Here is a 90,798-nt window from a genome sequence, read left to right as displayed (position 1 = left end):
GGCGTAGCCCTTTTTGTCCACAAACTCCGAGTGGACAAAAAGGGCTACGCCCCCAATCTGTCTACAAAACGAAAGGCCAGCTCGACTTGCGAGGTGGCCTTTCATCTATCGTACTGAACCGATTCTTATCGGGTCTTGTTCCAGTCGATGAAGAAGAGGTTTGAGTTATTCTGCCTCACGCATTGCCTGGTCTGCATTGAATGCAACTGCTGCAGCTGCTGCAGCACCAGCCTCGTCGCCTTCAGCATCAAACTCTTCAACAGCAGCCTGTGCTTCGTTGAGGACGTCATACTCCGTCTTCTCAAGATCCTTGCGAGCGATACGATCCAGTTCTTCATTTGAGAGTTCCATCGTTAACACCTTCCTTGTTCCGATGTAGGTTTTCTTGATGTCTCTATTGTAGGAAACCCTCACTTGAAAAGCGATTACCGCCGCCTTACCGCTTTCTTTCGATTCGGTTACAACGCACCAGGAAACGCATCGGGGACGGGTTCATTTTTGTCCGGGACACTTTGGGGACAGGTTCAAACCCGTCAAAAGAAGGAGCTGAAGCTGTCCCCTTTTTGTCCGGGACAAAAATGAACCCGTCCCCGATTACAAGGCTAGCGCTTCTTGAAGATGTTCTTCACGCCTAAGGTATCTTTGATGTCACTGAACGCTTCAGAGAATTCACCGACCACTTCTTTGCCGTCCTTGTAGATGGAATTGAGGGTCCGCGTTGCGCCTGCGAGGGTCTCTTTAGCGGATTCGGAAAGGAAGCCTTCGGTCTCCTTGTCATCTTCATTGTCGTCTTCACTGGTACTTTCGGAAGACTCTTTCTTTGTTGCTTGAGACTCTGCTGGTGCCGCTGTTGCAGCTGATGCCGCTTTCTCAGTACCGGCTTGAGAAGCACCCTTCTGTGCAGCTGCATCGAATTCTTCTGAGCGTTCGCTACTGAGCGGCTTCAAAGGTACGCTTCCCGCAAGCTTCTTCTCAAGCTCGACTTCGATAAGGTAGACCTGGTCATCGATCTTATCGAGCTTCTTATCATAACCGCTCAGCTCGAAAGGGATCTCACGCACCACTTGAGCAAGGTCGTCCAAGCGAGCATGGAGCTTATCGATCATCGCCAAAACCGATTCGTTCATGGCTTCCTCTTTCTCTTAGCGCGAACACTATGCAGGGCTCGCAAACGAACGCCAACGTAGCGCTACTAACGATAACGCTGTTTCATCGCGCGATCGATCTCGCGCTTCGAATCGCGCTCTGCCATGGCAGCACGTTTGTCGTAGAGCTTCTTGCCGCGCGCAACGGCAAGCTCGATCTTCACACGAGAATTATCGTCGAAGTAGATCTTTATCGGCACAAGCGCCATGCCGCGCTCTTGGGTCTTACGAGCAAGGTCGCGGATCTGCGAGCGATGCAGCAGCAGCTTTCGTGTGCGATCAGGGTCGGGGTTTGCCAGGTTGCCGTGGCTATAGGGCGCGATATGAAGGTTATGCAGCCACACTTCCCCGTTACGGATGAGCGCGAAACAGTCGGTGAGCTGGCAATTATTCTCGCGCAACGAGCACACTTCCGTACCCGTGAGCACAAGACCAGCTTCGTAAGTCTCGAGGATCTCGTATTCGTGAAATGCGCGACGATTCTTCGCGATGACCTTCTCAGCGTGAGCCATGGCTACATTCCTGGTACGAAGGATACGTCTTCATCAAGATCGAGGATGAATTGCACGAGCAGCTTCACGCAGCGCTCAAGATCTTTGAGCGCGAGCACTTCGGTGGGAGTATGCATATAGCGCAGTGCGACCGAAACAAGGCCAGTAGCCTTACCGCCACGCTGGACCTGCATAGCGCCAGCATCCGTGCCCGTCACGCGTGGCTCGGCTTCGATCTGCACCTCGATGCCTGCTTTCTCTGCAGCTGCTACCAGGCGCTCGAAGATGACAGGATTGATATTAGGACCACGTGCGATGACCGGGCCGCCGCCGCATTCCAGCTTGCCGTACTTCGCAGGATCGATTCCTGGATAGTCGGTAGCATGGGTCACATCGAGCGCGATCGCGATATCAGGATGGACACCGTAGGCTGAAGTAGTGCCGCCACGCAGACCGATCTCTTCCTGGACCGTGGTAGCGCATACGTAGTCGCCTGATGCGCCGCCCGCCTTGGCCAGCTCTTCGAGCACACGTACCGCGATATAGACGCCCATCTTGTCGTCGAAACCACGCGAGACCGCCATGCCCTTGCCGAATTCTTCGAAACCTACGCCGTAGGTGATGACATCGCCGATCGAGACGATCTCTTTCACTTTCTTGGCGGGCATGCCTAGATCGATGACAAGATCATCGAGCGGCGTAACATTCTTACGTTCATCAGGGCTGATAAGGTGAATGGGCTTACGGCCTACCACGCCGCGATACGTGCCTGTTTTCGTATGCACGTCTACACGCATCCCGGGGAGGATGGCCGCGTCAACGCCACCGACCGCAGCTACGCTCAAAAAACCACCATCGTTGATGTAGGTGACCATGAGGCCCACCTCGTCCATATGGGCCGCGATCATGACCGATGGACCTTTACCCGTGCCTTTCAAGGTTGCGTGGACCGAACCCATCACGTTGGTCTCGATAGTATCGGCAACGCTGCCAAGACGCTCACGCACGAGCGTGGCGACACCAACCTCGGTACCGGTGACCGAAGGTGTCTCGAGGATGCGCTTGAGGAATTTCTTATCGACTTTGGTCATACTGCTTCCTTGCTCTTTCGTGGTTGATAAGGGAATAGGGCTTCCCTGCTCGGTCGGCTGCAGTTGCGTTGCGGACCAGGCTGGCCTGTCCCCAAGGTGTCCGGGACAGTTTTGGACCCGTCCCCATTCTGTCCGGGACAGTTTTGGACCCGTCCCCGAAGTGTCCGATTTGTCCGATTTGTCTGGGGACGTCCAATTATAGCGCGTTCGGGGGCATCTTGAACAAGACTTGACGGCTGCGCCAGTCGGCTTCGGCAAGCATCACGTTGAGCTTCTGGCCGATGCGATAGGTACGTCCCGTATCCGAACCCGTGAGCACGCCGCGTTCAGGGTTGTAGGAGAAGTATTCATCCCCCAGCTCTTCAATAGGCAGAAAACCCTGCACGGTATTCTCCATGCGCAGCACCACCCCGAAGGTGGACACGCTATAGATGATGGTCTCGAAGTTCTGACCGATGAAATCCTGCAGATACTCGATAAGCTTGACCAGCTGAGACTGAAGCTCTGCCTTTGCGGCGATACGCTCGGTCTCAGAAGAATGCTCAGCGATCCAAGCAGAAGAATTCTTCTCCGCTTCGAAGGTCTCGGATTTCGAACGAAGCGCTTCTTTGACCATGCGATGCACGAACAAGTCGGGATAACGCCTGATGGGACTTGTGAAATGGCAGTAATCCTCGAGCGCAAGGCCATAATGGCCCGTTTCGGTGGTGGAATAGATCGCCTGTTTCATGCTTCGCAAGAGCAGCATGCTCACCAATTCGTGGGTCTGCTCGTCAACGGGTGCATCGAGCAATTCCTGGAGTACGTGAGGATTGCCTGCCACGAAGAGCGTCTTGTCCAGCGTCTTATACGCATCGAACTCTTGCAAGATCTCGTAGAGCGAGAAGAGCGAGTCGCGACCTGGTGCCGCATGGGTACGATAGATGCAGGGCATAGAGCGATCGGTGAGCCACTGAGCCACCAGGTGATTGGCCAAGATCATGCATTCTTCGATAAGACCCGTGGCCTCTGTGCGCCTGCGATATTTGATACCCGTGGGCCGCCCTGCTGGATCCAAGATAGCACGTGCTTCAACTCGATCGAATTCCATGCAACCAGCGGTATAACGCTTCTTGTAGAGCTTCTTGGCAAGCTCGTTCGCCTGCCTGATACGATGAGCAACTTCGCCTACCATGCTATCGGTGAGCTCATTCGCCCCGAAGGGTGCCTCTTTCGCACGGAACGCCGCGACCATCGCATCTTCGTTCGCATCGATGATAGCCTGAGCCTGATCGTAAGACAGGCGTGCCTTGGAGCGGATCACACTAGGAAAGATATCGACCTTCTCCACCACCGCGTCCGAAGCGCGGAGCACCACATCCACTGAAACCGCGAGACGGTCTTGGTCAGGCACGAGCGAGCAGAGCTCGTTAGAAAGCTGTTCGGGCAACATCGGGATAACGCGGTCGACCAGATAGACCGAACATCCACGGCGGCGCGCATCGTAATCGAGTGCGGAATCGAAGGGAACATAACCCGAAACATCGGCGATGTGCACACCCAAATGGATGCGGTCGCCGTCTAATTCCACGGAAAGCGCATCGTCATAATCCCGCGCATCAACAGGGTCGATGGTGAAGATGAAACGATCGCGCAAGTCGCGATAGCCATCCGCCAGTGCGCCCCCTATATCCAAGGTACAGGCTGAAGCCTCTTCGAGCGCCTGGTCATTGAACTCAGTCTCGAGCTTGTGCTGCGCGATGATAAGATCGATCTCCAGGTTACTATCATCACCTTTACCGATCACCCGTGTCACGCGGCCTGTTGCCGCAGAATTGCGCGAGGGATATTCGATGAGCTCGACCTCGACCAAGCTCCCCTCTTCCACATCTGGACTATCTTTGCGCAAGGTGAAGATATCATAGGGAATGCGCGTATCAGACGGAATGACCACGCCGAATGGCTCAGCGATCTCATAACGCCCGATGATACGTTCGTTCGCGCGTGAGATGATCTTCGCCACGCGACCTGTAGGCTTACGCGACGAGATGCCACCGGGCTTTTGGTAGCGTCCACGATTGCTGCTGATGCGCCCGACTTCGACCAGGTCACCTGGAAATGCGCCATACATCTTCGATGCAGGGATGAAATATTCGCCTTCGGCAGTCTTCACGAAACCGAAGCCGCGAGAAGTGATCTCGAGGATGCCTTGCGGACGAGAGCGCGGATGCTTGCGCGCTTTCGAAGATCTACGAGCCATGGTCACGCTTCTTTCTATCGGTTGGAAGCAGCGATCTCGAGCGCGATGGGGACCTGACGATCGGTATTGGAGATGACGACATCAGGGGTCACACCTACCCCATCGATAGCGCGACCCGAGGGGGAAAGATACGTAGCCGCGGTATAGCGCAGCGCTCCCCCGAATGAAAGCGGCTGCATGACCTGCACCGATCCCTTGCCTTGAGTCTGAACGCCCACGATGATGGCGCGATGGGAATCTTGCAACGCCGCAGCTAGGACCTCGGCCGAGCCTGCGGTCTTGTCATTGACCAATACCACGAGCGGAACGTTAGTGACATCGCCACCATCAACGGTCTTCGTTGAAGTATTATCGCCCGACTTGATCTGCACGACCGTACCGCTCTGGATGAACAGCGAAGCGATCTCGATCGCTTGAGTAAGATAGCCACCGGGGATGTTGCGCAGGTCGAGCACGATAGACTGCGCGCCTTCGCCTTCGGCTTGTTCGATGGTCTTCTTCAGCACCTCGGCACAATCGGATCCGATCTGCTTCACTTCGATATATCCCGTGTTATTGGAGACGCTATAAGTGATATTGGTCTCAGGAGAGTCCACATAATGCAATGAAGTATTGAACGTAGTTCCGCCACCCGTGGTGTCCTTGCCTGGACGACGCCAGGTGATGTAGACCACTTCACCTTCATCGCGACTGATGGTGTTGGTCACCTCGGGCATGGACCATTGGTCCTTCTTCTCACCATCGATCGCCTCGATATAGTCGCCCGGGAGCACGCCCATATTGGCCGCCTCTGAGCCTTCAAACACATCGACCGCATAGCACGAGCCATCGTTCTCACCAAAGAGCACACCGATGCCCGAGCTGGGATTGGTAACGCTATTCAAATACGTTTGATAGCTTGCGGCGTCGAAATAGCGCGCGTAGGGATCATCCATGGTCTTGATGAACGCATCGAGCGTGGCGGTAGTAGCAGCGGTCAAGTCGTAGGTATCCACGCTATCGTCGGCGATGATGCCCTGAACTTCTGCTACGCGAGCCGAAAGAGAATCGTAGGTATTGCCTGAGACCGTTTCGCCTGGATTGACCTCTTGCTGCACCGTCAGATTCGAAAAGCCCATCAGCTCGAGCAATTCCGAATTACCACGCAGAGCAAAACCTGCCACGAAAACGGCAATGAGCGCAATGCAAACACCAACGATCTTGATGATGCTCGCATTGCGCTTTTGGATGACTTGCGTTTGCTTCTTTTCAGACGGACGCTGCACGAAATGCCTGTTACTTCCTCGCGCTTAGACCTTCAAGTAGCGGCGCATCGCGAAGACAGAACCCAACAGACCGATGACCAGGCCAGCAGCGAGCAGGGCCACATAGATGAGGATGAACGTGCCCGTGTCCACGTTGATGGGCAGCCATGGAAGCGTGGTGGTGACACGCGGCAGCACGAACAGATGGATGACCTCGATGACCGCGATAGCGAGCACCGCACCGATGATAGCGTGGAGCGCACCTTCAGCAAGGAAAGGACCGCGGATGAAGCCATTGGACGCACCGACCAAACGCATGATGGCGATCTCCTTACGGCGGGCAAGGATAGCCAAACGGATGGTGTTATTGATGAAGATGAAGGCGATCAACACGAGCACCGCAATAAGGCCAATACCGATATAGCGGATGGCATTAGTGAGCGAGAAGAGCTTATCAACGGTCTTCTGACCATACTGCAGCGAATCGGATGGATCTTCAGGATTGTCGCAGATCTCGACGAAGGTGGGGTCATTCAAGATCTGGCTTGCGATCTCTGAGACCGACTGTGCTTCGCTCAAGTTCACATCGATGGAAGCAGGCAGTGGATTCTCGCCATCGAGCTGAGCCACGATATCGGGATTCGAGGTCATGGAGTTGGTGAAGTTCTCGAGCGCCTGATCCTTGGTAGTGAAACCAACGCTCTCAACGCCGTTCAAACCACGGATGTAATCCTCGACCGCATTGATGTCTTGCTCTGAAGCATCATCGGCAACGTAAGCCGTGATGGAAACCTGATTTTCCACCGAAGCGATGACATTGTTGATGATGACGCCGCAAATGCAGAAGATACCGATGATGAGCAACGACAGGAAGATGGTGATGATGGAACCGAGCGTGGTGGACAGGTTTCGCGTGAAGCCTGTGAGCGACTCTCGGAAGAAATAAAGCAAACTAGACATCGAAACCGTACACTCCTCTATCCTGGTCACGCGTGAGGTGACCCTTGTCGAGCGCGATAACGCGACGCCTCATGTTGTCGACCATCTCTCGGTCGTGGGTGGCAACGAGCACCGTGGTACCCGTGCGATTGATGCGCTCGAGCAAGTCCATGATGCCGCGGGAATTCTGGGGGTCCAAGTTACCAGTGGGCTCGTCGCAGACCAAGAGCGGCGGACGATTCACGATGGCACGCGCGATACTGACGCGCTGCTGCTCACCACCAGAAAGCTGATCGGGACGCTTGTCGAGCTTATCAGCCAAGCCGACCAAACGGAGCACTTCAGGAACCTGAGTGCGGATGATGTGGCGCGACTTGCCGATAACTTCGAGCGCGAAGGAAACATTCTCGAACACGGTCTTGTTCGGCAGGAGCTTGAAGTCCTGGAACACGCAACCGATGTTGCGGCGCAGATACGGCACGCGCCAGTTGCGCATGGTCGAAAGATCTTCGTCTGCAACATAGATGTGACCCGAAGTGGGCTTCAGTTCTCGCGTGAGCAGACGAATGAACGTGGATTTGCCCGAACCTGAATGACCGACCAAGAAGACGAATTCGCCAGGATAGATATGCAGCGAAACATCGTCAAGTGCTGGTTTGTTAGGCTGAGCAGGATAAACCTTGGAAACATGGTCGAAGGTGATGACGGGATTACCCGTGGATTGATTCACCGCTTCGACGTTCACGGTTGGCAGCGCTTCAGAAAGCTGCGCTGTCAAATTGGCCGCGGATGGTGGGGCGGCATGTTTGCCCGCGCCTCCGCTCGTGAGATCTGTCACAGCATACTCCGTTCGTAGTGTCGATTCTGAGACAAGAAAATTATACCAATGTTATTTGCGAGTGACGGCTTTTTTCGCTGCTTGCACAATTGAAGCGGCATCAAGGCCGAAATACGCCATAAGTTCTTCAAACTCGCCAGACTTGCCGAAACGATCGCGGACCGCCACGAATTCCAGCGGCACGGGCAATTCTTCGGCACACAATTCACTGACCGCAGAGCACAGGCCACCATAGATGGAATGCTCTTCTGCCACTACCGCACAACCAGTCTTGCTAAGTGAAGCCAAGATGGTCTCGCGATCAAGAGGCTTGATAGAGAACGCATCGATGACCTCGGCAGAGATACCTTCAGCAGCCAACAGGTCGGCAGCCTTGTTCGCCTCTGCGATCTCGATGCCACAAGCAACGATGGAAACATCGCTCCCTTCACGCAAGACATAGGCCTTCCCTACTTCAAGCTGCACATCGGGCGCATAGACGGCAGGGACCGAAGCACGTCCCATGCGCACATAGACCGGACCTGGGGTATGAGCCGCCAGTTTGAGCGCTGCGCAGGCTGCAGCATAGTCTGCAGGAACGAGCACCTTCATGGGTGGCAGGCCACGCATGAGCGAAATATCTTCGAGCATCTGATGCGAGCCACCATCGGGGCCGACCGAAACACCAGCATGCGTAGGGGTGATCTTCACATCGAGATTCGCATACGCAACGGTATTGCGGATCTGATCGTAGCATCGTCCTGTACCGAATACGGCGAACGAACCAGTGAAGGCGATATTGCCAGCCAGCGCAAGACCTGCGGCGATATCGATCATGTTCTGCTCCGCGATACCTACGTTGAACAGGCGGTCATGCTGTGACTGACCTGCCTGACCGAAAGCCTTGGTGGTGGTCGAACCCGTAAGGTCTGCGTCTACCGCCACGATGGGCAGGCCTTCGTCGAACAGTTCAGCGAGCGTCTTACCGAATGCCGCGCGCGTAGCCTTCTTCTCTTGAGCCTGAGCGGCATCTGCGAACTTAATCATCGTTAACCTCGCTTCCCAGCTCTGCAAGAGCCTGCTTGGTCTCTTCGTCGTTGGGGGCTTTGCCGTGCCAGCCAGCCTGATTCTCCATGAAGGAAACTCCCTTGCCCTTCACGGTCTTCGCGATGACCGCTTGTGGCTTACCCGTGGGAGCATTTTGAAGCGAGTTGAAGAGCTCGATGAGCGCATCGATATCGTGACCGTCCACGTGATGAACTTCCCAGCCGAACGCTTCGAACTTTTCGTCAAGACTTCCCGCCGAGCACACGTCTTCGAGCGCACCGTCGATCTGCAGACCATTCGCATCGATGATAGCCACCAGATTGCCCAGCTTTTGGGCTGCAGCGAAGTTCGCCGCTTCCCATACCTGGCCTTCCTGGCATTCGCCATCACCCAACACGGTGTAGACCTTCGCCGTGCCGCCCTTCAAACGCACACCAGCAGCCAGGCCAGCTGCGATCGAAAGACCTTGACCCAAGGAACCAGTGGACACTTCAACGCCAGGCAGCAGATTCGAATCAGGGTGACCCTGGAGGCGCGTTCCCAATTTGCGCAGCGTGTTCAGTTCTTCTTTCGGAAAATAACCCGCTTCAGCAAGCGTGGCATAGAGCGCAGGAGCAGCATGTCCCTTCGCTAAGATGAAATAATCACGTCCCTCGAGCTTAGGGTTGGCGGGGTCGTAGTTCATCACCCCACCAAAGTAGAGCGCTGACAAGATGTCAGTGCATGAGAGCGAACCGCCCGGATGACCGCTGCCGGCTTCGTGGATCATCTCGATGATGTCACGACGGATGGCGCCAGCTTTTTGATGAGCTTCAACAGATGCCATGATGTCCTTTCGCGCGGGACGGGTTAGAGGGATGCTTTCCAGCGATGGTAACCGATCACGAACTGGTCGATATCGCCATCAAGGGCTGCATCAACATTACCGCTTTCGATATTACTACGGGTGTCCTTGATCAGTCGATAGGGATAGAGGACATAGTTGCGAATTTGACTGCCGAAGGAATTGTCCATCTTCTCGCCCTTGAGCTCAGCGAGCTCCGCTTGGCGCTTCTCTTCTTCGCGTTCATAGAGCTTACCGCGCAGCACGCGGAAGGCAGCTTCTTTGTTCTGGAGTTGCGACTTCTCGTTCTGGCAGGTGACCACGATGCCCGTAGGAATATGGGTGAGACGCACCGCAGAGTCGGTGGTATTGACGCTCTGGCCTCCAGGTCCGCTCGAGCGATACACATCCACGCGCACATCATTAGGGTCGATCTCGATCTCGATGTCGTCGTCGGAGAGCACCGGGATGACCTCAACAGCAGCGAAGGTGGTGTGGCGGCGCTTCTTATCGTCGGTGGGCGAAATGCGCACAAGGCGATGAACACCCGTTTCACTACGGAGCATACCGTAAGCATGACGCCCTTCGACCTGGAAGCTCACGCGGTCAAGTCCGATGCCTTCACCAGGGACCAGGTCGAGCACTTTTTGCTTCCAACCCTTTTGTTCGGCATAGCGCGAATACATGCGATAGAGCATCTCGGTCCAGTCCTGCGCTTCAAGACCGCCGCTGCCAGGGTGGATGGTGATGATGGCATCTGCGCCATCGTAGGGGCCCGTGAACCAGGATTCGATTTCGAAAGCATCGAGCATAGACTCAAGCTGCGAGAGGCATTGCTCTTCTTCAGCAAGGAATGCCTCGTCTTCAGCCGCGAATTCGTGAGCTGTTTGAGCATCTTCGACAAGGGTTTTGGCTTGCTCGAAGCGCTCGATAAGATCACGCACGTCAGATGCGCGCTTCGAGACCTTTTGAGCCGCGTCGGCATCATCCCAGAAACCAGGAGCAGAGACCTGAGACTCGAGCTGCGCAAGCTCTTCGCGATTCTGTTCGATATGAAGAAAACCCTGCGCATCTGCGAGGCGACGCTTGGCTTCGTCAAGAGCGATCATGGAACGGTCCTTAAGCACATTGCATTATGGAAATGACCCTGTCGCGTGAGTTCGCACACGCAACAAAACAGAGTGAGCAAAGAGGGACGCAACCAAGTCCACCCAATCTGCCCACTCAAGATAGTACTACCAAGATGCGTTCTCTATGAGCACTTATCGGTTCGCGCCATGGCATTTCTTGAACTTTTTGCCGCTTCCGCAGGGGCACAGGTCGTTTCGACCCACATTGGCGTAAGGATCGTTCTTGTCCTTCTCGATCGGAGCGTTGCGCACAGGAGCCGATTCCTTGGGAGGCTCAGCAGGCATGCCCTGAGCTGCGACCGCTGCTTGGCGTACGCGCTGCGCCTGAGTCTCGCCCGAATTGAGCGCCTCTTCAGGGTTCGAATAGCTGACCGCGCCATCGAGCGGTGTCTCTTCGGCTGGTTCAAGCTCTTGGACCACGATAGGCGCACGGAGCAAAAAGCGGAGGAAATCTTCATAGATCGAATCGGTCAGCGAGGAGAACATGCTGTGAGCTTCTTCGCGATATTCGACCAGCGGATCGCGCTGACCATAAGCACGCAAGCCGATGGAAGCCTTCAAATAGTCCATATCCTGCAAGTGCGACATCCACTTGGTATCCAGGAATCGCAACATGACCTGGGACTGGATATCTTCGAACACAGGGCCGATCTGTTCGGCGCGCGTGTCGTAGCGATCCTGGAAGTACTCACAGATCTTGTCGATGAGCGTATAGACATTGTCGTCGTGGTCGATGTTCTCGACACGTAGCTCAGAAGAGCCGGTCATCTGCTCGAGCCATTGGTTCAGTGGTTCGGTATCCCAGTCGTCGCTGACCATCTTGGGCGAGCACCATTCGAGCACATTCTCTTCGACCGCATCTTCGATGATCTGCGGGATACGCTCGGTCAGGTCCTTACCTTCAAGGATGGCGTTGCGTTCCTTGTAGATGGCTTTACGCTGCAAGTTCATGACGTCGTCGTATTCAAGAACGTTCTTACGAGCGGAGAAGTTCACCGATTCAACTTGTCGCTGAGCGGTCTCGATCGCCTTCGAGACCATGGAAGCCTGGATGGGCTGGTCTTCGGGAAGGCGGGTCTTCTCCATCATGTTCGAGATGGAATCCATCTTCGAACCGCCGAAGAGGCGCATGAGATCGTCTTCGAGCGAGAGATAGAACTGGGTTACACCAGGGTCGCCCTGACGACCAGCACGACCACGGAGCTGGTTGTCGATTCGACGGCTCTCATGGCGTTCGGTGCCGATGACGCACAGACCGCCTGCTGCCAACACCTCGTCCTTTTCCTTTTCGGTGATAGCCACGGCGCGGTCGCGCGCCTCTTCGTATTGCTGCGTGGTGGGCTCTTCGTCTTCCTCTACCACTTCGACCAAGAATTCTTGAGCAAGCTGGTCGGGGTTGCCGCCCAGCAAGATGTCCGTACCACGGCCAGCCATGTTCGTTGCGATGGTGACCGCACCTTTGCGGCCCGCCTGAGCAACGATGGACGCTTCGCGTTCATGGTTCTTCGCGTTCAAGACTTCATGCTTGATGCCGCGCTTTTGGAGCAGACGGCTCAAGCGCTCGGAACTTTCGATCGAGACCGTACCGACCAGACACGGCTGACCTTGCGCGTGGCGCTCAGCGATATCATCGGCGACCGCGTTGAACTTCGCATCGACCGTGCGATAGATCAGGTCGTTCTTGTCATCGCGCGCAACGGGACGATTGGGCGGAATGGCCTGAACAGGCAGGTTGTAGATCTGGCGGAATTCGGAGTCTTCGGTCATAGCTGTACCGGTCATGCCCGAGAGCTTATCGTAGAGGCGGAAGAAATTCTGCAGCGTGATGGTGGCCAGCGTCTGGTTCTCTTGGCGCACCAGAACGTGCTCTTTTGCTTCGAGCGCCTGGTGAAGACCTTCGGAATAGCGGCGACCTTCCATGATGCGGCCCGTGAATTCATCGACGATCTTCACTTCGCCGTTCTGCACCACGTAGTCCACGTCGCGCTTGAACAGGAACTGGGCCTTCAAGGCCTGCTGCAGATGATTGGGCATCTGACCCGATGGATCGCCGTAGAGGTCTTCGATACCGAGCTGGAATTCGACCTTTTCCAAACCCGCTTCAGTGGTGTAGATGGTCTTCTTCGCTTCATCCATCTCGAAGTCGACGCCGCGCTTAAGCGACGGAACGATCGCAGCGAACTTCTGATAGAGCTCAGCCGCCTGGGAACCAGCGCCAGAGATGATCAACGGAGTTCGTGCTTCGTCGATGAGGATGGAGTCGACCTCGTCTACGATGGCAAACGCATGGCCGCGCTGAACGCGACGATCAGCACGCGCCACCATGTTGTCGCGCAGATAATCGAAGCCGAATTCGGAATTCGTACCGTAGGTGACATCAGCCTGATACTGCGGGATCTTCTCAGCGGGGTCCATGCCGTTTTGCAGCAAGCCGACCTTCATGCCAAGGAATTCGTAGACCTGTCCCATCCAGGCACTGTCTCGAGCGGCCAGATAGTCGTTGACGGTAACGATGTGGACGTTGTTGCCGGGAAGCGCATTCAGATAACCCGCTAGCGTGGAGACGAGGGTCTTACCTTCACCAGTCTTCATTTCAGCGATCTTGCCATCATGCAAGGCCATGCCGCCGATCAATTGAACATCGAAGTGGCGTAGACCCAAGGTACGCTTACTTGCCTCACGAACCGCTGCGAAAGCTTCAGGAAGCAGGTCGTCGAGCGATTCACCTTGGTCGAGGCGTTCGCGGAATTCGTTAGTGATATTGCCAAGCTCTTCATCGCTCTTGGCTTCCATTTCAGGCTCAAGGGCGTTGATCAGATCGACCGTAGCCTGATATTTCTTCAAGGGGCGATCTTCGCCCATGCTCAAGATCTTAGAGAAAAATCCCATGTAGAAGGGCCTTTCTGTGATGTGTTTATACGGATGTCGACAGGTGTGCGTTTGCAGTTGCATTCCGGCTCGCAACGTGCCACGCCAGACCCGCTGACAATTGTTAACCATTGTACGCTTTTTCGCTGCGAATCGCCCAGTTCATGCATGGAACATACACGAAGTCGATACCCCCTTCACAATGCCACCACACCCACGTGCCCATCGGGCACCTCGGACACTTTGGGGACAGGTCCGTTTTTGTCCCGGACACTTTGGGGACAGGTCAGAATTCCCATTTGGTGATCTTGGCCTGTCCCCTTTCTGTCCCGGACAGGATTAAACCCGTCCCCCCTCCTTTTTTGCGGTCTGGGCGGCTTAGCGACTACTACGAGACATCGCGTAGGATGGATTCGTAAAGCTCGCGCAAGCGCGCAGTGCCTTCTACGCCGAATTCATCGATGAGCGCACGACGGCAGACGAAGTATTCGTTCAGCGCTTCGCCATGGCGTCCGAGCTTCCACAACGCCAGCATCAGCTGATAGCAGACATCCTCTCGCGTTGGCTCGTTAGTGAACGCGAACTGGAAGAACCGCAGCGCTAACGTGGTCTTGCCCTGCTTTCGCAGATGCAATCCACTCTGGATGAGCGCATCGAGCAAATGATCCTGATAACGCTTGCGGTATGCCACCACTTCAGCTGTTTCCACGCCCGGAAGCAGCGGACCACGGTACACATCCTCAAGTTCGTCAAGGATGACCTCATATTCGCGCGTTTCGAGCGTTTCGCTGCGCAGCTGCTTGCACAGATCGGCCAGCACATGGATATCGGTCTCCACCAGCGATTCGTTGATCGCGATCGACTGCGGGAAGCTCTCGAAGAACGGGCATTCACCTGCTTTATTAGTGATGCTCTTGTTCAGCAAGCTCCACATACTGTAAAGATTCTGGCGCGCGTTGCGTTCAGGCGCTTCGGGCCACATCACGCGCTGGATCCAAGGACGCGACACTTCGCGGCCTTCGTTTATGGCCAGCAGCGATATGAGCAGACGAAGTTGCTTGCGCACCTTGTTCTGGATGGTGATCGAGGGGTCGCGCGCTTCGATCTCGAAGCGACCGAGCGTATTGATACGAAGCAGCTTTTCTTGACCCTTCTTCATTGAGCGTCCGCCCTTCTTATCACTTGCGGCTAAGTCAAGTGCACCCGTAGCTTGTTGCGCGCGCCACTGCCTACGCTGACCAATAAGGCTCGTCCGTCCTGCTTCGATGCGCTGGAGCAGATCGTCACCTACGAACAAATATACGCGCTCGCCGAAGACCCGCTGAGCCTTCTCGAACAAGAAGAGCTCGTAGCTATTCGCTGGCAACGTGGTTTCCTGACGTGCGAGCAATCGCGCAAGATGATCTTCCAGACGCTCGAGAAGCTCGCTCTCTTTTCGAGCGCGCGACTTCGTCCGCGACGTCCGCCGTCGATCGCCCGATTCGATCTGCTCTTCCTTGCTGAGAAGCTGCGTGCTCCAAAAATGTATGAGCAATTGGACGAATAGCGCAGCAACTGAGAGGCATTCCTTTACTGTGTAGCCTCGAGCTCCGAAACGTTCAAGGAGCACGAACGCCTTATAGGGCTCTACTAAGGTTTGCTCGATCAGTTCGAGCGTATCGCTCAGATACGTGAGCGATGAAGTCCCATAAACCTGTCTTACCCTTACCTCTTCGAGCCGCTCGCGAACGCAAGGGAGCAGCGATTCGGGATCATGATCAGGCTCGATCTCGAAGACGATACGCGCAAGGGATACGAAAAGCTCGACCGCACACCGTGTGGGCGCATGGGTCACATTCGAGCGATGTCGTACTCGATCCCCATGCGAGACGGGTTCTTCGTGCGGATCAAGATCTCCGTGCGGACTGGGGTTTCCGTGCGAACTGGGGTCTCCGTGCGGATCGGACTCTTCGTCCTGGAATCTACGTTGGAGCGCATCGAGCGCCATCTTCGCCTGCTTACCATCCCCTATTGTCGCAAGCGACAGGATGACAAGTTGCCAGCGCTCGAATGTATCCAGGACCGACTGCGGCAGCGACGAGGCCAGTCTTAGCAGAGCCAACGGCCGCGTTTCAAGCAAGAGCTTTTGGCCGTATCGATCGAAATACTGCGCCTTGCGATCATTGTCATGAAGGCCGCACACCAGCTGGGTCGCGAGCAATTCTTCTCCTCGTCGCATGAAGCAATCGACCAAGGCTGCGATCAGCTCATCTTCGTTCGTGAACTTCGGAAGTATGTTGGTAAGCGCGCTCAACTGAGACTGAACCATCGAGAACTTGTCGTCGTTGCTCAACGGTGCTGCATGAAACATTGGATCGAGACGCTTCACGCCACAATGAGGAACGTGCTGCTCAAGATGAACGATGGTATTCGTTGGGACCGAATGCACGAACGTGGTCAATTCATGGAGAGCACCCGATCCGAGCAAGATAGCAAGATGCGCGATAGCGTCTTGTTCGTCATGGATCCTCGTTTTAACGAGGGAGCGGAACAGAGCCTTATGCGCAGGTACCTTAGCCCGCCTGAAACCAGGGACCACGGATAAGTCGAACCCCTCGGCTTGATCCGCCGAAGATGACCTGGTCGAGCCATGCAACGAACCTTGAGAACTACTGCCATCCAAGGGTGCAGCTTTTGATTCGCTACCTTCAGACAGCTTGGCTTCCTCCCGCCGCCAACACGCTTGCTCCTCTTCATCGAGCAACAGCTCTCGCGCACAGACAACGAGCGCACTCTGCCCTTCGCGTTTCGCCCAGCGAACATCGACCGTGGTGATCAAGACCTCATGGCCCACATCGAGCAAAAGCTTCACCATCTTCTCGAGCGCTTCAAAACGTGGAGCGGAAAGATGTGGGCAACCATCGACAACGAACAACGTGCACTGAGCCTTTCCTTCAAGATACTGCGCCGTGAATTCATCCGAAGCTGCAGCATCGAGCGCGATCAAGAACGGCAGCTCGCTTGCATCGATCCAAGCAATATGCTCAGCGGCGAAGACTTGTTCTGCATACTGAACAGCCACCATGGTCTTGCCATAGCATGATGGAGCACAGATGACACGAAGGGCATCGCGACGCGAGAGCAACTGCAAGAGCAGTCGATGCCTTTCATGGATCCGATCTGTTCGTTCTGTAGAAGAAAATTGGGTAGGAACCCCTGAAGATATGCATCTCAACATGAGATATACTCCTAAAAATCCGCAATGCAGCTTTTAGGGGTGTTCAGTGTAGCATACAGGCAAAATGCCGCTTTCGGCGCGCCATCGCGTGGGTTGCGCCGCCCTTGGAAAAAATCGTGGTTCGTCCTTGACGCAAACCGTGAATACCGATAATATTTCGATTCGCGTCAGTTCACACTGAGCGACACGTTGGGGTGTCGTCTAATGGTAGGACAGCGGTTTCTGGTACCGTATGTGAGGGTTCGACTCCTTCCACCCCAGCCACATGTGGCCCCGTCGTCTAGCGGTTTAGGACGCCGCCCTCTCAAGGCGGAGATCGCCGGTTCGAATCCGGTCGGGGCTACCAGTTTGAATGCATGGTCAGAGTTTCAGCTCTGGCCTTTTTTATTCTATGAGCCCTTTTTTATCCGCAGCACAAAAAAACGAGCCCAGCAATACGCCAGGCTCGGAATAATGGTGGGTCGGGATCGAACCGACCAGATTCACGATGCTCAAGACTAGTGAATGAAGCACGTGATAACAGTGATCAACGCCAGGAAGATACCGGGCACATTCGCGATGATGATCGGCCACTGACGAGGCTTCGTCCAAATACCGTAGACAGTCCAGAAGCAGCAGTTGAAGAATGCTGCCAAGGGTTGCCAGACAACACCAGGTGTACCTGAAAGGTTTGCCATGATCTGGGGGATGTAGGACACATACATGATCACAGACATGACCGAAGCAATGTCACCGATGATCATGATGACGCGTTCCTTGGAGGTCATCTTCTTCTCGGCGGCACGCTTGTTCTTGATATCGGTCTCGATCTCGGTCTCGGCCTCTTTTACGATATTTTCCTTTACCTCTGCCATTGCTATCAACCTCTCTCCTTGGTCGCTTTGGCAAAACATCTTGTTTTGGTGTGCGAACACATTACTTAGGTTAGCTATAAAATGGCAGCGCTAAAGTGGCGATCAACGAGGGAAAACTCCGCGTTTTCATGCTGTAAGCTTCACGTAACTTTCGAACATGAACGCGGGAAACCGAGAGTATGACCGCGACCGCGTTATTTCTTCTTCGAGCGCTTTTTCTTCTTGGAGCAGGTGCATTTTCCTCCGGGATGCTTGCCGCAATGGCACATCTTGTCATGCTTATGACCATGTTTGTGAGCATGTTTGTGGTCATGCCTATGGTCATGCTTGTGGTCGCACTTGCCCTCTTTATGGTGCTTGCCCTTCTTCTTCGAGCCATGCCCATGATGATGACCACCGCAGCCACAACCATCATCGTGATGATGGCGACTGCAGTGGTCATGTTCGCCATGGTCATGATTGCCGTGGTCATGCTCACAGCCGCAGCCGCAGCCTTCGTCATTAGAGCCTTCGCCACCACCAAAGAGGAACCCGTGCCCGTAGGGATCGCTTTCCACATACAGATTCATGGGATAGGTAAGGTATTCAACTTCGCGAAGCTGGTCGACCGTGATGAATCCCGCAGGGGCATCGATCACCGTTGGGATACGATTCACGATATCAGCACACGTATGCTCGACCGTCGCAGGCTTGCTCACCGCGAACGTGGTATTCGGTTCACCGAGAATACGCCATTCGCACAGGTCACCATCGTCGGGGCCGTATACCTTACCGATGCACTGAGTCTCGATGACCGGTCCTTGATGGGTCTTGGTGATTACCACCGCGCTCATGCCAATGCACTTACCTGCAGGAATGGTCTCGCCTAAAGTTTCGGAATAGGTATCAACCTTGGCGATGAAAGGAATGCTCTTCTGGGTCTGGCTCTTGATGGTCCAACCCATCAGATTGCAGAGCGATTCGTTCGAGTTCCACATATAAGAAGGCTCGACCACTTTGGGGTGCGCGAGCGTTGCCTCGAACTGCTTGGGTGTCAAGCCTACACCGTGGGCCTTTGCCAGCGCCAAGCCATAATCTTCAACATTGTAGCTGGTAGCGCCTTCGATCCGATCGATGCGATGGACGCCGCCTGCCACACAACCCACCATATTGATCCAGTAGATATCTTGCATGCCGGCGCCTGTGACCGTGCAGCCGCATTCTTTCGCAAGAGCATCGATGCGATTGGTTATCTCAGGGGATGTGGTCCACGGATAGATGGCTTCTTCGCAGGTCGTGATCACATTGATGCCGCGAGCAACGCACTCGAGCAGAGCTGGTTCAATATCCTTCATGAAGCTGAAGAGCGTCACGACCGCGATCTGCGGGTCGCATTCATCGAGCACTTTATCCGCATCGTCAGAGATGACCACGCCCAGCTTCTTGCCAAGGCCCGCGAATTCTCCTACATCCATGCCGACTAGCTTAGGGTTCGTGTCGATAGCTCCAACGATCTCGGCACCGTTTTCGTGCATATAGCGCAAGATGTACTTCGCCATCTTGCCGCATCCATATTGGACAACCCGAATCTTTTCTTTGTTCATGGTTGCTCCTTCCTTCTCCGTGCCTATCCTATCACCTGGTAAGCAAAGCTGCACGGTAGAGCTGTAAGTTTTTGACCTGGGGACAGGTCCCAAACTGTCCGGGACAGAAAAGGGACAGGCCAGGCTTGCCAAATGGGATTTCCGACCTGTCCCCAAAGTGTCCGGGACAAAAGTGGACCCGTCCCCTTTACATTTGGGTGGTGTCAAGGAAGAGGGTGAAGGGGCCGTCGTTGACGAGCGAAACTTGCATGTGGGCGCCGAACCAACCGTGCTTGACAGGGATGCCCTCTTGGCGAATAAGATCGACGAAATACCGGTAGAGATGGTCAGCCTGATCAGGTGAGCCAGCTTCCGTGAATGAAGGTCGGTTGCCCTTCTTGCAAGATGCATAGAGCGTGAATTGCGACACTACCAGCACCGATCCATCTACATCACGCAGCGACAGATTGGTCTTACCATTATCGTCCTCGAAGATGCGCAACTTTGATATCTTCGACCAGAGCTTATCAGCCTGCGCTTCAGTGTCTTCATGACCCACACCGAGCAAGATCATATATCCTTGCTCGATAGACGCAGGTTCACTTGCCACGTCATCAAGATTGACGACCGACGCCTGTGTGACTCGCTGGATTATCGCGCGCATCCCCTACTCCTTCGAACGAAACGGTTCATGAAAAGAGGCAGCCCTTGCGAGCCACCTCTTCGTACTTCTTACGTATGGACCGTCGTACCTGCCTACGAATAGCTTCATCGCCTAGGCCTAACGTCTCCTTGAGCGATCTAGGGAAGCAGCAGCTGAGCGATCTGCACCGCATTGAGCGCTGCGCCCTTGCGAATCTGGTCCGCAACCACCCAAAGCGCCAAGCCATTTTCCACGGAAGGATCCTTGCGCAGACGACCCACGAAGGTCTCGTTGGTGCCCGCGAGCAGACCTGGCATAGGATAGAGCTTGTTATCAGTATCATCCATGACCACCACGCCCGGCGCATCCTCGAGCGCCACACGTGCCTGACCTGGAGTGATAGCACCTTCGAATTCCACATTGAGGGATTCGCCATGACAGCGCAGCACGGGCACGCGCACACAGGTAGCGCTCACAGCCAGATCGTCGTCATGCATGATCTTCTTCGTTTCCACTACCATCTTCCACTCTTCCTTGGTGGAATCGTCATCCATGAACACATCGATATGCGGGATGACGTTGAAAGCGATCTGATGAGCGAACGCATCGATATTAAGATCCTTGCCTTCGAGGAATTCCTTGGTCTGCGTGTACAGCTCATCCATAGCAGCCGCACCAGCGCCTGATGCCGCCTGGTAGGTGGAGACCACCACGCGCTTGATGGGCGTGATGTCGTAAAGCGGCTTGAGCGCCACTACCATCTGAATGGTGGAGCAATTCGGATTCGCGATAACGCCGCTGTGCCACTTCACATCTTCAGGGTTCACTTCAGGAACAACCAGCGGCACATCTTCCTCCATACGGAAAGCGCTCGAATTATCGATCATCACCGCACCAGCAGCAACAACAGCCTCGCGCATTTCCTTGGATACGCCCGCACCCGCAGAGAACAGCGCGATGTCCACGCCTTCGAAACTTGCCGGTGTCATCTCTTCGACCACCAATTCGCCTGCAGGAACTTGACCGCAACCCTTGAATGGAAGCTTCTTCCCTGCCGAACGAGCAGAAGCGAGCGCCTTCACTTCTGCAGCAGGAAAGTCCAGGTCATGAAGTACCTCAAGGAATTCACGACCGACTGCGCCCGTTGCACCTGCAACAGCGACGACCGGGTTTGCGGGGATCTGCTTGGTCCAAGCCATGATTAACGTCCTTTGTTCATCTTCGCAGCGATCTCTTCCGCGGAAAGCTGCGTCTCTTCGAAAACACTATCGGAATCGAGTCCGAATTCAGTATGCAGGCACTGGATGGCATCTTGCACCTGATCGCCATCGACCACCACCGACAAACGGATGGGGCTGGTGGAGATCATGACGATATTGATCTTATTTTCAGCCAGCGCTTTGAATGCACGCGCTGCAACACCAGGGCTCGATTTCATACCCGTACCCACGATGGATACCTTCGCGATGTTATCGTCGACCAGCACTTCTGAAGCGTTGAGCTCCTTCGAGATCTGATCGACCGCATCGAGCGCGATATCGCGCTGGGAGCCTGGGAACGTGAAGGAGATGTTCGCTTTGCCATCGCTCGACGCATTCTGGATGATCATGTCGACCGAGACCTTGTTGCTGGCGAGCGTGGAGAAGATGCGTGCCGCCATGCCCGCTTCGTCAGCAAGGCCACGGATGGTCACCTTCATCTCGGATGTATCGTGAGCGATGCCTGTGATCACTGCCTGTTCCATGGTGGGAGCAACCTCCTTGACGATAGTTCCTGGTTCGTCGCTGAATGCGGACCTGGCATGGATGACCACGCCAAACTTGCGCGCGAATTCCACAGCGCGCGACTGGAGCACGCCAGCACCTTCGCTCGAAAGCTCGAGCATGTCATCATAAGAAACAACATCGAGCTTGCGGGCGCGCGGTGCAACGCGCGGATCGGCGGAATAGACGCCGTCAACATCAGAATAGATCTCGCAGATATCGGCACCGATGCCATGCGCAACAGCTACAGCTGTAGTATCAGAGCCGCCACGGCCAAGCGTAGTGATGTCGCCTGAATGAGTTAAGCCCTGAAAGCCTGCCACCACAACGATAGCGCCATTATCGAGTTCGTCGATAATACGATCGGCGTTGATGATCTCGATCTTCGCACGGGAGAATTCGTCGTCGGTTACGATGCCTGCCTGCCAGCCCGTGAAGCTGACCGCACGATGGCCCATAGACTGGATAGCCATGGCCAGCAGCGCCATGGAAACTTGCTCGCCTGTGGAGAGCAGCATATCCATCTCGCGCTTGGTGGGAGCATTATTCACCGCGTCTGCAAGGCTGACCAATTCGTCGGTGGTCTTACCCATAGCGGAAACGACCGCAACCACGCGATCGCCTGCTTCCTTCTTCTTGATAAGGCGTTTTGCTACATTTTGGATGCGTTCGGGCGACGCGACCGATGTGCCTCCGAACTTTGCAACTACTAAAGCCATGTTCTACTTTCCTCGTTTGGAAATCTGCACACACAAACATAGCACAAACGCGCGAAAGCCACGGGCGGGCGTGGCTGGATTGGTCTATTTTTCTGTAAGCGTTATACGAGGTACGCAGCTATGTTTCGGTCGTGTTTCGAGAGGACTGAGAAACCGATGAGAAGCCCTGCCACGCTAGCCGTTCTTCAGCACGATGGCGGTCATCTGATCGGCGATGGTCTCGCATTGGTCGATGCAGTCTTCGAACAGATCGAAGATGGACGACCACACCATAACGCGCATGAAATGCTCAGAGTCTTCCGTGAACAAACGACGCATCGCCTCAAGATAGAGACGGTCGGCCTCTTCTTCTCGATCATTCACTTCCAGAACGCCTGCGCGGAAGGTCTCGGACTTGCGCGCACGAGGGAATTCCTTCACAGCGCCCGCAAGAGCAACGCAGCAATTATGCAAGATGCGAGCGAATTCGATCGCGTCGCTATGCATGAAGCGCACGTCGTACATGTAGAAGCTACGAATGAGCTCCTCGATCTGGTCGACCACTTCATCGAGCGCGGAAGCCAGGGCGGTGATGTCTTCGCGATCGAGCGGCGGCACGAAGTCGGGCAGCAGCGCATCGTGGATGCGATGATGCACTTCGTCTGCATCATTTTCGATCTGATGGGCTTCTGGCAAGCATTCCTGAAGGTCTTCTGCGCATTTGAACGACTCGATAACGGACATGAGCAGTTGCGATTCCTTCACCGCAAGCTCAGCCTGTTCAGCAAAAGCGTCAAAATAGTTGAATTTTCCACTCTTACGTGCCATGCATTATGCCCTTCTTCTTGGGATGTTGCCCTACTTATTGTAGCGTTTCTTTAGCAGAAATAGGCGAACACGCGACGCTGCTCATCGCCGATAGTGGTGAGCGAATTATGACCTGGGAGCACGAGCGTATCGTCGGGCAATTGCGACAAACGCTTCAGCGACTTGCGCATCTGCGCATCATTGCCGCCTTCGAAATCCGTACGGCCGATCGATCCCGCGAAGAGCGTATCGCCCGAGATGAGCACATTGGCGCGCTCGATATATTCACCATATTCCGAATCAAGGAACAAGCAGATACCACCAGGCGTGTGGCCAGGCGTTTCGATGACCTTCCATTTCATGTTGCCCACCGTGACGGTATCGCCATCGTGAAGCTTCACGTCCACCTTGCACGATTCTGCAGTAGGACCGAAAGGCGGCGCAGGCTGGTTCTCGATCACCTTTGCATCCACTTCTGAAGCATAGACAGGCGCGCCCGTAGCATCACGCAATTCGCGCAGCGCGCCCACATGGTCGTGATGATGATGGGTGCAGATGATAGCATCGAGCTTGCGATCGCCCAGCATCTGCAAGATACGTTTCGTGTCCGCAGATGGATCGACCACCAAAAGGCCCTTACCATCAGAGATGAAATACGTATTGTTCTGGATCATGCCAAGGATCAAATAATCGATGTCGACGCATGCACCCGTGACCTTGAAGCCATAATCTCCTCGTGTGACCTCGATCATTGCCATAGTTGCCCTTTCTCTTTCATCTTTCACTCCTCGGTCGCCTAGGATATGACCTGTCGCTTGGACGATCACCTGCCACCTAGGCACGCAGGATATCTTACTTCGTCTATTTCGCTTACTTCGCTTCTACTGCATTCGGCATCATACGGCGCGCCTCGAACACGCCTTCGACCGACTGCAGGCTATGCAGGATACGGTCGATCGCCGCCGTATCGGAAACTTGGAACAAGAAGCGCATCTCTACCATACTATCTCGATGGGTCGTTGACGAAGATGACACCACATTGGCACCATGATCGGCGAAGACCTTCGCCACATCGAGCAGAAGGTTCAAGCGGTCAAGCGCTTCGATGATGATCTCAACATTGAAGGTAACATTGCCCGAAGGCGCGCTATCTGCCCAGTGCACTTCGATGATGCGTTCGGGATGACGCTTCAGGTCGGTAGCATTCGGGCAGTCATTACGATGGACCGAAACGCCGCGTCCACGCGTGACGAAGCCAACGATGTCATCACCCGGCACAGGATTGCAGCAGCGAGACAGGCGCACGAGCACGTCATCGATACCGCGCACCACGATGCCGTTGTCTGCGTGGGTCTCATGCTTCTTCGGGCGCTTCACGCTGGTGAGCATAGGTGGCAGCTTGCCCGTGGAGGAAGCTGAAGCACCGATGCCTGGCTTCTCTGCGTCTTCACTGCCCTGGTCGACCAAGATCTTCAGCAGGCGGTTCGCCACCAGCTGAGCGTTCTCCTTGCCGTTGCCGATCTTCACCAGCATGTCATCCGAGTCCTTGAAGCCCAGGGTCTCGGCTACTTGCTTGATAGCGCGCATGGACTGCGCCGAAGAGATGCCCAGACCATGTTTGCGCATCTCACGTGTGAGCTTATCGCGACCGACCTGCAGATCGTCTCCGCGACTGATCTTCGAGAAATATGAACGGATCTTCGAGCGAGCACTTGGCGTCTTCACGATATTGAGCCAGTCGCGCGAGGGGCTTGCGCTCTTCTGCGTAAGGATCTCGACGCGGTCACCCAGCTGCAGTTGGTACGTGAGCGGCACGATGGATCCATTCACCTTCGCACCCACGCAATGGTTGCCCACTTCGGTATGGATGGCGTAGGCGAAATCGACCGGAGTGGAACCCGCGCGCAAGCTGAGCGCCTTGCCCTTGGGTGTGAACACGTAGACTTCCTTCGGTGCCAGGTCGACCTTCAGCTCTTTCAAGAATTCGCGTGAGTCTTTGGTCTCGTCGGTCCAGTCCACCATCTCACGCAGCCAGGCGATCTGCTTTTCCAGATCCTTGTCGCCCTTGCGGCCGCTTTCCTTGTAGCGCCAGTGCGCAGCAACGCCATATTCGCTGACACGGTGCATCTCTTCGGTGCGGATCTGCACTTCGAGCGGACGACCCGCAGGTCCGATGACTGTGGTGTGAAGGCTCTGATACATGTTGAATTTCGGCATGGCAATATAGTCTTTGAAACGACCGGGCATGGGATGCCACAGCGTATGGACCGCGCCCAGTGCCGAATAGCAATCGCTCACGGAATCAACGATGATACGCACCGCAATAAGGTCATAGAGCTCTGAAAAACCCTTGCCCTTCTTCATCATCTTGGAGTAGATGGAATACAGGTGCTTCGGGCGACCCATCAAGCGCGCTTCAACACCGATCTTCTCCATCTCTTCTTTCAAGATATCGATGACGTTCTGCAGGTACTCTTCACGTTCATGGCGCGTTTCACTGACCATGCGCGAAACCTGTTTGAACTTGGTAGGCTCGAGGTAGAAGAATGCTAGGTCTTCAAGTTCCCACTTGATAGAGCTGATGCCCAAACGATGCGCGATAGGCGCGTAGATCTCGCGTGTTTCGCGTGACTTGAAGATACGGCGGTCTTCGCGCAGCGCAGAGAGCGTGCGCATGTTATGCAGGCGGTCAGCCAGCTTGATGACGATGACGCGAATATCGCGATTCATGGCCACAAGCATCTTGCGGAATGTTTGGGCCTGTTCATCGTTCAGGTCTTCAACTTCGATCTTCGAGATCTTGGTAACGCCGTCGACCAGTTCTGCGATCTCGGGGCTGAACGTATCAGCTACCTGTTCTTTGGTGGTAGAAGAATCTTCTACGGTATCGTGCAGCAGCGCAGCACACAGCGTTTCGATATCCATGCGCAGGTCGGCCAAGATGATAGCCACTTCAACGGGATGGATGACGAAGGGTTCACCCGACTTGCGCAGCTGTCCTTCGTGAGCCTTGCATGCGAATTCGAAGGCGCGCGTGAGCATAGCTTGATCGTCTTCATTCAGATAGCTAGAAGTAAGATCGACCAATTCACCGAAGCGCTCTTCCACCGCAACGCCCGTAGGCGCAGCAGTAGCCGCCAAGATGAACGGATCAATAGAGCCGTGCGAACTTGCATCTTTAGGGGTGGGATGACTATGCGGCATCAAAGACCCTCTTTCTTGTTTCGCGGCAAGAGCGGTTTTTGGATACGACGCTCCAATTCTTCACAAGGTTGATGGAGCACCCAGTCTTGAAAGCGCGTGAACGAAGCGATCTCATCCATGCCTTCTTGATAACGAACGCTTTCGACCAGTTCGACCTTACCCTTATAGTCTACGACATGCAGATAGTGTTGGGTGATGTTATTTGCAGTCTCGGTGCGGGTTTTCACCAGGCCGAGCTCTTCGAACACCGCCACGCCCGAGCGTGTTTGGCTGACGGATATGGAGAAGGTAGGAATGAGCGAAGTAGCGCTCTTAGCCAACTGATCGAAGGCGAACGCATAGAATTCCTGCTGGCTGGCGCGCTGTTGACGGCGCAATTCGCGATAGATCTGGGCCATGTCGTCGTGAGACGGAGTGGCATCGCGCAGGATAGATTGATTGATGGAGCTGTCGCCCTTACCGAAGAGCAAATGAATGTACGCGTCTTCGCCATCGCGCCCCGCTCGACCGCTCATCTGATTGAATTCCACTTCTGAAAAGGGCATATGATAGAGCACCACGTGCCGAATGTGCGGGATATCGATGCCTTCGCCGAAGGCCGAGGTGGCCACCAACACCGAAAGCTCTCCGTTTCGGAAGAGCTCTTCCATGGACGTACGTTCGCTTCGACTTAGGCCCGCATTGTAGAAACCGATGCGATGCGCCAGATGAGGCACTAGTTCGCGCAAACGCTTGGTGAGCATGATGGTCTCCATACGGGAATTCACATACACGATGGTCTGATCACCTTGCGCGATGATGTTGGCAAGATAGAGATCCTTCTTGCGGATGTTGCGCTTGTCATCAACGTGAAGATTAGCGCGCACCGCTTCATCGGTGATGAAGACATCCAAAGGAAGCAGCTCGATGAGCGTTTCGGCTATGTCATCATTCGCGGTAGCCGTGAGCGCGAGCACTTGAGGGTTACCTAGCTTTTCGAGCGATTCGCTGATGTGCTTGTATGCCACGCGGAAATCTTCACGCGCAAGGCCAACATGATGGGCTTCGTCGATGGTGACGAAGCCAACGTTAGCGCACTGGGCAAGCTCGTCAGCATGGCAGGCAAGGTATTCAGGAGTGGTAAGGATGATGTCTGCCTTACCCGCCTCTAGAGCCTGGCGCACGGCGGCGCGTTCTTCGGGTGTGGAAGCGCCCGTAAGCTCGTAGACCGTGATGCCAAAAGGAGCGACCGCTTGGCGCAGGTGGAAGCATTGATCAGAGATGAGCGCACGCAGCGGATACAGGAAGATGCTGGTCTTGTGTTGCTTGAGCGCGAGCTCGATCGCGTAGAGGTGGAAGATGATGGACTTGCCGCGACCCGTGCCCATGAGCGTGAAGACCGAATCCCCCGCTTCCAAGCATTCCAGTGTCTTCAGCTGTGCTTCATGAAGCGTTCGCTGACCAAGGAAAGATTCGACCAAGCGCGTGCGCAAAGCGGCAGGATCGGTCTGCGCAAGGCGCTCCCATTCAGTACGCGATACATCAGGAGAGCCAGAGGTCTCTGCAGACGCTTCTTCACAGCCAATGCTCGAAGCGTTCTGGTCGTAGCGCGAAAAGAGGTCCTGCAAGAACGAACGGCACGAATCGGAACAGTCACAGGAAGACTGAGGATCGACTGGTTCCAGGTAGTCGACCATCGCCTTCACGGTACGGTAATTCTTCCACGTATCGATCTGCGCGCTGAACACCGCGTTCACAACGGTCTTGCACGTTAGCAATTCACTGATGTTCGGGCAGCGGAACATGATGGCAGAAACATTGTGCACGCCATCAGAAAGCTGTGCCGAAAGATGGTCCTTCTGGGCGCCTACCGCTTTAGGCTGCATCAAGAACACGCCAGCCGCTAGATAGCAAGGCTTGGGGTTCTCTTGACCGAAAGGTGCAAGGCGTTCGATCTTCGCCACATTATCGAGCGTGAGCTCTCCCAGATCCACCAGCGCATCAGCCACGATCTTGCCCTCGAAGCTCTCTGCAGGCAGCGCATCCATATAGGCGCACAATTCCTGATAGAATGCATCCAAGTTCTTGGCAGGAAGGGTCACGCCCACCGCGGCGCCGTGTCCGCCATAGCGCGTGAGCAAATGCTTGCACGATTCCACCGCCTTGAACAGATTGATGTCGCCAACACTGCGGCCCGATCCACGGGCCTCTCCATCTTCGATAGTGAAGAGCAGCGAGGGAACGCCATACTTGTTCACCAGGCGAGATGCCACGATACCTTTCACGCCTTCGTGCCAGCCTTGGCCAGAGACGATCAGCGCACGCTGTCCACGGTAGATCTGCGCAGCTTGTTCTTGCGCGATTTCCGATAATTCGGATTCGATCTGGCGGCGCTTATTGTTGTTGTCTTCAAGCTGAGCAGCAAGGTTCATGCATTCAGTAGGGTCATCGCACATGAGCAGATCGAGCGCAAGCTGGGCGTTACCCATACGGCCCGCTGCATTCAAGCGCGGAACCAGCGTGAATCCCAAGTTCACACTGGTAAGTTCGCCTGGCTTCACCTTAGCATGGAACATGAGCGCCTCGATGCAAGGGCGCGGCGCATCATTGAGCATTGCAAGGCCACAGGAGACCAGCGCGCGATTCTCGTCGATCATGGGCATAAGATCGGCCACCGTGCCCAGCGTGGCAAAATCGACCAGATCACGCCAAAGATAAGGCTTTCCCAAGCGCCCACCCAGTGCCTGGACCACCTTCAGCGCAACGCCAGCACCGGCCAGGATAGCGCTTGGGTTGTCCGAGCACTTCGGGTCGATGAGCGGCACGCCTTCAGGAACCAGTTCGGCGGGTTCGTGATGGTCGGTGATGATCACCTTTATGCCGCGCTCCAGCAGGTCAGCCACTTCAGCCTTTGCTGCGATGCCATTGTCCACCGTGATGACCAGGTCAGGTTCATAGGTGAGCACGCGCTCGATAGCTTTGGTAGAAAGACCGTAGCCTTCTTCGAAGCGAAGCGGGATGAAAGGGATAGCATCGGTACCGAAAGCGCGCAGGCCGCGCGTCATGATGGTGGTGGCTGAAATGCCGTCCAAGTCGAAGTCTCCGAACACCAGAATGCGCTCATGTTGTTTGATGGCTGTGACCAGCTGATCGATGACCGCTTCCATGCCTTCGATGGCATAAGGATCCAGCCAGTCGCGCTCCAGCGATGGATTCAAGAAGCGCTCAACAGCTTCATCGGTGGTAACACCACGAGCTGCAAGCGTTGCTGCTATGAAATGAGGAAGATCGAAGCTCTGTGCGATGCGGCGAACCACTGCCCCATCAACAGGCTTAACCTGAATACGCGCTGACATTGCCTACCTACTACGAACGTTGTTTCTCATAGAGTATTTTCGCACAACGCGCGCCCTTTGTGTTGGACACTTTCGGTACACCCTTGGAGACGAGTTCTTTTTCGTAGCCACCCTGGGTGCTGCGGCTGCAAGGTAATCGTGCATAACTTACCCGTTCCGCTATTCGCCCTTCGGGCTCATGCGCTGCACTGCCTCATGCATTTTTATGCGAATTCAGTGTTCAGAGTAAGTTCTGCGCGCTCACCTTACACCCACAGCACCGTGCACGGTTTTTAGACAGAAAGAGTCTAACCCTAAGCGCCCCGTTTAGTTGAAGGTGTTCTGGGTCTTGGCTAGGCCGTTTTTTATGAGGTGCTCGCAAGCATCGGCTGCAGTTTGACAACCAGCTTCGAAGAGTTCCTGGTCTTGCTTGCGCGGCTGCTGAAGAACGAAATCAACCACGGGCATCTTCCCAGGTGGTCGCCCGATACCAACACGAATGCGGAAGAATTCACGTGAACCAGTCTTGTCACAGATGGAACGCAGGCCATTATGGCCGCCATGGCCTCCACCCTGCTTCACGCGGATCGAACCTGGCGCCAGGTCCAGATCGTCATGGATAACGATGACCTCTTGGATGGATGCGCCATATTCCTTCATCAGCTTGGAAACAGGACCGCCCGAAAGATTCATGAAGCTCTGAGGCTTAGCCAACACCACCGCTTCCCCACCAAGCGCCGCAGGTTTCACCTCGGCCACCAGCGAGCCACACTTGTTCTTCCAATAGGTCGCTCCCCAGCGCTCCGCCAGGATGTCCACCGTATCGAAGCCAGCGTTATGACGCGTGTGAGCGTATTCGTCCCCAGGATTGCCCAGGCCAACTACAAGAAACATAGCCACCGTGCGCTAGAGCGCAAAATCCGGATCGAACAGATCGGAGATGGAGCCATTCGAGAAGACGGCATCGATCGCGCGCGCGAACAGCGGGGCCACCGAGACCACCTTGATGGTACCCTTGGCCAGCTCCTCTTCAGGGATGGGAATGGTGTTGCATACCACCACTTCTTCGATATCAGGATCATGCAAGCGCTCGAACGCCGGACCCGACAGGATGGGATGGGTAGCAGTAACGTAGATCTTCTCGGCACCATTGGCCTTTAGCGCCTTCACCGCACCGATAACAGAACCCGCAGTGTCGATCATGTCGTCATTCAAGATGCAGGTCTTGCCCTGAACATCGCCGATCAGCGCCGTGATCTCGGCCGCGTTATGCTTAGGGCGTTCCTTGTGCATGATAGCGATGCTGGCATCGGTAAGGTCTGCCAGCTTCTTCGCAGCCTTCGCGCGACCCAGGTCGGGGCTGACCACGCACAGATTCTCATGATCAAGACCCTTCTTGTTGAAGTAGTCCGCGATGGTCCACAGCGCAGTGATGTGGTTCACAGGAATATCGAAGAAGCCCTGGATCTGTCCCTGGTGCAGGTCGATGGTGATGATGCGATCCACACCCGCCGCGGTGAGCATATTAGCCACCAGTTTCGCCGTGATGGGCTCGCGCGCTGAAGCCTTGCGGTCCTGACGCGAATAACCATAGTGAGAGATAACAGCCGTAACGGTGCGCGCCGAAGCACGATTCGCCGCGTCCGCCATGATGAGCAATTCCATGAGCGCATCGTTGACCGACTCGCCCGCAACGGACTGGATCAAGAACACGTCTGCACCACGAATGGTGTCGTTATAGCGCGCGTAGATCTCTCCGTTAGCGAACTTCTCCAGGTGAACATCGCCCAGTTCAACGCCGAGCGAAGCAGCGATCTCTTCTGCAAGTTCGGGATGTGCGGAACCGGAAAAAACGGCCATGGTCTTCGTCATATTGCTCATGATTCATCGCTTCCTTTATTGAAGGGTTGCAGGTCACCTGACGGCTTATATTCTAGTCAATAACATTCCCGCAGGAATGGAAAATAAATCAGTGGCAGACTCTTGAGTGCGCTGTCCGCCGCGCAGATGATCCTGCTATTCGCTGTCCTTCTTGCTCTTCTTTTCGTTCCAGCCAGCAATTTCGGTCTGGCGTGCACGACCAAGACCGAGCGAACCTGCCGAAACATCCTTGGTGATGACCGAACCAGCACCGATCAAGCAATTCTCGCCCAGCGTTACTGGCGCCACCATCATGGTGTCGCTACCGATGAATGCCCGATCGCCAATGATCGTCGGCCACTTGTTCTCGCCATCATAATTGCAGGTGATGCTCCCCGCGCCGATATTCACATCGACACCCAGCGTTGCATCACCGATATAGGAAAGATGCGGAACCTTGGAATCTTTACCGATAGTGGATTTCTTGATCTCCACGTGAGTGCCTGCCTTGGAGCCATCGCACATGTGCGTGCCAGGACGCAGGTAAGCGCGCGGGCCGCACGAAACATCGTTGTCGATCTGGGACTCCAGCGCGATGGTCTCTTCAAGCGTACAGCCATTGCCCACCACGGTATCCACCAAGCGCGAATTAGGACCAACAACGCAGTCGCTACCCACTTTGGTAGCACCCAGCATGAATGTCATAGGCAGCACTTCGGTATCCGCCTCGATCGAAACATCAGGCCCGATCCAAGTAGTACGCGGATCCATGATGGTCACGCCATTTTCCATATGAAGATCATTGATGCGCTGCTGCAAACATGCGCCTGCTTCTGCCAACTGCTTACGCGAATTCACGCCCAAGCATTCATTCGGATCATCGGTGACCAGCCCGATGACCGGCTCGCCCGCCTCATATGCCAGCGCCAGAACATCGGTAAGATAGTATTCGCCTTGCGCATTTTCGGTCGAGACCTTTTCGAGCGCCTCGAACAAGAAGTCGCGACCAAAGCAATAGAAACCCGAATTGCATTCTTTGATGGCCAACTGCTCGAGCGTGCAGTCCTTATGCTCGACGATGGCGCACACATTGCCCTCTTCATCGCGAAGGATACGGCCATAACCAGTGGGGTCTTCCACTTCCATGGTAAGCACCACCACCGCGGCTCCGTTCTTCTGCTGCAGATCAGCCAGTTCCTGAATGGTCTCAGGACGAATGAGCGGCGAATCTCCCGTGAGCACCACGATCGAACCAGGGTCACCTGCTAAAGCATCACGCGCGATCTTCACCGCGTGCGCAGTGCCCAGCTGTTCTTCCTGAACCACTACCTGCGTATCTTCGACCAGCGGAATGACCTGGTCGCGCTGGTGGCCCACCACCGTAACGACCGACTTGATGCCTGCTTCATGCACCGCATCCACCACCCACCGAACGAGCGGCTTGCCCAATATCTGATGTGCAACCTTAGGCTTTGAGGATTTCATGCGCGTGCCAGCACCGGCAGCAAGGATGAGAGCGGATGCTTCCATGGTTTCCTTTCTAGGACGCGTCATTATCTTCGAGCGATTCGAGCGCCGAACAGAGCGCATCCAACAGCACGATGGCATAATGCTGAGCCGAACGTTCCTCGCCCGCTTCGTACCACACCTTGGAAGGCAGGTGGATGGCGATGCGCGGATGTGCCTGAGCGCGTGCGCTCTGGATAGCCTGCTGCAAACGCAGCGCGAGCGAATCGAGCGGTTCGTAATCAACTACAGGAACGCCATCGTTCGCTTCCTCTTCATCCACCGTGATCTGCACGAACATGGTGGAACTATCGGGTTCAACGAGCAGAGATTCTGCGCTCGTAACTTTCGAATTAGGATTGGTAGCACGCGAGATGTTCGACATGCGCGAAGCAACCGAACGCGTGAACGAAGACGTGCCGAAGAGGCACAGCATGTTGGTCTCGAGCACTTCAGCAGCGCGCGCGAAGCCGAAATGCGGGATGGGCGTGAAAGAGCTGTTGCCCTCCCAAGAATGGCGCAGATTCATGAGCGCCTTGAAGGTGAATGCGCCCGCGATGCCATCGGCAGGCAGGCCTAGGTTCAACTGGAACTTGCGCAACGCCTCTTCAGTGTGAGGACCGAACAAGCCATCGTTGCCACCCGTGGCGAAACCAAGCGCTGAAAGCGCGCTTTGCAGCACACGTACGTCCTTGCCATGGAAGAACGGCAGACGCAGATAGAGCGAACGATCTCCCAGTTCGAAGGATTCGTCAACGAGCTTCGACCAGATGGTCTGATCCACATTGCCATCAGTAGCAAGACCATAATCGCGACAGAACGCCTTCACCGCATCGACCGTGGCCTGTTCATAGATGCCGTCGATACCATCTTCGGGCAAATAGCCAAGCGTTGACAAACGACGCTGCAGGTCTTCTACCGCTGCGCCCTTTTCGTGGATGGTGATGATGCTGTTCGATTCCATGTCCATCCCCTACTGAAGACGCTCCACGAACCAATCGGCCATGGACACGAGCAGGTCACGCGAAATGGACGGATCGACCAGCTCCACCAAACGCGCCTTGGCATCTTGCACCAGCTGATCGGCGTATTCACGCGCATAAGCGATGCTGCCCGAAGCTTCCATGATGTCGACCGCTTCTTGGAGCAGCGCAGGGTCTTTAGTATGCAAGGAAAGTATCTCGATAAGGCGGTCGCGCTGAGGTGAATTCTCGAGCGCATGCACTACCATCAAGGTGCGCTTGCCTTCGGTGATGTCGTTGCGGAAATCCTTCTTGGTCTCTTCTTCGGTACCCACCAAATTCAACAGGTCATCCTGGATCTGGAACGCAAGGCCCGTATCCATGCCGAATTGACGCAAACCTTCGATCTGGTCTTCAGAACCGCCACCCACGATAGCACCAACGGCCAAGGGTACCGCGCCTGAATAATACGCGGTCTTATGGATAGCCATCGTAAGGTAGTCTTCCAGCGAAAGATCGTAACGGCCATCGCGCGCCCAACCAATATCGAGCGCCTGGCCCTCTACGGTGTGCTGCGCCATGGTTACCAGCTCGAGCGCAACACGAACCTTGGTAGCATCGTCGAGCAACGGGTCGCGCATCACGATACCGTTCACCACCGAAAGCGCAAGGTCACCTGCGTTGATAGCAAGGCCTTCGCCAATGGTAAGGTGCATGCAGGGTTCGCCGCGACGCAATTCTGCATCGTCGGCAATGTCATCATGGATGAGCGCTGCAGTATGAAAATGCTCGATAGCCGCGCCAGAAGAGAACGCACGACGATGATCGCCTCCTACCGCATGGGCCGCCGCCAAACAGATGAGCGGACGATGACGCTTACCGCCATTTTCCGAATAGGCAGAAAGCGGACCATAGAGATAGCGTTCCATGTCGGGGTGCGTACCCACAGGAATGAGCACGTTGATGATAGCCCCCGCTAGTTCCGCATATTCGTTCAGATATTGCTCGAAGATCTGTTGGTTCGCTTCAGCCGCTGCAGGAGCAAGTTCCTGCGCGCGCTCGAACATCTCAAGGACTTCGGGCGAATTCAACATCTGGTCTACGGTTGCAAGCTGAGACATAGAGCTTTTCATTCCTGCCGCTGTGTTGGTTAGCATTATTGCGCTTACCGCACTTCGCATGTTCGCAAATCTGAAGATGAGGACGAAGGTGAAAGCGAAAGCAATAGCAAAAGCATCTGGGACACTTTTGCCTCCGTCCCCCTTTTTCACATGCGATCCGTGCCGTATCAGTGAGAACTGGTAGGAGCGGTGGGACTCGAACCCACAAGCCCGAAGGCGGCGGATTTTAAGTCCGCTGTGTATGCCAATTCCACCACGCTCCCACGTGTGGCAAGCGTATCAATCATAGCAAAAGAAGCCAGGCTGAAACACCTGGCTTCGAGAAAATACGGCGTACGAGATGCTCCCCTAGAACAGCAGGAAGAGCTTGGCTAACAGATAGCCGATAAGGCCGCAGCCCGGGAACGTGAGCACCCACGTTAGCACCATGTTCACCGCCATGTTCCAGCGCACCGCGCGTATTCGCTTGGAAGCACCCACACCCATGATGGCAGTGGTGGCCGTATGCGTGGTGGATACGGGCAAACCCGTGAAGGTTGCCAACAGCAAGCAGCCAAACGTAGTGGTGCTGGCAGAGAAACCCTGATAGGGCTCCATCTTCACCATGTCCAAGCCTACCGACTTGATGATCTTCTTACCACCAATAGCCGTACCCAAGCCCATAGCCAACGCGCACAGGATGATGAGCCACAGCGGGAAGACCACGTTGGACGTGTCCATGCTGCCCAGCGCCAACATGATGCCCAGCATGCTGATGGAAAGGAACTTCTGGCCGTCCTGCGCACCATGCATGATAGCAACACCGGCGCCCGTGAACACCTGCGCGATGCGCCACTTGCTCTGCAGCCTACGGCGATCCGCATTCTTACAGATGCGCTCCAAGAACTTGGTGAACAGCCAGCCACCGCCAAAGCCGCAACAGGTCGAGACCAAAAGGCCATAGATGACCTTCATCCACTCGCCCCCGTTCACGCCCGCAAGGCCGCTTTGCAGTGCGATAGCCGCACCTGTAAGACCCGCGATGAGCGAATGGCTTTGCGAAGACGGAATACCGAAGAGCCACGCAACCACACCCCACACGATGATAGCCACCATAGCGGCGGCCAACGCAAGGAGCGCTTGATGCGCATTCCCCCCGAAATCGACCATGTTGAAGATGGTTTGAGCAACAGCCGCGCTTACCGCGGTGATGAGCACAAGTCCGATGAAATTGCAGATGGCAGCCATGATGATGGCGGGCCCAGGAGGCATAGCGCGCGTAGAGACCATCGGTGCGATGGCGTTGGGAGCGTCGGTAGCGCCATTCACCACCGTAGCGCCAAGAGTAAGAACAAGGATGACAAGAAGCACCGGATTTGATCCGAGCATCGTGAAGAATGTTCCAAGATCGAGCACCAGCGCTGCCTTCCTTCGAATTAGTCCGCTAAACATTCTAGCGCACTTCAGATGCGTTGAAAGGCTCGCTCCTGACAGGATTTGCAATTCTTCGATGAAGCCTGTGTGCGGTCATGAGTCCACGAAAAGCTCTGATCGCTCGAGAGAGGGTCTACGCTCAAAGCTCCTGACTCGAAGCCATGACGATGCCCTGCAAGATATCGGATTCGCTCACGGTGAAACTGGTCTGACCAAGCACTTCGAGCACGCACTGTAAGATGAGCATGCCAGCCACTATCACGGGCGCGCGCTTGGGCTCCAGACCAACCACCTGCTTGCGCTCTTCTTCAGTGAGCGCCGCCAAACGCTGAAGCACCGAATCTAGCAGATCAGCCGAAACCACGGTCTTGTGAACGAGCGCGGAATCGTAGACCGCCATCTCTTCAGAGACCGAAACCACGCTGGTAGCCGTACCCGCTACCGCAACCATGCGCTGTAGTTCGCGCTGGGCAAGTTGCGGTTCGAGCACCGCTGCGAACGATTCGAGCAAATAAGCCCGTGCCTGGGCCAATTCATTGGCTGTTGGCGGGTCAGAGGGTAAGAACATCTCGGTTATGCGACGGCAACCTATATCGAAGGAATAGGCGAACTCAACACCAGCAAGCGCATTGCCGAAGATCACTTCGGTAGAACCGCCACCCACATCAACAACAGCTATCGCTTCGCCAGGAAATTCGGAAGACGCGCCCAAGAATGAAAGCTGCGCTTCACGCTGGCCAGGGATGATGTTCAGCTCCACGCCCACTTGCGCCAGCGCAGCAACCAGTTCATCTGAATTCTTCGCATCGCGTGCGGCACTGGTTGCCACCGCCACCAGCGGAAGCGCATCCAAACCATATTCATGCGCGATAGCATCGCACTGGGCGCGGTACCCTGCGATGCACTGCACCACGCGGTCGATCGCATCTTGGCGCAGCACTCCTGTTTGCGAAACGCCAATACCCAGGTTCGTGATGGTGCATTCGCGCACCAATTCACGTTCGATGCCGCTGGCTACTTCAGCAACGAAGAGCCTGCAGGTTACCGTACCAAGGTCGATGGCGGCAAGGATCATGGGGCTTGCGCTCCCTTCATGGACGAATCAGTGTGTACTTAGCCGTGCTTGCTCTTACTTTTAGTCTTGCTCAGCTTGAGCTTAGGGGCTTAGCTTGAACTTAGGGCTTGTTGTAGCCAAGCACCACGTCGAGCACAGGCGAATACCAGGTATCAGGAGTTGGCACCGCATTGGAAAGGTCTGAGGTGATCGAGCCTTTCTTGCTGGTGGCATCGCGCGGCTCAAGGCCTTCGACCGACACCACATGTTCGCCTGGTTTTACCCAGCCAAGCTCCTGATGAACGTACTCTTCCCTGCCCTCTTTGGTGTTGAGATACTCAACTTCCGACTTCAGGCTGGAATAGTAGTCGGCCACCACGGCATACTCGGCTTCGAGCTGCTGCTGCGCGCGGATCTCTTGGTAGTAGTTCGCCACGGGCTGGTAGAGCATGACCACTGCCAGCAGAAGCGTAGCGCACGTGATAAGAGCACGTGAAGAGAAGCGCGCCGAACGCGGATCGAAGATCGCGAACAATCCCGCCAAACGACCGAACAGACCGCCACGCTTCTTCGATGCTGCAGGACTCTGCATACGCGAAGAGCGTTTATGGGTCTTGCCCATCTGCATCTTGTAAAGGGCTGGTCTGCTTCCTTCCTCGGGCGCAGCTTTAGGGCCATCATCCTTACCGAAGGTACGGTTGAACTGACGCTCTGCTTTGGCCGAGCGCATGCGATGCGAAAGCGATTTCTTGTCTTTGGATTCTTCGGCGGACTGGCGAGAAGACTGAGAGCGCTGTGTATTGCTGGGGTTGGCTGTCACGTCTTCGCGCGATTCGCGCAGAGAATCCGCCGCAGAAGCGCTGCGCGCTGCATGCAAGGACGGATCAGTTGGAACAGAAGGGCGATCGCGATATGAGCGACGATATGAACCACTTCGGCTGGTCGCAGTGAACGACTGTTCGAAGGTTTCATCAAAAGTAAGACGTTCGGGCACAACGCGCGTACGCGTAGGCTGCGCAACATGAGAATCCGCAGGTGAACGGTGAGATTTTACGTTCGATCTGGTAGTGGATTTCGAAGAGACTTGGGGCTGCTTCGACGACACAGAGCCACGACGACGTGCTTCGTCAAAAGAAAGAATATTCCCGTGCCTAGCCACAGCTCAACCCCATGCATTGTAGTTCGTTTAAAGTGTGTTTAATGCAATACATGGCAAACTATATCATAGCCCGTAGGAAAAATAAACCCTCACGTGGGAAAACAAGAAAAGCCCCCGCGGACGGTACCGCAAGGGCTTTATACGTCGAAATTAGAAGGTGATCACCCGCTAGGCTCTGCCCTCTTTGTTAGGCTGCTGCCTGCACGCTGGAGCAGAGCTCACTCGTCGAGCAAAGCTTTACTCGTCCAGAGCAGCCGCGATCTCGTCGGTGATCTCCATGGTGTGATAGACGTTCTGCAGGTCTTCAAGTTCCTCCAGCTTGTCAATAAGACGCATGACCTTCTTCGCGTCGGTAACGGAAACCTGCGTAGGCGTGGTGGGCTCCATGATGAATTCAGCGCCCTTAGTGATAACACCCTGCTCCTCGATAGCCTTCTTAACAGCCATCAGATCGCTGGGTGCAGTGTAGACGATCCACTCTTCATCGGCATCTTCGTAATCATCGCCGCCCGCTTCAGCCACAACCATCATGAATTCGTCTTCATCTCCAGCAGCGCCGTTGGCGATCATGCCTTCCTTCTTGCCACCTTCGATCTCTTTCTCGATGAAGATCTGGCCCTTACGCTCGAACTGGAATGCAACGGAACCCGAAGTACCCAGGTTGCCGTTGGCGTGAGAGAACGCAGAGCGCACATCGGCTGCGGTACGGTTGCGATTGTCGGTAAGGGCTTCGCAATACACGGCAACGCCTGCCGGACCATAGCCTTCGTAGATGACCGATTCGTAGTTCGCAGCGTCCTTGCCCGTGCCGAACGCCTTGTCGATAGCGGTCTTGATCTTATCTTTAGGAAGCGAGTAGCTCTTCGCCTTATCGATAGCCGCAGCCAGCGACGCATTGTTGTCGGGGTTCGGGTCGCCGCCTTCCTTCGCTGCTACCGTGATGTTACGGGAGAGCTTGGAGAACAATGCCGAACGTTTAGCGTCCTGGGCAGCTTTACGATGCTTCGTAGTAGCCCATTTTGAGTGGCCTGACATACGCGCCTACCTTCCTATAGCGGGGTTAGATATCGTTTGGTTTCGAACAGTTAGTCTATCATACCACCAGCACGCAGGACCCACCGTGCGCAGCCTAGTCGGTCATAGAATCTATACCTTCCATGATCATGAACAGATTGGATCAGATCAACTTGACCCAGTGGCGAATCAACTCAAACTCGAAAACGCGCAACTCTTCCCCACGGAGGCGTAACCTTGTTATTACTAATGAGCCAAATTACTGGAATGTCCATTGAAACTTCTTCGGGCGGAAACGGAGCGTAACCATCGGTGAGGATGATGATGCAAACAGGTGGCTCGTCGGCCATCTTCTCTTCGACATATTCGAAGATAGGCAGAAAGCTTGTACCTCCTCCGCCTCGCGGCTGAATATGAGCCAAACCTTCAACATCGTCAAAGCGCACTGGCTCGACAACTTCAGCATCAAAGTACCCAAGCCAGCCTTCAAGCGAATCAGAGAATTGCTCGAGTGCGCCCTTCACTTCCGAGAACGCAACGGTCATCATCTCGTCCGTGATCGACCCTGAAGTGTCGACCATGAACAATACATTGCGCACCACTTCTTCTGCGCTATTAAAATCAGGCAAGAAGAAGGGAGTCTCCATCATCCTTCTGTCGGGCGGAGTGAAGGAATAGTCGTTCACATCAAACTGAATGAATTCGCTCAAGAGCACGCGCCAATCAGTCTGCGCCTGACGCAATTCTCCAAGACAACGTTCTACCAGCGCAGGCATCAATCCGCGACCAAGAGATTCTTCGCGTACACGAATGGCTTTTTCAGCATCAAGTATTCGCTTGATCCACACTTCTTGAGCTTGCTGCCTTTCCCCGCTACCAGAAGATCCCCAATGTGAATGGTCGTCCGAAAACCCTGACGAACCATTTTTATCCGTGTTGTTGTTTTGGTCCGAATCACCATGCCAGCCTTGGCTCTGACTTTGATCCTGGCCTTTGCTTGGATCTTGGCCTTGACCATCGTTCTTGTTGTCGCTTTGGTCCGACTCGCCTGAACAACCAAGTCCATTTTGACCGAATCCACCATCCTGCGGACTTCGCGGAAACATCTCATATACCTGCTCGGCGGTGTACTCATACCCCTCTTTACCATTCGGAGCCACATGCATCGACACCCCATGACCATGGAGGCTGATGCTCTCAAGGTCCAGACCGTTTTCGAGCAAGATATTCGAATTCACCACAATATCGCAGGCTATATTGAAAAGATCATGATCGGGAATCGATTCCGCGCGCCAGCAATGTTGCAAGACCACATGCATGATCTCGTGCAACATCACAAAATCTAGCTCGGAATCTGAAAGCTCCTGCAAGAAGTCTGCACCGAATACGATTCGCTCCCCATCGGTATAAGCAGTTGACGCGGCCTCATCTATCGCATAGCGCATATGCATGAGCAAAAGCCCGAAGAAAGGGTGGTCATTCAAAATGCGCATGCGCGAAAGTAAAAGCCGGCGTATGTATTCTTGTGTATCCGATTCGCTAAGAACCATTTAGGAGAACCCCTTTGGTCCTGAGCCATTGAGAAAACTCAGGGACCATGATCAGCTTTTCCCTATATCCCTCTTCAAGCGCCATGAAGTCTTTCATCAATATGGTCGAAAAATCAGGTGGCATCTTATCGGCATAGCGAATAGCGTTCGCCATCTTATCCAGGTCATCCTTCACCAAGCGCGCATGTTCGAGTATCGCAGATACAAGCGCATAGAGGGCATCGGTATTTGTGGGACAATCAGGATTCTTGCCATCAAAGATCTCATCAATAGAAGGAAGCGAATCGTAGACGCTATCCCAGCTTCTGAACTCAAGAGCAACACCTACTCCCACCAAGCCGGCAACAAGATTGAATGCGCGGTCAACGTCTCCATCGAATTGGTCGAGCACTTTGCTGACCATCTCCCATGATCGCGGCGTGGCAAAAGCCACATCACTGCTACCAGAGTCGAACAACATCAAATAGTCCTTGCGGAAGCTCAAAAAAGCAATGGCCTTACCATTGATCCCGGCCTTCACCGCCCAAGCGCGCCACGCCTCAAAGCTTTCTTCAACCTGGAAGTGCATCAGGCGGTTTGCAAGCGCTTTAGGCATTTTGAATGAAACAGATTTGTCAGTTGTCCGATTGCCTGCAGCAATTACGATGCAATTGTCGGGCAAGACATGCTCGCCTACAACGCGGTCGAGCGTTATCTGGTACGCTGCTGCCTGCACCGATTGAGGCGCAGCGGTTATCTCGTCCAAGAACAGCAAGTTCACCACGTCTTCGCCTGGGTCCATGTCGAATATCTGCGGGCGAAGCCAGACTGCAAGGGTCTTTTCCGCATTGGCAGTTGGAATACCGCGCAAGTCGATAGGATTGAACAGTAGCAGCCTTACATCGGTAACGCACGCCTTCTTGTCTGTCTCTTTCTCGATGCGTCTAGCAACTTGATCAATCGCCTGCGATTTACCAACACCTGGCGCTCCCCAAAGCATCACCGAAGGAAGCGTTTTGAACGGCGTCCCGCTCTGAAGAGCGGCAATATACAAGCCCGAAAGTTCGTCGATAACCTGCTCTACCGATACCGTAGGAATATTTGATAGCTTAACTTCGTTCATCAACCCTCGATCCCAAGCGCTTCATCCAAAGACCGAATCTTTGCCTTCAGCGATTCGATCTGGTCAGTATGGTCTTCTTCTTGCGCGATCTTCATCTTGAGCTCTTTTTCTTTCATATTGAGCGCTTCCAGCTTTTCAACTAGCTTATCGTGGTGATTCCCTAAGCGCTCCAAAAAGTTATCGATCCTTACCAAATAACCCTGAGGGCTTGTGCCCAATTTGACGCGGTAGCGGTTCTCTCCTCCAACATACACGAATGCATCGTTTGGAGAGATGTTCGCTGGCACGGCAATATTGAACCCCCGATAAGATGGCAGCTGCTTTTCGTGCTGAGCTAATGCTTGATCCTTCACAGATTGATAGAGCAGATCACGATAAGCTGCGCGAGCTTCCTTCTGCTTCTTAGTGGCGTTATCCCGAAATTCCTCAGGATGACTATCTTTCCAGACTTGATAGCCATCACGGTCCATCGCGCATCGTTCTATGCTTCGCTTCAAACGAGCGCGTCTATCAGGAACGCTCTGCAATTCAGCCTGATATGACCCGATCATGGTCTTCTGTTTTCTTTGAAGCATCGAAAGCCGCGAAAGTTCATTTACCGCCTCAACGCGCTGCTTGATGCGCTCATCGCCAATAGCAATAGCTTTGACCTCGGCATAATCAAGCACCGAATCATCGATCTCTCCCATAGTTCTGTTCTCAAGAGAGCCAGCAAGCAATTCGCCGATGAAGCTCTGTTTCGTTTCCAAGAGCTGCCAGGAATAGGCGTCAAAACTCCCCTCGGTGATATAGCGAAAGATCTTGACCTTGTCGTTCACATTACCTGGACGCAACATCCTGCCTTCACGCTGTTTCATGTCGGCGGGGCGCCACGGAACATCAAGATGATGAAGCGCAACTAGCTTGTCTTGAATATTCACGCCAATGCCAACCTTGAAGGTGCTTCCGATCAATACGCGCTTTTCGCCCTTCCGCATCTGTTTAAAAAGCACCGACCGTGCAGCAGGCGCATCGAAATCATGTATGAATGCAATCTCTTCTTCGCGCACGCCCAGCTGCACCAACAAAGATCTAAGCTCGCAATAGACGTTGAATTCCTTCTTCGGAGTAGAAACATCGCAGAATATCAGCTGAGTGGAACGATCTTCTTCAGTTGCAAAATAGATGTCCGCAACGCTTTCAGCACATGCAAGCACCTTTAGCTTCCCATCCGCAGAAACCGAAGGTTCAACCAGGCGAATATCCAACGCAGCCATTCGGCCGTCTGTTGTTACCTTGAGCATATTGTCCTGGGTTCGCTGCACCGCATTGCAGCGTATAGCGTCAGTTCTTTTCGAGATGCTCTGTAAGTAGCGTTCGAATTCTTCTGATTTCTCCACCACTATATCCTCGCGATCCACCTCGGAAGGCACACCAGCAAGATCATCCACAAGGTAGAAATCGGCTATCGAAGACATGAGCGTAGTAAGCTCTGGCAGATTATGGAATTTTGAAAGCCTTGTCACCATCCTGAACGAAGAGGTATCCACGTCTATCTCAAACTCCGTAGAGGGCTCTGCGAACATGCGCACCCAGTCGTCAAATGACTGCAGATCCACCATGGCAAGCTCGCCGTTTTGGAGGTATTTCTGCATGATGAAGGCGTCCGTGATGGAATTCGAAATGGGTGTGCCCGTAGCGAACACTACTCCCCCGCCACCATTCTGGCGCTGGACGAAACGCACTTTATTCATCATGTCCTGACAGCGGCGCGATCCTCTTGAATTGATTCCCAGACAACCTTGCATCTTCGTTTCGATGGGAACATTCTTGAAGTTATGGGCTTCATCAACAAATAAGCGTGTGATGCCCAGATTGTCAAACCAGATGATCTCCTCTTGCTGCTGCGAAATTGCTTCACACAACTCATCTATTTGCTCGCGCATCTTAGAAGTCTTACGAGATAGATTCTTTGTATTTGAATTTGAAGCGCTTTCCAAGATGTCCGTTATCTCGTTCAAGTCTCGCTCAAGCGCTGCAAGCTTGCTGGTTTCAGATAGGGGTATCGCTTCGAAGCACGAATACGGCATGACTATCGCGTCAAAGTTACCATCACGAATAGTAGCGAGCACCTCTTGTCGCTTCGCTGGCGTGAAGTCTTTGGGCAAGATCGAAAGCACACGTGATGAAGGATATATTTTCGCGAACATCGTGCTCCACTGCGTAACAATACTATTCGGCACCACGTACAGATTCTTTTCAGATATGCCCATACGCTTCAGTTCCATGCCAGCAGCAATCATCATATAGGTCTTACCGGCACCAACGTCATGAGCCAAAAGCGTGTTCGGCATCATGATCATGCGGGCGACCGCATCCTTTTGGTAGGGATACAGGAAAACATCTGGGTCCATTTCGGGAAACCGAAGAAAAGACCCGTCGAATTTCCGTTGCTTCACGCAACCGAAGTTACGCTGATAGATATCCTGGAGGCGCTTGCTTCGAGCAGGATCGCTCCAGATCCAACTATCGAATTCAGCGCGTATTCGCTTTTGTTGCTCAAGAGCAGCAAGCGTCTCTTCTTCGTTAACAACGCGCGTCTCTTTCCCTTCAGCGCCCTTTACTAAAGAATCCGTGATCTTGACCGAACGAGAATTAAGTGTTTTTTCAAGCAAACTAAGCGCGGTAATGCGACTGGTTCCGAAAGCATTATGTCCCGAAATGAAACTGCTGCCACGATAAGGCAACTCCCAGCTCCCTGTTATAGGATCATGTCGCGTGCCCTCTATCACTGGCCATCCGTCTAGGCCAACGATATGGTTCGCAAACGCATCAATGACATCAGTAGGAACCCAAGGAGACCCCAACGTGACATATATCTGGTCCGTTGTGAGCAACTGCGGAAGCGCGGCGTCGATCTCAGCGATATTGTCACGAAAGTAGCCATCGTATTCTTCATTGAGCTTTGAAGCTATCTCTCGCTTTCTCAAGAGATTGCCTGAAAGATACTGTTCCTTGGTTTCCCATCCTTTATACCAGCATGCTTCCCAAGTTTCCGGATTCTGAAAGATGGAACCCTTAAGGTCCAAGATCACCGAGCGCATATCAGAATTGGAGATCTGCGCCATATACTCGATATCCACACGGCCCAAATGAGCCAGGCTTAGAACAAGTGCGTCCGCATGACTTTCGGCGTGAACATCTTTTGCGCGAGCGTCCCCATTGAAGACATTCTCCCAATCAAGAGGAAGATCCATCTTGGTAACACGGTCAACTTCTTCCTGATGGGCTTCACGAGCTTTTTTCTCTTGCTCTGCGCGCTCTTTATCTTTGGCTTCGGCTTTGAGCTTCTCCTGCTTGACCCTGTCGATCACTCGATCGATCCCAGCAGATGAGGCACCGTCTTCAGGACGCGCGGCTGAAAGCAGATCCAGCATCCTGTCAAATACATTCCGTTCTGGCTCTTTCGAAGACTCCTCTGAAGATTCATTATCTGAAGATTCATCAAAAAGAGACTCATCTGAAGAGGCATTGCCATAGAGCTGATCGTCAAAATAGAATATATCTTTTACCAGGCCCATGACCGCCTCCTTTCAGAATCAGACCCCATCCAGCAGGAGCAATGCTTAAGATTGTTTACTGATGCTCAGCAATAAATGCTTGCCTCAGTAATACATACACGCTAAATTCAAGGGACCTTACTATATCCGAACACCTGTTCGATTTCAAGCAAACAGGTGCGAAACTACACGTTCGACCATTCTCTCAAGAACGATTTTTGCATGAGGGACATTTTCGGGACACCCCTTTACGAGCAAAAAGAATACTATGCTCTATGGGTTGAAAATAACGCATCGCGGGATTCCTTTCCCTATCACCCGGGTCTTCACGGATCCAGGTGCGTCATATCGATCGTTCGCTCCTCATTCCCTATTCGAACGAATGATGCTTGGTCATGGTATCTCCTTTCTATTCTTGACACTCCCCCGCGATGCACCCGACCCGACACTAAAATTTTTGATACACTGTAATCAGGTGAAACAAGATCTTGGAGTTGCACTTTTATGTGGACCGGAATCACTCCATACCAGCTGAACAACACCCCTCTTTATAAGGGTTATCTTGCTGTGCCTAAAGGCTTTGGAATGAGCACCCCCCCCCGCCGCATTTTTTGCGACTGCTCTAAGCTAGCCAGCTCTGCTTCATTTCACAATTCCACTACCTTCTCTTATCTACCTGTAGCCAAAGCGAACGCTGTGGGGGTCAACTAACATGGCCACCATCAACGTTGATGCTTTACGTGCTTATATGCAGGACTATCTAGGCACTGCCGCATTCAACGGCTTCCCTGCAGCCATGCTCGACTTGTTCGATGTCGAATCTGCCACAGGCGAAGAGCTCTGCAAAAGGGCAGAGGATTTAGGCATCGATCTTCTGCCTTTTGTAGTAGACCCCAACAACAATGGCGGTAGCGCATGGTAGCTACCAATATCCCCTCGTTCACCCAGCGCACGGGCGGATCGCTCACGCGCGAAAAATTCCTGCTTCCTGAAATTCGCATCATAGCGAAGCTCCGCCTTGAAGGTGAAGCTGATGAAACGATCATCGATCGCGCCCAGAGCGAGAACATCTTTCAATACCCCACCGACAAAGAGATAAAGAGCATCGCCCGTGCCTGCCTTGCACGTCTTGATGCGCTGCAAAGCAAAAGACTTACTGAGCTGGTTGCAAACGGAACTCCAACCCAGGCCAAGCAAACGAACATATACGCCATGATGAAGCTCTATAACGTCATGGACGAATTCATGACCACCGAAATTGGCGAGCGCTATGAAACTCTTAACTACTTCTTTTCGCCCATGGACATGAATGCCTTCATGACTCGCTACCAAGCCGAACACGACTTCGCCGCCGCCTGGAGCGATGCCACCGTAAAGCGCATCAAGAGCACGCTGATGAATTGCCTTGAACACGGTGAATTCATTCAAAAGAGCACCGACACCCTTCTACCAGTACTGCTCGATTTCGAGATAGAAGAAACGCTACGCCAGCTGGGCGACACACGCGCCCTTGTTGCTTTCAACTGCATAGGAGGTTTCTAGGCCGCCATGAATACGAATTCAATCAAGGCTTTACAGGAACTTCAAGACCGTGTTACCGTGCTGCGCACGCGCCTTGAAGACGAAAGCTTCCTGAAGAATGCCGGGCTTGGCAATGAAGTGGGCATCTACATTCTGTGCTTCGACCCAACCCTTCAGCTGGAAGCCCAAGAATGCGCGAGCAAGCTAGTACGCGATTCAGAACAAGGCCGCCTTCCTTGCTCTATAACCGAATGCAATCTTTACGACACCATGCTTCAGATCTGCGAGAAGAAGCACATCCTTGATCGTATCCCTGAACAAGAAGCAAAGCGCGGCACTGACGCACTACTGAAGCAGCTGCAAAAGATCACTTCTCCTGAAGCCTTCGCCAATGAGATCACAAGCGGTCTTTCTGGAGAAAACGATGTGCTCTTCATAACAGGCGTGGCAGACGTTTATCCCGTAATAAGGGTCCACGTTTTGCTCGACAACCTACAACCCCTTATTGGTGAAACACCAGTAGTGGTCTGGTACCCAGGCGAATATTCCGGCAATGCGCTTTCCCTGTTCGGAACCCTAGAAGATGGCAACTACTACCGAGCTTTCAACCTGCTCTGACCAAACCCGTAAGCAAGAAAACAACCCAAGAAAGACTAAAAGGCTGGTGAACTCTTGAAGATCCAAGACATATTCTCTAAAGACATCAATCGCTCCATCAATGGCGTTATCAAAGTTGCTCAAGACGACGATGCGCTCATCCAACAGGAGCTTTCGGAATACGTGGTAACCAAAGAACTCTCGCGCCATTTCGCAGACTTCTTCGAAAACTACGACCGCGCACTGGATGTTCCCACCGACAAGATGGGCGTTTGGATCACCGGCTTCTTTGGCAGCGGTAAATCCCACTTCCTGAAAATGCTCTCTTACCTGCTTTCCAATAAGACCGTTGGAGGCAACGCAGCAATCGACTATTTCGATGGCAAGATCGAAGACCCCATGGTCTACGCCAAGGTAAAGCGCGCTGCGTCCGTTCCCACTGAAGCAATCCTCTTCAATATCGACAGCAAGGCAGGCCAGTGGAAAGAAGGCGACACTGCAAAGACTGCACTTCTTCGCGGCTTTGCGCGCGTATTTTACGAACACCAGGGCTTCTACGGTCTCGATTTCAAACTCGCACGGCTAGAAGCATTCGTTGATTCCAAGGGCAAGACCGAAGAATTCCGCGAGGCATTTTCGCGCATCAACGGTGGCAACTGGATCGAAGACCGCGAGTCCTACACCTTCTATGAAGATGACATTGTTGAAGTGCTGGGCGAAGTGCTGGGTATGAGCGAAGAATCCGCCCGTCGCTTCTTCGATAACACCAACGATGAAGCCATCGCACCCGACAAGCTGGCTGAAGAGATCAAGGCTTACGTAGACCGCAAGTCTGAAGAGAACGGTGGCAACTTCCGCCTGCTGTTCTGCGTTGACGAAGTAGGTCAGTTCATCGGTGACGACACGAATTTGATGCTGAACTTACAAACCCTTACCGAAGAGCTGGGCGCCAAATGTGAAGGTAAAGTTTGGATCATGGTAACCAGCCAGGAAGCGCTAGATAAGGTCATCAAGGTTGAAGGTGACGACTTCTCGAAGATCCAAGGCCGCTTCAACACGCGCCTTACCCTAAGCTCCAGTTCGGTTGACGAAGTTATCAAGAAGCGCATCTTAGACAAAACGCCTGAGGCTAACATCGTGCTGCAAGATGAATTCGAGAAGAGCAGTTCGGTTTTGAAGAACCTGTTCGCCTTCGAAGATTCTCAGAGCGACCTGATCGGCTATGCCAGTGTTCAAGACTTCCAAGAAAGCTATCCCTTCGTAGGCTACCAATTCAAACTGCTGCCCAAGGTATTTAGCGAGATCCGTCGCCACGGCAACGCGGGCAAACACCTGGCAAGCGGCGAGCGCAGCATGCTCTCGGGCTTCCAGGAATCGGCTCAGCGCGTGGAAAACGAGGACAGCAAAGCACTGGTTCCCTTCTGGTCGTTCTATGACACACTGGCGAAATCGCTCGACCACGAGATTCGCCAAGTAATCGACCGCGCCACTACTGCATCAGAATCGAACCAAGGCTTGCAGCCCCAAGATATCGAAGTACTGAAAACGCTCTACCTTATCCACTACATCAAGGACGTTTCACCAACACTGGGCAACATCACTATCCTTATGGTGGACAACATTGATGCCGACAAGATTGCCATCCGCAATAGCGTGAAGGAATCGCTCGACCGTTTGGTGCGCGAAAACTACGTTGCCCGCCATGGCGACACCTACGCTTTCCTTACAGACGAAGAACAGGATGTTGAACGCGAGATAAAGAGCACATCCATCGACTCTGCGCTGGTTATCGACCAGATCAAGAAGATCATCTTCGATGGCATCTATCCCAGCAAGAAATATAGCCTGGGCACCAATGCGTTCGTGTTCGATGCCTATGTGGACGACTCCCTGCACGGGCAAGCACAGAACGGCATGAAGCTTGACATCGTTACCAATGCCAACCAGCTTGCCAAAGCAAGTGAGGCAGAGCTCGCGCTGAAGTCGACCGACAAAGCCTTGATGGTATTGCGCACCAACGAAGACTATTACGAAGTGCTTGCCAACGCCGCCCGCATCAACAAATACGTTAAGACCCAAAACATTGCTCAGCTACCCGATACCAAACAGAACATCATCCGCTCGAAACAAAAAGAAGCTGCTAGCGCCGCTAAAGAAGCCCAAGCCATCCTCGACTCAGCGCTGGCAAACGCAGATGTGTTCATCGACGGCCAGGCGGTGCAACTGCGAGGCGCCCGCGCCACTGAAAAGATCGACCAGGTGCTGAAAGAGCTTACTGGTGTGGTCTACACCAAAGCCGATTATGTGGGCGCTTCGGTCGAAGGCGCCGCAGACATCAAGCAGATCTTGCTAGGAACCTACCAGGAACCCCTGGCAGGAGCAAATGACCGTGCGCTAGATGAAATAGGCAAGCTGCTCGATGCCAACGAATACACCCACCAAGCAACTTCATTGGGGGACATTCAGCGCATCTATCAGCAACAGCCTTTCGGTTGGAAAGAAGCGGATATCTCTGCCCTTTTGGCAACCCTGCTTATGAGCAAAGCCGCCCAGCTCGAAGAAGGTGGCGTCGTTATCCAACCAACAGACCCACGCGCGCTAACCGCTTTGACCAACCGAAAGGAATGGGACAAGGTTCAGATTAGAAAGCGCACTGGCGTAAGCGAAGAGCTCCTCTCCCCTGCACGCCGTCTGTTGAAAGAATTCACAGGCCAAAACATCGTTACCGAAGACGAAGACGATTTCATTCAGGCAGTCATCAACGCGCTCGAAAATGCTCAACAGGAAACCACCGAGCTTTTGAAGACGGAATACACCAAGCGCGACTACCCAGGGCGAACCGCCGTGGTCGAAGGCCAGGGGCTAACCACCCGCATCCTGGAGAACAAAGCGGACCCTCAAGCCCTGCTGCGCGCTTTCAATGCCGCCAAGGACGAACTGCTCGACTTCGCAGAAGACTTCGAACCCATCCAAGGATTCTTCCCGAACCAACAGCAGATCTTCGATGAAGCGAGCGACCTTCTTGCAACCATGGAAGTGGAGCGTGCTTATCTATCAGCCCATGAATCCGCGCTTGATGCCCTCGATCAAATCGCCAACGTTGTAGCCATGGATTCTCCCTTTAGGTTGATCCCTTCGCTGCGTGAGCACATCAACAACGCAAGCGCTGCCCATCAAGGTGAACTTCAAACCAAGAAGAATGACCTGCTGGACCATATCGCCAGCACCCAGGAAGCCATTGAAACTCACGCATCCAATCGCAAGACCGAAAACTCTGCAACCGCTGTAGGTGCCGTTGTTTCCAAGAGCAACGACACGCTTACCAAGAAACGCGAGCAGGTTAATGCCGCAGCCACCATCGTGGAGACCGAAGCGCTGCGCAACCAGATCAACGCTCACCGAGACAACACCATCGAGGCTATTGACGAAGCGGTCGAAAGCGCAAACAGGCCACCCAAACCAGTAATCCCACAGGAAAAACCAGGATCAAGCACGGTAGCAACACCCCCTACGCCTTCCGCGCCTCCTGCACCGAAAACCAAGGTGCTTCAGCGCGCAGACGTATGCCCTGCCACCAAGCTCTCCACTCCTGACCAAGTCGATGCCTACGTTGAAGCCATTAAGGAAAAGCTGTTGGCCGCCATTGACGAATGTGGGTCAGTCCGACTCAAAGGCTAATTCCAAAAGTCTTATCCTGAAAGGTTGAACCAAATCCCATGAACGATACCGCCATCAAGAACTTCTGTATCGATGCCAGGCGCGAGCTTATCGAACAAGTGCGCTTGCAACTTGCTGAATGGTGCATCACTGAAGATGCTGATCCCAAAGATCAGGTGCTCCCCACCAAGAGCCAGCCTCTAACCGAAGAAGAGGTAGCTCAGCGCGCGGAGCTTATTAGGGAACTGCAGCGCTTGGATGAAGAGCAGCTAGTGGAGCAAGCGGCTTTCACGTGGTTCAACCGCATGATGGCGATTCGCTACATGGAAGTGAATGATTACCTCCCCTTCCACTGCCGTGTGCTTTCTTCAGCTGACAATAGCTTCGACCCGCAGATCATCAAAGAAGCCACCAGTGTAGATATCGACGGTATTGATCGCGCTCGTGTTTATCAGCTGATCCAAGCCCACGATGACGAAGCACTTTTCCGTTATCTGTTCTTAGCGGTCTGCAACGAGCTTTCTACCTACATGCCTCAGGTGTTCGAGCATCTAGGTTCTTATCAGGAGTTGCTCCTGCCCAAGGGGCTGCTGCGCAACGGAAGCGTCCCTTGCAAGATGGTCGAAGATATCCCTGAAGAAGACTGGCACAAAGGGGTCGAGATCGTAGGCTGGATGTATCAGTTCTACAACTCTGAACGCAAAGATGAAGTGTTCGCTAGTTTCAAGAAAGGTAAGAAGGCCCAGACCAACGACATTGCTCCTGCTACCCAGTTATTCACCCCAAAGTGGATCGTGCAGTACTTGGTGCAGAATTCCTTGGGGCGCCTATGGATGCAGTCGCATCCAAGTTCAAGCCTTGCCGCAGAGATGGAGTATTTCGTCCCTGACGATCTGGGGCTCGATGCAGAAGAAGCTGCAAAGCTTCAGGTTTCCGCAAATGAGAGCATCCAAGTTTCTTCCCCTGAAGAGATCACGGTTTGTGACCCAGCTTGTGGTTCGGGTCATATCCTTGTGACCGCATTCGACCTACTTGCCAAGATGTACGTGGAATCAGGCTATACCCGCCGCGATATCCCCCGCTTGATCCTTGAGAAGAATCTCTCTGGCTTAGAGATCGATGCTCGTGCGAGCCAGATGGCTATCTTCTGCCTGACCATGAAAGGCCTTGAATATGATGGCCGCTTCCTTGCCAGAGGAGTTCAGCCCAAAATCACCTTGATCGAATCGATCCCCTTCACTGAAGAAGAAATCGTCACAGCTCCAATCCTGCAAGACGCGCCTAAGCTCATCGACACGCTCACCCATCTCTCAGAGTGCGGCAGCCTGTTCGACCCTACCGAAGCAGACCTCCATACTCTAAAGGATTGCAAAGCAGCACTCTCTCCCACGAACATCTTCGCAGGATCGCTTTCTGAGAAGCTCGACAAAGCCATCGATATCTGCGAGACCCTAGCTCAGAAATTCGACGTTGTCGTAGCCAACCCGCCCTACATGGGCTCTTCCAACATGGACAAGTGGCTCGCCAGTTGGACGAAGAAAAATTATCCAGATTCAAAGCGAGACCTGTGTACGTGCTTCATCGAGCGAGGATTTACCCTTACTCGTACCGATGGGTACTCCGCTATGATTGCCATGCAAAGCTGGATGTTCCTGGGCAGTTTCGAGGGCCTACGCAAGAAGATACTCGATAAGCGCAGCATCGCATCTATGGCCCATTTTGGCCCTCGCGCTTTTGACGCCATTGGCGGAGAAGTCGTATCAACCACGGCTTCTATTCTTCAAAACAGTACTGCAGACAATAAGGCAAGCTATGTTCGTTTGGTTGATTACGACAGCGAAAAAACAAAGCAAGAAGCGCTGAAGCAAGCAATCCAGAACCCAGACTGCGGCTGGTTCTACCGCCGAAACGCCGATGCCTTCTCCGCCATCCCCGGTTTCCCCATCGTATACTGGGCAAGCGCGGCTGTACGGAAAGCGTTTGAGGTTGGCTTAAGTTTACAAGCGATTGCGCGCCCACATGTCGGACTTCAAACTGGAGATAATGAACGATTCTTGCGTTTTTGGTGGGAAGTTGCCCTCTCTAATTCAAAATATGACTGCGAATCGCTTGCAGATTCAATCGACTCAAGGCGTCAATGGTTCCCTTACAACAAGGGTGGCGATTATCGAAAATGGTATGGGAACAATGAATGGTTGGTAAACTATCGAAATAACGGTTCGGATATTTTCTCCGATGAAAACTCCTCGCATCATCATGTTCAACCCATTTCTCCTGGTCATGAATTTAAGCCATCAGTAACATGGTCGAAAATATCCAGTGGGAATATCGCCTTTAGATATAAACCCTTTGGTCACCTATTTGACATTGCTGGAACAAGTTTGTTTGCAGGCGAAAGCGAGCTTTTCTATCTTCAAGGGGCCTGCAATTCATCTGTGCTGCTAGACATTGCAAGTATGCTCTCTCCAACACTTAATTTTGAAGTTGGACAAATCGCTACTTACCCAATTATTGAGGACAAAGAACAGGCACCACGAATTCGAACTCTCGTTGGCGATGAGAGAAATCTATCAAAAGATGATTACGACTCTTTTGAAACTTCCTGGGATTTCAAACGTCATCCGATGGTGTAGGTGTGAAATGGATTGGGTTTATGTCACAGTATCCGCATTGTTGTCACTGATTGCTGCAATTGTTACGGCTTTAGTTTCCGATCGACTAAGCTCACGGCGAGCTTTAGAAGAGCGATACAAGACTAAGTCAATCGAAGCTTACGACGAGTGCATGCAGTGCGTAGATACATTGCTAGCTAACGCAAGTGTGCTATTCACAGACTCGTTTCGAATTGAATTATCTAAAGCGTATAACCACGTTTCTGTATATGGTGCTATTTCTGTTGTGGAAAAAGTAAACCATCTTTTGGAATTCGTGACAAGGAACAAGGAAAACCTAGAGATCGAATGCTTAAGAATTGAAGAGAAATATCATACAACCGAATTAGTAGTTGATCCTGAGACAAACGAATCTATCGAGGTAGATCGATTAACCATTGATCCTGAGGAGCTTGAAAAAATTATCGAACAAAAAAGCAAGCAACTACTTCCGTCTTCGACTGAGCTTCGATCAAAAACAGATCCCGTATTAAACGCAATTAAAACTGCGTCCAGTTCACTGCGAATAAGTAGAAAGGCAGCTTAGAACCATGGCAACACTAATCTCAGACAAATACGAAGCCTGGAAAGCAGAAGCAAATGCGCGCTTCGACCAGATTAAGGCCAACGAGGAAGAACTCAACCGAATCTTCGCCGAAATCTATGACATGGTAGGCGAAGTGCCTATCGAAGTCGAGGACAAGTACGTTTCGGTCGCACGTATCTTCGACACTGAAGAAGAGATTCCAGAATCCTTCAAGGGCAACAAATACGTTCGCACCAAACGTGACGAAATCGTCTCACTTATCAGCTACGCAGTTGGCTGCATGCTCGGTCGCTATTCAATCGACAAAGACGGACTCATCCTCGCAAACCAGGGTGACACGCTGAAAGAATATCTCGAACAAATCCCCAACCCCACCTTCATGCCTGACGACGACAACGTACTCCCGATCACAGACGATGAATACTTCGATGACGACATCGTAGGCAATTTCGTCGACTGGGTACGCACCACCTACGGAGAAGAAACCCTCGAAGAGAACCTTGCTTTCGTGGCAGACGCGCTTGGCGGAAAAGGAACACCGCGCGAAGTGATTCGCAACTACTTCCTGAAGGACTTCTACAAAGACCACTGCAAGACCTACAAGAAGCGCCCCATCTATTGGCAGTTCGACTCAGGCAAAAAGAATGGCTTCAAAGCCCTGGTCTATATGCACCGCTACCAACCAGACCTTTTGGCTCGAATCCGCACAGACTACGTTCACCAGCAGCAGGAGCGCTTCCGCACGCAGATTGCTCACCTGGGGGAACTAATCGAAACGGCCGATCGCTCTGACAAAGTGAAATATGAAAAGCAGCTTAAGAAGCTAAAAGAGCAACTCTCCGAAACAAGCGATTTTGAAGAACGCATCCACCACCTTGCCGACCAGATGATCGAGATCGATTTGGACGATGGTGTAAAGGTGAACTACGCGAAGTTCGATGACGTGCTCGCAAAGATCAAATAGCTAAGCACGTCTCTTCGAAAGGTCAACCCATGAACGATACCGCCATCAAGAACTTCTGCATCGATGCTAGGCGTGAGCTTATCGAGCAGGTGCGATTGCAACTTGCTGAATGGTGCATCACTGAAGATGCTGATCCCAAAGAGCAGGTGCTCCCCACCAAGAGCCAGCCTCTAACGGAAGAAGAGATCGCTCAGCGCGCCCAGCTCATCAAAGAGATGCAACGCCTGGGTGAAGAGCAGCTAGTGGAGCGAGCGGCTTTCACGTGGTTCAATCGAATGATGGCCATCCGCTACATGGAAGTGAACGATTACCTTCCCTTCCACTGCCGCGTGCTCTCTTCAGCTGACAACGCCTTTGACTCGCAGATAATCAAAGAGGCCACAAGCGTGGATGTTGAGGGCATCGATCGCGCTTATGTTTACCGACTGATCCAATCCCATGATGATGAAACACTCTTCCGCTATCTGTTCTTAGCGGTATGCAATGAACTTTCCACCTATATGCCCCAGGTGTTCGAGCATCTGGGCTCCTACCAGGAACTGCTTCTGCCAAAGGGGCTGCTGCGCAATGGAAGCGTTCTCTGCAAGATGGTCGAGGATATCCCTGAAGAGGACTGGCGCGAAAGCGTAGAGATCGTGGGCTGGATGTATCAGTTCTACAACTCTGAGCGCAAAGATGAAGTGTTCGCAGATTTCAAGAAGGGCAAGAAGGCCCAAACAAGAGACATTGCTCCAGCAACCCAGTTATTCACACCGAAGTGGATCGTGCAGTACTTGGTACAGAATTCTTTAGGCCGCTTATGGATGCAGTCGCATCCGAGCTCAAACCTTGCTGCAGAGATGGAGTATTTCATTCCTGATGATCTTGGGCTTGATGCCGAAGAAGCTGCAAAGCTTCAGGTTTCTTCTAGTGAGGGCATCCAGGTTTCTTCCCCTGAAGAAATCACTGTTTGCGACCCAGCGTGCGGTTCAGGTCATATCCTAGTGACCGCATTCGATCTGCTCGCCAAGATGTACGAGGAATCAGGTTATACCCGCCGCGATATCCCTCGTCTGATCCTAGAGAAGAACCTCTCAGGCTTCGAGATCGATGCGCGCGCAAGCCAGATGGCTATCTTCTGCCTAACCATGAAAGGCCTTGAATACGATAGCCGATTTCTCACCCGAGGCGTGCAACCCAAGATAACCTTGATCGAATCGATCCCCTTCACAGAAGAAGAGATCGACGCTGCTCCGATCTTGCAAGCAGCACCGAAGCTCATCGATGCACTCGCCCACCTCTCGGAATGCGGCAGTCTATTCAACCCGACTGAAGCAGACCTGCATACCTTGAAGGATTGCAAGGCGACACTCTCTCCCACGAACATCTTCGCAGGATCGCTCTCTGAGAAGCTCGACAAAGCTATCGACGCCTGCGAAACCCTAGCTCAGAAATTCGATGTTGTCGTGGCCAACCCGCCTTATATGGGCTCTTCCAACATGGACAAATGGCTCGCCAATTGGACCAAGAAGAACTATCCAGATTCCAAACGCGATCTGTGCACCTGCTTTATCGAGCGCGGCTTTGTTTTAGCCAAGCCAGCTTCTTTTGTTGCAATGATTACAGCCTCTTCATGGATGTTCATATCCTCTTTTGAGGACTTTCGTAAAAAGCTCCTTTCAAAAGGCTCCATCCTTACAATGGTTCAACAATCCACGCACGGTTACGCAGGTGTAACCGTGCCTACATGCATATTTGTTTACGAATTAGGGAAAACAAACTGCATCGGATCGTATATACGACTGGAAGATTTTGACCGTCCACAATTGCAACAACCCAAAACTGAAGAAGCAATCCAAAACCCAGACTGCGGCTGGTTCTACCGCCGAAGCGCCGATGCCTTCTCCGCCATCCCTGGCACCCCAATCGCTTATTGGACAAGCAACGCAATACAAAAAGCCTTTATCAATGGAAAAAAACTCCGCGACATCGGAACGCCACGCGTAGGTCTTCAGACAGGAAAAAACGATCTATTTGTTCGCCGATGGTGGGAAGTATCAAAAGAGAACTCATTATACGATGCAGCATCGATTTCAGAGTCAGTAGAGAGCGGTCGACGATGGTTCCCATACAACAAAGGCGGCGATTTCAGAAAATGGTACGGAAACAACGAGGAAGTCGTTAACTGGGAAAAAGATGGAAAAGAGATCCGAGCGTTTGCAGATGAGACAGGAAAACAGCTCTCACGCCCACAAAACACAAATTACTATTTCAAACCATCAATTACTTGGTCAAAAATATCAAGCGGCTCTATCGCTTTTCGCTACAAGCCTCAAGGCCATATTTTCGACGTTGCAGGAACAAGTATCTTTGCCAACCAAGATCAGCTTCTCTATTTGCAAGGGCTTTGCAATTCTTCGGTGATCCTCAACATAGCAAAACTGCTTTCACCAACTCTCAATTTCGAGGTTGGCCAAATTGCAACATACCCCATCCTCATTTCCCCTAAAAGGGAAACCAAAATCAATGAGGCAGTGAAAAGAGAACGACGTCTTTCCCAAAATGATTACGACTCTTTTGAAACTTCATGGGATTTCAAAGGTCATCCCTTAGCGTAAGGATTGCTTGCCATGGATGCATTAGACATTGAACAGCAGCTACAAGAGCGGTTTTCTACGCCGCTAAAAGAAGTCGAAAACCGTCGCATCATTGTTTGGCATGATGCAGAAGGTGAATTCGAAGAGGAGTTTACTCAGCTAACTACTGATGGTCTTACGGGTCCGCGTGGGCAGATCGAGACCATTTTTGCTCACGATGGCAACATATTCGAAAGCAAGCAAAGAATCTTACGAGAGTCAGCTGGCAAAGACATACTCGTCTATCGACAAACCCCTGCTGGACAGATGCAGGGAGATTGGCTTGCAGGGATTGAATTCATTGCCGAGATATTCAAGGCTGACTATCTTTCCATCATGCTTGATAACCTCAATGCAGGTGATACACTTGACGTTCGCAGTGCGGTTTCTCAGTTGAAGCAGTTCTTCCAAGCGCGGAGTCGCGTGAGCAAATTCAAAGAGAAGATGCCCGCAGCAGCCTCCAAGAATGACGTTATCTTGGGTGTACTGGCTACCTTATGCAATAGCACAGAAGCGCGGCCCATCTCTGTTGTGCTTGCGTATTCAAAATATGCAGGAGAAAGCCTTTCCAACCCTGATGCGTTGAGCGATCTGCTTAGCCAGTTAGAAAAATATGGCGCGCTCGAGCATCTTCAGACTGTAGTAGCCAAGGTCACAGGATATCAAGCCGCTCTTAGCGATGCACGCCCCTACCTGAAGCACCTCTTGGTAAGCGCAGCTGCCCGCACCCTACCCCATGAAGCACTCATCGGGCTTGAACAATATACCCAAGACGAAAATGGAGAATTTTGCTCGAGCATCGTAAGGTCTTGGATGCAGGATGAGGGCTGCAGCGAAACCACGGCACTCTATGAAGCCTGCCGCATGGTTGAGGAAGAATGCGGGCTGCAGGCCAAATTCGAACAGGTTGACCCATCATCCCTTACTGAATGCGACATCTTCCCAGTCATCGACGAGGTTATTCTGCAAGACCTTATGACATCCATTGCTGCAGGATCCGACCGCTACGAAGACGCCATCAACATACTGAAGAAGCGTCAGAACCTTATGTGGGGTCCGCTATTCGAGCCATACTTCACCTGTCTTGCCCAGGCCGCCACCATTCAGCTTTTTCGACGCAATAATACAACGGGCTTCTATCTTGCAAAACCAACCGAAGTTTGGAGCGCTTACACCGCAGACTGGTGGACCATTGACGCGGCTTATCGAAAATTCTGCAAAGCATTTCAGGAAAGCTTGCGAACCGTTTCTGTGCTGCAAAGCGCAGTCCATGATCTTGCCAACTACGTCGACACGCTTTACACCAATTGGTTCCTGCAAGAAACCAACCGTTGTTGGGTAGCTTCAGCAGAGAACCAATGGTTCGAACAGGGCTATGTGAACGACATCCCCAGACAGCGCGATTTTTACAAGGATCACGTGCTCTCAAGCGTCGGCAAAGGCCGGTGCACCGTTGTAGCAATATGTGATGCCATGCGCTATGGCGTTGCGCAGGACCTGAAGAGCGCACTGGAAACCAAAACCAAGGGCAGTACCTCTATCGATGCGATGCAGTCGATGTTCCCCGCTGAAACAAAATTCGGCATGGCAGCTTTACTCCCCCATCGAAACCTGGAATACCGCATCGATGCTGACTCCGTATTCGTAGACAGCATGCCTACCGCGTCAACCGTAGACCGAGCTGCAGTACTACAGAAAGCGCGCGCCGAAAGCACTGCGCTGCAGTTCGAAGACTTCCTGAAGATGCGCCCTGAAGAGCTGAAGCAGCTTTCAGAGGATAATAAGATCATCTACGTATATCAAAACACCATCGATACGGCGGGCCACAACGAATTAGGAGGCCAAGGGGTGTTCGATGCTTGCGAGAAAGCTATCGAAGACATGGTCTCTCTGGTAAAAAGCGCGGTGCGGCATATGGGCGCGCAAGAGATCCTTATTACAGCCGACCATGGTTTCCTCTACACGCAGAAAGAATTCCAAGAGATCGAACAGCTTGACCGTAAGGCGCTCTCGGTTACGCCTAGCAAGATCGAACGACGCTTTGCTATCGCTTCGCCTGAAGCTACCTCTGAGCTTCTGATAAAGATGAACGTTGAAGACATGGACGAAAGCGGCTCCACCTGGTGGGCTGCACGCGACTGCATTCGCCTAAAGGTACAAGGCAGTAGCAAGCAATATGTGCATGGCGGCATAAGTCTGCAAGAGGTTTGCGTGCCTGTGATCACTTTCAAGAACATGCGCGCGAATTCCAAGGGCTATGTGGAAACAAAGCCTACTTCTATTCAGTTGCTTTCTTCAAGCCGACGCGTCTCCAACACCGTCTTCAACCTTGAATTCTTCCAAAAGGAGGCTGTTGGCGGCAAAGTGGTAGCCACTGAATACGACTTGGTCTTCACCGATTCAAGCGGTAATGAAGTGAGCGATGCTCAACGCTTTAAGGCAGACAAGACCACCAGCAATGAAGCCGAGCGCACGGTGCGCGTGCGCTTTAACTTGAAGCCTGGCATCCAGTGGCAAAGCACAGAAGCCTACTATTTGGTAGTGCGTGATACATCCACCGGGGCTATAGCTTGGAAGGAACCATTCAGTATCGAGGTTTCCTTCGCGCCTATGGACGACTTTGGCTGGTAATCCAACATCGATAGTTAGCTATATATAGACAAACAAGGAATATGAAAGAAGGGCATCGTGGAAGATTCCTACTACTACAAAGATAATACAAATAATCAGGAGGGCAGCGTAAGCGAATACGCAGCGGTTGACTACAGCGTCACAAGCTCTGAAACTCCTGAAACAAGTTTGGTGGTCGAAGAAGAAGAGACAGAGACCATCTCACCTATCGGTCACTACGACCAAGACAAGCTCGATACGCTTATCATCGAAAGTTTCCCGGGCAAGATCGTACGCAAGGATCTTACTTCTTTGATGAAGCGTAGCGCAAACGTGCCCACGTTCGTGTTGGAGTATTTGCTGGGTATGTACTGCACCACCGATGACGAAGAGCTGGTGCGCGAAGGCGTTGAGCGCATCAGGCGCATTCTGGTAGAGAACTATGTGCGCCCCGATGAATCTGAACGCATCAAGTCGAAGATCCGTGAGCTAGGACAATATACCATCATCGACAAGATCTCGGCGCGCCTTGACGAACGCGACGACTATTATGTTTCGCAATTCACTAATCTACATATAGAGCCGTTCATCATCCCCGATGAATACCCCATAAAGTACAGCAAGATCTTGATGGGTGGCATTTGGAGCATCATGCGTCTTGAATACCAGCGCCCTGAAACGGACGATCAGGATGCTCTTGCCGACATCTTCGATGACGATTTCGAGCCCAAGCCAAAGAAGAAGAAAACGAAAAAGAAGAACGATCCTGCGGAATCCCGTTTTTCCGTGCTCAGCTTGAATCCCATCCAGATGCCTAATCTTGATCTGAATTCTATTCTTTCCCAGCGCAAGAACTTCACTGTGGATGAATGGATCGGTATGTTGCTGCGCTCTGCGGGCTATGAACCAGATTCGATGACAGAGCGCGAGCGTATGCATTTCATCGAGCGCATGGTTCCCTTGATCGAGCGCAACTATAACTTGTGCGAACTTGGTCCTCGTGGCACGGGTAAGTCTCACATCTATAAAGAAGTGAGCCCAAACTCCATTTTGCTTTCTGGTGGACAAACCACCACGGCGAACTTGTTCGGCTACATGAATGCCTATTCACGCCGAAGCGGCACCGATGTTGGCCTGGTGGGTCTGTGGGACTGCGTAACGTTCGATGAAGTTGCTGGCATGCGATTCAAAGACCAGAATGCCGTCCAAGTGATGAAGGACTACATGGCTTCAGGTTCCTATGCTCGTGGGCGCAATCAGGTGAATGCCGATGCTTCCATGGTGTTTGAAGGCAACATTAACGACACCGTGCAAAACGTGCTGAAGACCACGCATCTGTTCGATCCCTTCCCGCCTGAGTTCAATAACGATTCCGCGTTCTTCGACCGCATCCACTACTACTTGCCTGGTTGGGAAATTCCCAAGATGCGTTCTGACCTGCTCACGAATCGCTATGGACTGATAACCGATTGTTTGAGCGAGTTCTGCCACGAAATGCGCTCTCGCGACTATTCGCACCACATTGATCGCTTCTTCCGCTTGAATAGCGACTTCAACAAGCGTGACGAAATCGCGGTACGCAAGACCTTCAGCGGTCTTGCTAAGCTGCTCTTCCCCGACGAAGAGATGACCAAAGAAGACGTGGGCATGCTGCTCGATTATGCCATCGAAGGGCGCAGACGCGTTAAAGAACAGCTGAAGATCATGGCTGGTGTGGAATTCATCGACGTAAACCTGGGTTATTACGACATCGACAACCCTCAGGATGTGCATATCATCTATGTGCCCGAACAGACCGAAGATTCGCTTATTCCTGAGGCTTCCCCTATGCCAGGTCACGTATTCTCAGTCGGTATGTCGAAGACGGGAGAATATGCCGTTTATAAGCTTGAGAACAAAGCTGTTACGGGTGACTTCAAGTTCCAGACCGAAGGCATTGGCAACGCTCGTCCTGTGCGCGAGAGCATGGATGCAGCCTTCAGGTATTTCGAAAGCAACGCTCATAAGGTAGCTGCTGGTATGCATATCATGGACAAAGATTACCTACTGTTCTTCCGCGATATGCAGAGTAAGGGCCTCTCTGACGAATGCTCGCTGGCGGAATTCGTGGGATTGTGTTCGGCTGCTTGCAACCGCCCTGTTACAGGTGCCACCGTGGTTCCGGGCACGCTGCGCATGTCGGGCACACTAGACGAGCTTAAGGGTCTGGAAGACATCATGCGCGTAGCGAAGAATGCTGGCGCGAAGAAGATCCTACTGCCTATGAGCAGTATCCAGGATTTGCAAAGTGTTCCTAATGAACTGCTTGAGAGTCTAAGTCCAGATTTCTACCAGGACGGAAATGCAGTTGCTGCTGCAAAGAAAGCACTGGGGCTTTAGAGATGAGCAATATCAAAGTATCTGAAATGACCCAGACCGAGATGGCCACTATGCTTGCAGGAGCGCTCGACCAGGTCTTTGGCTTCGAGGCTCAGGTCGAAAACGAGCGCAAGCGAGCTGAGATCGAAGAGCAAAAGGCACTCATGGAAGCTCGCACAGAAGCAGTGAGTCTTGTTTCTAACTGGGTGCAGAATATTTGCTCCGCCCGTGCAAGTAAGCTGATCGTGGAAGTGCAGCAGTTCTACAACGAAGCCTCGGACAAGATGTGGGAGTCCCTTGAGAGGAGCCCTTCCATGCCTCGAATGATCAACTTCGAAGAACGTTACGCTGCTTTCGGAACCATCGGCGACAGAGAAAAGCTGCTGGAACGAATCGACCAGACTCTTAACGCAGCAAAGGATGCCATCGAAAGAGCAGAGTCTTTGACCCAAGAGCAGATTCAGGGGGCTTTACTAGAGGGAGTTTCAGAGTTCCATAAAGAGATCGAGCCTCTTACTCAGATCAAGGTGAGAGGCATTCCAACCGAACAAGACGAACAGCGAATGGCTCAACAACTTGCTTCTTACCTTATCAAGAAGTTCAAGAAGTCCCATGATGCAAAAGAAAAAAGATTTGCCTCGATTCAAAATGTAATTGAGTCCACTTTCATATCAAGTCTTACAGGAGATGAAGCAAAAAGTCCTCTGAGAGATAGTGAAGTGGAGGACTTCAAGCGATCGCTTCACGGGGCAAAAGACCATGAAGATCAAACTGACGACTATGTTTCAGCTGCGGTTTCTGCAGCGGATGCAGCCTGTGATGCTTTATTCGAACAATCGAAGGCATACGCTGGTAAACCACTGATCAAAAGCGACCTTCCTGATTTTCAGGGAGAGATTTCTGTTTCAAGGGAATATGATCCAAAAGCGGTGCTTGCCTTTTATAACGAAGTGCGTCATTCCTTCGAGACCTACAAGAAATGCATCATGGATAATGGCGTATTTTCAGCGCTACCTTCTACGCCGCGTTTTGGCGTTACCGTGAGCACGCACTGGTTCTGGAGATTCGAGGAAATGACGAACACTCAGCGAAAGCTCGACCGAATAATCCCCTGCACCATAGAAGGAGCAGATAAGGACGATCTCGTGCAAGCGACCGAGCGCTTACACAAGCTTAACGAAAAGCCTTACTTGGGGCTTCTTGAAAGCAACATAGAGCCATATGTCGATGCATTCTGGTTTGGATACAAGAAGCTAGCTGAATTCACCAATGGTATCATCCAGATAAAAGCGAGCCAGCTAGATTCATATCTGATGAAGCTTAAGAACAAGATCTACACCGATGTATCCGATCTCGGCTACTTCCTGTCAGACTCGCAGGTCGACAACCTGTGCAAGCAAATCAAGAAGATTCCTACGGAATAAGCGCTTATGCGCCGAGCTCTTGCTCGATCACGTCGACGATCTCTTGGGCGTAGCTCAAGGCTTCTTCGGGGGTGGCGGCTTCTACCATCACGCGGACCAAGGGTTCGGTGCCGCTGGGGCGCACCAAAACACGACCAGATCCTGCTAGCTTTGCTTCAGCTTGCTGGATGGCTTCAGCAACCGTTGCGCTTTCCATCACTTCGTTCTTGTCGGTCACGCGCACATTGATGAGCTCCTGCGGGAAGCGCTGCATCAGCTTTGCAGTTTCAGACACTGGCTTGTTATTGCGCAGGCACGCTGCCAAGAACTGGAGCGCGGTGATAAGGCCATCGCCGGTCGAGTTGTGGTCCAGGAAGATCATGTGACCACTCTGTTCGCCGCCAATAACAGCATTGCGCTGGCGCATCTCATTCAGAACGTACTTATCCCCTACCGAAGTTTGCACCACGGTGATACCTGCAGCATCCATGGCTTTCGTGAAGCCCAGGTTGCACATGACCGTGGACACTACCAAGTTGTCGCGCAGCAAGCCGCGCTTCTGCAGGTCCAGCGCGCACACAGTCTCTACCACGTCGCCATCGATCTCGTTACCCAGCTCGTCCACGAACATCACGCGGTCAGCGTCGCCATCGTGAGCAATGCCTATCATGGCACCCGTTTCATCCACCAGCGCCTTCACAGGCTCAAGATGGGTGGAGCCACATTCAACGTTAATGTCCACGCCGCTGAAGTCGTCATTGATCACATGGACCGTTGCACCCAGCTGCTCCAATGCTGCCGCAGTGGTGAGTGATGCCGCGCCGTGACCCGTGTCCAGCGCGATGACTAAGTTCGAAAAATCGAGCGTCTTGTCCTGCAGCGAAGAAATGGCATGCTGGATATACAGGTCGCACGCATTCTCTACGGGCACCGTAACACCCACTTCGTCGCCAGAAGGAAGTTCACCTGCGGGCATACCGCCATCAAGCACGAACTTCTCGATCTCGTCCTCTTCGGCTTCGGTAAGCTTGAAGCCCTGTCCATCGAAGAATTTGATGCCGTTATACTCGGGCGGATTATGCGAAGCAGAGATAACGATGCCGCCATCAGCATGCAACTCGCGCACCAAATAGGCCACACCAGGCGTAGGGATGATTCCTGCATCAAGCACCGTAGCGCCCGTGCTCATGATGCCTGCCGCAAGGGCAGAGCCCAGCATGTCCCCCGAAAGGCGGGTGTCCTTGCCAACAACGATGGTCTTGCCCAGGAATGCACCTGCCGCCTGACCAAGCTTGAATGCTGTATCGCAGGTAAGTTCGGTGTTCGCAACGCCGCGCACACCGTCGGTTCCGAAAAGTACTGTCAAAGCAACTTCCCTTTCATGAAAGATGCGGGAGACCCCGCATCAGAAAACTTAATGGTTGCCACCACGATTGACGAATTCGGGCTTGAGCATGATAACGCCTTCACGAAGTGCGATCTCATCTTCGGTCATGCGGGTGTTCATCTCTGCTGCGAATTCGTCCAAGCTGATGCCGCAACGCTCCAAGATCACCAGCAGATGATAGACCACGTCTCCCGCCTCATAGCGCAGATGGTCAACATCAGCTGGCGTAGCATCACTGCTTACCACGTCCTTAGCTGCCAGCGTGGTCTCGTGAGCTTCTTCTACCAGCTTCTTAAGCAGATCGTCGATATTATCATTGAGCAGACGATAGGTATAGCTTTCAGGACCTGCCGCGCGACGCGCGTTGATGGTATGCGCCAGCGATTCGAGTGCCGCGCCCATCTGGCTTTCAGGCACCTGGCCTTCAGTAACGTAGGTCTTTTCCACGCTTGCTCCTTCGATGCGCCAATCTAGTCCTGCGCCATGCGTGCCAGAATATCCTCGCGCGCTTCACAGGTCTTGGCGATCTCTTTCTCTACATCGATAGTGGTGTATTCTCCATTCTCATAGAGAATCTTACCATCAACCATGGTCAAAACAACGTCACTGCCCTGTGCAGAATAGACAACGTTGTCTGCCATCGTGTGAACGGGCTGCATCCAGGGGGTGTCGATATCCAGCACCACCAAGTCTGCACGAGCATCGCGTCTGATGAGGCCGCAGTCTTCGCGCCCTTGGGAAAGCGCACCGTTGCGCGTAGCAACGGTGATGAGTTCTTCGGCAGAGAGCGAAACAGGGTCCGCGTCGCCTGCGCGCTGCATGAGCGCGAGCAAGTACAGGTCCTTGAACATGTTGTGATTGTTGTTGCTGGCCACTCCATCGGTGCCAAGCGTTAGCATGATGCCCGCTTCTTTCATGGCCTTTATGTCCGCAATACCACTGCCAAGCTTCGCATTCGATGCGGGGCAGCAAGAAACCACCACGCCCTTGGCTGCCATGATGGCGCGGTCTTCATCGGTCAGCCACGTGCAGTGATCCGCGGTAGTAGGCACGTCGAACAAGCCCAGCTCTGCCAGGTAGACGGGCGGGGTCTTGCCGTGGCGCTCGATGCATTCGCGCACTTCTTTCTGCGTCTCGCTCACGTGCACATCTATGCGCATGTCGGCTTCTTTCGCAGCATTGGCAACGCTTGCCACCATTTCGGGTGACGTGGTGTACTCCGCATGCAGGCTGAAGTTCATCAGCAAACGGCCATCAGCCGCGCCATGGTATTCAGCGATCCACTGTTCGTTCTGCTTAGCAAGCGGCAAATCCCAATAGGTTATGCCTGGTTCGTTGCCTACCACGCAGTCACTCAAGTTGCACTTGATGCCGCTTTCCAACACCGCACGCGCACGAGCATCGGTGCAGAAATACATGTCCGTGAAGGAGACCACACCAAAGCGCAGCATCTCTGCGATGCCCAGCAATGTGGCGTGATATGCATCGTCTTCGGTGATGTGCGCTTCAAAGGGAAAGATGGCTTCGTTGAGCCATCGGTCCAGCGGCAGGTTATCGCCTCGCCCGCGCAGCAGCGTCATGGGCACATGCGCATGCGAATTGTAGAGCGCTGGCATCAGCAGCTTGCCACGACCGTCGTAGACGCGGTCGAAGGAACCTGTGGGCTCTTCCAGCTGAAAATGCGTGATAGTACTCCCCTCCACCGCTACATAGGCGTGCGGAACGGTCTTGCCTTCTTCGGTCAGCACCGTGATGTCTTTGAAAAGCAGTGAGCTCATGGGATCCTTCCTTCAGTGAGCACGAGCCAAAATGGGCACCTATAAGAAACACGCGCCCCGAAGTGGAGCGCGTGTTCGAAGTTTAGCCCTGCGGCAAGCAGTTACCTTACTGCTGGTCGCCTTCGTTGCCGTTAGAGGCGGAAGCGGAGCTGTCACCCAGCGAATCAGGATCGATAACGCCAAAGCCCATGTCAGAAACAGAGTTCAGCAGCTCGTCAAGTTCGTCCAGGTTGCGCTGATAGGAGCGCGGAGGCAGCGCCTCGCCCAGCATGTCTTCGCCATCAGTGCTGAAGGATGCAGGCTTGTCGCCACCGATCAGAACCGTGTCGTCTGGCGAGAACACCATATCCAGCAGCTGGCTCATGTCGTCAGCGGATGCCGAGAAGTCGTCCTCGATGACCTTGGACAGGCCATGGTTTTCCAGACCTGCCTTCAGTTCCTCGATAGCCTTGGTGCCAATGCCCTCGATGCGCAGCAGTTCGTCTTCGGTGTGACCGACCAGGTCGGCAACCGTTTCGATGCCTGCTTCGGAGAACTTGTTAGCCCAACGCTGGGAAACACCCAGGTCGTCGTAGATGTAGAGGCGCGCCTCTTCGTCGGTAAGGTTCTTCGCACGATAACCTGCGGTGATGGACGCGAAGTAGCTTGCATAATCGGAGCCAGCGCCCATGTAGTCGCCATCGAGCGACCAATCCTGGGGCTGCGGCAGCAGCTCTTCGATGTCGCGCAGTGCCTGAGGTGCAGAGTCGGGCAAGCGATCGGAATCGTTCGCGGTGACCGGCACACCCTTGTAGGTGATGTCAACATCCTTGTAGCGGCGCAGACCCGTACCAGCCGGGATGGGCTTACCGATGATGACGTTCTCCTTCAGGCCTTCGAGCGTGTCGACCTTGCCCTCGATAGCAGCATCGGTAAGGACCTTGGTGGTTTCCTGGAACGATGCAGCAGACAGGAACGAATCGGTAGCAAGCGATGCCTTGGTGATACCCAGCAGCAGCGGCTGGCCCACGGGCGGATTCTTGCCTTCCAGGATCATGTTGTTCACAACGTCTTCGAATTCGAAGCGATTCACCTGGCTGCCCGGCAGATAATCGGAATCGCCTGGATCCACAACAGCAACCTTACGAAGCATCTGACGTGCGATAACTTCGATGTGCTTGTCGTTGATGTCTACACCCTGGGAAACGTACACGTCCTGTACCTGATTGACGATGTAGCGAAGCGTGGTATTCGGGTCGGTAAGGCGCAGCAGGTCGTGTGGATTGATGGAACCCTTGGTAAGCTGCTGACCAACCTCAACTTCGCAACCATCTTCAACACCAGGCATGAGCTGAGCGCGAGCCGAAACCACGTATTCGCGGATATTGCCTTCCTGGTCGTGGATGGTAAGGATCTTGTTGTTCTTGTCACCCGAGACCTGCAGGGTACCAGAGATCTCTGCCAGGGTTGCCTGGCCCTTAGGCTTGCGAGCCTCGAAAAGCTCGGTAACACGAGGCAGACCGTGGGTAATGTCTTCACCAGCGACGCCACCAGTATGGAACGTACGCATGGTAAGCTGCGTACCCGGCTCACCAATGGACTGAGCAGCGATGATGCCAGCTGCAGTGCCGATGTTGACCGGGCGGGAAGTTGCCAGGTCCCAGCCATAGCACTTCTGGCAGATGCCATGTTCAGCATGGCAGGTCATAACGCTGCGGTGGATGAGCGTTTCAACGCCTGCATCCGACCAGCCCTTCAGCTGAGCAACCGAATCGATGAATTCGCCCGCATCAAGCAGCACTTCGCCGGTCTTGGGGTCGACGATCGGCTCAGCCAAGCAACGGCCGACCAAAGAGTCGTCCACTTCGCCCTTGGCGTTCAGCAGCGTGCATTCAACACCCTCGGAGGTGCCGCAGTCAAGCTCACGAATGATAACGTCCTGCGCAACGTCGACCAAACGACGGGTAAGGTAACCCGAGTCAGCCGTACGCAGAGCGGTGTCAGCCAGACCCTTACGAGCACCATGCGTAGAGATGAAGTATTCCAGTACGGAAAGGCCTTCGCGGAAGTTCGCCTTGATAGGACGGTCGATGATCTCGCCCTTCGGGTCGGACATAAGACCACGCATACCAGCCAGCTGACGGATCTGCTTGATGTTACCACGAGCACCAGAGAAGGCCATCATGTAGATGGGGTTGAACTTGTCGAAGTTCTCCGCCATGGCTTCACCAACTTCGTCGTTGGCTTCATTCCAGATGTCGACGATCTGCTTATGGCGTTCCTCGTCGCTCATCAGGCCCATCTCGTAGTCTTCGTCGATAGCGGCAACGCGCTTGTCGGCAGCAGCCAGGATCTCGTCCTTTTGGGGCGGGATGGTTGCGTCGTAAACAGAAACGGTAACGCCAGCGCGGGTAGCATAGTGGAAACCAGCGCTCTTCAGACCGTCCAGGATGGGTTCCATCTCAGAGGTGGTGTAGCGGTTGGAGCAATCCTCGACCAAACGCGAGATCTCGGTCTTGTTCATTTCATAGTTCAGGAATGGATAATCATCCGGCAGAACTGCGTTGAACGTGATACGACCGATGGTGGTCTGGATGCGCTCGCCAGCCTTGTGCTCTTCGAATTCACCGAAGGCAGAAGCAACCTGGGTGTCCTTGGTCAGGCGGACCCAGATCTTGGCCTGCAGGTCAAGCTCGCAGCGAGCATCGTAGGCATTCAGAGCGTCGTCGAAGTCGATGAACGCACGGCCTTCGCCAGGGAAGCCATCGCGAGCAGCGGTGAGGTAATACAGACCGATGATCATGTCCTGCGTGGGAACCGTCAGCGGACGGCCATGAGCAGGCGATTTGATGTTGTTTGCGGAAAGCATGAGCACGCGTGCTTCAGCCTGAGCTTCGTTGCCCAGCGGCACGTGAACCGCCATCTGGTCACCGTCGAAGTCCGCGTTGAATGCGGTACAAACGAGCGGATGCAAACGGATAGCCTTGCCTTCTACCAGCACTGGCTCGAAAGCCTGGATGCCAAGACGGTGAAGGGTTGGAGCGCGGTTCAGGAGCACGGGGTGTTCGGTGATGACCTCTTCCAGAACGTCCCAAACATAGCTTGCGCCACGATCGACCGCGCGCTTAGCAGCCTTGATGTTGGCAGCGTATTCCAGCTCGACCAAACGCTTGATAACGAAAGGCTTGAACAGCTCCAGTGCCATGGCCGAAGGAAGGCCGCACTGATGCAGCTTCAAGGTAGGACCAACAACGATAACGGAACGACCAGAATAGTCGACGCGCTTACCGAGCAGGTTCTGACGGAAGCGGCCCTGCTTGCCCTTGAGCATGTCAGAGATTGACTTCAGCGGACGGTTGCCCGGGCCCGTAACGGGGCGGCCACGGCGGCCGTTGTCGAAGAGCGAGTCGACAGCTTCCTGGAGCATGCGCTTTTCGTTGTTCACGATGATCTCAGGCGCACCCAGGTCCAGCAGACGCTTCAGGCGGTTGTTACGGTTGATGACACGACGATACAGATCGTTCAGGTCAGACGTTGCGAAACGACCACCATCGAGCTGCACCATGGGGCGCAGATCAGGCGGGATGACTGGGATAACGTCCAGGATCATGTCAGAAGGCTTGTTCTTAGAGTGCAGGAATGCGTCGACCACCTTCAGGCGCTTGATGGCCTTAGTGCGCTTCTGGCCCTTGCCAGTGGCAACCACTTCGCGCAGTTCCTCGGCAGTTGCAGCCAGGTCGATCTCTTCCAGCAGGTCACGGACGGCTTCAGCGCCCATGCCACCCTTGAAGTATTCGGAATAGTTGGTGCGCATCTCGCGATAGAGCTGCTCGTCGGGAACCAGCTGCTTGGGCTCGATCTTCAAGAATGCGTCGAATGCGTCGTTGCGCAGAGCCTTGCGCTCGTTGAATTCCTCGTAGAGATCGGCGATCTCTTCTTCGACCTCTTCGGGGGTCATGCGCTCGTCTTCGTCGATGTCATCAACGAATTCGTCTTCTTCAGGAACGTATTCCGTGGAAAGACGGCGCGTAGCCGCGATCAGGCGATCGCGTTCGGCATCCAGTTCTTCCAGGTCAGCAGAAAGTTCGTCGCGCAGTTCCTCGATATCTTCTTCGCGTGCTTCCTTGTCCACCGAAGTGATGATGGAGCTTGCGAAGTAGAGCACCTTCTCCAGTTCCTTCGGCGCGATGTCGAGCAGGTAGCCCAAACGCGAAGGGGAACCCTTGAAGTACCAGATATGCGAAACCGGAGCTGCCAGTTCGATGTGGCCCATACGTTCACGACGGACCTTGGAACGGGTAACCTCAACGCCGCAGCGCTCGCACACGATGCCCTTGAAGCGGATGCGCTTGTACTTACCGCAGGCGCACTCCCAGTCCTTCGTGGGGCCGAAGATCTTCTCGCAGAACAGACCGTCCTTTTCGGGCTTCAGCGTACGATAGTTGATGGTCTCGGGCTTCTTGACCTCGCCACGGGACCAACCGCGCACGTCTTCAGCACTGGCAAGAGAGATACGGATCGCATCAAAGTTATTCACGTCGAATTCAGTCATTTAGTTCTCCTCTCCCTCATCGGTCGCATCTGCGACTGCTACTTCTTCGGCAGCTTCCTCGGCCGCAGCTTCAGCCGTTTCGGCTGCCTCGGCTGCTTCTTCAGCAACTTCTTCAGTTGCTTCGTCAGCTGCCTGGGCCGCATCTTCGGCAGGAGCTTCCTCGGTGGCCTCGACCACGTCGGTCTCGGAAACTTCTTCGACCGCGTCAGCAGCAGGTGCCGCATCATCGGTGTCGCTGAAGTCGAGCAGATCATCCAGGTCAGCCTCGATAGCGCCCAGCAGCTCTTCGCCTTCCGGTGAAGACTGGCCATCCATCGGTGCGCCGATCAGCTCTTCTTCCATTTCCTTAGCCTCAGGAGAAACGGTGAGGTCAGAGTTGGTGTGGGTATTGCCCTCAAGTTCGACATTCAAACACAGCGAGCGCATTTCCTTGATAAGGACCTTGAAGGATTCCGGAACTTCCGGAGCCGGGATGGACTCGCCCTTGACAATGGCCTCGTAGGACTTGACGCGGCCGGAGGTGTCGTCGGACTTGATGGTAAGGATCTCTTGGAGGACGTTAGAAGCGCCATAGGAATAGAGCGCCCAAACTTCCATTTCGCCGAAGCGCTGGCCACCGAACTGAGCCTTACCACCGAGCGGCTGCTGGGTGATCAAGCTGTAAGGGCCAGTCGAACGAGCATGGATCTTGTCGTCGACCAAGTGACCGAGTTTCAGGATGTAGCTCTGGCCAACGGTGATGGGCTCGCGGAACTTCTCGCCCGTGCGGCCATCGTAGAGCCAGGTCTTACCAGTACGGGAAAGCTGCGGGACGAATTCCACGCGAGCCAGGTCGCCGTACTTCTTCTTGTGGATGTTCACCAGGTTGCGGTTCGCCTTCTCGATAACGTCCGAGATCTCTTTCTCGGTAGCGCCGTCGAATACCGGCGTTGCAACATGCATGGGGCCATCTACCACTTCGTCAGTCTCTTCTGCGTCAGACCAGCCCCACTTCGCCGCCCAACCAAGGTGGCATTCGAGCAGCTGACCAACGTTCATACGAGAAGGAACGCCCAGCGGATTCAGGATAACGTCGATAGGCGTGCCGTCTGCCAGGTAAGGCATGTCCTCAACAGGCAAGATGCGGGAGATAACACCCTTGTTGCCGTGACGACCAGACAGCTTGTCGCCCTGCTGGATCTTACGCTTCTGAGCAACGAATACGCGGACCAACTCGTTCACGCCCGGTGCCAGTTCGTCGCCGTCAAGGCGGGAAGAACGGACCACGTTGATGACGCGGCCGCCCGCACCGTGGGGCACCTTCAGCGAGGTGTCGCGGACTTCACGAGCCTTCTCGCCAAAGATCGCGCGCAGCAGGCGCTCTTCGGCGGTGAGCTCGGTTTCACCCTTCGGGGTGACCTTACCTACCAGCACATCGCCTGGGAACACTTCAGCACCCACGCGGATGATGCCGTCTGCGTCCAGGTCAGAGATCATATCTTCGGAGATGTTCGGGATCTCGCGGGTGATCTCCTCAGGGCCAAGCTTGGTGTCACGCGCGTCGATCTCGTATTCGGAGATGTGAATGGAGGTGAGCAGGTCTTCTGCCACCACGCGCTCGGAGATGATGATAGCGTCCTCGTAGTTGAAGCCTTCCCAAGGCATGTAGGCAACCATGAGGTTCTGACCCAGCGAAAGCTCTGCGCCATCGCAAGAGGGGCCGTCAGCCAGGACATCGCCCACTTCTACGCGGTCGCCCTTCTTCACGATGGGCTTATGGTTCATGCAGCCGCTCTGGTTGGAGCGCTGGAACTTCGGAACCAGGTATTCGTCATATTCGCCATCTTCGCGCTCGACGATGATGGTCTGACCGTCAACATAGTCGACCACGCCAGCGTTCTGGCAGACCAAGATCTCGCCAGAGTCGACCGCGATGCGGTGCTCGATGCCCGTACCGACCAGCGGTGCATGGGGCTTGAGCAGGGGCACTGCCTGACGCTGCATGTTCGAACCCATCAGAGCGCGGTTAGCGTCGTCGTGCTCGAGGAACGGAATGAGCGAGGTAGCGACCGAGGTCATCTGACGAGGGGAAACGTCCATGTACTGAACATTCATAGGATCGACTTCGTCCGGTTCGCCGAAGACACCGTTAGCATCACGCGTACGGCAGAGAACGCGCGCAGCCTTGTGGAAGACGCCGTCGTCGTCGGTGTAACCGAATTCGCGGGTCTCAAGGTTGAACGTTTCGTTCGCCTGAGCGATGGTGTAGTGCTCTTCTTCGTCTGCGGTGAGGTAGTCGATCTCGTCGGTGACCTTACCGTCGATGACGCGACGATAGGGAGTCTCGATAAAACCGTAAGGATTGATGCGTGCATAGGTTGCAAGAGATCCGATCAAGCCGATGTTCGGACCTTCAGGAGTTTCGATCGGGCACATACGGCCGTAGTGCGAGGTGTGAACGTCGCGAACTTCAAAGCCTGCGCGCTCACGCGACAGACCGCCAGGACCCAGTGCGGACAGGCGGCGCTTATGCGTGATGCCTGCTGCGGGGTTGGTCTGGTCCATGAACTGCGAAAGCTGGGAGGAACCGAAGAATTCCTTGATCGCAGCCACGATCGGACGGATGTTCACCAAGCTCTGCGGCGTGATGTCATCAGGCTCCTGCATGCTCATGCGCTCGCGAACGACGCGCTCCATGCGGGAAAGGCCGATGCGGAACTGATTCTGGATCAGCTCGCCCACCGTGCGGATACGACGGTTGCCGAAGTGGTCGATGTCGTCGGTGTGATAGCCCTCGACGCCATCGTGCAGCGCGATGATGTAGCGCATGGTCTCGATGATGTCGTCCTGAGTAAGAGTGGACTGATCGTCTTCAGGATCGAAGCCCAGCTTCTTGTTGATCTTGTAGCGACCGACCTTTGCCAGGCCATAGCGCTGCGGATTGAAGAACAAGCCGTCGAGCAGGGTGCGGGCCGAATCGATCGTAGGGGGCTCGCCTGGACGGAAACGACGGTAGAGTTCGATGAGCGACTCTTCCTTGGTGGTCGCGGGGTCGCGGTCGAGCGTGCGGATGACCATCTCGGAATCGCCCAGCAGCTCGATGATCTCTTCACGCGTCTCAGCGATGCCGAGCGCACGAAGGAGCAGGGTTGCGGGCTGCTTGCGCTTGCGGTCGATGCGGACCGAGAGCACGTCGCGCTTGTCGGTCTCAAATTCGAGCCATGCGCCGCGGGAAGGGATGATCTTCGCGTTATAGATAGTCTTGTCGGAGGTCTTGTCGCGCTCGGACGAGAAGTACACGCCCGGGCTGCGGACCAACTGGGAAACAACAACGCGCTCGGTACCATTGATGATGAAGGTGCCGCGCGGGGTCATGAGCGGGAAGTCGCCCATGAACACTTCTTGTTCCTTGATCTCGCCAGTCTCACGATTGATGAAACGGATCTCGGCGAACAGTGGTGCTTGATAGGAAACGTCACGAGCTTTGCACTCGTCTACGCTGAACTTCGGTTCCCCGAATTCATGCTTACCGAATTCAACGCACATATCTTTGTTGCTGGATTCGATAGGACTGATGTCTGCGAAAGCATTTGCAAGGCCTTGATCAACGAATTGCTTGAAGCTCTCCGTTTGAATGGCGATAAGATTAGGGACGTCCATGACGTCAGGAATCTTTGCAAAGCTTCGACGGGTCCGATAATGGCTGGTGGAATCGGTTTTTTCGGCTTTACCCACGAGTCATTTCCTCCTTCGATATAACTTCGATTTTGCAAAAACACGCAATTATCTAAGATATGACGGGGTAAAGCCCAAGTCAAGGAAAATTTTTTTGAATTGTGTTTCTCTCGTGAATTTTTCCGGACACCTTGGGGACGGGTTCATTTTTTGTCCCGGACACTTTGGGGACAGGTCCGCTTTTGTCCCAGACAGTTTGGGGACAGGCCTCGTGAACGAATTAGGGCGCAGTTCTTTTGTCAACGGCAGGTCTCCAATAGGGAACCTCTCATAGGGACAGGGGGCAAAACCGTCCCGTGCCCCAGTCGCTTCCGCCACCATCCCTATCTATCCGCTATCCCCTCTCTACCAGATAGAGCGAGCTCCATCTACGTAGAGCGGGGTCCCATTCACCATGTCAGAGCAATCGCAAGCCAAGAACAAAGCTGCTGCTGCGATGTCGAGCGGATCACCCACCTTACGATTGTGAGGGATCGGACGCGTAATGGCCTCGTAGGCCGCAGGCTTATTGAGCGTTGATTGCGTCATGTTCGTTTCAATATAGCCAGGACAGATGCAATTCGCACGGATATTGAAGCGCGCCCACTCGAAGGCCATGCAGCGCGTCATCTGCACTACTGCAGCTTTCGCCGATGCGTACGGCAACATGCGCGTCGAAGCCACACGTGCTACTACCGAGGCAATGTTGATAATATTGCCTCGCTCTTGTTCGATCATGATCTCGGCAACGCGCTGCGTCAGGAAGAAAACGGCCTTGTAGTCGGTGTCCACCACTCGGTCCCATTCTTCTTCGGTCACATCTTGAGCCAGCTGATCATTGCTCAGTACAACGCCCGCATTGTTCACTAAGATATCGATGCGGCCGAATGCGTTCATGCAAGTGTCCACCAAGGTCTTGCGATCCTCATCGCTTCGAATGTCACACCGTACGGGAATGACCTCGGCATCGAACTCTTCTGCGATCTCTTGGGCGCGAAGTTCGATCCCTTCCGCGTCCATGTCGGCAACCACCAATCGCGCGCCATAGGCTGCGAACGTGCGTGCGATACCGCGGCCGATGCCGATCTCGCTCGCAACACCCGTGATGATAGCCACCTTGTCCGTTAGGTCGAAGCGCGGAATGTCCATCTTCCCCGTTTCCAAGATAGTGAAGTTGCTCCCCTTCATCGCTCTCCCCTTCCCAGAAGCTCTCATGCCAAGACTCTACCACGATTCGTACGTAAGTCATACACGAACAAACCCGGACACCTTGGGGGCAGGTCCGTTTTTGTCCCGGACACTTTGGGACAGGCCAGGATTACCAAATGGGATGTCTGACCTGTCCCCTTTTTGTCCCGGACAGTTTGGGACCTGCCCCCGAAGCGTTCCAAAGAAAAAGGCGACGAAAGAATTCGCCGCCTTCGATCGATAATCTAAAAAGAGCGCTACGCCAGACCTACGCGCAATTCTTGCAAAGGCGTAATCCCATGCTCTGAGCCTTGCTCAAAGAAACCGTAATGGGGTTATTGATCTTCGCGGCGCTTCGACAATTCTTGGTGTGATAAACACTCGATCCCGATGCGTATGTGACCATAGAAGTGTTCTGAGTCGAAGCACTCTGAGTCTGCTTGATCCACTTGCCATCGCTGCCAACTCGATAGCCATCGATGGTTGTGTTCGTAGCCATCACGCCATCAGAGCCAACGTAATAATCACCGATCCAACGATTTGTCTGCATTGCCCCAGAACCATTCAAGTAATACCACTTGCCGCCCGACTTCAACCAGCCAGTCTTCATGGCTCCAGAACCATTGAGGTAATACCAAGTTCCACCGATCTGCTGCCAGCCAGTCTTCATGATGCCGCTGTCGGCCAGGTAATACCACTTGCCTCCAACCTTCTGCCAGCCTGTCTTCATTGCGCCAGAACCAGCATAATAATGCCAGCCATCGGATTCCTTGTTCCAGCCTGTTACCATGGCACCCGAGCTCTTGAAGAAGTAGGTCTTCTTGTCGATCTCTTGCTTACCAGTCTGCATAGCGCCATCAGCTGCAAGGTAATACCATTTTCCCGAAAGCTTCTTCCAGCCCGTCTGCAGATCACCGCTGCGACTACAGTAATACCACTGCCCATCAACCTTGACCCAGCCAGTTTGCATCCAGCCACTAGCATTGAATCGATAGATCTTGTTATCCGCCAGCACCCACTCGTTCTTCGGATAGCTTCCATCAGGCTTCTTGATCCACCATCCTTGCGTCTCATGGATCCATGTGCCACCCGAAACGATGGACATAGACAGTGCACGCGAATCGATCTTGCTTTGTTGTTCATCGGCGTGAGCGGGCGTTGCATAAAAGCATGCTGCAATGACCAAAGCGAATAAGCTGCTGAACAGGGCTGCGAAAGCGAACCCGTGGGATCTTGTCTTCTCCATAGTCTTCCTTCCTCTCCAGCAATGACCCAATGATGGGCCGCTGACCTCGGAAATACTATCATCCTCTTTCGCGAAATACCAGCCTTGACATCCATGCCAATAATTTCTGAATAAATCGGGGGGAAGGTAGGTCGCTTTCGAACACCCCGGGGACGGGTCCGCTTTTGTCCCGGACACTTTGGGGACAGGCCAGAATTACCAAATGGGATGTCTGACCTGTCCCCTTTCTGTCCCGGACAGTTTTGGACCTGTCCCCTTTACTTTTGCCTCCGTCCTCTTATCCCTGTAGTATGGATGCAAGGGAAATTGACAAGGGGGAACTATGAACATCGCAGTTTTGGGAGCTGGATCGCTCGGTAGCGCGATCGGAGGCACGTTGGCGCTTGCAGGAAATGATGTAACGCTCATCGGACGCGCGGCGCACGTAGAAGCTATCGACCGATCAGGGCTCACGCTCGTTACCCCACACGGTGAAGAGAGGGCAGATGTTCGTGCCCAGACTACCGCCGAGGGACTTGAGCCAGCCGATCTTGTGCTGGTGATGTGCAAGTCCTTCGACACGCGCGAATGCATCGAGACGAATCGCAGCGTCATCGGACCAGAGACCATAGTGCTTTCACTCCAAAATGGTCTTGGCAACGAGGACCTGCTCTGTGAACTGCTCGACCCGAACCAGGTCATCGCAGGCAAGACCTATATTGGTGGGATGATGCTAGAACCGGGCAAGGTCCAGTCGACCACCGAAGGCAAGCAGACCTTCATCGGCGAATATAGCGGTCCCATCACGCCACGAATCGAGAACGTTGCTCAGCTGTTCAACGATGCCGGAATGGAATGCATCGCCTCAAAGCACATGAAGAATATCATCTGGGATAAACTGCTCATCAATGTAGCAACAGGCGCTGTCTGCGGCGTGACCAAGCTTCCCTATGGCGACTTCTATCAGCATCCTGAATTGGTGGACACCGCACTTGCAGCGGTCAGCGAAGGTATGCGCGTTGCCATTGCCGAAGGCATCATGCTCACGCGTCACGATCCGCGCGAAGTGTTGGAACTAGCGCGTGAGAATCTTCCTTACGATTTCAAGCCATCCATTCTGCAAAGCTTAGAGAAGCACCGTCGCACCGAGATTGATGTGATAAACGGTGCTGTGGTCACCTACGGCAAGCGCCACCAGATCGAAACACCCGTGAATGAAACGCTTGTTGCATGCGTCAAAGGGATCGAACGTTACACCGAGATCTACGATCCCGCGCTGTAGACAGATTGTCTTCGTCATTCACTTGACTCTGGCACGATTCTGCCCGGGACGGTTTTGTGTTTGGCACCAAAGTGTCCGGGACAGAATCGTGTCTGGCACCAAGGGGTGCAGGTGGCATCAAAAAGAAAAACTCCTGGCCGGAAAACCGGGCAGGAGCTTTTTCGAGCGGAATGAGACTATCTTTGTAGACAAAATGGGGGCTGCCCCCTTTTTGTCTACTTCGATTCTTCTATGGGGATGGGCGTGGTGTCCTCTTCCTCTAGGCGATTGCCCCAAACGTAATGCTTGGTCTCGCGTGCGATCAGAGCTGAAAGACCCAGGACCGCGATAAGGTTCGGAACCGCCATGAGCGCGTTGGTGATGTCGGAGATATCCCACACGAAGCCCTGCAGGCCGATAGCGCCCAAGAAGCAGATGCACAAGAACACGATCTGGTAAGGCTTGATGGCATGCTTACCGAACAGGTAGGTGATGCAACGGTTGCCGTAGTAAGACCAACCGACCATGGTCGAATAAGCGAACAACACCAGGCCGATGCACAGGACCAGCGGACCTACCACCGGAATCTGCGCGAAGCACGTGGTGACCAGCGTGGCCGTTGCGCCCAGGAAACTGCCATCATTGAAAGCAGCAGAGATCTCGGGGCTTGCCAAGATAGAAGAGACCAGCGCGATACCCGTGAGAGCACAAACGATAACGGTATCCCAGAAGGTGCCGGTCATGGAAACGAGTGCCTGACGAGCAGGGTTGCGCGTGATAGCGGAAGAAGCGACCAGCGGCGAAGAACCCAGACCAGATTCGTTGGAGAACAGACCGCGTGCGCAACCAAGCTGCAGCGCGATCATGATGGAAGTGCCAACTGCACCGCCGAATGCAGCCTGCGGAGTGAAGGCGCAAACCACGATCAGACCGATAGCGTCGATGAAATACTGACCATTGATAACGATGAGCACCAAGCAAGCCAGCACGTAGAAGATGGTCATCGCAGGGATGAGCTTTTCGCATACGCGCGAGATGACCTTGATACCGCCCATGATGACCACCGCGATCAGGGCCACCAGGATAAGACCCACGATGATCTGCAGCGGGGAGGTCATGAACAGACCGAACACATCGATATTCGCTTCTGCGATTGCCGCCGTGCCCGAGAGGGAAACGATAGCACCCGAAAGCGAATTCGCCTGGACCGCAGCACCGATACCGAACGATGCGATGGCGGCGAACACTGCGAACAAGATGCCCAGCACCTTGCCGAGCGTCTTGCGCTTGAAGCCGCGCTGCAGCGCATACATAGCACCGCCGAGCATGTTGCCGTTATGGTCCTTAACGCGGTACTTCACCGCGATGAGCGTTTCAGAGTACTTGGTTGCGATACCGAAAACACCCGTGATCCACATCCAAAAGATAGCACCAGGGCCACCCGCGATGAGCGCCGTGCCCACACCGATGATGTTGCCCGTACCGATAGTAGCTGCCAGCGATGTGGTGAGCGCCGCGAAGGGGCTCACGTCACCTGCGCCACTGTCCTTGGTAACGGAGAGCTTGATGGCCTTCGGGATCTTGCGCTGGATGAAACCTGTGCGGAAGGTCATGAAGACATGCGTGCCCAAGAGCAGCAGGATCATGATGGGACCCCACACGAAACCGTCGACCGTTGCGACGATATCTTCGATCCAGGTGTTATCGCCCGTGCCGGCAGTGGTGAAGCCAGCACCCAACTCTACGAAAGGTCCGATAAAAAATTGGTAGAAGAAATCTTCCATGAGAATCCTTTTCTCAACTCTGCGGCAACCGCGTTGCCTTCGCTCGCAATTCCGAACTCGGAGAATTCACGCTTTCAACGTGCCACGGCGAACCGCGCACTATCTTCAACTAAAGCGCTTTAGCATTGTAGACTAGCTTTTGCTACGAACATGTTACAAAGCGGCGGAAATGAGTGAGCGGAATAGATTGGCCCTGCGGGGAATCTAGCTATAACGGGAGCAACCCTCGCTAAACGGCTGGATCAACCCTCGCCAAACAACTAGATCGACTCTCACCAAAGACTGCGCACAGAACGGATCGATCCTGCGGCAACAACCTTGCAAGCACCCATAAAAACGCCCTCTTATGAGGGCGTTTCGGTCAAGATTTGATTCGCTTTGTAGGCATTCGCCTTAAGAGAAATCATACATTCCTGACGTAGCCTTGCGGAACTTATCATAAACTTCCGCAGCAATAGCTTCATCGACCAGCAATTCAAACGATTCAGGCTGACCTTCATCGTCGAGTTCAGTGACCTCCAAGATGAGCACTTCGCCAGAGCCTAGTGGCTCGCCTTCGACCCCTGCTGGGAAGAAGAAGCCATATCGCCTGTTGTTATGCAGGATCAAACCCAAGAATTCAAGGCTGATGGTCTCGCCTTTTTCATCCTGGAAAGTGTAGATCGCGCCCTCCTCTACGGGCGGCGCGAAATCAGGATCGCTCGCTTGTCTCATTCTTTTTTCTTTCTCTTGTAGCGTATCGGCTTGTTATCCTGCTTGCCCGAACCTTTCTTTCCATTCGAAGCAGAAGCCTTAGCAGGAGCAGAAGTTGCACCGCTTGCAGAACCACTACCAGCCGTAGCGCCAGCAGTTGCGGGGGCAGCCGTCAAACCAGTGGTGTAGACGAATTCACCCAAGGTGCTGCCGAAGCGCTTATCGGCCTTCTGGTACTTCGGCTCGCGCGACTTCCACAATGCATAGAGCGGCGTTGCTACCGCGATGGATGAATACGAACCTGCGAGCAAGCCTACCACCATCGCGAATGCGAAGTCCTTCAAGGTCTCGCCACCGAAGATGAGCATCGCAAGAACTGGGACGAGCGAGGTGAGCGTTGTATTGATGGTACGGATGAGCACCTGGTTCACCGAATGGTTCGCCATGGTCATGAAGGAGCAGCGAACGCGCGATTCCTTCATGTTGTCCACCATGCGGTGGAACACGACCACCGTGTCGTAGAGCGAATAACCCAAGATGGTGAGCAAGCCCGCGACCGCATTCGGCGTGAATTCGCGTCCGAACAGTGCATACGCGCCAATGACGATTATCAGGTCGTGCAATAGCGCAACGACCGCCATAACACCCATCTTGTACTCGAAGCGGATCGCGATATAGATGATGATCAAGATCAGCGACACGAAGAACGCCATGAGCGAAGACTGGATGACGCCCGCGCCCCAGTCAGGACCGATGGTGGTCACCTCATAACTCTCGGTCGAAAGATCGAGTGCTTGCGCAACTTGGTTCGCATGGTCAGCCGCCTCTTCAGCCGAGGTAGTGGTGGTGCGGATGAGGAAGCCTTCTGAACCGTCGGTCATGGTAGTCTGGATGACCGCATCAGGTTCGCCCGCATTAGCGAATGCCTCGCGCATGTCATCGATGGACACTTCCCCAGTACCGTGGAAGCTGATGGACGTACCACCCACGAATTCGATACCGAAATTAAGACCGCGAATACCCACGAGCGCGATCGAAAGCACGATAAGACACGCGGAGACCGAGAGCAATATCTTACGCACCTTCATGAAGGGAATATCGCGCTTGATGAAGCGACCTTTGAGCGACTCGACCTTCTCTTGGGCCGCCATGGCTACCGCACCCACGCGTTCTGCATACTTGCGAGCGATGGACTGATCCATCATCTCGCCCGTTTCGACCTCGTCGATGCTCACGCCCTCAGCTTCTGCCACTTCGCCGTAGATCTCGGCTGCATGCTCGCTATCCTTCACATCCCAGAATTCGGGATGGTTCGCAATGACCTTCGGGGCGAGCAGGCGGATGATAGGTGCCTTGAACAACAACATTACCGCGATGTCGCACAAGATACCGAGCGACAGCGTAAGACCGAAGCCCTTGACCGAAGCAGATGCCAAAAAGAACAGCGTCAACGCCGAAACCAGGGTGACCAAGTCAGCGTCGATGGAGGTGACGATGGCGTGCTTGACGCCCGTGATGGAAGAAGCGCGCACGCTCCTGCCCATACGGATCTCTTCACGGAAGCGCTCAAGCGTAAGGATCGAGGAGTCGGCTGCAACACCGATCGTTAGAACGATACCTGCAACGCCTGCCAGTGACAGCGAGAAGAAGCCGAACGCGGAGAGCAGTGCGAGCAAGCCCAGATAGAGGACTGAGAACACGATCATGGCCGCTGCGGTGAGCGTACCCAGGCCCTTATAGAAGAACAGCAGGTAGATCATAACGATCAAGAGGCCGATGATCGCAACGAGCAAGCCGCTCATCAAAGCGTCCTGACCGAGCGTCGGGCCTACCACCTGGCTCTGTTCGTACTGGAAGCTAACAGGCAGCGAGCCAGATTCGAGCACTGTCTGGAGCGCCTGTGCGTCCTTCAAGCTATAACCGCCCGTGATCTGCACGTCGCCAGTGGGGATCTCAGCCTGAACTGCGGGTGCCGACTGGATCTGATTATCGAGCACGATCGCGATCTTGCCCTTGTCGGGTGCCAGTTCGCGGGTTGCTTCAGCGAACTTCTCCGTGCCTTCAGCGTCAAGCTTGATGTTGACCGCATAGTCAGTGCTGGTCTCGGATGCCTTGCCAATGGTGACGCGTTCGATGTTCTCACCCGTGATCACCGGCGTATAAGACCCCGGTTCAACTTCGCGGTAGTGCGTGGTCTCGCCTACGAAGGTGTTACCGAACACATCGCGATATGCCTCGTGAGACGCATACGCATCCTGCGCGATAGCTTCACGGTCGGCCATGTTCACGAATGAATCGGCGCGAGCCAGGTCGAGCTTACCGGTCTTACCGATGGTTGCCAGCGCGGTCTCTGTATCAGAGAGACCTGGGATCTGGACAAGGATCTGGTTATTGCCTTGAATCTGAACGGTTGCTTCGGATGCGCCGAGCGCGTTGACACGAGACTCGATGACCGAGCGAGCCGATTCCATATCCTCTGCGGGAATCTCTTCACCGTCAGTGCTCTGCGCGCTCAAAACAACGGACAGACCACCACGAATGTCGAGGCCTTGGTTGATCTTCTCCGCAGGAGGCGTGAACATGATGATCGAACCGATGACCAGCGCTGTAGTGACGATGAGCAGCCAGATGTTGCGGCGCGTCGGGTTCGACTGGCGCTTGCTGCCCTTCTTGGACGCCTTGATCGAAGCAGCGACCGCAGCTGATCGGCTCTTGTCGCGGCTTGCATCAGCCTTAGCCTTCTTCTTGGCGCTCTTTTCGCGTTCCTTGCGAGCACGGTCAGCAGCCTTCGCAGCAGCCTTGCGCTTCTTCTCGAGTGCCTTGTCTTCTGAACCCTTTTTGCTTTCGCCCTGATCCATCAACTTTTCCCATCGTGTTTCGATTTATTCATAGTTGCTCACGTGCTGCTTTCGGGCCTGCGAAAGGGCACACGAACAACCTTCTTGATCCAACTTTCAAGAATACCAAAATCGCTCCGTTTTTCTAGGTTGGTTTGAGCAGATTTCGTGGAATAACGCCTAGTAATCCTTAGCCGCAGGCGAGTTCATCCAATCGGCGAGGAATTCATCGTATCCTCCCGCAAGCACCGCATCACGTGCGCGGTCCATCAAGTGGATGAGGAACCACAGATTATGGATGGAGAGCAGGATAGCACCGAGCATCTCGTTCTGCTTAACAAGATGGCGAATGTAGGCGCGGGTATGGTTCTTGCACGTTGGGCAATCGCAAGCATGATCGAGCGGCGTAAAATCATGCGTATACTTAGCATTTCGCATGTTCATACGACCCTCAGAGGAGAAAGCCGTGCCCATGCGCGCCGTGCGAGTAGGCAGCACACAGTCGAACATATCAACGCCTTCCCCAACCGCTCTCACCAGCGTGGTGGGATTGCCAACGCCCATCAGGTAACGTGGCTTGTCTTCAGGCAGCGCGCGAGCAACCAGGCCGAGCGTTTCGAACATGACCTCATGTTCTTCGCCTACCGAATATCCACCGATGCCGAACCCGCCAAAGCCCTTGTGTCCCGCAGCGATGGATTCATCATTGATCTGCTGCAGCAGCTCCACCGACTTCAGACGCAGATCGAGCTCCATGCCTCCCTGCACGATCCCGAAGAGCGTCTGGTCTTCGCGATGATGAGCCGCCAAACAACGACGCGCCCAGTTCGCGGAGAGCTCTACGGCCTTGTCGACGAAATCGTATTCGGCAGGATAGGGCGTGCACTGATCGAGCTGCATGATGATATCAGCGCCAAGTTTTTGCTGGATCTCCATGTTGGTCTCGGGGGTCCAGCGGATGTTCGCGCCATCGTAGATGGAACGGAAGGTCAGACCGTCGCTATCGAGCTTCAGGGTGTCCGCTAGCGAGAACACCTGAAAGCCACCGCTATCGGTAAGGATCGGGCCTGGATAGTTCATGAACTTATGAAGGCCGCCCGCTTCTGCGACCAGGTCTTCGCCTGGACGCAGTGAAAGATGATAGGTGTTCGCAAGGATGACCTGCGCGCCGATCTCTTCGAGCGTTTGGGTGCGAATGCCCTTCACAGTCGCGCTCGTGCCTACAGGCATGAACACCGGCGTCTTGATGGTCCCGTGTGCGGTCTCGAAGCTGCCGGCACGCGCATGGCCCGATCTAGCATCGAGCGTGTAGTCGAACAGTGCCATCATTCACACTCCGGCAAGGTCTTCACGAATTCGAGCAGGTCAGCGAGCGACCCATGCTTCATTTCGCTGTAATCGAAGTTGATAGGATCGAGCAGCCAGTCGGTGACCAAGAACGCATCAGCGCCCAGCGCGCAACAAGCAAGGTCTTCCTGAGTGTTATTCCCTACCATCAAGATCTCGCTGCCTTCGCCCTGAGCGAGCGCGATGTTCTCTTCATAGTAGAGCGGAAATGGCTTGGTAGCGTGCGAATTGTCATAGGTGGTGATGCGGTCGAATACGCTTGCATCATCGATACCAGCCCAGCGCAGGCGAGCCTCCACCGCAATACGCGGGAACAGCGGCATGGTGGTAAGGAACAGCTGATAGCCTTTGTCCTTCAACTCCTTCACCACTGCTGCGGCATTGGGATCGGGCGTGATCGAATTGCCGATCTCATCGAAGGACGTGCGATAGAACTCCAGCAACAACGGTTCCATCTCTGCACGTGAAATGCCCGAAAGACGCTCGAAGGTCTCCCAGAAGCACACATCGTTCATGGGCCCTTCCGGCTTGATCATGCTGTGCACCCCTTCATTCACCGCGTGGAGGATGCGCTCGGAATCATAGCCCCTCTCACCTGCGAACTTACCCAATCGCGCGAAGTATTCATGCAAGAAAGCATCCATATCGAGCGGAAGCAAGGTTCCATCAAGATCGAAGAAGATGGTCTTATAGGTAGTAGGCTGGCTCGGTGACATAGTGAGCTCCTTCAGCGCTTGCGCTCGCAACAAGCGAAGACCGCAGGCAAATGTGTCATTTCGTTTCATTCAATGTTAGTATAAGCAAGGTTCAAAGGAGAGAAATATCCTATGAAAGTGCTACTTCATGCTTGTTGCGGGCCGTGTTCGATCGAGCCTGCGCGCATCCTTCGCGAAGCAGGTCATGATATCACCATCGCTTATATCAATTCGAACATCGATGCGCCTGATGAATACCGCAAGCGTCTGGATACGCTGCTAGCCTGGGCGAAGGCTGAAGGAGTACCCGTTATCGAGGGATCATACGACCCTGATACATGGAATGAGCACATGAGCAACCGTTGGCAGGAGGGACAGGCGCGCAAGATGCGCTGCCAGGCTTGCTATCGTTTTCGCTTCGATGAATTGTGCGTGATGGCCAGTGAAATGGGCTTCGAAGCTGTAGGTACCACGCTTTCGGTAAGTCCCTACCAATTCACCGAAGCTATCGAGCAGGAGCTCCTGGCAGCAGCAGAGCCTTACCCTGAACTTGACGTGGTGTTCGAGGATTATCGCCCCTTCTACCCCACTGCTACCGAGAAGAGCCGCGATATGGAGATGTATCGCCAGAACTACTGCGGTTGCCATTGGTCCGATGAAGAAGCGGCGCAAGAACGCGAAGAGCGCAAAGCTGCAAGGCGCGTGAAGAAGCTCGAAGACAAGCAGCGCAAGCTTGCCTCTCTGACCACGTCCGATTTCGATTACGATCTGCCGCCAGAGCTTATCGCGCAAACCCCTCACCCCGACCGTGATGGTTGCAAGATGCTGGTGATGAAGCGCGAGAATGGCAGCTTGCAAGATCGCATCTTCCGCGACATCTACGACTACCTGAAACCAGGCGATCTGCTGGTAGCCAACGAGACGCGTGTCATCCCTGCCCGCTTGCTGGGTTCGAAGCATGAAACGGGCGGTGCTGCCGAAGTGTTATTGCTGCGCGAACGATTCGATGTGGAGCCTAAGACCGATGCAAGTGCGGTCTGGGAGGCGCTCGTGAAGCCGGGCCGTCGCCTGAAGCCTGGCGCAGTGGTCGATTTCTTCGCTTCTGATGCTGATACTGATGCCAAAGCCGATGCCGAGAGCGAGGGTAAGGGCAAAGATACAACCCCGCTCATGCAGGCTGAGATACTTGACTGGGTCGAGGACGCGCAAAAAGGCGAGCGCTTGGTGCGTCTTACCACGCCACTCTCGTCGCTCGATGATGCGCTCCATCAGGTGGGGCATACGCCCTTGCCGCCCTACATCAAGAACTATCAGGGCGATGAAGAGCTCTACCAGACCGTCTTCTCGCGTGAAGAAAAGAGTGCAGCAGCGCCCACGGCTGGACTCCACTTCACGCCCGAGCTGATCGCGCGCCTGAAGGAAAAGGGCGTTGGCTTCGAGACGGTGCATTTGGAAGTAGGGCTCGATACCTTCCGCGTGGTCGATGTCGAAGATCCGCACGAGCATCAAATGCATACCGAATACTACAGTGTTCCGCAAAAGACCGTTGATGCCATCCTTGAGACCAAGAAGCATGGCGGCCGTGTTATCGCAGTGGGAACCACTAGCGTGCGCAGCCTTGAGAGCGCCTGGGACAAAGAGAGCAACCAGCTGTTGGCGCGCGATCGCCAGACCACCGATCTGTTCATCTTCCCAGGATACGAATTCAAAGTGGTCGATGCGCTCATCACGAATTTCCATGTGCCTCGCTCCACGCTCATGATGCTTGTGTCTGCGTTCTCTTCGCGCGACAACGTGATGAAGGCCTATCGCCACGCCATCAAGCGCAAGTATCGCCTCCTCTCCTTCGGCGATGCCATGTTTCTCTACTAACTGGGGACAGGTCCCATTCTGTCCCGGACACTTTGGGGACGGGCCGGAATCGCCTAAACATTTTGAAGAACAGCCCCCAACTAACCAAACACCCTGAAGGCTTATCGGGGAAACCCTTTCGGTAATCCTGGCCTGTCCCCTTTCTGTCCGGGACAGTTTGGGACCTGTCCCCCTTTTTGTCTGGTTGGTATCGGTTGGGTACGCGCAAGGCCGCAAACGCATTAAAAGCGGTAAAGTATTCAGCATGAATGAAAACGCACGAGAAGGATCAACTATGCGTAAAGATATGAAAGTTGCTGTGCTCATCGATGCAGAGAACATCTCGAGCAAATACGCGCACACCATCTTGCAAGAGGCGTCGAGTCTTGGCAACGTTATCTACAAGCGAATCTACGGCAACTGGACCTCCACCCAGCTTGGTCCCTGGAAAAAGCAGCTGCTCGATCACGCCATCCAGCCTATCCAGCAATACAGCAATACTGCAGGCAAGAATTCTTCTGACTCCGCTCTTATCATCGATGCAATGGACCTACTCTACCAGGGGAAACTCGATGCTTTCTGCATCGTATCCTCCGACAGTGACTTCACGCGTCTAGCTTCCCGCCTGCGCGAGTCCGAGATGTACGTTCTGGGCATTGGCGAACAGAAGACTCCGCGTTCGTTCATTTCCGCCTGCAATAAGTTCGTCTACCTCGACGTTGTCTATGCGGAACAAGAACGAAAAGACCAGAAGCGCAAGCGCAAATCTGACGAGAACAAGGATCGTGAGAAGGCCGCTTCAGCAGCCAAGGAAGAAACAACCCCAAAGACCTCGACCAAACAAGCGAGCAAAGACCGTGTAGCTGAAGCTAAGCATGCCAAAGCTGCCCCTGAAAAGACCACTTCCGCAGAAGTTGAAGAATTCGACGACAAGCACGCTTACAGCGATGGCACTGACATCGTTGAAGTAACCGATGCCCTTATCAACATCCTCGAAGAATACAGCGATGACGAAGGCTGGATGGCTGCTTCGAACCTGGCAAGCTTGCTCTCACGTCGCTTGAACGACTTCGACACCCGTAACTTCGGATTCAAGAAGTTCGTGCCCTTCGTCCAATCCCTCAAGATCTTCGAAGACCGCAGCGTTGCTCCTTCAGACGACCCCAATGCTCGCGCTATCTTCTTCCGCCTGATCGAAGATTGATGTCTTGAACATAGTTAACCTTGAACGCAAAAGAAAAGCCGGCTAGAAGCCGGCTTTGATTCGATGGTGGGCGATACAGGATTTGAACCTGTGACCTTCTGCTTGTAAGGCAGCTGCGCTCCCGCTGCGCCAATCGCCCGAATTCAGTAAATGCCCTGCATGAGCAGAACGCCCTATCCTCCCACGGACTACACCGCAGTACTTTCGGCGAAGAGGGGCTTAACT

General features: G+C 53.8%; 60 protein-coding genes, 4 tRNA genes and 1 pseudogene. 17 read left to right on the top strand and 48 right to left on the bottom strand.

Annotated features, from left to right (window positions below; all coding sequences use genetic code 11):
• Positions 1 to 165: 165 nt before the first annotated feature.
• The 13 genes from NFR25_RS06670 to NFR25_RS06610 form a co-directional block, all read right to left on the bottom strand.
• Entirely contained in the window at positions 166 to 351 is a 186-nt protein-coding gene (locus NFR25_RS06670; RefSeq protein WP_251198464.1) for a hypothetical protein, read from the bottom strand.
• 251 nt (positions 352 to 602) lie between these two features.
• Entirely contained in the window at positions 603 to 1,127 is a 525-nt protein-coding gene (locus NFR25_RS06665; protein ID WP_251198463.1) for a hypothetical protein, read from the bottom strand.
• Between the two features lie 65 nt (positions 1,128 to 1,192).
• A complete protein-coding gene (gene smpB / locus NFR25_RS06660; protein WP_251198462.1) occupies positions 1,193 to 1,657 on the bottom strand; it encodes an SsrA-binding protein SmpB in 465 nt (154 codons plus the stop codon).
• 2 nt (positions 1,658 to 1,659) lie between these two features.
• Positions 1,660 to 2,727 carry a M20/M25/M40 family metallo-hydrolase gene (locus tag NFR25_RS06655; protein WP_251198461.1) on the bottom strand — a complete coding sequence of 356 codons (1,068 nt, stop codon included), beginning with the start codon at positions 2,725 to 2,727 and terminating at the stop codon, positions 1,660 to 1,662.
• 196 nt (positions 2,728 to 2,923) lie between these two features.
• Positions 2,924 to 4,966 carry a ribonuclease R gene (rnr, locus tag NFR25_RS06650; RefSeq protein WP_251198460.1) on the bottom strand — a complete coding sequence of 681 codons (2,043 nt, stop codon included), beginning with the start codon at positions 4,964 to 4,966 and terminating at the stop codon, positions 2,924 to 2,926.
• 14 nt (positions 4,967 to 4,980) lie between these two features.
• Positions 4,981 to 6,231 carry a S41 family peptidase gene (locus NFR25_RS06645; RefSeq protein WP_251198459.1) on the bottom strand — a complete coding sequence of 417 codons (1,251 nt, stop codon included), beginning with the start codon at positions 6,229 to 6,231 and terminating at the stop codon, positions 4,981 to 4,983.
• A gap of 24 nt (positions 6,232 to 6,255) precedes the next feature.
• Positions 6,256 to 7,170 (bottom strand): permease-like cell division protein FtsX, encoded by a 915-nt coding sequence (ftsX, locus tag NFR25_RS06640; RefSeq protein WP_251198458.1) that lies wholly within the window; start codon positions 7,168 to 7,170, stop codon positions 6,256 to 6,258.
• Positions 7,163 to 7,987: a cell division ATP-binding protein FtsE gene (gene ftsE / locus NFR25_RS06635; protein WP_476726949.1), complete on the bottom strand. Its 825-nt coding sequence runs from the start codon at positions 7,985 to 7,987 to the stop codon at positions 7,163 to 7,165. The genes ftsX and ftsE overlap by 8 nt, the downstream gene beginning before the upstream one ends.
• A gap of 51 nt (positions 7,988 to 8,038) precedes the next feature.
• Entirely contained in the window at positions 8,039 to 9,013 is a 975-nt protein-coding gene (locus tag NFR25_RS06630; RefSeq protein ID WP_251198457.1) for a transketolase family protein, read from the bottom strand.
• The gene (locus tag NFR25_RS06625; protein WP_251198456.1) at positions 9,006 to 9,839 is read right to left on the bottom strand and encodes a transketolase; all 834 of its coding nucleotides are present in this window, start codon (positions 9,837 to 9,839) and stop codon (positions 9,006 to 9,008) included. Before NFR25_RS06625 ends, NFR25_RS06630 begins: the two co-directional genes overlap by 8 nt.
• A gap of 23 nt (positions 9,840 to 9,862) precedes the next feature.
• Positions 9,863 to 10,945: a peptide chain release factor 2 gene (gene prfB / locus NFR25_RS06620; protein ID WP_251198455.1), complete on the bottom strand. Its 1,083-nt coding sequence runs from the start codon at positions 10,943 to 10,945 to the stop codon at positions 9,863 to 9,865.
• Between the two features lie 153 nt (positions 10,946 to 11,098).
• Complete coding sequence (gene secA, locus NFR25_RS06615; RefSeq protein WP_251198454.1) at positions 11,099 to 13,855, bottom strand: preprotein translocase subunit SecA; 2,757 nt, start codon at positions 13,853 to 13,855, stop codon at positions 11,099 to 11,101.
• A gap of 367 nt (positions 13,856 to 14,222) precedes the next feature.
• Positions 14,223 to 16,964 carry an AfsR/SARP family transcriptional regulator gene (locus NFR25_RS06610; RefSeq protein ID WP_251198453.1) on the bottom strand — a complete coding sequence of 914 codons (2,742 nt, stop codon included), beginning with the start codon at positions 16,962 to 16,964 and terminating at the stop codon, positions 14,223 to 14,225.
• Positions 16,965 to 17,241: 277 nt separating this feature from the next.
• Between NFR25_RS06610 and NFR25_RS06605 the strand changes: the two genes are divergently transcribed.
• Positions 17,242 to 17,315 (top strand) — tRNA-Gln (locus NFR25_RS06605).
• 5 nt (positions 17,316 to 17,320) lie between these two features.
• A tRNA-Glu gene (locus tag NFR25_RS06600) sits at positions 17,321 to 17,397 on the top strand.
• Between the two features lie 151 nt (positions 17,398 to 17,548).
• Here the strand turns inward: NFR25_RS06600 and NFR25_RS06595 are convergent.
• The 22 genes from NFR25_RS06595 to NFR25_RS06490 form a co-directional block, all read right to left on the bottom strand.
• A complete protein-coding gene (locus tag NFR25_RS06595) occupies positions 17,549 to 17,905 on the bottom strand; it encodes an SWEET family sugar transporter (protein WP_251198452.1) in 357 nt (118 codons plus the stop codon).
• 194 nt (positions 17,906 to 18,099) lie between these two features.
• The gene (locus tag NFR25_RS06590; protein ID WP_251198451.1) at positions 18,100 to 19,488 is read right to left on the bottom strand and encodes an NAD(P)H-dependent amine dehydrogenase family protein; all 1,389 of its coding nucleotides are present in this window, start codon (positions 19,486 to 19,488) and stop codon (positions 18,100 to 18,102) included.
• A gap of 187 nt (positions 19,489 to 19,675) precedes the next feature.
• Complete coding sequence (dtd, locus tag NFR25_RS06585) at positions 19,676 to 20,131, bottom strand: D-aminoacyl-tRNA deacylase (RefSeq protein WP_251198450.1); 456 nt, start codon at positions 20,129 to 20,131, stop codon at positions 19,676 to 19,678.
• 137 nt (positions 20,132 to 20,268) lie between these two features.
• The gene (locus tag NFR25_RS06580) at positions 20,269 to 21,309 is read right to left on the bottom strand and encodes an aspartate-semialdehyde dehydrogenase (protein ID WP_251198449.1); all 1,041 of its coding nucleotides are present in this window, start codon (positions 21,307 to 21,309) and stop codon (positions 20,269 to 20,271) included.
• 2 nt (positions 21,310 to 21,311) lie between these two features.
• Entirely contained in the window at positions 21,312 to 22,592 is a 1,281-nt protein-coding gene (locus NFR25_RS06575; RefSeq protein WP_251198448.1) for an aspartate kinase, read from the bottom strand.
• A gap of 174 nt (positions 22,593 to 22,766) precedes the next feature.
• The gene (locus tag NFR25_RS06570) at positions 22,767 to 23,399 is read right to left on the bottom strand and encodes a DUF47 domain-containing protein (protein ID WP_251198447.1); all 633 of its coding nucleotides are present in this window, start codon (positions 23,397 to 23,399) and stop codon (positions 22,767 to 22,769) included.
• Positions 23,400 to 23,449: 50 nt separating this feature from the next.
• On the bottom strand, positions 23,450 to 24,136 hold the full coding sequence (locus NFR25_RS06565; RefSeq protein ID WP_251198446.1) for an MBL fold metallo-hydrolase: 687 nt from the start codon (positions 24,134 to 24,136) through the stop codon (positions 23,450 to 23,452).
• Positions 24,137 to 24,248: 112 nt separating this feature from the next.
• Positions 24,249 to 26,582 carry a RelA/SpoT family protein gene (locus NFR25_RS06560; RefSeq protein ID WP_251198470.1) on the bottom strand — a complete coding sequence of 778 codons (2,334 nt, stop codon included), beginning with the start codon at positions 26,580 to 26,582 and terminating at the stop codon, positions 24,249 to 24,251.
• A complete protein-coding gene (gene recJ / locus NFR25_RS06555; protein ID WP_251198445.1) occupies positions 26,582 to 29,917 on the bottom strand; it encodes a single-stranded-DNA-specific exonuclease RecJ in 3,336 nt (1,111 codons plus the stop codon). The genes NFR25_RS06560 and recJ overlap by 1 nt, the downstream gene beginning before the upstream one ends.
• A 306-nt stretch (positions 29,918 to 30,223) precedes the next feature.
• Complete coding sequence (pth, locus tag NFR25_RS06550; RefSeq protein WP_251198444.1) at positions 30,224 to 30,790, bottom strand: aminoacyl-tRNA hydrolase; 567 nt, start codon at positions 30,788 to 30,790, stop codon at positions 30,224 to 30,226.
• 12 nt (positions 30,791 to 30,802) lie between these two features.
• Positions 30,803 to 31,777, bottom strand: a complete 975-nt coding sequence (locus NFR25_RS06545) for a ribose-phosphate diphosphokinase (protein ID WP_251198443.1) — start codon at positions 31,775 to 31,777, stop codon at positions 30,803 to 30,805.
• A 135-nt stretch (positions 31,778 to 31,912) separates the two neighbouring features.
• A complete protein-coding gene (gene glmU, locus NFR25_RS06540; protein WP_251198442.1) occupies positions 31,913 to 33,286 on the bottom strand; it encodes a bifunctional UDP-N-acetylglucosamine diphosphorylase/glucosamine-1-phosphate N-acetyltransferase GlmU in 1,374 nt (457 codons plus the stop codon).
• A gap of 10 nt (positions 33,287 to 33,296) precedes the next feature.
• Complete coding sequence (locus NFR25_RS06535; RefSeq protein WP_251198441.1) at positions 33,297 to 34,226, bottom strand: peptidoglycan-binding domain-containing protein; 930 nt, start codon at positions 34,224 to 34,226, stop codon at positions 33,297 to 33,299.
• A 9-nt stretch (positions 34,227 to 34,235) separates the two neighbouring features.
• A complete protein-coding gene (locus NFR25_RS06530) occupies positions 34,236 to 35,291 on the bottom strand; it encodes a polyprenyl synthetase family protein (protein WP_251198469.1) in 1,056 nt (351 codons plus the stop codon).
• A 232-nt stretch (positions 35,292 to 35,523) separates the two neighbouring features.
• Positions 35,524 to 35,608 (bottom strand) — tRNA-Leu (locus tag NFR25_RS06525).
• 85 nt (positions 35,609 to 35,693) lie between these two features.
• On the bottom strand, positions 35,694 to 36,743 hold the full coding sequence (locus tag NFR25_RS06520) for an inorganic phosphate transporter (protein ID WP_251198468.1): 1,050 nt from the start codon (positions 36,741 to 36,743) through the stop codon (positions 35,694 to 35,696).
• A gap of 154 nt (positions 36,744 to 36,897) precedes the next feature.
• Complete coding sequence (locus NFR25_RS06515) at positions 36,898 to 37,833, bottom strand: Ppx/GppA phosphatase family protein (RefSeq protein ID WP_251198440.1); 936 nt, start codon at positions 37,831 to 37,833, stop codon at positions 36,898 to 36,900.
• Between the two features lie 100 nt (positions 37,834 to 37,933).
• Positions 37,934 to 38,971 carry an FtsB family cell division protein gene (locus tag NFR25_RS06510; RefSeq protein ID WP_251198439.1) on the bottom strand — a complete coding sequence of 346 codons (1,038 nt, stop codon included), beginning with the start codon at positions 38,969 to 38,971 and terminating at the stop codon, positions 37,934 to 37,936.
• 237 nt (positions 38,972 to 39,208) lie between these two features.
• Complete coding sequence (locus NFR25_RS06505) at positions 39,209 to 40,006, bottom strand: YebC/PmpR family DNA-binding transcriptional regulator (protein ID WP_251198438.1); 798 nt, start codon at positions 40,004 to 40,006, stop codon at positions 39,209 to 39,211.
• Positions 40,007 to 40,179: 173 nt separating this feature from the next.
• Complete coding sequence (locus tag NFR25_RS06500; protein WP_251198437.1) at positions 40,180 to 41,535, bottom strand: vWA domain-containing protein; 1,356 nt, start codon at positions 41,533 to 41,535, stop codon at positions 40,180 to 40,182.
• Entirely contained in the window at positions 41,525 to 42,637 is a 1,113-nt protein-coding gene (locus NFR25_RS06495; RefSeq protein ID WP_251198436.1) for an ATP-binding protein, read from the bottom strand. Before NFR25_RS06495 ends, NFR25_RS06500 begins: the two co-directional genes overlap by 11 nt.
• Positions 42,637 to 46,197 (bottom strand): SNF2-related protein, encoded by a 3,561-nt coding sequence (locus NFR25_RS06490; protein ID WP_251198435.1) that lies wholly within the window; start codon positions 46,195 to 46,197, stop codon positions 42,637 to 42,639. The genes NFR25_RS06495 and NFR25_RS06490 overlap by 1 nt, the downstream gene beginning before the upstream one ends.
• 691 nt (positions 46,198 to 46,888) lie before the next feature.
• On the opposite strand from NFR25_RS06490, the gene NFR25_RS06485 reads away from it, so the two are divergent.
• From NFR25_RS06485 to NFR25_RS06435, 11 genes are read left to right on the top strand one after another with little or no spacing between them, the layout of a single operon-like run.
• Positions 46,889 to 47,098: a hypothetical protein gene (locus tag NFR25_RS06485; RefSeq protein WP_251198434.1), complete on the top strand. Its 210-nt coding sequence runs from the start codon at positions 46,889 to 46,891 to the stop codon at positions 47,096 to 47,098.
• Positions 47,092 to 47,718, top strand: coding sequence for a DUF1819 family protein (locus NFR25_RS06480; RefSeq protein WP_251198433.1), 627 nt, complete (start codon positions 47,092 to 47,094; stop codon positions 47,716 to 47,718). The genes NFR25_RS06485 and NFR25_RS06480 overlap by 7 nt, the downstream gene beginning before the upstream one ends.
• 6 nt (positions 47,719 to 47,724) lie before the next feature.
• On the top strand, positions 47,725 to 48,315 hold the full coding sequence (locus NFR25_RS06475; protein ID WP_251198432.1) for a DUF1788 domain-containing protein: 591 nt from the start codon (positions 47,725 to 47,727) through the stop codon (positions 48,313 to 48,315).
• Between the two features lie 54 nt (positions 48,316 to 48,369).
• A complete protein-coding gene (brxC, locus tag NFR25_RS06470; protein ID WP_251198431.1) occupies positions 48,370 to 51,972 on the top strand; it encodes a BREX system P-loop protein BrxC in 3,603 nt (1,200 codons plus the stop codon).
• Positions 51,973 to 52,010: 38 nt separating this feature from the next.
• The gene (pglX, locus tag NFR25_RS06465) at positions 52,011 to 54,584 is read left to right on the top strand and encodes a BREX-1 system adenine-specific DNA-methyltransferase PglX (RefSeq protein WP_251198430.1); all 2,574 of its coding nucleotides are present in this window, start codon (positions 52,011 to 52,013) and stop codon (positions 54,582 to 54,584) included.
• Between the two features lie 7 nt (positions 54,585 to 54,591).
• Positions 54,592 to 55,149 (top strand): hypothetical protein, encoded by a 558-nt coding sequence (locus tag NFR25_RS06460; protein WP_251198429.1) that lies wholly within the window; start codon positions 54,592 to 54,594, stop codon positions 55,147 to 55,149.
• 4 nt (positions 55,150 to 55,153) lie between these two features.
• Entirely contained in the window at positions 55,154 to 56,113 is a 960-nt protein-coding gene (locus NFR25_RS06455) for a BREX-1 system adenine-specific DNA-methyltransferase PglX (RefSeq protein WP_251198428.1), read from the top strand.
• A gap of 29 nt (positions 56,114 to 56,142) precedes the next feature.
• Positions 56,143 to 58,710, top strand: coding sequence for a BREX-1 system adenine-specific DNA-methyltransferase PglX (gene pglX / locus NFR25_RS06450; RefSeq protein ID WP_251198427.1), 2,568 nt, complete (start codon positions 56,143 to 56,145; stop codon positions 58,708 to 58,710).
• A 12-nt stretch (positions 58,711 to 58,722) separates the two neighbouring features.
• The gene (gene pglZ, locus NFR25_RS06445; protein WP_251198426.1) at positions 58,723 to 61,359 is read left to right on the top strand and encodes a BREX-1 system phosphatase PglZ type A; all 2,637 of its coding nucleotides are present in this window, start codon (positions 58,723 to 58,725) and stop codon (positions 61,357 to 61,359) included.
• A gap of 57 nt (positions 61,360 to 61,416) precedes the next feature.
• Complete coding sequence (brxL, locus tag NFR25_RS06440; RefSeq protein WP_251198425.1) at positions 61,417 to 63,717, top strand: protease Lon-related BREX system protein BrxL; 2,301 nt, start codon at positions 61,417 to 61,419, stop codon at positions 63,715 to 63,717.
• 26 nt (positions 63,718 to 63,743) lie between these two features.
• The gene (locus tag NFR25_RS06435; RefSeq protein WP_251198424.1) at positions 63,744 to 65,120 is read left to right on the top strand and encodes a hypothetical protein; all 1,377 of its coding nucleotides are present in this window, start codon (positions 63,744 to 63,746) and stop codon (positions 65,118 to 65,120) included.
• A 4-nt stretch (positions 65,121 to 65,124) separates the two neighbouring features.
• Here NFR25_RS06435 and glmM read toward each other — a convergent pair whose 3' ends face one another.
• The 7 genes from glmM to NFR25_RS06400 all read right to left on the bottom strand — a co-directional run bounded on the left by glmM (position 65,125) and on the right by NFR25_RS06400 (position 78,922).
• Positions 65,125 to 66,465 carry a phosphoglucosamine mutase gene (gene glmM / locus NFR25_RS06430; RefSeq protein ID WP_251198423.1) on the bottom strand — a complete coding sequence of 447 codons (1,341 nt, stop codon included), beginning with the start codon at positions 66,463 to 66,465 and terminating at the stop codon, positions 65,125 to 65,127.
• A 48-nt stretch (positions 66,466 to 66,513) separates the two neighbouring features.
• Positions 66,514 to 66,933, bottom strand: a complete 420-nt coding sequence (gene hisE / locus NFR25_RS06425) for a phosphoribosyl-ATP diphosphatase (RefSeq protein WP_251198422.1) — start codon at positions 66,931 to 66,933, stop codon at positions 66,514 to 66,516.
• A 23-nt stretch (positions 66,934 to 66,956) separates the two neighbouring features.
• The gene (locus tag NFR25_RS06420) at positions 66,957 to 68,264 is read right to left on the bottom strand and encodes an amidohydrolase family protein (RefSeq protein ID WP_251198421.1); all 1,308 of its coding nucleotides are present in this window, start codon (positions 68,262 to 68,264) and stop codon (positions 66,957 to 66,959) included.
• A gap of 106 nt (positions 68,265 to 68,370) precedes the next feature.
• Positions 68,371 to 72,795: a DNA-directed RNA polymerase subunit beta' gene (locus NFR25_RS06415; RefSeq protein ID WP_251198420.1), complete on the bottom strand. Its 4,425-nt coding sequence runs from the start codon at positions 72,793 to 72,795 to the stop codon at positions 68,371 to 68,373.
• Positions 72,796 to 76,434, bottom strand: a complete 3,639-nt coding sequence (gene rpoB / locus NFR25_RS06410) for a DNA-directed RNA polymerase subunit beta (RefSeq protein WP_251198419.1) — start codon at positions 76,432 to 76,434, stop codon at positions 72,796 to 72,798.
• A 420-nt stretch (positions 76,435 to 76,854) separates the two neighbouring features.
• Positions 76,855 to 77,676 carry an SDR family NAD(P)-dependent oxidoreductase gene (locus NFR25_RS06405; RefSeq protein ID WP_251198418.1) on the bottom strand — a complete coding sequence of 274 codons (822 nt, stop codon included), beginning with the start codon at positions 77,674 to 77,676 and terminating at the stop codon, positions 76,855 to 76,857.
• A gap of 268 nt (positions 77,677 to 77,944) precedes the next feature.
• Positions 77,945 to 78,922 (bottom strand): hypothetical protein, encoded by a 978-nt coding sequence (locus NFR25_RS06400; protein WP_251198417.1) that lies wholly within the window; start codon positions 78,920 to 78,922, stop codon positions 77,945 to 77,947.
• Positions 78,923 to 79,244: 322 nt separating this feature from the next.
• On the opposite strand from NFR25_RS06400, the gene NFR25_RS06395 reads away from it, so the two are divergent.
• Positions 79,245 to 80,183 carry a ketopantoate reductase family protein gene (locus NFR25_RS06395; RefSeq protein ID WP_251198416.1) on the top strand — a complete coding sequence of 313 codons (939 nt, stop codon included), beginning with the start codon at positions 79,245 to 79,247 and terminating at the stop codon, positions 80,181 to 80,183.
• 215 nt (positions 80,184 to 80,398) lie between these two features.
• Here NFR25_RS06395 and NFR25_RS06390 read toward each other — a convergent pair whose 3' ends face one another.
• The 5 genes from NFR25_RS06390 to NFR25_RS06370 form a co-directional block, all read right to left on the bottom strand.
• The gene (locus tag NFR25_RS06390) at positions 80,399 to 81,808 is read right to left on the bottom strand and encodes an alanine/glycine:cation symporter family protein (protein ID WP_251198467.1); all 1,410 of its coding nucleotides are present in this window, start codon (positions 81,806 to 81,808) and stop codon (positions 80,399 to 80,401) included.
• A gap of 531 nt (positions 81,809 to 82,339) precedes the next feature.
• Positions 82,340 to 82,660: a DUF1292 domain-containing protein gene (locus tag NFR25_RS06385; protein ID WP_251198415.1), complete on the bottom strand. Its 321-nt coding sequence runs from the start codon at positions 82,658 to 82,660 to the stop codon at positions 82,340 to 82,342.
• Entirely contained in the window at positions 82,657 to 85,497 is a 2,841-nt protein-coding gene (secD, locus tag NFR25_RS06380) for a protein translocase subunit SecD (protein ID WP_251198414.1), read from the bottom strand. Before secD ends, NFR25_RS06385 begins: the two co-directional genes overlap by 4 nt.
• A gap of 159 nt (positions 85,498 to 85,656) precedes the next feature.
• Positions 85,657 to 86,802 (bottom strand): tRNA guanosine(34) transglycosylase Tgt, encoded by a 1,146-nt coding sequence (gene tgt, locus NFR25_RS06375; protein ID WP_251198466.1) that lies wholly within the window; start codon positions 86,800 to 86,802, stop codon positions 85,657 to 85,659.
• Positions 86,802 to 87,539, bottom strand: coding sequence for an HAD family hydrolase (locus NFR25_RS06370; RefSeq protein ID WP_251198413.1), 738 nt, complete (start codon positions 87,537 to 87,539; stop codon positions 86,802 to 86,804). The genes tgt and NFR25_RS06370 overlap by 1 nt, the downstream gene beginning before the upstream one ends.
• A gap of 111 nt (positions 87,540 to 87,650) precedes the next feature.
• On the opposite strand from NFR25_RS06370, the pseudogene NFR25_RS06365 reads away from it, so the two are divergent.
• The 3 genes and pseudogenes from NFR25_RS06365 to NFR25_RS06355 form a co-directional block, all read left to right on the top strand.
• Positions 87,651 to 88,166 (top strand): annotated as a pseudogene (locus NFR25_RS06365) (epoxyqueuosine reductase QueH); the annotation flags it as partial.
• A gap of 93 nt (positions 88,167 to 88,259) precedes the next feature.
• On the top strand, positions 88,260 to 89,390 hold the full coding sequence (gene queA / locus NFR25_RS06360) for a tRNA preQ1(34) S-adenosylmethionine ribosyltransferase-isomerase QueA (protein ID WP_251198465.1): 1,131 nt from the start codon (positions 88,260 to 88,262) through the stop codon (positions 89,388 to 89,390).
• A 274-nt stretch (positions 89,391 to 89,664) separates the two neighbouring features.
• On the top strand, positions 89,665 to 90,573 hold the full coding sequence (locus NFR25_RS06355) for an NYN domain-containing protein (protein WP_251198412.1): 909 nt from the start codon (positions 89,665 to 89,667) through the stop codon (positions 90,571 to 90,573).
• 64 nt (positions 90,574 to 90,637) lie between these two features.
• On the opposite strand, the gene NFR25_RS06350 is transcribed toward NFR25_RS06355, so the two are convergent.
• Positions 90,638 to 90,712, bottom strand: a tRNA-Val gene (locus tag NFR25_RS06350).
• Positions 90,713 to 90,798: the final 86 nt, after the last annotated feature.

It is taken from the genome of Anaerotardibacter muris (assembly GCF_943192915.1).
Taxonomy (GTDB): domain Bacteria; phylum Actinomycetota; class Coriobacteriia; order Coriobacteriales; family Eggerthellaceae; genus Anaerotardibacter; species Anaerotardibacter muris.
The sequence above is the reverse complement of the archived record's forward strand: the minus strand, read 5'-3'. Positions and strand labels throughout refer to the sequence as shown.

Bases quoted from the DNA above. Each gene is read 5' to 3' on its own strand.
- secD (WP_251198414.1), bottom strand. From the start codon at position 85,497: ATGGATCAGGGCGAAAGCAAAAAGGGTTCAGAAGACAAGGCACTCGAG.
- recJ (WP_251198445.1), bottom strand. From the start codon at position 29,917: ATGTCAGCGCGTATTCAGGTTAAGCCTGTTGATGGGGCAGTGGTTCGC.
- NFR25_RS06535 (WP_251198441.1), bottom strand. From the start codon at position 34,226: ATGGAATCGAACAGCATCATCACCATCCACGAAAAGGGCGCAGCGGTA.
- glmU (WP_251198442.1), bottom strand. From the start codon at position 33,286: ATGGAAGCATCCGCTCTCATCCTTGCTGCCGGTGCTGGCACGCGCATG.
- NFR25_RS06500 (WP_251198437.1), bottom strand. From the start codon at position 41,535: ATGGTTCTTAGCGAATCGGATACACAAGAATACATACGCCGGCTTTTA.
- secA (WP_251198454.1), bottom strand. From the start codon at position 13,855: ATGGGATTTTTCTCTAAGATCTTGAGCATGGGCGAAGATCGCCCCTTG.
- NFR25_RS06455 (WP_251198428.1), top strand. From the start codon at position 55,154: ATGGCAACACTAATCTCAGACAAATACGAAGCCTGGAAAGCAGAAGCA.
- NFR25_RS06515 (WP_251198440.1), bottom strand. From the start codon at position 37,833: ATGATCCTTGCCGCCATCGACCTTGGTACGGTAACCTGCAGGCTCTTC.
- NFR25_RS06630 (WP_251198457.1), bottom strand. From the start codon at position 9,013: ATGATTAAGTTCGCAGATGCCGCTCAGGCTCAAGAGAAGAAGGCTACG.
- NFR25_RS06370 (WP_251198413.1), bottom strand. From the start codon at position 87,539: ATGTCACCGAGCCAGCCTACTACCTATAAGACCATCTTCTTCGATCTT.
- rpoB (WP_251198419.1), bottom strand. From the start codon at position 76,434: ATGGACGTCCCTAATCTTATCGCCATTCAAACGGAGAGCTTCAAGCAA.
- NFR25_RS06390 (WP_251198467.1), bottom strand. From the start codon at position 81,808: ATGATCCTGCTGCTCTTGGGCACGCATGTCTTCATGACCTTCCGCACA.
- pth (WP_251198444.1), bottom strand. From the start codon at position 30,790: ATGTTTCTTGTAGTTGGCCTGGGCAATCCTGGGGACGAATACGCTCAC.
- pglX (WP_251198430.1), top strand. From the start codon at position 52,011: ATGAACGATACCGCCATCAAGAACTTCTGTATCGATGCCAGGCGCGAG.
- smpB (WP_251198462.1), bottom strand. From the start codon at position 1,657: ATGGCTCACGCTGAGAAGGTCATCGCGAAGAATCGTCGCGCATTTCAC.
- NFR25_RS06385 (WP_251198415.1), bottom strand. From the start codon at position 82,660: ATGAGACAAGCGAGCGATCCTGATTTCGCGCCGCCCGTAGAGGAGGGC.
- NFR25_RS06565 (WP_251198446.1), bottom strand. From the start codon at position 24,136: ATGGCAATGATCGAGGTCACACGAGGAGATTATGGCTTCAAGGTCACG.
- prfB (WP_251198455.1), bottom strand. From the start codon at position 10,945: ATGATCGCTCTTGACGAAGCCAAGCGTCGCCTCGCAGATGCGCAGGGT.
- NFR25_RS06570 (WP_251198447.1), bottom strand. From the start codon at position 23,399: ATGGCACGTAAGAGTGGAAAATTCAACTATTTTGACGCTTTTGCTGAA.
- NFR25_RS06485 (WP_251198434.1), top strand. From the start codon at position 46,889: ATGGCCACCATCAACGTTGATGCTTTACGTGCTTATATGCAGGACTAT.
- NFR25_RS06420 (WP_251198421.1), bottom strand. From the start codon at position 68,264: ATGAGCTCACTGCTTTTCAAAGACATCACGGTGCTGACCGAAGAAGGC.
- rnr (WP_251198460.1), bottom strand. From the start codon at position 4,966: ATGGCTCGTAGATCTTCGAAAGCGCGCAAGCATCCGCGCTCTCGTCCG.
- NFR25_RS06575 (WP_251198448.1), bottom strand. From the start codon at position 22,592: ATGGCTTTAGTAGTTGCAAAGTTCGGAGGCACATCGGTCGCGTCGCCC.
- tgt (WP_251198466.1), bottom strand. From the start codon at position 86,802: ATGGCACTGTTCGACTACACGCTCGATGCTAGATCGGGCCATGCGCGT.
- NFR25_RS06580 (WP_251198449.1), bottom strand. From the start codon at position 21,309: ATGGCTTGGACCAAGCAGATCCCCGCAAACCCGGTCGTCGCTGTTGCA.
- NFR25_RS06460 (WP_251198429.1), top strand. From the start codon at position 54,592: ATGGATTGGGTTTATGTCACAGTATCCGCATTGTTGTCACTGATTGCT.
- NFR25_RS06590 (WP_251198451.1), bottom strand. From the start codon at position 19,488: ATGAACAAAGAAAAGATTCGGGTTGTCCAATATGGATGCGGCAAGATG.
- NFR25_RS06545 (WP_251198443.1), bottom strand. From the start codon at position 31,777: ATGAGCAATATGACGAAGACCATGGCCGTTTTTTCCGGTTCCGCACAT.
- NFR25_RS06495 (WP_251198436.1), bottom strand. From the start codon at position 42,637: ATGAACGAAGTTAAGCTATCAAATATTCCTACGGTATCGGTAGAGCAG.
- NFR25_RS06625 (WP_251198456.1), bottom strand. From the start codon at position 9,839: ATGGCATCTGTTGAAGCTCATCAAAAAGCTGGCGCCATCCGTCGTGAC.
- NFR25_RS06505 (WP_251198438.1), bottom strand. From the start codon at position 40,006: ATGTCAGGCCACTCAAAATGGGCTACTACGAAGCATCGTAAAGCTGCC.
- NFR25_RS06480 (WP_251198433.1), top strand. From the start codon at position 47,092: ATGGTAGCTACCAATATCCCCTCGTTCACCCAGCGCACGGGCGGATCG.
- NFR25_RS06665 (WP_251198463.1), bottom strand. From the start codon at position 1,127: ATGAACGAATCGGTTTTGGCGATGATCGATAAGCTCCATGCTCGCTTG.
- NFR25_RS06415 (WP_251198420.1), bottom strand. From the start codon at position 72,795: ATGACTGAATTCGACGTGAATAACTTTGATGCGATCCGTATCTCTCTT.
- NFR25_RS06560 (WP_251198470.1), bottom strand. From the start codon at position 26,582: ATGCCGCATAGTCATCCCACCCCTAAAGATGCAAGTTCGCACGGCTCT.
- pglZ (WP_251198426.1), top strand. From the start codon at position 58,723: ATGGATGCATTAGACATTGAACAGCAGCTACAAGAGCGGTTTTCTACG.
- NFR25_RS06405 (WP_251198418.1), bottom strand. From the start codon at position 77,676: ATGAAGGGGAGCAACTTCACTATCTTGGAAACGGGGAAGATGGACATT.
- NFR25_RS06490 (WP_251198435.1), bottom strand. From the start codon at position 46,197: ATGGGCCTGGTAAAAGATATATTCTATTTTGACGATCAGCTCTATGGC.
- NFR25_RS06355 (WP_251198412.1), top strand. From the start codon at position 89,665: ATGCGTAAAGATATGAAAGTTGCTGTGCTCATCGATGCAGAGAACATC.
- NFR25_RS06400 (WP_251198417.1), bottom strand. From the start codon at position 78,922: ATGGAGAAGACAAGATCCCACGGGTTCGCTTTCGCAGCCCTGTTCAGC.
- pglX (WP_251198427.1), top strand. From the start codon at position 56,143: ATGAACGATACCGCCATCAAGAACTTCTGCATCGATGCTAGGCGTGAG.
- NFR25_RS06435 (WP_251198424.1), top strand. From the start codon at position 63,744: ATGACCCAGACCGAGATGGCCACTATGCTTGCAGGAGCGCTCGACCAG.
- NFR25_RS06670 (WP_251198464.1), bottom strand. From the start codon at position 351: ATGGAACTCTCAAATGAAGAACTGGATCGTATCGCTCGCAAGGATCTT.
- NFR25_RS06475 (WP_251198432.1), top strand. From the start codon at position 47,725: ATGAATACGAATTCAATCAAGGCTTTACAGGAACTTCAAGACCGTGTT.
- NFR25_RS06395 (WP_251198416.1), top strand. From the start codon at position 79,245: ATGAACATCGCAGTTTTGGGAGCTGGATCGCTCGGTAGCGCGATCGGA.
- ftsX (WP_251198458.1), bottom strand. From the start codon at position 7,170: ATGTCTAGTTTGCTTTATTTCTTCCGAGAGTCGCTCACAGGCTTCACG.
- dtd (WP_251198450.1), bottom strand. From the start codon at position 20,131: ATGCGCGCGATAATCCAGCGAGTCACACAGGCGTCGGTCGTCAATCTT.
- NFR25_RS06655 (WP_251198461.1), bottom strand. From the start codon at position 2,727: ATGACCAAAGTCGATAAGAAATTCCTCAAGCGCATCCTCGAGACACCT.
- NFR25_RS06530 (WP_251198469.1), bottom strand. From the start codon at position 35,291: ATGTTCGAGCGCGCGCAGGAACTTGCTCCTGCAGCGGCTGAAGCGAAC.
- NFR25_RS06595 (WP_251198452.1), bottom strand. From the start codon at position 17,905: ATGGCAGAGGTAAAGGAAAATATCGTAAAAGAGGCCGAGACCGAGATC.